Genomic DNA, 115343 nt, shown 5'->3' on the forward strand with positions numbered 1-115343 from the left:
CACTAGCCCGGCGCACCCTGGCCCGGTGCTTAAGGGGCTGGGCTTCCCTGGCGCAGGCCTTCGCCTACGCCGCCCGGGAAACCGGCGGGGTGGTGGGCGACGAGTTCCGCCGGGTGGTGGAGGAAAGCCGGGGCGGCAGTATCGTCGAGGCGGTTGGGCGCCTAGCGGCCAGGGTGGATATCCCGGAGGCCTGGATGCTGGCCGACGCCGTGCGGATGCTGGGCCGGACCGGCGGGCAGGACAGCCTCTCCCTGCTGGAGGCCTGCGCCGACGAGATCGCGACGCGGCGGGCCAGGGTGCGCCGGGCTAGTGCCCAGACCACCGGCATCCGGTTTGAGGGGTTTTTGGCCAGCGTTATCCCTGCGGTTATGTTCCTGTGGTTTTTCTTTAGTTTCGGCGATGATTACCGGGTTATGGTGGAGACGGCCCGGGGCCGGATGATGCTGGCCGTGGCTGTGGGCAGCCTAGTGGTATGCTGGGCATTGGTCCTGGCTATCTTACGGCGGGCCGGGGCGGCCGACTGAAAGGGTGTGGTAGAACTGCTTTATGCTGTGCTGGCCGGGGCCGGCGTTTTTTGTCTGGTCACGGCTTTCTTTTCCTGGCGGCAGCGCAACCCCCTGGCGGAATGGGTGGAGAGGAGGGCCGGGGCTACCCTGCCCCTTAAAGCGCGTATCAGCCTTTCTTTGCAGGAGGCCGGGCGGCAGGTGCAGGGTCGTATCCCCCGGGTGCTGGCGGACCTTTTCAGCAGCCGGCGGCTGGCCTTGATGTTAAGGCTCGCGGGGACGCCTTTCGGGCTTGCGGCGGAGGAGTTCCAGGGGCTGCTTTTCCTGGCGGCCCTGGCCGGGATAGCCACCATGATCCTGGGGTACACTCTGGGGACCGGGGTTTTACCCGGCCTGCTGGTGCTGGGCGTTGGCGCGGGCCTGCCCCTTTTGGGGGTGCAGGCCGCGGCCAGGAGGACCCAGGCCCGGATGCGGCGCAGCCTGGGGTATTTCATCCGCCAGCTGGCGGTAGGGGCCGCCGGGCGGGTGTCGATCCTGGAGATGTTTAAGGATATGGCCGCCAATGCTGATCATGACCCCCTGGCGCGGGAGATTGCAGCGGTGGTGGAAGAGGTGGAAAGGGGTGGCCGGAAGTTAACCGAGGCCTTGCACAACATGGCCAGGAACATTGATCTTCCCGAGGCTTACGAACTGGCCGCCGAACTGGCGGCGGCGGAGAGGTACGGCGGCGAGGGACTGGCCGCCGGGCTCAAAATTCTGGCCCGGTCCCTGGACGCCCGGCGGGAGACGGAGAGCATCGCCGCCATCCAAAAGGCGGAAACCCAGATCACCATGGTTATTACCATCACTGTGGTGATCTCCGGCTCTATCTTCATGGTGGGGGCCCTGGTCCTTAATTTCTTGCAGGTATGGCATTGAGGGGAAGGGGGTGAAACAATCCCGGCAAATCACCCGCGAAAAGGAGGTGACATAAATAATGGAAAAGTTCAAGCAGGATTTTAAAAGTTTAGCCGGAGGAGTAAAAAAAGCCGTCAAGATCCTGGCTGATGACAGCGGGATCCTCCAGTGGCTGGTTATCACGACGCTTATGATTGGGCTGGGCTACTGGGGCTACCAGAGATATGTCAAAGATAAGGCTTTTAATGCTTTTACCGAAACGGGCAATTATCTTGATGCCGGCGTTAGCGGCCAGTAAGATGCACCTGCAAAGGGCGGGGTAGCAGGATACACCCCGCCCGTTTTTTTTAGTAGCAGGAGGGGGGTGAGGAGAATAATAGTTCTCAAGTATATTATCCTGGCGGTTCTCCTGGCCGTTACCAGCATCACTGATATGAGGGATTTCAGGATCCGCAACGTGTATACCTTGCCGGCTATCGCCCTGGGGGTATTGCTGGCAGGTCCGGGGTGGAAGGCGGCCCTGGTGGATGCCGGGGCGGGGTTCTTACTCTTCCTTCCGGTAGCGTTAATTGGCCTGGCGGGCATGGGCGACGCCAAGCTGTGCGCGGCGGCTGCCGCCCTGATGGGGTTCCAGCAGGCGGGGCTGGCGGCCTGGCTGGGAACGGTATACGGCGCTTTATGGGTCGCCTGGCGGGAGACCAGGCAGGGGGGCGTGGGGGAGTGGGTAAACAGGCAGTGGTATGCCATGGTACAGGTGATGGCTGGCCGGGTGCCTGAAGGTGAGAAGTATCCCTTCGCGCCGTTTTTTGCCGCCGGCGTGGTAACGGCCTTGCTCTGGGGGTGGTTGTCATGAAGAAAGGTGAAGAAGGCTTTGTCCTGGAGTTTACCCTTTTTGTGGGGATTATTTTCTTCTTCATTTTCGGGATGCTGGTCTACAGCATGAGGGCCAACGCCACGAGCGTTTGCATCAGCGCCGCCCGGGAGGCGGCCCGCACTCTGGCCGTAACCCATTCCCCGGAGCAGGCGAAGGCCAGGGCGGCGGAGGTGGTCCAGACCACCCTTTATACCGGCGCCAGGGCAGGAGGGAGCAGGGCAGGGGAGCCCCATAAGGCCTTCGACCCTGATCAACCTAACCCTACCCGGCCGGACGTAGTGCTCCAGGATGACGGCACCTGGTGCCGGGCCTGGGTGTATTACCACCTGCCCAACGCGGTGCCGGGATTGCCGAAGCTCCTGGACCGCAGGGCTTCTTTCCTGGACCGGTACATCACGGTGGGCGGGTACGCGGTGTTCAAGCGGGAGGTGGAGTGATGTTTGGCAGGTTGCGCGGCGAGGAGGGGTTTTTACCCCTCTTTATGGCTTTGATGACGCCTTTGCTTATCTTCGCCTGGGGCCTGGCGGTCGATTACAGCCGGGCTCATTTCGTTAGAGCGGAGCTCCAGACGGCGGCCGACGCCGGTTCCCTGGCGGGGGCCATGACGGCCGTGCCGGTGGCGGATATTGAATACCGGCCAATAACGGATGCTAACGGCAATGTTACCGGAGTGGAAGAGGTTGTGACGGGATGGCGGGCGGTTATCCAGGATGAAGCCCTGGCCGGCAATGAAGCGTGGAGGACTTTCCAGGCCAATAGTGGTGGCTTAACCCCCAGGGCCGGGGTGGAGTTTAATAAGGGGAGTGATTATACCGGGGCAAAGCAGGATGAGGATAAGTATCTGGTTGAAGCCAGGGTTAGGGTCAAGACCCCCTGGGCGGGCGCTGCGGCGGCTATGATGACCGGTGACAGGTCTTTTTATGAGGTGCTGGTCGGGGCCAGGGGCGTGGGCCAGGCGATAGTGAAAACGGGTAATTAGAATGGGAAGCAAGGCTACAAAAGAAAGGATAGGTGGTTTTTAATGCGGAAGGGTATCTTGGCATTAATAATTGCTGGAGCTTTTATTTTTGGAGCGGCTGCCGGTTTGGGCGGGGGGTATTATAAATATGTTGCCGCTCCAAGGAAACAGGCCGTGGAGATGGCTAAGAAACAGCAGGAAGAGATGAATAAGATGGTGCGGCATGGTACTCTTACGGCGGTCGAGCCGGATAAATTGACCCTTAAGGTAGAAAAAGGCGGCGGGGATATCGGCCAGGTGATAAGCCTTACTACTAATGAATATACCTCCATCCAGGTAGGCATGGGCTTTGTGAATAAGCCGGGAGAAAAAGCAGATCTCACGAAATGGTTTAAAGCCGGCGACACCATTGACGCCCTGGTGAAAGACGGCCAGGCTTTAGCCCTGCACAGGGAGCCCCGGCCTGGGGAACAGGTGCAGCAGGGGCAGGTTAGTGACCAGCAGCACCCCGGTCCGGGCCAGGCTGCCCCGGCGCAGGGACAGAAAAAGTGATGCTTCAAAACTAGCAATGCAGGGCATTGAGAAGGGGGGGCGCCGCAACGTCTAAATGGCCTATCGGCCTGACGTAGCGACGGCCCGGTAATAAGGGCAGCAGCGGTAGGCAGCAGGAGCGGCTTGCGCGCACCTGCTGCCTTGATTTAAAGATTGGCCATCCGGCCGGCCTTAGATTATACCGCCGCCCTGGTCCGTCCGGCAAGGGTACGGCCTGCGGCATATGCTCCTTCGCTTCGCTCAGTCCGCTATTCCTCGGCCCGGCCCAGCACTCAAAGAAATTGAGTGCTGGGCCGGGCGGCAAATTTGGCAGCTAAGGCCGGAAGGCAAGGGGATGAAGGACCTGGATGGAAGGAGGGGTGGCAAAGGGTGAGGGAATATGAGATCAGGGCGGTGAGTGGCTGGCTATATTGATAAATTGGCAGGCCTGGGGTAAAATGGAGGTGAGGAAGGCAGTATTGAACGTGGCTAAGATCTTTCCTGAGAATGAACTATTATGCGATAATCATAGATAAAGAGGCCTGGAGATAAAGTATGGATACTATACAGACGAGAAGGAAACAGAACGAAAAGAAGTTTGGTAATTGGGATGAGCTGCCAAATGGGGGAAGAAGATATTGGTATGAAGTTCTCGGCCGTAAAGGTTGGAGTGCCAGGTATATTAAAGAAGTAGACAGTAACTAAAATACTATTTACTTCTACCAAGAGATTTATGATAACCAGAGGCAATTGGTTGAAGTGCATCGAAAATACCCTGTAGACCACGGCCATGAGAAGGTTAGCGAGGTGAAAAATGAATGATAACCCGTCAAGATGTGGTCAATAAGCTGATTAGCTACCTTGGTCACCGTATCAGCCTGGAAGAGTTGGTCGGCTGGGCCGAAAATGTAATGATGGAAGGGGAGTTTGAGGAACACGATCTTCCCTTGCTCAGGGATATAGTAGCTCGTTTAGGGCTTAGCGATACCCTTGCTTTCGGCTTGAGCTGGGAGGATTGCAGGAACTTTTTGCGGTCTCTCGGGTATGATGTAGAAGTTAGGGTTACACGGCTTGCCAGCAACCAATAAGGAAAGCGCCGGTACGCCGGTGCTTTTTGATTCCCCTATCAAAAAGGAGGCTGATACCATGACCCGTAAACTTGCCTTTGCTGCCCTGCTGCTTGCCGCCCTGATCCTTTCCTTCGCCGGTCTGGCCCAAGCGGCCCCGGCCCATGAGGTGGTTTTCAAGGTTGGGCGGGGGTATTACGTCACCGACGGCCAGCAGAACTGGATGGACGCCGCGGCCTTCATCCAGGATGGCCGTACTTATGTACCAGTCCGTTACCTGGCCTATGCCCTGGGGGTTAACGAGAACGATGTTAAGTACGACAATGGGACCGTAACCCTGGCCCTTAACGGCAAGACTCTTACCATGGCTGAAGGCAGCAAGGCCCTCAAGGTTGACAATACCAACACTCCTATGGACGTGGCCCCGGTTATCAAAGAAGGCCGGACCTACCTGCCGGCCCGGTGGGTGGCCGAGGCCTTCGGGTACAAGGTTGACTGGTTTGAGCCGATCCAGTGGGTGATGATCCGCGATGCGGCGACCTGGAAGGCGGCGCAGCCGAAATTTTTGAACGGGCCTGTGGTGAATGGTCATCAGTATGCAAATATTACGGCCGTAGCCTTTGGGCCACAAAGCAATAAGATTACTGCATTCAATGGAGATCCCATAGGAATGGAGCTTGCTGAAAAACAACATAGGACGGATATAAATCCGCCTTACGCCAAGTGGGACGTTACCCTCCCGGGGCCGGTCTGGGTTAATAGTCCTACCGGCGATTGGCGGGACATACAGGTTAGCATAAAAAACCTGCTACTCGCCTTCGGCGTGCCGGAAGGGGCCATCCACTGGGACGAGGAAACCCAGACCATGCTGGTGGAGTGCGACTATATCTACCGCGTTGACTCCCCCCTGCAGGACCGCTTTACCGTGCAATACATCTGGATGCGGCCAGGGGAAAACGTGTTTTACGAGCACTTTACCGATATCCCCGACCAAGTGAGGCATATAGAGTACAGCAGTGAGGATGATTATGGTAAATACGGACCCGAGGCACCCGGCGCGAGGTTCATCTATGACTCCAAACATGGCATGATAGGTACTGGGCTTGCCATGTACCTCCCGGCCTATGTTTACCATAATGAAATGAACGGGTTGGGCGTCAGAGCCTATGAGTGGCATGGGCTTTGGGTTGTTTCTATAGGCTGATTTCAAACCAGGATTGATTTACCAGTAATATTGGGTTAGAATGGGGGTAAAGGCAGGTGAGCGCCATGCCGGAGGAGAGCTTACGGGAGATAGCAGCCACCAACGAACAACATCATACCCTGGCTTCGCCCGAGTTTTTCTTTCTCTTACAGAGGATTGATAAGCTAGACGAAACGTTAACCAAGGAAATCAAAGACGGCGATCAAAAACTGGCCCAGGAAATAAAAGAGAGCAATCAAAGATTAGAAAGCCGTATTGATAAGTTAGACTTGCGTATTGATAAAATAGATGGGCGTATTGATAAAGTCGATGGTAGAATAGATAAAATAGAGAACCGCTTTGATAAATTTGACAATAAATTAACCACACTGAACTATTTTGCGGCAGGAGCTCTATTTACCTTGGTAACAGGTTTTATTGGGGTTATAGTTACTTTGTTTAGAAGGTGAAGGATACGTAAAACTAAAGCTGTGAGTGGTGCCTTACACAACCGAGGCGTTTTAACCGGCCCCTTACTTCTGCCAAAGTAAGGGGTCAATTATTTCCTCAGGTGGCGATAGGACGGGATTTTTCCCGCCCTATCGCTATTTTTATGGGCGAAAAAACTTTTAGCAAAGGAGTGGCAAGCAGGTGTGCAGGAAGTTGGTCGCTGTTTTACTGTTAGCGGCGATGCTTTTAATGCTGCCTCTGGACGCGTGGGCAAATTACCCGTTTAAAGACAAAAATTTTCATCAGCCGCCTCCAGGCTACGACAACCTCACCTATACCCGCACCCAGGGGGCCTACATCGACTTCAAGCTGGTTGATCCCTTTAGCGTTGCCTCCGGCAACCCGGAGGGAGGTTTCTGTGTGGACTTCGGCCCCACGGCCCCCTACCGCAGCACGGCTGAATACCTCTTCGCCCCGGACCACCGCGACGCCCGGGGCAACCTGATCCTGGGGGACGGCTGGGGGTTTATAAACCCATATGATCGGTTAACACCACCGCCTAACGACCTTGCTACCTGGCTGGACATGCTTGAATGGCCCAAAAGCGGCGGCTGGTACAACGTCACCGACGCCGGGGCAATGCAGGGTAGTAACGCCATCCGCAACATTTACTACCACATGCCCTACGGTACGAGGATAGTCACCTCCCCACACGCCACCGGCGCCAGCAAGACCGACCCCATATTGATTTCTCCCGGCCCCAACTACGATACCATCAACGACGGCCAGCGGGACATCCGGGCGGCGGACGTTTTCCCCAACGGCCAGGCAGTTTACCTTTTCAACCTCACCAAGGATGCCGCTATAGGCCTGGTGCACCGGCTGGACACCCTTTATCCTAACATGGGGGTGTATTACGTCCCCGAGGTAGGCTACGAGCACAAGAAGGTAGCCTTCACCGCCGACCTGGCGGTAACCCAGCTTACCGGCGGCATTCCCGGCAGCAACGACATGGCCCCCTACGCGGCGGTGATTGAGAACATGGCGCCCTTTGAGGCCTATAACGCCCTGTTCGAGCTCTACGTCTGGCCGGAGGGCGACCCTGCTCTCACCAGGGTGGCTTCCGAGCCGGTCAATTTGCCGCGGGGTAGCGTCTCTACCGGGACGCCGGGGGCGGTAACCCTGGCCGGCTATTTTGCCGTGCCTGCAGGCAGGAGCTACAAGCTGATAGCGGCCATCAACGCCAGGTATGATGCCGGGGGCAGCGTCCTGGGTGCCAATCCGGGAAGATGGGCGAAGCAGCCCTACAGCCCGGTATATAACGGTAGCGTGCCCCCGGGAACAGGCGCCTTCTTCGAGCCCTATTACGATAACAACGTCAAATCCGTCGGCTTCGTCAGAGCATTGCCGCCCCCGGATGACGGCGGCGGCAGCGGCGGTGAACCGCCGGTGCAGCCCGGCAACCTGGCGGTTACCAGGGTAGAGTACGACGGCTCACGTATAACCGGCTACTTCCGGTCAACTTTTACGGCCCCCGGCAAAGTGAATATCCGTTTCTACAAGCAGAGCCGGGCGGGTAGTATAGCATATATCGCGGGATTAACGAATTACCCAGTCAAGCCAAACAGTGATTTTGTAGAATCCGTCCCGGCCTTTAACCTGGGGAATGACATTATCATAGCCTCCATCGACTACTACTACTCCGGCGGTATCTGGCATGAAGAAGATTACCGCCAGGATGACGGCAAGACCCTGGAAGAAACCACTTACCTGGACAACAAAGCTTCAACGGGGCGGGTCGAGGATCCGCCCGGGCCGCCGAAAAAGGCTGTTACCTACGATATAGCCAAGGGCTGGTACTGGCCCGTCTACTGGGTCAAGACGCCCAGGTACCATACCGAAACAAGGCGGGTCTGGCGGGATAAATGGGTCCAGGTGCCGGTATACTTTGACACAAGCAAGCCGAAGATCAAGGTACGCCTGATTGAATAGGTACCCCGGCTTAGCCCGGTCTTTTTGAAAGGGGGAATTTCTGTTGCTCCGGCTTAAGCTTAAAAAAGTTTTTTTGTTGATGGCGGCGCTTTTATTCGCCATCCCTGCGCCTGCTGGTGCCGGTACACCGGGATGGCAAGAAATTAACGGCCGGCAGGTTTACGGTTACTGGCTTGACCTGGGGGGGACTCCGGCCTTTATCGTTTGCGACCCTTCGACGGGGCAGCCCCTCAGAGATGCCGGGGGGCGGGGCTCTGCCTGGATTAACCGGGGGGAGTGGGCGGAAGAAGAAGTGCAGGTCTTTGACGGCTATGACACGGAAGCCTGGGCCGATCTTAATAAGGGCAAACAAGAGATTAATTTAGAACCCGTGGCAGGGCCGTTCTGTCTAAACGGCTTATCTAGCGACAGTTCCGAGGGGGTACAAACCGGCGCCAATACGCCCTGGCCCTACCAGATTGCAGAGGACAGGACGGCAGTCATTAAATTAAGGAACAATACCGAGGCCGCCATTGACGTGAATGGCGGCGATAACAACAGAGATAATGGGGGCTTTACCATCCCGCCCCGGAGCGAGATCTGGGTTAAGATACCCTGGCCGGCGGTGACCAACACCGGGACCATGGCCGACGCCGCCCAGTTGAGCGAGACTTTGGATGTGGAATATCGTATGACGGCCATCCATGACCCCGACGCTTATACGGAAACAATCCCCGCTTACTCCATGCCGGTAAACATTTTATGCGCGGATGTCGGCGCCGCCTTGGGTTACGACATCCCGCCCCGGCAGGGGGCCATCCGGGACCGGGGCAACTCCTACGACGGCAACCGTGAAGGGCCTTTCTACGCCTATTATTGGGGCGGCAAGTACGTGGAACCTACGGTAAACATACCCTGGATTGACCTGTGGCGCACCTGGACCAGGGATGAAGACGTGGAGGCTGGTATCAGGTTGTGGAGGGAAGACTGGCGCAGGTGGATCCTCGATGACTTGCCCTGGAGCCCGTCCGGACCTAGTTTGCTTGTGGCCGAACCCGCCTTTGCCCAGAAGTACACCTTTATCCCTTCTCCGGATAACCCTAACAAAGGTGAGCTGCGTACAGACGTGGTGCCAGGGTACAGGATAAGCGCGCCAGGCGCCGAAAGCATTACCGGGGATGTTGGCATAACGTCTCCCTGTACCGTAAGCCTTACCTTAAAGAACGGCACGTCTTTTATTACATCAGGGAGCTTCGGGGCGGTAATAATAGACTATACCTATTGGGGTTATAACCCTGAGACCAACGATTATGAGGAATTCTCCGAGAGGGAAGTCAAGGAGGTGCCGTACGTAACCCTACCGCCCTTCGGCAGCACGAGTATGGAATTTAGTCTCCCGTACCCAAACTGGATGGATGTGAACATTACCGAGGCCTGGTTTACCAGGGCTTACTACCAAAGTAGGCCTTATAAATACGTCACGACTAACGGTACTTTCGATACCAGGGATTACGTCAACCGGGGAAATTATATCCTGGGTTACTCCCCTGCTTTCGGGGTGCGCACGGGCGTTTACCCGGCGGAATTTTTTCCGGCCTTTCCCCGTGTGCCGGATAAGATAGGCTTTAGTTTTTGGTATAACACTGGAAGTGGGACCCGGTGGCAAATCGGTCCGGCGAGTTAATTCCGAAGGGCAGGAAAATGCTGGAGCCAGGGTGGATTATCACCCTGGCTTTTTTTAAAGGAGCTGTACCTTTAACTTAACTTCAAAAAGGAGCGTGATTTTATGTTTGCAGTTCAAACAAACCCGCAGCCGGCGACCCTGGCCACGGTTAAGGCCGTAGGTGTAGACGTGGGCTACGGCTTTGTCAAGGCCGTTTCGCCGGGGGCCAGGGTTTCTTTTCCCTCGATAGTGGCGCCTTATGTTGAGGATCCCCTAAGCGGGATGTTCCGCGATGGGACAGGCCATAAGGTAAAGGTGCGTAAAATAAGCGGGGAGGTAGAGGAAAAGCTTGTCGGCGAGGCGGCCCTGCGATCCCTGGCGGCTACTACTTCTTTAAGCCGGGAGAAACCGGCGGTCCTCCATGATCTGTTGCTGCTTGCGGCCGCTTACCTGGCGGGAGCCGGGGATAAGGGGCCTTTCCCCAAACAGGTTGACCTTGCTGTGGGTTTGCCCCTGGCCTATTTCCGCGCCCAAAAGGACGCCTTGAAGAGGCGCCTGGAAGGGCTGGCGGCCTGGGTGAGTGTGGACGGCGGGGAAGAGAGGCATATCAGCTTCGGCAAGGTGCTGGTCTTCCCCCAGGGGGCGGGGGTGGTGCTGGCGGGGGATGTAGCCCTGCCCGGGAACGGGTATCTGGGAGTGGTTGATATTGGGACATACACCACCGACTACCTGCTTTTTGAAGACCGTGGTGATGGCGCGCCCTGCCCCCTGCCGGAGGCCTGCGGCAGCCTGGAGGCGGGCGTCCACCTGGTACACCGCGCCTTGGCGGCCGAATTCCAGCGCCAGACGGGAGCCCCCCTGGCCCCGGCCATGTACCAGGAGGTTGTTGAAGACGCATTTGTTGGCCGGCCCATTCACTATGCAGGCAAGGATATAAATCTTGAGAAAGCGTTATTGAAGGCCAGGCGCGACGTCGCCCAGGCTATCGCCCAGGGGGTGTTGGCGGCCTGGGGCGGCCGGGCCGGGTTTGTGGCCCTGGTAATTCTCGCCGGCGGCGGGGCCTGCTTGTTTGATGAGGAACTGTTGCGGGCCTTGCCTGGTGCCAGAATAGCCAAAGACCCCTTCTTTGCCAACGCGACAGGTTATCTAAAGATGCTTGGCGGGATGGCTTAAGCCTTGCAATTACTGGGTTTCATAGCATTTTTTCGGCCATTTGGCGGGAAAGCCGCCTGGGCTAGGCTTAACACTGCCGTTTTGACGGGAAAGGGAGGTAAAAAAGTTGCCTCAAGCATTGAAACGGCTGGAAATTCGTATCCCGCCAGACCATCCTGTTTTCCGCTATCCTCCCCGGTTAAGGGGCCAAGTGGCCCGGGAGTGGTTGGACCTGGGGATGCGCCTGGCGGGTATTGAGGAAAGGCTGGCCAGGTTGGAAGAGAGGGGGGCTGCGCCTCCTGATCCGAGGGACAGCAGCCAGAATGGGAATGGGATTGACCCGGAAAAGTTCAGGGAAACCCTGGCCGGGGTTTTTGATTTTTAAAAGAGAGGTGGTGGCCAGAGGTGGGGGAGAAAAACCCTTTTGTGCCGGTACACGTGCAGGTATCAGGGCTGGTCCTTATACCGGAGAGCGAGATTATGGTGATGAAGCTGCCCGGGCAGCCGCCTGTGACTGTTTACTATATCGGTCCCGCCCAGATTGAGAGGGTAGAAGAGTACTTCGCCAGCGAGCGGAAACCATACAGCCCCTGGCGGGAAGGCGGTGATCCCATTGCTCAAAAAAAGCGATGTCGAAGCGGTAATAAAAAATCCCGGCAGGATACGGGTCTATTACCAGCCGGTAGTGGACCTTACGTCCGGGCGGCTATGGGGATATGAAGCCCTGGTACGGGGTGATGGTGTATTGGCGAAACCCGGGCGGCTTTTTAAGAGCGCGGTGGCCTGGGGTCTATTGGGTGAGCTGGATACCGCCTGCTTTAAGGCGGTCCTGGCCGGCGGCTACCCGCCGGAGGGTTACTTAAGCGTTAACTTGACGGCGGCAGGGCTGGTTGATATTGACGCCGGCGCCTATGCGAACCCCCGCCTGGTCATCGAGTTAACCGAGTACGGCTGCAGGGATATACAGCAATTAACGGGCGCCTTGAGTGCCTGGCGTGGGAATGGTGCCGGGATAGCTATAGACGACGTTGGGCCGGATATAGGCCAGCTGCGGGCGGCCCTGCACCTGCGGCCTGATTTTGTAAAAATAGATCGTTTACTGGTGAGGGGTTGCGACTGCCATGTTTCCAGCCGCTTGCTGCTCGCCCAGGCCCTGGAGGTATGCCGTTACCTGGGGGCGGAGGTAATTGCCGAGGGTATCGAAAAGCCGGGCGAGTTGAAGGTTTTGCGAGAATTAGGAGTGGAGTACGGCCAGGGCTATCTATTGGGTAAACCGCAGCCTGGCTGGGGGAAGGTTTGTGTTATGGCCGCCTGGGTTTGACGGTGAACCCCGGGGGGCCGCCGCAACGCTTGACGCCCTCCGGGCTAACGTAGCAGCGGCCCTATTATAAAGGCAACAGCGGTGGGCAGCAGGAGCGCTAAAGCGCACCTGCTGCCTTGATTGAAAGCCTCCAGGCCTTCCGGGCGGCCTCGGATTATACCGCCGCCCGGCCTTAGCCGGCAAGGGTCCGGCCTGCGGCATAAACGGCTTCCGCCCCGCCCTCCGGGCGGGTCCCCTCCATTTATTCCTCGGGCCCGGCCCTGCGGGCCGCCCTTGCCTCCCGGCCGGGCGGCAAGTTTGTCTTTTAAGGCCGGAAGGCCAGGGGCCGAAGGCCGGATAAAAAACAGGGAGGCGATTAAAATGTTGCCAAGGAAATGGATGGAAGGGCCGGGCAGGATGAGGCTAGGGGTTGACATTTGCAACACCATAGCCAATGTCAACGCGGAAATTTTAAGGCGCTATGATGTATCCCTGGAGGTATATCCTTTTCCTGAGCTGCCACCAGACTTTTTCTCTACCACAGAGGGGCTAACGCTCCTGGCCCGGGCGAAACCTCTTCCCGGCGCGGTGGAAGTTCTAGGTATTCTTTCGAGGTTGGGCCATGAAATCGTGTATATGACAAGCAGGCCCATCCTGGCAATCGATTTAACCCGTGAGTGGCTTGCTGCCCATGGCTTCCCGCGCGGTTCTATTGTTTTCCTGCCCAGGGGATATAAAAAAGTGTTTGCGGCTCATTATGGGATAGGGTTGTTCTTTGAAGACGACCCTATAGAGGCGGCGGAGCTCCAGGAAGCAGTAGGGCAGGTCTATATGCCGGCCTGGCCCTATAACAAAAACGTTAAGGGCCGTTATATAAAGAGGTTTAACTCTTGGAAGGATATCCAAAACCTTAGCGATTGCCATCTACGGTACCGTATGGTACTATAACATATGATGGGTGGAAAAATATGTTATCAGTTCAATATGCATATGAGACATGAAAATAGACAGAACCTTAACCGGAGTAGTAACGAAAAGGAAGGAGGGATTTTGGGATATGGATGGAGGGTCTGCTTACAGCCAATATCTCAAAAAAGAACTGGACCGCATAAGCGGGATTATAATTGAAAACTGCCGGCCGGAAAAGATTATTCTTTTCGGTTCCCTGGCACGCGGGAAAGCGAATGAGTACAGCGATCTCGATCTAGTAGTCGTCATGGACACAGATATGAGGTTTATGGACAGGTTATTGTTCTTGGCGAAACTTACCAATCCCCGCGTAGGGGTAGATTTCCTTGTATATACACCGGAGGAATACAGGCGGATGCTGGAGAATGACAACCTGTTCTTGAGGGAAGAGGTAGAAAAAAGGGGAGTTGTGGTATATGACAGGGCGGGAACAAGAATACGAAGCATGGCTTAAGTATGCCGACGACGATCTCAGGGCTGCGGCTGAACTTATCAAGGCCGGGTTATACAATTTGGCTTGCTTTCACGCGCATCAAGCTGCCGAGAAATACTTGAAAGCCTTTCTCGTCAGGCATAAAGTTAACCCTCCCAGGATTCACAAATTGCCCACATTGATAAGCTTGTGCCGGCAAATAGCGGTGGAATTTGAAGAGCTCCAGCAAGATGCCCTGATGCTTGATATGTATTATATTCCTACCAGGTACCCAAATGCTCCGGTCGGTAGTTTGCCTGAGGGCTTGCCTAATGAAGCCGACGCCCAAAGTGCTTTTGATATTGCCAAGCAAATCCAAGACTTTATCAAATCAAGAGCCTGAATAGCGTTTTGGAGAGGTCACAATGACTGGCAAGCATGGCTGGAATGGCTATTTGCTATGTGGGGGAGCCTTGGAAGAGAGAGCCGTCCAGCTTTATTTTCGTTATAAGGGACGCCTAAGGATATCGATACCCTGCTGGAGTCGGATATTAAACCCGTTAAAAAATAACTGTACCGATACTGCCTTTCCGTCATATTGCCTAGGCCTAAAAGAGCAAAGTTATGTAATATGGCCCTCGTTTTAACCGGTGGTCCAGAAAACCACCGGCTATTATTTTTTAAAACCCTGGAACAGATAGCCAGGAAATAAGAACAACGGGTTTCATCAAATTCGTGAATACCGCCTCCTAATCAACCTGGCCGGTGGCGTTTCTTTGCTACCGGCTATTTTTTTAGACGTGTCCATACAGGAGGCGGTTCTTTTGCAAAAAACCCTAATAATCGATAGCACTACATTAAAGCTTGGGTTTACAGCAGCACCAAATGCCGTTTTATACGATGCCCGTCTTTCCGTGCAAGCACGCTGGTTATACTGCATTCTTCTTTCCTTTGCCTGGCAGGAAAATGAGTGCTGGCCGGGCCAGGACCGCATAGCCAAAGTTGCGGGCTGGCATGTTAACACCGTAGAAAAATATCTTAAAGAGCTACGTGATTTTGGGCTGATCTCCTGGAAGCGCCAGGGCCTTAACCGGCCCAATATATATTATATCCATGACCCCGCCAAAGCCTTGAGTTTCAAGGATTCACAAGCTAGTGTGAATCCGGATTCACAAGCCAGTGTGATTCTTGATTCACACGCCAGTGTGAAAGAAGAAGACTCAGATGAAAAAGATGTTGTTGTTGTAAAGACGGCCCTTGGTCAAAACCCGGCTGGCGAGGGAGGCCAACAAGAAATTGCTAAATGCGTTAGTACGGGAACTGTTGTAGCTGGAGGTCCCGGAACTGGGGAGCCGGAGGTTTCCCCCGTAAATGCCGAAGGAACCGAGAAGAAGCCAGAAATTCCCGTCGGCTGCCAAGCTCGGCCGGAAAACTCGGCGGTCACGGAAGCGGATGCCAAAGTCAAAATACAAGAGTTATTTATAAAAACCGCAGGGTACCCATTACCTGAAGCCGCACTTAACGAACTTGCAAGTTACCCGCCGGGATACGTGGAGCAGAAAATCAAGATGCTTGAGAGCGGCAAAGAAAAAGCCAATACGGTGGGATGGCTGCTGGAGGCCTGCCGGGAGGACTACCGGCACCTGCCGGGGCCGAAGTCGTCCAGGAAGGGAAAAGGGAAGTTGCCTAGACCGCCGGGATCCGGCAAAGAGCATGACAAGTACCGGGAATTATACAGATTAGTCTAATTTATGGCGGGAGGTGTAAGGAGGATGAATACCCATCACAAGTTCTACCTTGGTGATGCCCTGGAGGTCCTTAAATGGCTGCCGGCAGAAAGCGTCAACTGTTGCGTTACTTCCCCGCCCTACTGGGGCCTGCGCGATTATGGGATTGAGGGCCAGGTGGGAGGGGAAGATACCCCGGAAAAATATATTGTCAGGCTGGTAGGTATTTTTTCCGAGGTCAGGCGGGTGCTCCGGCCCGACGGGACTCTCTGGTTAAACCTGGGCGACTGTTACGCCAGCCCGCAGTAAAGAGGGAAAGTGGGATGAAAAGAGGCGCCAGAAGGGGACCGGGCGCCGTCTCTATCATATGCAGGCGAACAGGGGCAGGGTTCCGGGTCTGAAAAACAAAGACCTGGTGGGTATTCCCTGGGCGGTGGCCTTTGCCCTCCGCAATGCCGGGTGGTATCTCCGCAGCGATATTATCTGGTACAAGCCCAACGCAATGCCTGAAAGCGTGGTTGACAGGCCTACCAAGGCCCACGAATACCTCTTCCTCCTGAGCAAATCCGAAAGGTATTACTACGACTACGAGGCTATCCAGGAAGATGCCGTCAGCGGGGATTCCAACAGCCCGCGGGGTTCGGCAGCGGTGATAGGCATTCCCCACAACGGCCGCAGGAAACAAGTTGAAACTGGTAACCGGCGTTATACCGGCTTCAATGCCCGGTATCAACCCAGGGAAAAGCGCAATAAACGCTCAGTGTGGATTGTACCAACCAAACCTTTTCCGGAAGCCCACTTTGCTGTTTATCCTCTCGACCTGATCAAACCGTGTATCTTAGCAGGTTGCCCCCCTGGAGGCACGATCCTGGATCCCTTTGGCGGGTCCGGGACCACATCCCTGGCGGCAAAGCAGTTGGGGAGAAACAGCATTTATATTGACCTGAACCCTGCCTATCTGGAAATGGCGGTCAAGAGGATGCAGTTTGAGGTGCAGGAGTTGTTTTCCACCCACACTTACGAGGTGATATGGGGAAAAAGGCTAGAAACAGTTGCTACTTGATCAAAGCACATGGAGGTGGCGGGACATGGACACAAAAACTGGACCCGGGGGTACTGCAAAGGCTTTACAAGCACCGGCGGCCAAAGTATGCGCTGCCTGCCGGCATTACTGGGGCAAAAAACGCGGACATTGCGAGATTGCATCCAGAAAAGTTAACCCTTACGGGGCAGCCTGCCGGTATTTTAAAGCGTAAGGGGATAAGGGAAGATAGGGGGCCGCCGCAACGTTGGACGCCCTTACGGACTAACGTAGCGGCGGCCTTATCATAAAGGCAACAGCGGTGGGCAGCAGGAGCGCTAAAGCGCACCTGCTGCCTTGATTTTAAGCCTTCAGGCCTTCCGGCCGGCCCCGGATTATACCGCCGCCCTGGCCGGTCCGGCAAGGGTACGGCCTGCGGCATAAACGGCCTCCGCCCCGCCCTCCGGGCGGGTCCCCTCCATTTATTCCTCGGCCCGGCCCTGCGGGCCGCCCTTGCCTCCCGGCCGGGCGGCAAATTTTGCTGTTAAGGCCGGAAGGCCAAGGGCCGAAAGGCCCCAAAAAGGTAAGGAGGCGTTACGGATGGCTGTAAAGCTGGAGGAAAGCCGGGTTAAGCAGGCAGTGGACAGTTTGCTGGAGATGTTTGCCAGCGGCAATTTACCCCAGGCAGTAGCGCGGACCTTTATCAACGCCCGGGCAGGCTACGGTAAACCGAGCGATAAGTGGAGCCTGGGCAACCGGCTGCTGATGCTCATTGCCGGGACGGAAGACGCCAGGGGCTACCAGCAGTGGCGGGAAGCCGGCCGGCAGGTGAAGAAAGGAGCCAGGGCCTTTTACATCCTGGCGCCGCTGACCAGGAAGGTTACTCAGAAAGTGATTGATCCGGAAACCGGGGAAAAAAAACAGGAGGAAAAAATTATCGTAACCGGGTTCCGGGGAGTGCCGGTCTTCCGGTACGAGGATACGGAAGGGGAACCACTACCAGAAGTTGATTATTCCCCGCCGGAGCTCCCGCCGCTTTATGAAGTGGCCAGGCGGTTCGGGGTGGAAGTGAAATACCTGCCTTTTGCCGGCCAGGCCGCCGGTGCTTTCCGGCCGGGGCAGAAGCAGGTAATCCTTTACTCCCATGACGTGGACGTGTTTTTCCACGAACTGGCCCATGCGGTCCATAATACCATCCGGCCTCTAAAGGGCGGCCAGCATCGGGACCAGGAGATAGTGGCGGAAACGGTGGCCTGCGTTTTATGCGAGCTATACGGGGCGAAAGGATATCTCTGGCACGGGTGGGAGTACATCAAGCATTACGCCGGCCGGGACCCGAAGACGGCCCTGAAGGCAATCATGGCAGTCTTAAGCGAAGTGGAAGAAGTGCTGGAGCGCATATTCAACGCGGCGGGCATGGCGGCGGATAAGGTGGCATAAAAAATAGCAGGCCGGACCAAACCCTTGCCTCCCGGGCAAACAGCCTACCGCCCGGGAGGCAGGGACTAAAAAGGAGGTAGCAACAATGCCACAGTACGAAGTCAAGGCGCCGAGCGGGAGAAAACTGGTTGTGGAAGCCAGGGATTCCAGCCAGGCAAAGCGCCTGGCCTGCAAGAAGTGGGGCATCAAGCCGTCAGACTACTGGTGCGGTGTTACATCCCTTAAAGCCAGAAAGGTTGACAAAACAAAGGAGGAGAGGAGAAATGGGCGCGGCCAGGGTGCTGGAGTATGAGGGTTTTAGAAAAGCATCGCGGCGCGAGCCCTGCCCAATATGCGGGCATCCTGACTGGTGCGGGTTTAACAGCTACCTTTGTAGCTGCATGAGGGTAAGCGAGGGAGCCTTTAAACATATCATCCTCAGCAACGGCCAGGTGGCCCACCTGCACCGGCTGGAGACGGGAATGGTCGCTCCCGGCAAGCAATGGGAAGAATTTATAATCCCGGAAGTAGAGCCAGCGCCGGTAGAAGTGCGCGACAGGGTTTACCGCCATTTTTTAAGGCTCTTGGAACTGTATCCCCGGCACAAAGAGGAGTTATTACGACGCGGTTTAAGGGAGGAGGAAATCAAGAGGAATGGGTATAAATCCATACCTGATCATGTAAATCCCTGGATATTATGCAAGAAGTTAATCCGCAGCGGTCTGGACTTAGCCGGCATCCCCGGGTTTTACCGGGCCAAGAGCAACGGCGGGAGTTACTGGACGTTCAATTCCTCCCCAGGTTACTTTATCCCAATCCGGGATGCCCAAGGCCGGATCCAGGCCCTCCAGCGGCGGATGGACGACATTAGAAACGGGAAATATATGCTGTTTAGCGGCCATAGTGACCAGGGCGGCTGCTCCTGCGGCACTCCCGCCCATGTAGCCAGGCCGCTAGAAGTAAAGGACGGCCGGGTATGGATTACCGAGGGGCAGTTGAAGGCGGATATTGCCGCGGCCTACCTCGGCGCGGTGGTCATAGGCGCCCAGGGTGCCACCTCCTGGAAACCGGTTGTCCCGGAGGTACTGGAGTTAGGGGCGACAGAGGTAGTGATAGCCTACGACAGGGACCAAGAAACCAACAAAGAAGTTGCCAGGGGTAAAAGAATGCTGGTGGCAGAATTAAAGAAACTGGGCATAACGGTCCGGGAAGCGATATGGAGAGCCAGGTCGAAAGAAGAAAAAGGGATAGACGACGCCCTGGTGGCAGGGCTGGAGATAAGAATTGTTTGATTGATTTTGGCGATAACATATGGTACCATGTTTTTGGAGTGGAAAAAGCTGTATATAAACCTGGACAGGTGGTTTTATGAAAAAGCAAGCCGAAGCATGGTTAAAAATTGCCGCAGAGGATTTAGATACCGCAAAATATAACTTTGAGGGGAAACGATATTTATGGGGCAATATTCCTATGTCAACAAGCCCTTGAGAAAGCATTTAAAGCGGTATATTATGAGCGGTATGAGAAAGTGCCGCCGCGCAAACATGACCTGGTAGCTCTTGCGAAAGCTGCTGGCCTTCTTGAGGAATGCGATAACGACATGATCGATTATTTACGACGATTAACGGTATATTATATCGAAGCTCGTTACCCCGAAGAAAAGGCCGAATTAAGCGCCAAATGCACAGAAGAACATACCCGAGACATTATTAAACAGGCAGAGGAAGTGTTCCAATGGCTGGCAAGCAAGTTGAATTGACGGTAAAAGAGTATGTAAAATTACTCAGGAAAAGCAAGATTAACGTCGCTACTGCCATCCTTTTTGGCTCTTATGCCGAGGGCCGCGCCGGCGAAGATAGCGATATCGATGTGGCCATTATTAGCCCTGACTTGGGGAAAGACAGGATAGAGGAAACCATTATGCTAAAGAAGCTCGCGGAACAAATTGATTACGACCTATCTCCCCGCCCGTATTCCCTTGAACAATACCGTAATGCCAGGCGGGGGGAATTCCTGCATGATGAAATCATAAGCAAAGGAAAAGTAATATTGTAATGCACATGGTAGTGAAACCTGCTGTGTTTTTATCTGGGTGTCTGGATGGAACTCATTAAGGGGGAAGTATATCGGTTTTTGCAAACAGGAGTAGTAACCCCCTCTATACCAGGCTATGTCTTTAAACCAGAACGTAAGACGAATTGCGCTTAAGAAGCTATAGCTGAGGTGGAATTACTTTTTTAAAGGTCATATACGTACTCCGTTACACTAAATTAGTTGGGAGAGGAGAATGAGTATGGCCAATTTATTTTTAAAGATCAATTTAAAAACAGTTAATTTTGAAGGTCAAAGTCTTGAAAGCTCCATTAGACTTCTAAAGTATTATGCAAAATATTCGGATAAGTTAAATGCAACATGGATTGATGACCTTCACACTCGTATTTTACTAACAAAGGGAGGTTGGATGCGTTTTCAATCTCAGTATTTTAATCAAAACTATTATGTTACTGCAGACTTAATATATCATAATCACAACCTATCTTGTAAGGATTATCTATTAATAGATCGGGTTTTTGAAGAGTGCGAAAAGTTCTTTTCCGAGAGAAACATGACTTCTATTAAGACTGATTATAATAATTGGGATGAACTATGGAGGATTCTTGGTAAAAACGGCGCTATATTAAGTATTAAAGAACTAGGTGGTGGAGGAATCTTAAACAATAAGGAAATTGAGAGGATTTTAGTACAAAACAAAGTGGATTTTGAAATTATTTGTACAACAAAACAACAGTTTGATTGTGGTGCTAGCGGTGTTTCCGAAAGTCTAATATATTTTCTAGGAGGAGCTGTTCTATCAGGAGCAACATATGATTTTATAAAAAATCTCCTTTTTACAAAGTTACCAGTTCCACTCGATAGTATTAAGGTAACACTCATTGATAATTTAAGGTTTAGCAAGTTAAGATCAACTGTAGCTGATAGAATAAAAGAGGAAGAAAAGGATCTCGTATTGGAAGAGATATATAATGATGACGATAAGGTTTTTATAGCATTTCGAACACCCAATAAAAGGATTTTATTGGTTTGCGATCAAAATTATGTGATAAAATATTTAACAACCGAGGATATTGTTTAAGCTTTTTGACAACTATACTTAGTCGTTATTTCTTGATATAATTACCATAACGCAAGGAATGTTACGTATCATTATTCGAAAAACATAGGACAGTTGATTACGCCTAGACATAAATCAATAGACATAAATCAAGACAGGATGCTACTTTTTAGTTGACAAAAGCACCTTTATCCAATAGTACTGATGACCCATCCGGAGCGACAGGCTTCTTCCTATTCTGCTCGATAGATGTAAATATGAAATAATCTGCCCAGAGACTAATTAAGCCGGATACTGAACCGGCTTTTTTCTTTTGCACGTATTTTGGTAAGACAGTACCGTACCCCAGCAATAACCTGTATTTCTGTTACCCAAGCTTGAGCCGTTCAATTTGACTAGGAACTAAAGGTTGGCCTGTCAGCGCAGGCCTTTCTGATTCCAGGAGCCAGGCAAACTTTACGGAAGGAGTGCCACGCTACGGCTAATGCCGGCGCGCTCCTTTTTGAAGGCAGGTTAAGGTTAAAAGATAAAAAAGGAATAGATGATGCTCTGGTATAAGGATTAGAGATAATGGCAACCCATTGATTTCGATTGCTTCATGTAGTAATATGTCTTTAAAATATGGAAAAAGGTGTATGTGCCCATAAACGCAAGAACAGTTGAGATAGGCCGAATACGACCTGGGACTGCCATGGCTATGTAGGAATTGGTCCTATATTGTGTTTTACCTACCACCTGGCCGGGAAAAAAGGATTTGAAGCTACCTGAGCATACATCAACTATTAAAATTAAACCCGTAGCTTTCCATAACCAATAGCGTTGTTATTTTCCTTTCAACTTTTTTATCACATCCCTAATATCAAGTAAAATAAAAATACAAAAAGAAAAAATCCCAAGATTGAAGGAAGAAATAGGGTTTAACAATATAAGATACGTAATACGTGTTACGGTAACCTCTATAATAAAGGTGGTGATATTAAACCAATGACAGCGCAATCAAGACCCTTAATCAGGACGGTTAAAATTAAAAGACAATTTAGTGCACTTTTGGAGTCAAATGACTATTTTACCGAAAGAAGGCCAACGGTAGTTGATTTGTTCTGCGGTTGCGGGGGCGTTACGGAGGGCCTCAAGCAGGCCGGGTTTCGTGTCGTAGCTGCAGTGGATAACGATCCTGTCAGCTGCCGTACCTATAGGAAAAACCATCCGGAAGTTAATCTTTACGAAAGTAATATAGAAGATGTAAGCCCTGAAGCCATTAAGATGAATGACCTAAAAGGGGACACCTGCGATCTTCTAGTCGTTTGTGCTCCGTGCCAGCCTTTCAGTAGTCAAAACAGAAAAAAGCAAGGTGATCCGCGGTCGATTTTGATCCTCCAGGCAGTTCGTTTTGCCCAAGTACTTAAGCCTTCACTTATCTTCTTTGAAAATGTACCGGGAATTGCTGCGCCACGACATAGGGGTGTTTTGGATAGATTAAGAGATGAACTTAGTACCCTTGGTTATAAGCTCGGAAAACCAGTTGGTTTGAACGCTGCTGATTACGGAGTTCCCCAGAGACGTAAACGCTTTATCATGTTCGCCTCGCGTGAAGGGATTATGCCCGAATTACCACCTCCGACAACTCCAGAAGGTGCAAGGATATCTGTGAGGATGGCCATAGGTAATCTAACTCCCCTTTGTGCCGGAGAAGCAGATCCGTTCGATTACCTGCATGTGGCTCGTAAACATTCGGAATTGGCCTTAAAACGATTAGCATATATCCCAAAAAATGGGGGCAGTCGTTTCTCGCTACCTCCGGAACTTGAGCTACCCTGTCATAGGAATTATAACGGGCACCCTGATGTATATGGCCGTATGTTTTGGGATGATGTCGCGCCTACCCTTACAACGGGATGTACCGATATTACACGGGGTAGATTTGCTCACCCCAGAGATGACCGAGCAATCACCCTGCGGGAGGCAGCACGCCTCCAGACTTTTAGAGATGACTATATTTTTGAAGGTTGTTATAAAGAAATTGAACGTCAGATAGGCAATGCTGTTCCCGTGGCATTGGTACGCGAACTAGGACTATCTATGCTTAAGGTATTTAAGGAGGCTAAAATATGGCGTTAAAATATACTGATGCCCAAATTTTGGCCATCAATCACCGAAAAGGAAATTTACAGATTATTGCCTGTGCAGGTAGCGGGAAAACAGAGGTGATATCGAGACGCATAGCACAAATTGTAAAAGAAGGAACTCCTCGTTCATGTATTGTAGCATTTACTTTTACTGACCGGGCTGCAATGGAGATGAAGGCGCGTATAAGAAAGCATCTTGAGGAGTTATGCCCCGAAGACCCATCCCTCGGGGACATGTATGTGGGGACAATTCACAGTTTTTGTTTTCAGTTACTCAAGGAGATTGACCCCATTTATCGTAATTATGAAATCCTTGATGAGATCAGACAGGCAGCTCTTATCTCTTCCAAGTGGAATAAGCAAGGTTTATGGTTGGAACGTTGTAAACGATTAGTACGTTCCGGGAAATACTGGGATACAGTCAGAGGTCTGATTAATACCCTTAATGTCCTGCATATCAAGAATATTCCTGACGACCAGATAGCTGACGATGTTGCAAGAGATGTAATAGAGAGATACCGTCGGTTAACTTTGGAAAAGCCAAACTATTTTCTGGACTTTAACGGGATTATAGGGGAACTTATTAAGACCCTCCGTGCAAATCCAGAAAAGCTTATGGAAGTAAGACAACGGTTTAAATACGTGGTAGCGGATGAATACCAGGATTTTGACCCTCGTCAGGAAGAATTGCTATACTTAATCACTGACGGAGGAAAAAGCGCCTCGGTCTGTGTAGTGGGTGATGACGACCAGGCTATTTATGGGTGGCGCGGGGCAGATATCACAAATATGCTTGAATTTGAAAAACGTTATCCTGATGTAACCCGGATTAACATGATTTATAATTTCCGTTCAACACATGCAATAGTAGAAATAGCAAATGCCTCTGTAAGGCCTTTAAGAAGACGTTTACCCAAAGCAATGGAAGCACGTCATTGGGATTTTGAGGTTGATCCCGAGAACCCAGTGGAAACAATTGCTGAACGTGGTGACATTCAGCGCCGTTGCTTTGCCACGGAGCGCGAGGAAGCAGAGTATGTAGCAGACAGGATTAAGGTCCTGCGGGGTATGATTATTAAAGAAAAAGACGGGACTGAAAGGGCTATAGATTATGCTGACATGGCAATTTTACTACGGAGCGTAAAATCTGCCGGACGCGAATTTGTTGATGTTTTGCGGGAACAGGGCATTCCTGTCGTGGTACGTGGTACTCGTGGACTTTTCAGCCACGATGAAATACGATTGGTTCAGGCAGCTTTTTGTCAGCTTGCCCAAGAGGAATTCTGGTATGAAGACAACGATGGAAATGAGCACCATCTAACAATAGATTCAACCAGGGATTTTATCCGCCAAACAATCCGTAACCTCAGGTCTAAAGGCGCAATGCCTTCTGCTGATCCCAATGTGTTCCTGCAGTGGATAGCAGAGAAACGCGCCACTATTGCAAAGCAGAAACTGCCACGGGAGAAACGCGGAAGGGTTTCGAGACGTATTTATCCACAAGATTGGTTCCATGAAATGTTACGGGTTCTGGGAGCAAGCGACGGACCCGAACCATGGCCTGAGGATGTTCTTTATAATCTCGGTCGTTTCAGCTATTTAATTAGCCAGTTCGAGTCCGTTCATCAATGGATTACGCCCGACGATTTAGTTCCATTGTGCCGTTTTCTGAACGGGTGGGCTGCCAGTAACACCGATGATGGCGGGCAAGATGAAATTTCGGTTCCTAACGCAGTTCAGGTCATGACCATTCATGCCGCTAAAGGCCTGGAGTGGCCAGTTGTATTTATTCCAAGGGTAACAACACATCACTTTCCTAACACATATCTGAAAAGCAGGGGGCCGGAAACTTTCCTTTCACCCGAACAGTTTGATCCTAAGGAATTCGCTGGTGGCGATGACGGTGAGCGTCGTCTCTGGTATGTAGCCGTTACTAGGTCAAGAAAGTTTCTACATATTACTTCCCTTGACAGGAAGCATAAAAGGCCACAAATATTTATGACTGAAATAAGGCATGATTATGTACAAGACGACGGCACGGATCCCTCGGAACCACGTCCCCGAGGCGTACCAACTCCACCCGTCGATACCGAAATTTTACCAACGACTTACTCGGATTTGAACTACTACTGGGGGTGCCCGTTTGACTATCAACTACGCCGTTTGATGGGCTTCCGACCTGGTGTAAAGGAAGCGTATGGTTATGGCCTCCAAGTACATAACCTGTTAGCAGCTATTCATGAGCGAGCTCTTAAAGGAGAAGAGATTTCTGCTGAGTGGATACATAATATTGTACAAGAGAGATTTAATTTACGTTATACTAACCAGGATGTTTTGGAAACGCTAAGAGCTGCAGCCGAGAAGACGCTTCGGAGATATGTGTCAATCTTTCCGGAGCAGGCAAAATATGTCTTCAGGGCTGAACAACCATTCGAATTTATTGAAGGTGATGCATTAATAAGTGGCACTATTGACCTTTTGGAAAAAGTAGAGACGAATGCTGACGGTTCAGAGTTACGTGTTCCGGTTGGCGTTGTAGATTTTAAGACGGGTACCGGGGAAGACTATAAAGATTATTTACAACGCGTAAAGAATGTTGAACGCCAGCTTCGTTTATATGCAGTTGCTGTACGGAGGGCTCTGAACCTTGACCCGCATCACGCCACAGCCTATTTTCTGGGACCTAACCCGCCTGAAGATTTAAGGATTAAAGAGCAACACCAAGTAGACATAAGTGATGCATCTCGGGAAGTAGTTATGATGGATGTAGCTCGGGCTGTAGCCGGCATAAAAGCCCATGAATTTCCGCTCCGAGGGCGCGAAACAGGTAGATGTCGCGGCTGTGACTTTTACAGAATTTGCCCGGCTGGTCCACATAAAAAGCATAACTAGTTCCCCCTGAAAAAGTCCAGGGATAAAAGTCTTAGCGTCTCAGAAAACCGAGTAGTTTTTAGCAAAACAGAAGGAGTTACCATCCTCTGGATCGAATCTTGTAGTAAGAGCAAACAAGAAAACCCAGAGGGAGGAACTCCTATGATTAACATTCGCCACACCACCTCCTTTTCCTGCCGGGTGATCTCATGTTAAGGCTAAAAGATCCGCAGCTCACCCTGTGGGATGCCCTGTTGCCATCTGACCTGGTCCAGCTCAATCCCGAACTGGCCAGGGTGGATGAACTCCTGGAAGATGATAAGTTTATGACTCCATTCATCAGCCGGTTTGAGGCGCGCCTGGGCAGGCCAACTATCCCTATGGAAACCTACCTGCGCCTGATATGTATCTGAAGTACCGTTATGGCCTGGGTTATGAAGTTTTAGTCCAGGAAGTAAATGACAGTATTAAGTGGCGGCGCTTCTGCAGTATTCCCTTAACTCAAAAGGTGCCCCATGCTACTACTTTGATTAAACTCACTAAACGCTGTGGCCCCGGGGTTGTAGAAGAACTCAATAAAGCCCTGGTTCAGGAAGCCCGGGAGAAAAAGATTATCCGGGGACGCAAGCTGCAGGTGGACACCACGGTAGTGGAAGCCAATATTCACCATCCCACGGACGCCGGCCTTTTAGCCGACGGAGTACGGGTTATCACCCGTACCGTGAAAAAGATCCGGGAGGCAGGTCTAGCCTTAGCGGGGGCCTTTCATAACCGGGAACGTTCCATTAAAAAACGCATCTATGAGATCAATAAAGTGTTAAAACGCCGTAGTAACGAAGCCTATCAAGAAGTCCGGAAAATTACAGGAGCAATCCTTAAAACCATCCGGAAGGTTATTACCGAAGCTGCCAGTATTGTCAGGGAGGCCAAAGATACCCTCCAGCAACAAGGGGAGCAAGTTAAAGGGGAAATCCACGCCCTGGTTCAGACGTTAGAAGAAACTATCAGCCGTACGGAAAAGATTGTAACCCAAACGGCAGCCGTCCAGGAGGGGAATTTGCATCTTCCTGACCGGGTGGTAAGTATCTTTGATACCGAAGCCCGGCCCATTAAAAAGGGTAAGGCTAATGCCCCGGTAGAGTTCGGCTACAAGGTGCTACTACAGGAAGTGGAAAACAAGATAATCACCGGCTATAAGGTGTTGCGGGGGAACCCCGCGGACGATACCTTACTCCTTGGCGCAGTGGAGGATCATACTGAGACTTTCAAACATCCACCTCATGCCCTGGCTGCCGATAGAGGTTTTGGTGGTTCAGGGAACGAAAATGGTTGCCATCAACGCGGGGTAAAGCAGGTTAGCTTACCCCGGAAAGGTAAAATCAGTAAAGCTCGCAAAGCCTATCAAGCGCAAAGCTGGTTCAAACGTCTCCAACGCTGGCGTGCTGGAGGAGAGGCTACTATTAGTCTTCTGAAGCGCAAATATGGTTTACGCCGTAGCCTTTCCAGGGGATATGAGGGTACCACTACCTGGGTCGGTTATGGAATCTTGGCCTATAATTTACATCGGTTGGCAACAATGGTATAACAAGATGGGTGAAGCAGTTAGAGATTAATCCTGACTATAGTTGCGGAAATAACATTTCCTCTTAAGCGATGAAAAAAGTGGACTTTTTCAGGGGAAACTAACTAAAATCCCGTTGGATTATTTAAGAGTTTAATAATATCTTCAACAACTCTATCGAGGTTCTTTTTCTTTAGTTCATGCCCCCAAATTCGTTTCACACGCCATCCTGCAGTGGTAAGGGCAGCATCAACTCTCCGATCTCTGGCAATATTTTCTTCAATTTTTTTTCGCCAGAAATCTTGCCTTGTTGCCGGGAGTTGGTAATGAAGAGGACATCCGTGCCAGAAACAACCATCACAGAATATGGCGAGCCTGGCTTCCGGAAAAATGGCATCAGGAGAACCAACAAGACTCTCGCCGTATTTTGTAACATATTCGTCGTGAGAAAGTGGTTTTAGTCCTTGAAGCATCAGGGCATTCTTAAGACGCAGCTCTAGCTTGGTGTTTTTTGAACGAACTGATGCCATGTTGTAGCTCCGTGCTTCCGGGCTTTTGATATCTGTCATATTTAATCACCATGTAAAATATACTACTAGTTTGTATGTAGCTCAAGATTTTGGCAATAACTCCAGCACATTTTATAGTCATCAGTCAGGAAGACCTGCAAAAGCAGGTCTTCCTGATTCCTGGAGCCCGGCCAACTATACGGAAGGAGCGTCACTTTTCGGCGATGCCGTCGCGCTCCTTTCTGAAGGCAGGTTAAGCGCCCCGGGGGGCGCGCCACCACACACGCGGCAGAGCCACGTGGTCATTTAATTTTTTATACCGGGGGTTAAACCGGAGCTAAACCAGTGTTTTTGGGGCATGCCCCGTCTTTTTGCCTTTTGGTACTTGCAATTCCTATATTTTTTTAACCGGGGGTGTTGCCGTTGCCTAAACAAAGCCGTTTTAAATTCAGATTAGATATCGGGTTAGATGATGACCTGGCCGCCAGATTAAAAGCCGAAGCAACCCGGCGTGAACTTTCAATTGCGGTTTTAGTGCGGGAAATTTTAAACCGGGCCTTGAGCGAAGGAGCAGCCATCGAAGGCCGCGAAGCTCTGGACCAGGCGATACGCCGGGCAATCAAAAAAGACGTGGACCGGCTGGCAAAGCTGATGGTCAAATCTACCATGGCCGGGGCCACGGCCATGTTCCTTAATGTCCAGGTACTCAATGACCTGGGCAAACGCGACGCCGCCGATATTTACCATATTGCCAGGAAAAAAGCGGTTGAGTATTTGCGTTTACCGGAGGAAGGCGGTGGGATTAACGAATGAGTAAAAGCGTGGTCATCGTCAACGTGGCATACTACCAGCACGGCACCAAAAAGATGGCCTGTAACTACAACCATATCCGGTATATTGCCACCAAGCCCGAAGCCGACCGGGGCGATGCCGGAGCCTACCGCGTAGGAGATGAAGATTATCCCGTGGAAAGGGGCACCGCCGCCGGGCATGTTAAATACGCGGCGGAAAGGCCCGGGAGTTCCGGCCTTTTCGGGCCGGAAGGAGAACCGGTTCCTGACTGGCAGGAATTAGGTAGCAAGCTGGCCAAGCATAACCTGCCTGTCTGGCGGGTGATAGTCAGTCTGCGGCAGGACGACGCGGAACGCCTGGGACTGGCGGAGCGGGAAAAGTGGCAGGCTGCCATTGAGAACGGCGTTAACAACGCCAACAAGGCCATGCACCTGGACCCGGACCATACCCGCTGGGTGGCGGCCTTCCACCGCAAAGAGGGCCATCCCCATTGCCATGTGGTTATCTGGGAGGAAGAACACGGCGCCGCTAGGAGGCAGGGCTACCTGGAGCCGGGGGAAAGAAAAGGGGTTTTCCGTTCCTTTGCCCGGGAGGTTTTTCGCGAGGAAAGGGACCGCCTTACGGCCGAAAAGACGGCCATCAGGGACGCGATTAGGGAGCTGGCAGGCAACGATATCGGGAAAGTCATGGAGTTTATGCGCGAGGTGAAGAAGGCCCGGCTGGAAGCCAGGGCTTTTTGGGGCTCCAGCCCCAAGATGCTGCCCGTCCTTACCCCCGGTAGAGAAGAAGTGCTGGTGAGGAAGCTGCAGGACCTGGCCGGGATTATGCATGGTAAGGGCCGTATAGCTCTGGCCTACATGCCGGGAGAAGTTAAGGAGCGGGCCAGGGAAATAGCCGATTGGGTACTGAAACAGCCGGGGTTTAACCAATCAGCGGAACGTTACCGGGAACTGGCGCGGCAGCTGGCCGGCCATTATACCATGCAGCCGGGAGCCCTGGACGAGGCGGCCGGGAAGGCATACGAGGACTTGCGGGACCGGGTGGCCCAGGTAGTGCTGAAAGGCGCGGCCGCTATAAATCGCCTGGAACGAGAAGTAGAGTTCAATGAAAAGAGGGAAGCCAGGCAAATCCAGGTTGAAAAAAGCCGGATAGCCAACAGCGTCTGGAAGGCCGCCTGGCGGGCCCTGGAGCGGGAGCGCACCCGGGCCGAGGCCCAGGCCATGCTGGCGGCGGAAAGGGACCTGGAACGCCGCCGACGCCGGGCAAGGGGAGAAGAAAGGGAGATGAGGATGCCATGAAAGTAAAATTCCACCATGTCATTTTATTGCTCCTGGTTTTATCGGACCTGCTGCTGGCTCCATTGGTGTTAAAGCTGCCCTTATTCCTGAAAGTCCAGGGTTTTAGGCCCGGACTGGAAGTTTGGAAAAAAGAAACCCTGGCCAGCCCCATGGCCGGGCCGGCGATACTGATTAAGGATGAAAAGATGCGTAACACCTGGATATGGCTGCAGCCCGCAATGGGAGCTGCGGCCCTTTCTATTTTGTGGCCCGCCGCCAGGCGTAAAAGTAAGACCAGGGACGGCAGCATAGGAGGACCCGAAGCGGCGGGACAGGGCTAGCACGGCACGGCTAGGTGGCGAACCAAGAAAGAGCTTGCTTCCACCCTGGCGTCGTGGCGGTTGCCCGGCGGCCCGCCGGGCGGGGGCATCGTCATGGGGTTTGAAAAAGACCCCTTTTACACCGCCTGGCTGGATACAGGTGATACCCATGTCCTGCTGCTGGGAGCCACCCGGTCCGGCAAATCGCGGCGGATTATCCTTCCCACCATCTGGACCCTGGGCTTGGCAGGGGAGAGCATGGTCATTACCGACCCTAAGGGTGAACTGTATAATGTAACATCCGCCTACTTACAGCGCCGGGGTTACGACGTGATCTTAATTGACCTGCGCGACCCGTACCGCGGCAACCGCTGGAACCCGCTGGAACCGGTTATCATGGGGCTGGCAAGGGGGGACCCTACCGTGGCCAGCCAGGCGGCCTGGGATGTGGCCAACATCATTACCCATCAGCAGCCCCACTACGGGGACAGCATCTGGCCCCAGTCCCAGGAGAGCCTTACTGCCGCCCTGGCCCTGGCGGTGGCGGCGGAAGCGCCTCCTGAAGGAAAACACCTTGCCAGCGCCTATGCCCTGCTTACGACGTTGGGAGCCGGGGGAGGGGAAGAACTGGACGCATACTTCCGGCACTTTCCGCAGGGCCACCCGGCGCGGGCGGCATACGGGGTGGCGGCTTTGAGCGAGGACCGCCTGCGTTCCAGCATTTTTACCGGCACTGCCGCCCAGCTGCGGTTGTGGGCCGACCCGGCCGTGGCCTGGCTGACGGCAGTACAGGACCATGACTTGGCCGTGGTTGGGAGGGAGAGGACGGCTGTTTTCCTGGTTATCCCTGACGAGCGGGAAAGCCGGCATGTCCTGGCTTCCCTATATATCGCCCAGGCCTACCAGGCCCTGGCGGACGCGGCCCGGGACAAAGGCGGCCTGCCCCTGCGGGTGAACTTCCTCCTGGATGAGTTCGGCAACCTGCCGCCCATACCGGGTTTTGACAAGAAGCTCACGGTCGCCGCCGGCCGGGGGATGCGCTTCCTCCTGGCCCTTCAGGACCTGGCCCAGATAAAGGCCAGGTATAAAGAAGCGGCCGGGACCATCACCGGCAACTGCGCCACCTGGGTATACCTCTCCACAGCCGATATAGAAACAGCTAAAGTGATCAGCGCCAAGACGGGCCAGTACACGGTACGGACGGAAAGCTACTCCAGCCAGGTAAGGGCCGCCGATTATTCCCAGGGTACCACCGAGGGGTTGACCGGCAGGCCCCTGCTCCTGCCGGATGAAATTTTACGCTGGCCGGCAGGCCAGGCCCTGGTGCTCCAGGCCCGGGAAAACCCGGCCCGGCTGCCCCTCCCGGACCTCTCCGCCTGGCCCGTTGCAGGCGATTTAACGCCTGCTGCTATAGAAAAACCTGATCAGGGGGTGATAACGGCCCCGCCGGTATGGCTGCCCGGGCCGCCGGCGGGGAGGCAAGAGGCCGTTACAGTCGAGCCCGTGGCTAATGCCGCAGATGTTATATCCAATCTCTAAAAGGGGGACGAGAGAAAATGTTGGAGAAGCTTGCTGGTGCTTTAAAGAAAGCCGGCCCGTATGTGCCCGTCATCCTGCTGGCCTTTGCCAAAGCCGCCTTTGCCGCCGGGAGCGGCGGTCAGCCCCAGATTGTCACCGGGGCCATCAACCTCTTGAATGACGCCACCTCCTGGCTTTTAGGCATCATCCCGGCCGGTTCCGGGGCCGCCATCGGCTACCATGCCCTGATGAAGCAGATGAGCGACGGCGATCCGGCTACGGCCGCCGCCCACAACCGCGCCATGCGCAACGTGCTCATTGGCGGTGCTATTGGTGAATCGGCGGTAGGCATCACCAAGGTCTTTTTAAGCTACTTTCAGGGCTAGGTTTATAGCAGGCCCGGGGTAACCGGGCCTGCTCCCTTTATGGGGGAGGGAAAGAATTTGGATGTAATCGTCAACCTGATTATTAATGCCATCAATAAGTTCCTGGCCGGCATCATGGAGAACGCCCTTACCACCTTCGCCGCCTTTGCCGGCAACGAGATGGCCCTGGCGCTGCAGATTTTAGACTCGGTATACGTCCAGAGCGCCGTCCGCCTGGCTCAGGCGGTGGCCGGGAGCCTGCTGGCCGTAAAGGTGGGGGTCGAAGCCCTGCAGGCATACATCCTGCACATCAACGGTGAGCCGGGGGCGGACCCGGGCGGCCTCTTGAAGCGCACCGCCGTGGCCGCCGCCATCATCGGGGCCGGGCCCTGGCTGGTGAAGACAGTCTACAAGTGGGGCAACGATTTAGCTCAAAGCGTGGCCAGTCTTTCCTCGGTAAATCCCAACCCGGCCAACTTTATCGACACCATCTTTTCCGTGGGAACGACGCCCTTCCTGATCATGATTACCGCCATCGCTGCTATCGTTATCTGGGCCTTGATCCTCATCCAGACCGGCATCCGGGCGGTGGAAGTGGCCGCCCTGGCTGCCGTCGGCCCCATCATGGCCGTTGGGTTGACCCGGGCTGACGAGGGGGTGGCGGCCGTCTGGTGGCGGGAACTGGTGGTCTTATCTACCAGCCAGGCCTTACAAACCTTCATGATGAAGGGGTTTCTGGCGACCGTCATGGCCTTTACCTTTAACTCCGACGTGTTGAAGTTGTTCCTCCTGATCGGCTGGCTCTGGGTGGCCTTCAAGACCCCTGCCGTCCTGCGGCAGTTCGCCTACCACACCGGCATCGGCGGGGCTATGGGCCAGGCCGGCCAGACGGCAGGGACCATGTATATCATGAGGCGCATGTTCATGAAGGGGGTATGAGCTTTGTACCTGATACCGCGCAACGTCTCAGCCAGGTTCGAGTTTTTCCCCGGCTTCGGCTGGTTTGAACTGGCGTCTGTAGTTGCCGGGGCTTTGGTTGGACTGGGGTTGTTTTTCCTTTCCGGCATGTTTACCAAATCCGTAATCCGTTTTGTCCTCTTCGTTATGCCGCCGGGATTGGCCTTCTTTGTCACCAAACAGGGGCCTAACGGCCAGAGCCTCCTGGACCTGATCCAACAGTGGCGCTGCTGGTCCATGGCCCAGCGGCAGTATTTATACGTGACCAAAGGAGAGTGAGAATATGGCTTTCAAGCTATCGGGGAAAAAGAAACCCGTCAAACAGCAGCAGATTGACCAGGCGGCGGTCAGGAGGGCGGTCCAGGACTGGCTGCCCTGGAAGGACATCGCCGGCGGGGTAATAACCAGGAAAGACGACCAGGTGGTGGCAGTCCTCAAGGTGGAACCTTTTAACCTGGCCCTGAAAAGCGAAAATGAGAAGAAACGGATCATTACAGCTGTACATGAGGCGTTGAACGGCCAGCGGGAGGCTTTTCAAATCTTTTCCCTGGGGCGGCCGGTGGACCTGGACGCCTACCTGCGGGGCCTGCAGGACCTGGTCCGGGAGACTGGTAACCCGGCCCGGAAGAAGCTCCTGCAGGATTATACCCGTTATGTGGCCACCCTGGTGGCCAGCGGGGAGGCCCTGGAAAGAAGATATTACATTTTGCTACCCGGGAAGGAGCAGGTAGAAGTCTTGCAAAGGGCGCATGAACTGGCAAGCAACCTGGAACGGTCTGGGCTGAAGGTGGGAGTTTGCTGCGACCGGGAGATCATCGACCTAATTTTTGTTTTTACCCATCCTGCCCAGGCGGCCTTCGAGCGGCCGCCTCTATTCGCGGGGCCCTACCTGCCGCCGGTGCTTAGTGGGTGATGATAATCAGTTCCTCCATGGGGTAATGCCTGTCATTTGCCGTTACCAGAGCCAGGTTGTTGCGGAGGGCTACGGCCGCTATGAGGGTATCAGGCAGGCTAAGGGTGATGCCTTTTCTGGCATAAGTGTAACGCCAGCGGCCGGCCAGGCGGGAGGATTCGTAGTCTATGGGGTAAAACTTCAGGCTGGAGAGAAACCGTTCTACTACGAGGAGCTCCTTTTCTCGGGCCCCGGAAAAAACTTCGGCCACAGTTATGGGGCAGGCGGCCAAGGGAGCCTTATCTTTGAGGACTTCAAGAAGGGCGATGGTGTGTTTGTCGCCGCGCAAGAAATCAATTAGGGCCGTAGTGTCCAGCAAAAAGCCTTTGACCGGGGCTTTATTTTTCATCTCGCGACCACCTGGCCAGCCTTTCTTCTGCTTCCTGGCGCAAGTTTCTTACCCATGCTTTGATGCTTTCCCGGTCTCTAAATTCAGGGTATTCGTCAGGGGTAAATACACCCCGGCACTCCTTAAGGGCTTTCGCCTGCTTCAACCGCAGGAGAGCTTCTTCGGTGGCCCTGATAATGAAGTCGCTTTGTTTGCCCCGCCTAACGTGCTTGCTTAAGTCCCGGGCGAGGGATTCGGGAAACCTGATAGCTTTGAGGCGTGTTTTTTCGGTCATATTAAGACCTCCCGGGAATTTGCTATACATTCAGTATAACATACAGGGGTGATTCGGTAAATGAGCAAGTATAAAGCGCAAACCCAACAAGCGCCCACATTCTTTGGTCTTCTTGATGTCCTGGCTCCACAGGCGCTTGACTTTGGTCCCAGGCAAATAACTTTCGGTGAGCAGCTGGCCAGGGTGATGGTGATAACCGATTATCCCCCGCGGGTAGGTCCGGCCTGGCTGGCCCGGGTGGCCGGTATGCCGGGGGTGGTGGCCTCTATCCATGTAACCCCTACCGACCCGGCGAACCTGGTATTAAGCATTAATAGGGCCATCGGCGAATATACCGGCCGGCTGGAGATGGGCGGCAACGCCCTGGTGATGCAGCGCACCGAACAGGCCCTGAAGGACGCCCAGGAATTGCTTAGAAAGATTGACCAGGAACAGCAGCAGGTTTTTTACGTAACTGTTGTTCTCCTGGTCCTGGCCCCGGAGCAGGAAACCCTGGACCGGCGGACGCGCCAGGTTGAGGCGGCCCTGGCCGCCGCCGGGATGCGGGGGAGGGTGGCGGTATTCCGGCAGGAGGAAGGCCTCAAGGCGGCAGGGCCTTGGGCGGTACTGCCTTCAGGGATCAAGGACGCCGGGGCCAGGAACATGCCGGCGGAAACGGTGGCTGCTTCCTTTCCCTTCACAGCTTCGGGGATCAACGACGGCAGCGGCGTGGTCCTGGGCCGCGACCGGGACGGCGGACTGGTGCTGGTGGACATCTGGCAGCGGGGCGGGGATAGGACCAACAGCAACTGGACCGTCCTGGCCAAGCCCGGGGCGGGAAAGTCTTTCGCGGTAAAGATGCTGGTTTTGCGGGAATTGGCGCGGGGGTCCAGGGTGATCATCATCGACCCGGAACGGGAGTACCGGGAGATGTGCCGCCTTTTGGGTGGGGCCTGGATCAACTGCGCCGGGGGTAAAGGGCGCATCAACCCCCTGCAGGTGCGGCCGGTCCCTGTCGACGACGAAGGAGTGGAAGTAGAAAGGGTGACCGCCCGGGGGCCCCTGGCCCTGCATCTGCAGACCCTGCGGACCTTCTTTTCCCTCTACTTGCGGGATTTAAGTGACCTGGAGAAGGCCGCTTTGGAAGAGGCCCTGGTAGAAGTCTACCACCAGGCGGGCATTGACTGGCAGGCCGACCCGGCGGCAGTACCGCCAGAGAAGTGGCCCACCACCAGGGAGCTTTATACCTATGTCGCCGCCAGGGCGAAACAACAACCGGAAACTTACGGACGCCTGGCGGTCCTGCTGCGCCGGGCGGTAGAAGGGGCCGACGCCTCCTTATGGGTCGGGCCGACCACAGCCAGCGCCGGCAGCGACCTGATCATCCTTGATGTCCACGACCTGCAAAACGCCGATGACGCCGTAAGGAGGGCGCAATACTTCAACGTCCTCTCCTTTGCCTGGCATCAGATTGAAAAAGACCGCCAGGAGAGGACCCTGCTGGTGGTGGATGAAGCCTGGCTTTTGGTGGACCCCCAGACGCCCCAAGCCCTGGCCTTCCTTCGAGATACCTCGAAGCGCATTAGGAAGTACATGGGCGGCCTGGTGGTCATCTCCCAGAATGTGGTGGACTTCCTGGCCCCGGAGGTGGTCCGCCACGGCCAGGCCCTCCTGGATAACCCGACGTACAAGCTCTTGTTGGCCCAGGGGGAGAAGGACCTGGAAGCCATCACCACCCTGATGAACCTCTCGGAAGCGGAGCATGACCTTTTGGCCTCGGCCAAACGGGGCGAAGGCCTGCTGGTGGCCGGGACCCAGCGGGTGCATGTGCGGATTGAGGCCGCGCCTTACGAGATGCCCTACCTCACGGGGGGCGGTCAGTAATGCCGGCCTGGGTAGCCAGGGTTGCCCTGGCCTTCCTCCCCGGGAAACCGGAGAAAGCCGTCTTATGGGTGTTAATCATCTTGACCTTGCCTGTCACCCTGCTGGCCCTGCTTTTTGCGGGGCCGGTTGTTATCTGGGAAAGGGTGCCTATAGCCACTCCCGGCCAAGTGAAAATTTATGTTGACGCGGCCGGAGCAGTAAGCGCCAGTACCAGATCACCGTGTGATCAGGGGGTTACGGTTGACTGGCAGCCCCTGCTGGCTATAGATGCGGTGAGGCTAAACCAGGATTTCAGCAAGGCTAGCCCGGCTAAAGCAGGAGAACTAGCCCGGAGGTTCATCGAAAAGGTAGGGACCTGCACTTACTGCGTGGGTGACCCCCCGGAATGTACCACCTACCCGGTCTACAAGCTGCGTTCCCTGGAGGAAGTCCTGGATGACCTGGGCTTTAATCAATCCCAAAGAAAGAAAGTGAAAAATATCCTGGAGGTGGACCTCTCTTTCCTCCTGGACGTAGGGCCGGGAGTGCCGCCGGGCTGGATGCCGGTGGAAGGTAAATTGAAGTGGCCCACACCGGGTATTTTCACCATTACCTCCGGCTTCGGCCCCAGGGTCGACCCGGTGGAAGGGCTGGACGGCTTTCATACGGGGATGGATATAGGAGCGCCCATGTGGACGCCCGTCCATGCAGTTGCTGATGGCGTGGTGGCCGTGGCCGAATGGATGGGGAACTTCGGCTATGCCGTCTACATCGAGCACGACGACATGGTTACCATCTATGCCCACCTGTCCCAGATCGCCGTCCAGCGGGGCCAGCAGGTTAGGGCCGGTGACGTGATCGCCTACAGCGGCAGTACGGGCAAGAGCACCGGGCCGCACCTGCATTTTGAGATCAGGGTACACGGCCAGCCGGTCAACCCGATCAATTATTTCAAGTAAATATCATGGAGGGCAAGAAGATGGATGAGGTCAGCAGATATGATCATGCCGTCCAGGTTTATGCCGCCCACCTGGAGGCGGCCAACCTGGCTAAGGGGAACGCCGAAGCGGCCAGGCAGGCCCTGGCCCTTGTAGACCCCGGAAACCTGGCACTGAAGGTGCCTATGAAGGAATATGCCCTGCTGAAAGCCCAGCCCCTTTTGCTGCTGGCGGAAATCCTCTTTGGAGGGAACCGGGAGGTACCAAGGCAGACCATCACTCCGGAATTGGCCCTCCTGGCCGGGGCGGTGGTCGTGGGCCGGGGGGAAAGCCCCGGCCAGGTACTGAACGTGATACAAAGGGTGTTGGAGAGGCCTTTATTGAGGGATAGGTGAAACACAATGATATACCCCCTCCAACATTTGAGGGGGTATATCACGAAGGCTTTTTAATTAAAGGGATGCCCAGGTCTTTGCATATTTTGTTGGCCAGGAAGTCTTCGATTTCATTATGTCGCGGAACTGTGGATGTCTTGAAAGTAGAGGGATTAAAGAAAACGGTATGGTTCCCGCCCTCTCGCAGTTGCCGGCATCCATATTGGTGCAAATGGCGCAGTAATTCCTTACGCTTCAATTTACGGCCTCCACCGCAATGTCCAGGGGTTCAATAATAGTATCCGGTCCTTGAAACTTGCCTGCTAATTCTGCGTTTGCCTGCAATATTAACTGGGTGGCTTCCTTAAGGTTGTTGCGTAGTTCTTCAAGGGTTTTCCCCTGACTATTTATGCCGGGGATTTCTTTAATAAAGCCTATATACCAGTCACCACGTTTTTGCATAACAGCAGTTAAGCGCATTAATATCAACCCCTTTTAAGTCATTATACCATCTTTGCCACAAGCGCTCTATATTTACCTTTATTGTTTCCACCTCAAATCCGATCAATCGATTAACGAAAGGAGCAAAAATTTATGATGTATGCTTTAATCCTTGCCCCGGCCAGGGCGGAGCAGGTGAGAAAAGCCGTGAAAGAATACGGCGAAGTGGTATACGACCAGGCCGGGACTATGGATTCCTTTGGCATTCGTAATGCCATCCAATCTGCAGCCAGGGTGGCGGCTGACGTCCTGGTTTTGGATATAGATGCCGGCCCGGGCCCGGACCTGGTGGCCGCCGTTCGGGGTTACCGCATAGCCAGGCCATATACGAGGATATTCCTGCTGGCACCCGGCAGGCAGCCGGGAGATGCGACGGTGGCAAAGTTTGTGGGGTTGGGGGTGTATGATATAATAGACGGGCCGGTTGAAGCCGACTGGGGTGATTTAGTCGCCCGGGCCCTGGCCAGCGTCCCGGCCACCTACGCCCATGCCGCCAGGTGGCATATCATGACTGGTTTAACAGGCGAAGAAGAACAAGTAAAGGAAAAAGTGGTCATCGAGCAGCGGCCGGTAGGGGTGGTGACTATTGCCGTGGCCGGGGCCGCGTCAGGGTTAGGCTGCACCCATACTGCCCTGGCCATCAGCGCTTTTTTAGCCAGGCAGGGCCATAATGTGGCCCTGGTGGAAGACAGCCAGAACCCGGTAATGCAGGATTACCTAAAAATTATCAAGGCAGGACCCGGGCGGGTAAGCAAAGCCTGGCGTATAAAAGGCTTTGATGTGTTTCCTTTTGCTAAAACCGAGGTTGACAAATTTATAGAAGGTGATGGTAATAATTTTATATTTGACGAGCTTTTGCCGGAGTTGAGTACCGGTCGGTATGAATATATCGTCCGTGATTTAGGTACAGCGGATAAAAAAAGGACCAGGGAGGCTTTTAGATCCAACCTGGCCGTCCTGGTAGCTAGCGCCGCCAGGTGGCGCTGGGGCGACTTGCTGAAAATTGAGCCGTTATCTTCATTCCGCCTAGTGCTGGTTGCCCCGGCGGAACTGGATGTGAAGGAAATAAGGAAAATCCCGGAGTTAAAAGCATATGTGATGCCGTACCATCCCGATCCTTTCTGTATGCCAGATGAGGTACTTGCCGAACTTTTACGGCCGGTATTGCCCCAGTCCAGGGAAAAAAAGAAACAGTTTTGGGTAAGGTTTAGGGTGGCTGCTGCAACGCCAAAACGGCCTCCGGCCTAACGTAGCGGCGGCCTCAAAAGGCGACAACGGTTGGCAGCAGGAGCGCTAAAGTGCACATGCTGCCTTGATTTAAAACCTCCTGGCCTTCCGGCCGGCCTTAGATTATACCGCCGCCCGGCCTATTGCCGTCAAGGCTGGCCCTTCGGGCCACCGCTTCGCGGCGCTTACGCGGCCTTGACGGCGGCCGGGCGGCAAATGCTGCAACTAAGGCCGGAAGGCCGGGGGCTGAAGGCCCTGGAGGGAAGGGGGGTGGCAAAGGGCGGGGGGATAGGAAGATAAGGGTGTGCAGTAGGCAATATTGATAAATTGGCAGGCCTGGGGTAAAATGGTGGTAAGGAAGGTGATTGAAATGGCTAAAGAGGTTGTCGTGAAAATACCTGATGATGTCTATGAAAGTTTGGGATGGAATAAAGATCTGGCCGGGGAAATATTGAAGAGATTGGCTGCAGCGTTATATGCTGAAAGGAAAATCTCTTTGGGGAAAGCTGCTCAAGTCAGTGGGTTATCTTATGTAGCATTTTTGGATGTCCTTGCCGAAATGGGTATCACATTAAATTATGATGAAGAAGAATTAGAATACGACCTGGAAACCGTAAGGAGGCTATTGGCGCGTGAAGGTAATAGCTGATACTTCTATGCTAATAGCCTTGTCCCATTTGCGGCAGTTAGATTTGGTGAAAAAGCTATGGAGTAAGGTTTTTATACCGGAAACGGTTTATGAGGAAGTTTTGCAAGGAGGTTCTGGAGCCACTGGCGTTCAAGAAGTAGAAAACGCTGTGAAAGCTGGGTGGTTGATAGTTCATAAAGTGCAGTCAAATAGAGAAGTGGCCTTCTTGACGACGGTATTGGGACCAGGTGAAGCTGAGGTTTTGGTATTAGGGAATGAACTCAATGCTGACCTGCTTTTAATTGACGAAAAGAAGGCGCGGCGTATTGCAATTCAAGCTGGGTTTGAGGTGTTAGGAGTGTTGGGTGTAATCAACCTGGCGGTAAGCAAGAATTTAATTGATCGCAAAGAAGTTCCTGCAATTGTGGATACCTTAAAAAATAAAGGATTCCGTTTGGGGGAAGGCCTGGTTGAGAGGTTTCTTAAAAGCTTGGAGATCCAATAAGTACCGGTATGCCGGTGCTTTTTGATTCCTAACGGAACGAAAAGAGGGCATAGCGAAATATTACGTTTGTATGCACTATAAGAGGCCTGAACCGGTAAGGTATTAATGCACTTTACCATCACTCGCCGGCCAGCAGAAATGGCGTACATTTGGGTTAATGCCCGGTGGCACTTCCGTAACAGTAGAAGGGGCATCAAATAATTTCAATAGCGCTGCTATCATCAGGTCTTTAACCCTTCCATAGGGCGCGGAAACGCTCATGTGATAGTATAGAGAACCATCTTCCCTCATGGTTTTTGTGAAGCAAACCCGTGTCTTTCCCGGGAACTCGCCCCAGTGCCTGGGAACTGGCATTACTTCAGTGTTGGGGTCAAATATGTATTCCTCCGCCGCCTTTTTTATGAACTCCGCTGTTTTTTGGCAGCGGCGGTTTCAGGATTATAACTGCCCTTACTCACGTAAGTCCCCCTTAAATAATCTTCCCCGGTGGTAGAACCCCATTTAGGCTCTCTTTTAGCGCACTTTCTATCTCCCTGGCAATGTCCGGGTGCTGCCGTAAAAATTCGCAGGTATTTTCAAGGCCTTGACCCAGGTGATCGCCCTGCCAGGAATACCAGGCACCGCTCTTAGTCACGATTCCTTTCTCAACAGCCATTTCTAATAGCGCTCCTTCTTTGGATATCCCCCGACCATAGAGCAAATCTAAATCGCATCCCCGGAACGGGGGCGCAACCTTGTTTTTTACAACCCGCGTTTTCATTTTGTGTCCTACTACTTCCGTCCCGTTTTTAATCTGATCCCCCCGTTGGACCTCAATCCTTACTGATGAATAGAATTTAAGCGCCCTGCCTCCGGGCGTCACGTAATCCGGTTTGCCGAAAGAACCGCCGGAGTTTATCTTTTCCCTTAGTTGATTGATAAAAATGACTATCGTCTTGGACTTGGAGACTATCCCGGAAAGCTTCCGCATGGCCTGGGACATGAGCCTGGCCTGGAGCCCGACTATGGCATCCCCGAATTCCCCTTCTAATTCTTTTTTCGGCACCAGGGCGGCAACGGAATCTATCACGATTATATCTACGGCAGAAGATTGGATAAGGGCTGAGGCTATTTCTAAAGCCTGCTCGCCATATTCAGGCTGGCTGACCAGCAAATTCTCAATATCCACCCCGAGGGTTTTGGCGTAATTGGGGTCAAAGGCGTGCTCGGCATCGATCAGGACGGCATTGCCGCCGCTTTTTTGGACCTCAGTAACAGCGTGCAGGGCTATTGTCGTCTTGCCTGATCCTTCCTCGCCGAAAATTTCGATTATGCGGCCTCTGGGCAAGCCGCCCACGCCCAGGGCCAGGTCCAGGGGGAGTATTCCTGTGGGCATGGCCTCAACGTTCAGGCGTTCCTGCTGGCCCAGGCGCATGATGGCGCCCTTGCCATGCTTTTTTTCAATCTCTGCCAGGGCTTTAGAAAGGGCCTGTTCGCGGCCGGCTTCCATGCTTTTTGCACTCCTTCCCGGGGAATGTTTTGGTTTGATGGTATTCTTTAACATTTTTATACCACCAGGAACATTTGTTCGTCAACAGGTAATTGCATTATTTTTTCCGGGCAGATACTATTTGGCACCTAATCACTTTATAAACTTTATCTTTACCAGCTCCGGCGGCACCCCTAATTCAGCCGCAAATTCTTCTATGGTTTGTCCATATTCGGGCTGTTCTTCGGCCAGCAATAACTCTGCGGTAAAGGCATTAGCCCGGTATTCTTCCGACCCGGTGATTATGCATGTGTTTTCCACCATAAAAAAGTAACCGAGGCCGGACGGCGATAACTGGTCATGGCCGATTTCATGGCCGACTATAATCCTTTGCTCTTCTCTGGGAAGGGAAGAGTTTATCCCGATGAGTTTGCGGCCCATAAACTCTAAAACCATGCCTTTTATCTTGCGGAACGGAAATGGGATGATTTTGATGCCAAGGCAATCAGCCAGCTTTAAGGGGTCCCTGGTGTTATATTTTTTCACCAGGCCATTTACAGCTTTGATGATGTATTCTTGCATAAGCCGTCGCTCCCGGAAGCCTTGGATCGATATTTGTCGAAATATGGCTATATCAATAAAGCTACTCCCTTTCACAGGAAGTAGCTTTTAAATACTTATGTTGCTTAAATTTTGGGCAAGAGTCAGCCGTTACTTACCTTTCTCTTTCTCTTTTTCTTTCTTCAGGGTTTTCCAGGCAAACTTTAGGAATTCTATTATATCCTCTTTATCCTCTTCGTCCAGGGGCGCCCCGTTGAACTGGACGTTGCTTTGCCTAAGGAATTCTTCCAACTCTATATTGCTGGGCGGGTCGTCACGGTTATACCATTCTCTTGTGTCTATGGGTTTGGCCTGCTTTTCTTCTTCCGGTAGGTAGCCGGCGGCGGCCATGAGATCTTCGTAAGTAACATTATTGTAAGCATGATCCGCCAACTTTTTTATAGTCTGTGGGGTTGGAGGGGAATTCAATAATGCCCTTGATAGCCTTGAAATATGTGCAGAAGTTACTCCAGACTGAAGCGCATACTGATTAATAGACCTATCTCCTCTTGCTTTGTTCAGTAGCTGCGCGAACTTTTCTTTGTTAAACCCCGACATAATCTTACCTTCTTTCCTCTGCAAAATTATTATATAATAACCGTTGACTACAGACAACATTTATTTTTTTCACGGAGCCTTCCAAAAACTATTGACTGTGTGTAATAAAGAGGTATAATATTACATGTAAACAACATTGATTGTAGGTAATAAATTAGATAAGGTGATGAAACATGTTTTTAAATAAGATAAGAGTTAAAGAATTAATGCAGGAAAAAGCTAATGGTAATTATCATGAGTTTGCAAGGCAATTAGACGTTGATGTAGCTCAGGTCTATAGAATTTTAACTAAAAACTCAAAAGCTGGTCCAAAGTTTTTAGGACGTTTTATGCGTTTTTGCCAAGATAACGGGTTAGATTTTAGGCAGTATATTTTTTTAGAAGAACCATTACATATATGTAATAATACCAAAGACACAGGTACAGAAGGGTAGGATGTGCTCCTACTGTAGGTATATCTCCTTTGCCACCAATAATGGGCGGGAGCCAATTTCCTTCTAAACGCATGGAAGCCGAGGGATGGCTACCGCAGCCGGGCCAAGAATCCAGTATAATAACCGTTGCTAGTTAATCTGAAGGCATTTTGTATATTCGTCATTTATTGTTCCATATCCTACCAGAATTAAAGACAAAAAGCCTCGGGAGAGGATAAAAAGTGCCGGAGCAACCTTATATAGCCGTAGTATGCCCTCCAAAAAACGAAAGCCAGAGAAAAAACCGGACACCGGATGCAGAAAGAAAGTTGCGGAAGCGCCATGGGTTACCACCTGTTCGAGGGCAAGGAAAACGCGGTCCAGGCAAGGCTCCCAGGGCAGACCGGCAGGAGGTTGCCCGTGCGGTGGCCAGGGTATTAGTGGATAACCCAACAGCCCCGGCGACTATCCTGGCCCGGTTGGCAGGCCTGATCAGGGAAGATGCGGGAGAAAAAGACCGCAGGGCTGCGGCGGAAAGAGTCCGCCAGGCGTTGAAGGACTTGCAGCAAATGCCCGGCCTGGCTGGGGATGAAGCCCTGGCTGAAGCTGTCCGCCAGGTATTTGTGAAGCGCGAAGAAGAAAAGGAAAGGCGGCGCCAGAAACGGGAAAGAGCGCAAGTTGACAGTGAAGAAGAGGCTGCCATTATAGCCTGGCTGCAGTACCAGCAGGCCGTCAATGCCGCCGAGATGTCGGCCAGGAGGGTGCAGGTAGGTGGCGGGGACTGGCTGAAGTGGGCGGGGAGCGCTTATGAACTGGACGGTAGTCGCAATAAGTACATATGCAACCTGGAGCCGACTAGCCGGCCGGCGGACCTGCCGTTGAAAATATCAGCAATAGGAAATATACCTGCAGCCAGCGGTTATAAGAAAGGCAGGGGCGGCGGCAAAAGACCTCTCCTTCCATAAAATACCGGGTCTAACCCGGCATTTTTATTTTTAAGGACAGGCCGGTTTGGCAAGTTTGGCCACATATGTATGTGTTGAGGTGGTCCGCATGGAAATTAAAAACCGTTTCGGCACCATAACGGTTCACATGCCATCGAGGCCTCCTACGCCCGAGGAGGAAAGAAGGTTATATGCAGTACTTGTAGAATGTTTAATTGAAAGGAAGGCGGCACCAGAGAACGGCCCCAATAGCCGGGAAAATCAAGCAGAACAAGCAGTGGCGGTTTAGTGCTATGAGGTAACATCCGACGAGGTAATAATTGCCCACACCAACGAAGCGGAATACCGGGCCTTTATCAGCAACCCCAAGAATGAAGCCCTGCAGTCCCGGATTATGGTCATTCCTATTCCCTATAACCTGAAGGTGCGGGATGAGGTAAAGATTTATCAAAAACTGATCCGCCAGAGCGATATTACCGTCCACATTGCCCCCTTTGCCCTCCAGGCGGCAGCCATCTTTTCCATCCTGTCCCGCCTGAAGGAATCGAAAAAACAGGGTATGGACCTCTTAAAGAAGATGAAGCTTTATGATGGCGAGGATGTGGAGGGTTTCAAGCAAAAGGACGTCCTGGAACTCATGAATGAAGTCGAGGGGGAGGGCATGAGCGGCGTCGACCCCCGCTACGTCATCAACCGCATTTCCAGCGCCCTGATAACTGCCGATACCCGCTGCATCAATGCCCTGGATATCCTGCGGGCTTTGAAGGACGGCCTGGACCAGCACCCCTCTATTACCAAGGAAGAAAAGGAGCGCCTCATTAATTTCATTGCCCTGGCGCGGCAGGAATACGACGAATACGCCAAGAAGGAAGTCCAGCGGGCCTTTGTTTACTCCTATGAAGAATCGGCCCGGGCTCTGTTTAACAACTACCTGGATAATGTGGAGGCCTTTGTCAACAAGACCAAGGTCCGCGACCCCATTACCGATGAAGAGCTGGATCCCGATGAAAAACTCATGCGCTCCATCGAGGAGCAGATCGGTGTCACGGAAAACGCCAAGAAAGCCTTCCGGGAAGAGATCCTCATCCGCCTTTCTTCCTATGCCCGTAAGGGCAAGACCTTCGATTATAATTCCCACGAGCGCCTGCGGGAGGCCATTGAGAAAAAGCTTTTTGCCGACATGAAGGATATCATCAAGATTACCACTTCCACCCGGACGCCGGACCCGGAACAGTTGAAGCGCATCAATGCCGTTATCGACCGCCTCATTTCCCAGCATGGCTATTGCCCGGTGTGCGCCAACGAGCTGTTGAAATACACTGGCAGTCTCTTAAACCGCTAAGTGCGGAGTGATGGCCGTGGATACCCAGTATAGTCTGTCGCGGGAAGACTGGTCCCTGCACCGGAAAGGCTACCTGGACCAGCAGCGGCACCAGGAAAAGGTGCGGGAAGCCATCAAGAAAAATCTACCCCAGATTATCACCGAAGAAAGCATCATCATGGGCAAGGGCAAAAAGGTGGTCCGGGTGCCCATCAGGAGCCTGGAGGAGTACCACTTCCGCTTCAATTACAACCAGGGCCGGAACGTTGGCCAGGGCAGCGGCGGTACCCAGAAGGGAACGGTCATTGGTCGCGAGGCCCCTGATGGCGCCGGTAAAGGCCCTGGAGCGGGCGACCAGCCGGGAGTTGATTACTACGAAGCCGAGGTCACCCTGGAGGAAGTCCAGGAGATGCTTTTCCAGGATCTAGAACTCCCCAATCTCCAGGAGAAGAAAAAACCCATCCTGGCTTCACCCACCTATGAATTTCGCGACGTCCGCCGCAAAGGCCTCATGGGTAACCTGGATAAAAAACGCACCCTCCTGGAGAACCTCAAACGCAATGCCATGAAGGGGAAGCTCTTCATTGGCGGCATCATTCCGGAGGACCTGCGTTTTAAAACCTGGGAGGAAAAAATGCGCTATGAGACCAGTGCCGTGGTCCTGGCCATGATGGATACCTCCGGTAGCATGGGGACTTATGAGAAGTATATCGCCCGGACCTTCTTTTTCTGGATGGTGCGTTTCCTGCGCAGCAAGTACCAGCAGGTGGAAATTGTCTTCATTGCCCACCATACCCAGGCCAGGGAAGTAACCGAAGAAGAATTCTTTGCCAAGGGCGAAAGCGGCGGCACCCGCTGTTCTTCGGCCTACCAGCTGGCCCTGGAGATTATTGACAAGCGCTATTCCCCGGCCGATTATAATATCTATCCCTTTCATTTTACCGACGGGGATAATCTTCCCAGCGACAACGAGACCTGCCTGGAAGCCGTCCAGCTGCTCTTGCCTAAAGTAAATCTCCTGGGCTATGGGGAGATTGTTAACCCCTATTACCGCACCAGCACCCTGATGAACGTCCTGAAACGCATCAAAGATGAACGCCTGGTGACAGTGGCCATCAAAGATAAAAGCGAGGTTTACCAGGCATTACGGCAGTTTTTTGCCGGCTCAAAAGGGAGGGAATCAGGTGGAACAAGAATTTAAGGCCCTCGCTAAAGCCATCGAAGCCATCCACGACCAGGCCAGGAAATTCGGCCTGGACTTTTTTCCCATGCGCTTTGAGCTGGTACCGGCCGACGTCATTTATGCCTTTGGTGCCTACGGTATGCCAACCAGGTTCACCCATTGGACTTTCGGCAAACACTTCTATAAGATGAAGCTCCAGTATGACTTCAACCTCAGCCGCATCTATGAACTGGTCATCAACTCCAACCCCTGCTATGCCTTCTTGCTGGAGGGTAACGACCTGATCCAGAATAAACTGGTCATTGCCCATGTTTTTGCCCACAGCGACTTTTTTAAAAATAACGTTCATTTTGCTCCAACCTCCCGTCAAATGGTAGAAACCATGGCCGTCCATGCTGCCAAAATCAGGGAATACGAGTTTAAATACGGCCACCGGGAAGTAGAGATTTTCCTCGACGCCGCCCTGTCTATCCAGGAACATATCGAGCCCCCCGCCATCTTTCCGGTAACGAAAGAGGAGGGGGAAAAGGAAAAGGGGCCTTCCCGCCCTCCGGAGACACCCTATGATGACCTCTGGGCCCTGGACGGCAAACCGAAGGAACAGCCCAGGGAACGTAGCCGGAAGATACCACCGCGGCCAACGAAGGATATGCTGGCCTTCATCATGAACAATAGCCCCGAGCTGGAGGACTGGCAGCGGGATATCCTGGCTATAGTCCGGGAAGAAATGCGGTATTTCTGGCCCCAGATGGAAACTAAGATTATTAACGAAGGCTGGGCCACTTACTGGCACGCCCGCATTATGCGGGAACTGGATTTAACAGAAGAAGAAACCATCGAATTTGCCCACCTCCATGCCAGCGTCAGCCAGCCGGGCAAAATGCAAATCAATCCCTATTATGTGGGCAGCAAGATTTTTGAGGATATTGAAAAGCGCTGGGATAATCCCAGCCAGGAAGAGCGGGAAAAATACGGTCGCAAAGGTGGGGAGGGCCGGGCCAAAATCTTTGAGGTCCGTACCTGTGAAAACGATATCTCCTTCCTGCGCAACTACCTGACCAGGGAACTAGTCGAAGAGCTGGATCTCTTCCTCTATCAGAAGGTGGGGTCGGAATGGGTAGTGGTGGAGAAAGACTGGGAAAAGGTCCGGGATGGCCTGGTCGGCCGCCTGACCAACTGTGGTTTTCCCTATATCGTCGTCGAGGATGGTGACTACCAGCGGCGGGGTGAACTCTACCTCAAGCATTGCTATGAAGGCCTGGAACTGGATGTCCCGTACCTGGAAAAGACCCTGCCCTACGTTTACCTGTTGTGGGGCCGGCCGGTCCACCTGGAAACCGTCATTGACGGCAAGACGGCTGTATTTAGCTATGACGGCAAGAAAAATAGCCGCCGCTAAATTTATAGCAGGAATCCCTGTTTTAATGTGGAAATATCTTTAGTATGTCCGGATTGTGGAAACCCTGAAGATGGGTGGTTATCACGAGGACAGGTATTTAAATAGAAACTGGCGCAGCTAGTTTCTACCAAAGATCCCACTTCCTACTTCTCACTTCTTATATATGGGGGAGAACGGTTTGTACTGGAATGAAAGATACGAGTGTATGCCGGAGGAAGAATTAAGGGAACTCCAGCTGGAGCGCCTCCAGGCGACGGTCAAAAGAGCCTTTTTTAACGTTCCCTTTTACCGTAAGGCCTTCCAGGCCATTGGAATAGAACCGGGCGATATCAAGAGCCTGGACGATCTCCAGAAATTACCTTTTACCACCAAACAGGATTTACGGGACAATTATCCCTTCGGTATGTTTGCCGTACCCATGAGTGAAGTGGTGCGCATCCACTCCTCATCCGGTACGACAGGGAAACCGACGGTGGTCGGTTATACCCGCCATGATATTGACGTCTGGGCCGAGCTCATGGCCCGGGCCCTGGTCTGCGGCGGGACAACCCGTCACGATATTATCCAGAACGCCTATGGTTATGGCCTCTTTACCGGCGGCCTGGGGATTCATTATGGCGCAGAACGCCTGGGTGCATCTGTTATCCCCATCTCCGGCGGCAATACCAAGCGCCAGATAATGATCATGAAGGATTACGGTAGTACGGTTCTTACCTGTACTCCCTCCTATGCCTTGCATCTAGCCGAGGTAATGGCCGAGATGGGTGTCAGCCCCGGGGAGTTAAAGCTCCGGTGCGGTATTTTTGGTGCCGAACCCTGGTCGGAAAACATGCGCCAGGAGATCGAGAAACGGCTGGGGATCAGCGCTGTTGATATCTACGGCCTGAGCGAAGTTATCGGTCCCGGCGTAGGCATTGAGTGCCAGGAGAAGAACGGCCTGCATGTTTTTGGCGACCACTTCCTGGTAGAAGTCATTGACCCGGTGACGGAGAAGTCGGTGCCGCCGGGACAGCTGGGCGAGCTGGTCATCACATCGCTCACCAAAGAGGCCCTGCCAGTCATCCGCTACCGGACCAGGGACATTACCAGCCTGCTCCTCGGGACGTGTTCCTGCGGCCGCACCTACGTCCGGGTGGCCCGCTTTACGGGGCGGACGGATGACATGCTCATTATTCGCGGGGTCAATGTCTTTCCCTCCCAGGTGGAGAGCGTTCTCCTGGAAATGGGCGGTACCGAACCCCATTACCTCCTCATTGTCGACCGCCAGGGAGCCCTGGACACCCTGGAGGTCAAGGTGGAGGTTTCCGACTCCCTTTTCTCCGATAAAGTACGGGGACTGGAAGAACTGGAAAAACGGCTGGTCAACGAGCTGGAAAGCACCCTGGGTATTAGCGTGAAAGTCACCCTGGTGGAGCCCAAAACCATCGAGCGCAGCGAAGGGAAAGCAGTTAGGGTGATTGACAAGCGGAAGATATGAGGGGAGGCGAGTCTATGAAAATCAAACAGCTCTCGATATTCCTGGAGAACAAGTCGGGCCGGCTGGCGGCAGTAACGCGCCTGCTGGCCGGGCGGGGGATCAACATCCGCGCCCTGTCCATTGCCGACACTTCTGACTTTGGCATCTTACGCCTCATCGTCAACGATCCAGAACAGGCCTACGCCGCCCTGAAAGAAGCGGGTTTCACCGTCAGCCTCACGGAGGTCCTGGGGGTGGAAATGCCGGACAGGCCCGGGGGCTTGAGTAACATCCTGTCTATCCTGGAAGAAGCAGGCATCAACATCGAATACCTGTATGCCTTTATTGGTAAGGGCGATAACGGTGCCCTGGTGATCTTCCGCGTCGAAGAGCTGGATAAAGCTATTACGATTCTCCAGGATAAGGGAATTACTATTGTGGAGGGTGAAAGGATCTACCGCCTCTGAAGATCCTACCTCTCCCTCCCCAGTATTATGAAGGAGATGAAACCAAGTGGCCACTGCACCTCAATGCCGGGAAGCCATCCTGGCCATTAAGCCCTACGTACCCGGTAAACCCATTGAAGAAGTCCAGCGAGAACTGGGGGTTAAGGATGTAATTAAACTGGCATCTAATGAGAATCCCCTGGGCCCCTCGCCTGATGCCGTCCAGGCTTTACGGGAGGCCAGCGAGAGGGTTTACCTGTACCCGGACGGAAACTGTTATTACCTGAAAAATGCCCTGGCGGAGAAACTGAGTGTTTCCACGGAAAACATCATTGTGGGCAACGGAACTGATGAGATCTTAAAAATGCTGGCCGAGGCCTACGTTAACCCCGGAGATGATATAGTCGTCGCCGAGCCAACTTTCTCCGAGTATGAGTTTGCCGCCCAGGTCATGGCCGGTCGAGCCATCAAGGTGCCCTGCCGCAGTTTCCGCCACGACTTGAAGGCCATGGCCGCCAGTATAACCCCCCGGACCCGGCTGGTCTTCATCTGTAACCCCAACAACCCCACGGGGACCATTGTCGGCCAGGTGGTCCTGGATAGCTTTTTAAAGGAAGTACCTCCTTCCGTCCTGGTGGTTCTGGATGAAGCCTATGCCGATTACGTAACGGCCGAGCATTATCCTGACAGCCTGGCCTATATCCGCCACGGGCGCGCCAACGTCATTGTCCTGCGTACTTTTTCCAAAATTTACGGCCTGGCGGGCCTCCGGGTAGGCTACGGCGTGGCCGTACCGGAAATTATCAGAAACTTGAACCGGGTGCGGGAGCCCTTTAACGTTAATCTCCTGGCCCAGGCGGCGGCCATTGCTGCCCTCAAGGATGAGGCCCATGTCAAGAAGAGCCGGGAGGTAAATATAGAAGGTAAACAATACCTCTACGAACAGTTTACAACCCTGGGCCTGCAGTATGTTCCTACAGAGGCCAATTTCATCTTTGTCGACATCCAGCGGGACAGCCGCACCGTTTTCCAGGAGCTTTTAAAAAGAGGTGTGATTGTCCGTACCGGCGATATCTTTGGCTATGATACTTACCTGCGGGTGACAATAGGTACACCGCGGCAAAATGAACGCTTTATCCAGGCCCTGCGGGAAGTTTTGGGTAGGGCGTAAAAATCAGGAATATATCCCTCCTTTCCTTGATATTTATGTTATAGCAGGATTGAAAGGAGGGATTTTTTTGCGGGCAGGCAAGTACTTAGCAGTTGCAGTGAGCTTGTTGCTTGTAGTTGCTTTGGCGAGCGGGTGCGGTTTAATAGACAGGTTGACAGGCAAGTCACGGTCCCAGGTCCAGGTCCAGTTGCCGCCGCCGGAAACCAGCACGCCGGCAACCGAGGCCGAGGTAAAGAAAGAAGACACCAAAACCACCCAGGTTGTTCTCTATTTCAGCGACCCCACCGGGAATTACCTGGTGGCCGAGAAACGTACCATCCCGCTGGTAGAGGGTATTGCCCGGGCAACCATTGAGGAACTCATTAAAGGGCCGGGACCGGGTTCGCAGCTCCTGCCAACTATTCCCAGAGGGACGGTACTGAAAGATATCAACATCCGTCCCGACGGCCTGGCCAGGGTAGATTTCAGCAAGGAACTGGTGGCCAACCACAGCGGCGGCTCCCTGGGGGAAAGTTTAACCGTTTACTCTATCATCAATACCCTGACCCAGTTTCCAACGGTCAAACAGGTCCAGTTCCTGGTGGACGGCCAGTATGTTAAAACCATTGCCGGCCATGTCGATGTCTCGGCAGCCATGAGCCGTAATGAAAGTCTGATCAAAAAGGAAGCCCAGTAAGCATTTGTCTAAAAGTGTCAAATAAGGGGTGCCTCTCCGGGCACCATTTTTGTTTTTTCAACAAAAAATGGCCACTGCGGGAGGAAAGGAACTGCGGCGCAGCGAATACTATGTTAGCTGCAAAAAATGAAAGGAGAAAGGAAGGGTGATGGACAGGCGCATATCGACGGGCCGGTGGGGTCTTTTATTGTTACTGCTGGTGTTAATGTACATATTAACGCTGGGCTTAAAGGCCCTGCCGGCCGCAGCCAGCCCCGGTGTTACCCTCATCCTTAACGGTACCCGGGTTGACCCGGCGGTACCGCCTTATATTGACGGCAATGGCCGCACCATGGTTCCCCTGCGCTTCGTTATGGAGTATATGGGTGCCAGGGTGGACTGGGTAGAAGAAGAACAGGGTATTGTCGTTAACCGGGGAGCAACAACTTTAAAAATGTGGATTGGCAGCCGCCGGGCCTCTGTAAATGGACAGGCCATCCTGCTGGATACCACCCCGGTGTTAAAAGGTAATACGACCATGGTGCCGGTTCGTTTCATCTCCCAGGCCTTTGGCGGGCAGGTAGACTGGAATGCTACCTCCCAGACAGTCAGGATCACCCTGGGAACAGTGCAGAGTGCCAGCCAGGTGCGCCTGACGGGCAGCTATGTTAATATCCGGTCCGGCCCGGGGCTGGATTATAATATCATCGACGTTCTTCCCCGGGGGACGGTGCTAAGATTGATAGACGAAGCTCCCGGCTGGTATCAAGTACAGTTAAATGGCGGCCGGCAGGGCTGGGTTTCAGCTGCCTATGCCGAGCCGGTCTATGATAATAACTCGCCGGGGAATGGCGGGCCGCCTGGTGAAAACCCGCCCACGGGTGGAACTCAGCCCCCGGCCGGGAACCCCTTGCCCGGCGACGGCCAGCCGCCAGCCGGACAACCCCTGGGCCTGGCGGTTGTCGGCAGCCGGCCGGTAGCAATTTTGGCCGGTCCAAGCCCGGTGGAAAAGCAGGTGGGTACGGCTGCCGCCGGTAGCAAACTGCCCATTTGGCAGAAAAAAGGTGACTGGTGGCAGGTGGAAATGGCTAACGGCCAGCGTGGCTGGCTGGCCAGCGCCCTGGCCACCTTTGCGCCCTACGAACCGCAAGGAAACGATCCTGGTGGCCAGAAGCCCCGCGTGCAGATTACCGGGGTAACGGTTGTACCATCAGGCGGTGCCCTCCAGGTTACCGTTAAAGCCAGCGGGGTTTTTACTTATAAAACTTCCTTCTGGGATAATCGCCTGATAGTTGATGTATCAGATGCCGTCTTGGTCGTACCGAAGGGGCAGGAAACGGTGGAGGTTAACCGTTCTCCCCTGGCCAGGGTCCGTTTGGGGCAGTTTACGGCGGATACCGTTCGCATCGTCTTTGATCTTATCGGGGCCGCCAGGCTGAGATTCAAATCGGCTGACAAGAGCGGGACGATCTTTCTTATAGAGAAGCCATCACTTAATGGCAGTAAGATAGTCATTGATCCCGGTCACGGTACAGATACGAATGGCGCTGATCCTGGTGCCATTGGCCCTACCGGGGTTAAGGAAAAGGACGTCAACCTGGCTATAGCCCAGAAACTTGCCGCCCTGCTTCGTAGTGCGAGGGCCAGCGTTTATCTTACCCGCAATGGCGAGACCTGCCCCTATACCCTGGCGGGCCGGGCCTATTACGCCAATGATCTGGGTGCCGATCTTTTTATCAGCATCCACTCCAATGCTTCCTATAGCCCCGATGCTTCCGGCACGTCCACCTATTTCTATGCCCCGCCGGATACGGCTCTGGGGCAGCAAAGGGAAGAGCGCCGGCGCCTGGCTGCTGCCATCCAGTCTGCCCTGGTAGCCGCTACCGGGCGGAAAGACCTGGGTATCCTAGAGGCCAATTTCTCGGTCCTACGCAATACCGAGATGCCCTCAGTATTGGTCGAGACGGCCTTTATCTCCAACCCCACCGAGGAACAGCTTTTGAATAGCCCGGCTTTCCAGGCCAGGGTAGCGGAGGGTATTTTTAACGGGATCAGCGCTTACTTTACCGGTAATTAATTTTACCGCTAATTAGCCCCGTGAGGGAGTCTGCAGTGACTTGCAGGCTCCCTGCTTCTTTGTTACAATGGGGGAGCGGCAACCTGGTGGGAGGGGATACCGGTGCTGGCCCTGATGGGGGGATACTTTTTAATTTTTTTGGCCCGGGTTACCGATGTTAGCCTGGCTACTTTAAGAATGCTCCTTTTAGTGAGGGGTAAACGCTTTTATGCGGCCGGAATTGGTATTTTTGAAGTTACCATCTATGTGGTTGCCTTGAAATATGTAGTTGACCGCTTAAACGATCCGGCGAGCCTTGTTTTTTACGCCATGGGCTTTGCCACAGGCAATATAGTCGGTAGCCTGATTGAAGAAAAGGTGGCCCTGGGGCAGGTGACGGTCCAGGTAATTACCCTCCATAATCCCCTTGAACTGGCTGAAACTTTGCGGGCAGCCGGCTTCGGAGTTACTATAACCGAGGGCCAGGGCCGGGATGGTAGCCATCCCATTTTAAACCTTAGTTTTCCCCGCAGGCAGTTGAATACCATCCAGCAAATGGTAAACAATTGGGATCCGGAGGCCTTTGTGGTTGTCCATGAAGCAAGAACCACTCATGGTGGTTTTTGCCGTTACCGGAGCAAAGGAAAATAGACATTAACGGTTAAGCTGCAAGCATATAATATGAGGTACTGGTCTTTATATTAAGATAAGGACCTCGATAAGGAGTTGAGGGCGGTGCAGCCCGTCCAGCCAGTGGGAGTTTTTGATTCCGGAGTTGGGGGGTTGACGGTAGCCCGGGAAATTGCCCGGCAGCTACCGGCAGAGACCATTATTTACTTTGGTGATACGGCCCACGTACCTTATGGTTCACGAACTGTAGAGGAGCTGATAGGTTTTGCCGATGCCATTGTCGGCTTTTTAATTGCAAAAGGAGCCAAGGCTATTGTTGATGCCTGCAATACTACTTCAGCTGTAGCCCTGCCTTACCTGCAAAAAAAGTATCAGGTCCCGATTATCGGGGTAATTGAACCCGGAATAATAGAAGCCCTGCGGGCCACACAAAATGGCCGCATCGGTGTCATCGCCACCGAAGCTACCGTGGCCAGCAATGCCCACCGAGAAGCCCTCCTCGCCCGTTCCGGGGAAGTCCAGGTTTTTGCCCGGGCCTGTCCCAAACTGGTACCCCTGGTAGAGGCCGGACTGGTTTCCGGGCCCCAGGCAGAGGCGGCAGTGGCGGAGTACGTGGAACCCCTGGTAGAGGCGGGAATTGATACCCTGATCCTGGGGTGTACCCACTATCCCTTCCTGGCACCCGTTATCCAGGAAGTAGCCGGCCCGGGCGTAACTCTAATCGACCCGGCGGCAGCTACAGTACGGGAGTTAAAGGATGTGCTGGCCGCCGGCGGTGGTTTAAGGGGGGCCCACTTCTCTCAGGCCCACAGTTTTTTTGTCAGCGGGGATGCCCGGACGTTCAGTGAGGTGGGGTTCAAACTGGTCGGCTGGCCGGAACTCAAAGGCGCCAGGAAGCTGGAACTGGAATAGGGGGTGGCGACCATGGCCTTGACCAGGGTAAAGGGGCGTAACCCCAGGGAGTTGCGCCCGGTGACGATAGAACGGCATTATCTTAAGTACGCTGAAGGCTCGGTATTGATCAGCATGGGCGATACGCGGGTCATATGCAGTGCTACCGTCGAAGAAAAAGTACCACCCTTTTTACGCAACAGCGGCAGGGGCTGGATTACAGCCGAGTATGCCCTGCTGCCGCGATCAACCCAAGAGCGGACCGTCCGGGAAGCGACCCGGGGCCGCATCAGCGGCCGCACCCAGGAAATCCAGCGCCTCATCGGCCGGGCGTTACGCAGCGTCGTCGATACAGCGATTTTAGGCGAAAGGACCATCTGGCTTGATTGCGACGTCCTCCAGGCCGACGGCGGTACCCGGACGGCAGCCATTACCGGCAGTTTCGTAGCCCTGGCCGACGCCCTGGCCGGGCTGGTGGCGGCCGGGACCATACCCCGGCTGCCCCTCCAGGATTTCCTGGCGGCTGTCAGCGTGGGACTGGTCAACGGTGAACTGCTGCTGGACCTGGATTTTGAGGAAGATTCCCATGCCAGTGTTGATATGAATGTAGTTATGACTGGTTCCGGGCAACTGGTAGAGATCCAGGGTACGGCAGAAAAGCAACCCTTCAGCCGGGAAGAAATGGCCGCCATGCTCGACCTGGCCGGGGAAGGGATAGCCAGTTTAATTGCCATCCAGCGGCAGGTCCTGGGGCCCCTGGCGGACCAGGTGGGGACAGGCCATGAGTAGGATAGTCGTAGCTACCCGTAACGAAGGGAAGGCCAGGGAATTCCGGGAGCTTTTGCGGGGACTGGATGTGGTTGTGGCAACCTTAAGGGATTTCCCAGATTTGCGTATGCCTGAGGAAACGGGGCAGACCTTTGCGGAAAATGCCACTTTGAAGGCGCGGCTGGTGGCAGAAGGCACCGGCCTGCCATCCCTGGGGGATGATTCCGGTCTGGAAGTGGATTTCCTTAAAGGGGCGCCGGGGGTTTATTCCGCCCGCTTTGCCGGCGAACCAGCCGATGACCGGCGGAATAACACTAAACTGCTACAACTTTTAGCCGGTGTACCGTGGGAACAACGTACGGCCCGTTTCCGCTGTGCCCTGGCCCTGGTAACTCCCGGAGGAGATACTTATCTGGCTGAAGGTACCCTGGAAGGTTTCATCGCCCTGGAGCCCCGGGGTGACTACGGATTCGGTTATGACCCCCTGTTTTATCTGCCGGAATACGGTAAAACCCTGGCCGAACTGGGGGAGGAAATTAAAAACAATCTCAGCCACCGGGCCCGGGCCGTCCAGAACCTCTGGCCGGTTCTAAGCCGGCTGTGGCCGGGCGATAAAGCCTCTTGCTAACCACGGTTAGATGTAATAGACGGCTTCCTGGATGAGTCACCGCTCGCCGCATCAAGTATGTCTTGTTAAAGTAGGCGGTACAAAAGTTCCGGCCGGAATAGCTGGCCAAAGTGGGCCTTGCACGGCGATAAGGGTCGATTATAATAAATATTGCTCCAAAAGGGGAGAATATTAATGATTTTGCCCGGCAGTGGCAAAAACTGTTTTTGACTTGAAGCAGTTTTTGCGGTATAATATCCTTTGCGCGCGGGTGTAGCTCAATGGTAGAGCCCCAGCCTTCCAAGCTGGTTACGTGGGTTCGATTCCCATCACCCGCTCCAGGAATCAAGCGCCTGTAGCTCAGCTGGATAGAGCAGCGGCCTTCTAAGCCGCGGGCCGCAGGTTCGAACCCTGCCAGGCGCGCCAGCAAAGATAGGAAGATATGGTGGGTGTAGCTCAGTTGGTCAGAGCACCAGGTTGTGGCCCTGGGGGTCGTGGGTTCGAGTCCCATCTCCCACCCCATTTTTTTATCCTCTGCTGGGGCGTAGCCAAGCGGTAAGGCAACGGACTTTGGATCCGTCATTTCGTTGGTTCGAATCCAGCCGCCCCAGCCAGTATCTATGAGCCATTAGCTCAGCAGGTAGAGCACCTGACTTTTAATCAGGGTGTCCGGGGTTCGACTCCCCGATGGCTCACCATTTTTTGCGGGCGTGGCGGAACGGCAGACGCGCCAGACTTAGGATCTGGTGGGGGTTCACCCGTGGAGGTTCAAGTCCTCTCGCCCGCACCACATCTTTAAGCTCAATCATATTTTCCGGGTGAGGTAACCCGGATTTTTCTTTAAGTTCGCTATACTTCCAAGGAGCCTCCCATGGCGAGAGCCCGCCAACAGCTAAGGCTTGAAAATGCCTGGCTGGCATTTGTCGGAAGCGAGCGAGCTTCTACCGAGTGGCGAAGCGGCCCAGGCGAAGCCGAGGAGCGAGGGCGGGGCCGGGGACAGCGAGGCCTTTGGCCGGATTCTAAAGGCAAGGACGCCGAATAGGCCGGGAACTCCGCCCGAGCCCTGGCTGACCCAGCACTCAACCGGCAAAGGTTTTGTCGCAAAGAATCACCTGTTCCAAACGAGTTGAGTGCTGAGCGCTCCACAAGGGCTTTGGTGCGAGCAAGACAATGCCAGCCTACGATAGAGTTTTTTGGAGGACTGATTACCATGGAAATAGGTTTTACCATCAGGCGTTTCCGCGAAGAAAGGGGCTATACCCTGGACGACCTGGCGGGCAGGGCTGGGATTTCCCCCTCATATTTAAGTGAAATCGAAAGAGGGCATAAGCGCCCCTCCCTTAAAACCCTGGATAAAATTTGCACTGCCCTCAATATTCCCCGGGAAACCCTTATACCCGCCGAAAACAGCGTTGGTCTGGGAGATAAAATCCGGATGGTGCGCCAGGAAAAAGGTCTTTCCCTCAAGGACCTGAGCGCGAAAACAGGTATTTCTTTCACTTATTTAAGCGAAATTGAAAGGGGTGTCTTGCACCCCGCCGCCGATACTTTGAGTAAAATAGCTGCAGCTCTAGAAGTTCCTTTGTCCCTGCTGGTAAGCCATACAGAAAACTGGATCGGGAAAAAACTCAAAGAGGTCCGGGAATCCCTGGGGCTTACCCAGAGTGCCCTGGCCGCTGAGGCCGGCCTCTCGCCGGCAATGATCGGGCAGATTGAAGCTGGCAAAGTGCAACCCTCCCTTAATACTATAGAAAAAATAGCCAGAGCCCTGGGTATTTCCCCTTGCTACCTGCTTATAGCCCGGGACCAGCTGGAAGAAATGCTGGCTTCCATGGGCCCGGATTTAAGGGAACTGCTGCTGAACAGGGACGTGCAGGCTGTACTCAGGCAGATCTGTTATTTAAATGAAAAACAGCTGCGCTTTCTCTTAAAGTTTATCGAGGTCTTTAAGCAGGCCCAATTAGAATAATTTTTTTTGCTCCTCTCTTCGCCACTAATATTTTTCGCGAAGAAAATTTAAAGCATGGGAGGAAATAATTCTTTCCTGGCGAATATTATTTACTGGAGGTGGTTGTGATGGGATGGTAAAGGGTTAGTTTGCAAAAATAACAACTAGTTCAAGACTGGTGCAGGGATGTTTTTAGTGAGAGGTTATACACAAATATAGAAAGGAGAATTATCATGGAACAACCCAAATTGTCCGTTATCCTTCTTTCAGGAGAACTGGAAAAGTTACAAGCAGGGTGCCTGGTAAGCTCAGTTGCTTCTATGTCAGGAATGGAAGTTAACGTTTTCGTGACTATGGAGGCATTAAAAGCTTTTCGTAAAGATGTAATCAATGCCAGGGAGTTTAAAACTGCTGGTGAAGTAGGTCAAGAAATGCTCAATAAGAATGTCGACCTGTTCTACCAGCTACTGGAAAATGCGAAAGACATGGGTAACCTGAAGTTATACGGCTGCGCGATGGCGATGGATTTAATGGAGTGGAAGAAAGAAGATCTCATAGATATTTTTGATGACGTAATCGGTGTCACGGCATTCCTGGGTAAAGCAGCCGGCAGCCAGGTTATTGTAATGTAAGTAAGATTATTGGAGGGATAACATGTCTGAAGTGAATATCACTAAAACTATTGATGCCCGGGGCTCTTATTGTCCTGGACCGTTGATGGAACTTGTAAAAGCGATTAAGCGCGGTCAAATAGGGGACGTATATGAATTATTGTCCAGTGATAACGGCTCGGCCAAAGATGTGCCGGAATGGGTTAACAAAATGGGACATGAGCTTGTATACTGCCGGGAAGATGGGGATTTCTGGCGTATTGCTGTCAAAAAAACAAAATAATTGCTGGCCGGTAAGTTGTGACCAGGGGGCAGGCGGCGCGGGTGCAGCTGAAGTTTAAAAAACCTGCGCCCGCTCTGCCAGGTTTTTTACTAAAGCTTACTGTACTTTTGAGGGAGTGTCATACGGTGACCAGACGAATTGTCATTGTTGGCGGTGGCGTAGCCGGTACCATGGTGGCCAACCGGCTGGCAAAATCTATGGAAAATGAAGTTTATAACGGCGAGCTGGAAGTAGTACTGATAGGTAATACCGGCAAGCATATTTACCAGCCGGGTTTTCTGTTCATGGCCTTTAATGAAGGCTTCTTGGAGCAGTTTGCAAGGGAAGAGGAATACCTGCTGCATCCAAAAGTAAATTTCGTTATCGACGCAGCGCGCCATATTGACGTTGACAGGAAAAGGGTTATTACCGGCAAGCAATCCTTTGACTACGACTTCCTGGTTATAGCCACGGGGTCATACCCCGCTATGGATTCAGTACCCGGCCTGGCGGCAGGCGCCCACACTTTCTATACACCGGAAGGTGCGGAGAAATTACGTCATGAAATACTGAATTTCCAGGGCGGTACTTTGCTGGTAACCATCGATGTACCCCATAAGTGCCCGGTGGCACCCCTGGAGTTCATTTTTATGGCTGATGATTATTACCGGGAAGCCGGTATCCGCAACAAAGTGCAGCTAAAGTACACTTACCCTATCGGCCGCGTTCATTCCCTGGAGCCCGTTGCTAAATGGGCCGTGAAAGAATTCGAAAAGCGCGGTATTGAATATGAAATCTTTTTTAACCTGGAAAAGGTTGATCCAGAAAAGAAGATTGCTTACAACATGGATGGTTCTGAGCACCCGTATGATTTGCTAATTTCTATACCGGCCCACCGTGGGGCCAGAGTCATTCAAGAGTCTGGTCTGGGAGATGAAGACGGGTTTATCCCCACCGATCGTTACAGTTTAAAGATGGAAGGGCAGGATTGTGTCTATGTGATCGGCGATGCCACCGATCTGCCTGTTAGCAAAGCAGGCTCAACTGCCCATTATGAAGCTGACGTAGTTGTTAAAAATTTAATCAGTGAATTAAAGGGGCTGCCGGCCACCCATCGTTATAACGGTAAGGCGTTTTGCTTCATTGAGACCGGGTTAAACGAGGCGACATATATCACCTTTAATTATAAGCAACCGCCGCAGCCGGTGCCACCTTCAGAGATGCTGCACTGGTTTAAGCTCTCTTATAATGAAATGTACTGGTTATCTGCCCGTGGGATCTTATAAGGGGGTAAGGAAGGATGGCCCAACCTGCCAGAAAAATCGTGGGGTCTACCAGTATGGAGCCGGAACTATCTGAACGCTCCCGGGAAATTTTAGGCCTTATCAGTGCTGGTATTGACTCCCTGGAGCCTTCAGTCATTCAGAATATGGTTGCTAATTTAGTCCGGCTTGGTGAAGTGGTCGATGAATTCAACCGCCCGGAAATGTTAGATCTTTTCCGGGAAGTAGCTCAGACCAGCAGTAATCTCCGCAGCTTAATAGCAGAATTAAGAGAGCTGCAAGAGACGGGGACAATGACTGCTTTGCTGGAGTTTGGGAGAATGATCCAGGCTATAAAAGATTCATTAACAGCCGGCGTGGTCACGGGGATTTTACAGCAGGCTGTTAACGCTGTGTCCATGTTGGACCAGATGCAAACGCTGCAGGGAGACAGGCTCGTGACGGGTATGATCGCAGCTATGCAAGAGGCTGTACGAGAAAATAAGGATAAATCCCCGCAAGGAGTATTGAGCTTGCTGCGGCAATTGAACAATCCGGAGGCCAGGAAAGGCCTGGGTATCTTTGCTTCTTTCTTGCAAAAACTACCGGCGCAATTGGGTTTTACCAATTAGCTCTCGTTAACCAAGCTGCCGGCCGGGGCAGCTTTTTTATTTTCTACAGGTAATTAGCTGGTCAAGAGAAGGGGGTTAAATTATACTTAATTGTGAAAATAGGCACAAAAGCGGAGTAAAAGCGAAGGAAAAAGGGAGGAATAGCGGTGCCCTATGAGTTAAGTATAATTTAACTAAAAAACATGGCCAAATTGATGCAAGACCTGTTCTTGAATTTCCTAGTGATGCAAAAAGATGACTTTTTAGGAGGGAGTAAGTAGGCTGCCGTCTGGGCTTCGCCACTCTCCCGATCAGGCTTGGTAAAAAGATCCTTAAAGGCCAGCTTAATGCGATAGGCTCTCCCGGTTTTTAAGTGGCACCGGCTAAGGTCCTCGAGGCTTGTTTTTTGTTTGCTGGTCAGGTTGGCAGGGTTCTTAAGCCATTGATAACAGGTCTTCTTTAAAAGGTCTGTCTCCCGCCTCTCCTGGCGTCGTACTTCATCAAAGGCCTGATTGACTATTTGCATGCGGTGATTTTCAGTTACGGGTAGTATGCTGGTATTTATTTTATTGCTTAAATTTGATGGTCTTAGAAGTGTTTGGTTTGGTAGGATATGCTTGCCGCAAACTAAATTTTGAAGTTGCCCCAGCATTTTGGTAATTAAAAACTCTCACCGGCTGGTGCCTATTTTAGCAGCCAAAAATTAGCACAGGAGGACCTGTCCTTTAACGCCGGAAACCCGGGGCCTGATTAATAGCGAGCGGTTGCGTCGGATGAAAAAGACCGCCATCCTGGTCAATACGGCCCGGGGGCCGGTTATTGACGGGCCTGCCCTCTACCGGGCCTTAAAAGAGGTGGTTATCGCCGGTGCCGGCCTGGATGTCTTCCCGGTGGAACCGCCGCCGGCCGGTGAGCCTTTACTGGAGCTAGATAACATTGTAGTAAGCCCCCATATGGGAGCGGTGAGCGAAGACGCCATGATGCGCATGGCCACCGCTGCGGCCCGGGGTGTCATCGCCGTCCTGCAGGGGCAGCGGCCGGAACATATAGGTAACCCGGAAATCTACCAGGAGTAATACCAGCATCCCGCCCAGGCAGCACCGGCAGTGGTGGGGCAAGAGGCGGGCAAAGCCGGGCCCCGAGAACACAGCCGGTGTTGCTGGGTTAAAGGGTGACTCTACCAATGGACAAATGGAAAACCAACTTATATAGTGCTGTGGCCGTACAAGTAATGGTGACGGCCACTTTCCATATCGTTACCCTATTTTTAACCTATTTATATCGCTGAACGGGATGTTACCTTCTCTTCATTAACCTTATCTGGGTGCTCCTCGAAGTCAACGAGCTGGAGCTTCTACCAGGATGAGGTTCAGGCAGTAGGGGGCAGATGGAAAAATTATTTCTTGGCAAGAAGGAATTTTTACATCAACGTCGAATAGCTATAATTGACAGACACATCAAATCACAAAATAATAAAGTGATCTCATAGTAAGGAGCTGACCTTTGTGCGGGAGAACAAAGTAAAAAAAGCCCTGGCCAATGGCGAAGTAGTTATTGGCACCATGATCTCCGAAGTCCGGGGACCGGGTATTATCACCATGCTGGCCACAGCCGGTTATGATTTCGTCTATATTGACATGGAGCATTCTTCATACAGCATTGAAACTGTGGCCGACATGATAGCTGTCTCCAAAGCCTCTGACATTGTGACAATTATCAGGACACCGGGCCTGTCGCGCTTGGCCCTATCCCGGCCCCTCGATGCCGGGGCGGAGGGGCTCTTAATCCCCCAGGTAGAGAGCGAAGAAGAAGTAAAGAAGATTGTTGAGTACACTAAGTATTACCCCCTGGGCGAGCGCGGCATGGCCCTGCGGCGTGCCCATTCCAACTTTGCCACGGTAAAAACAGCCGACTATATTAAGCTGGCCAATGAACAAACTTTAATAGTCATCCAGATTGAAAGCGAAACGGCCATCCGCGACCTGGAAAAGCTCGTAAGTGTACAAGGAGTGGATGCGGCCTTTATCGGGCCTGCCGACCTTACCCAGTCCTACGGCATACCTGGCCAGACCAATGACCCGCGGATTACCACGGCCCTCGACCGTTTTATCCGGGTTTGCAATGATCACGGCGTGGCGCCGGGTATCCACGTCTATGACATGGAAAGTGCCAAAAGGTGGATCGACGCGGGTATGAGGCTGATAGCCTACTCCAACGATATCAGCATGATCGTTGACACGGGCAGCAGGTATACTGCCGAGTTAAAAGACTACGTCGCCTCGCGGCGCTAGATACGATAAATCATGGGGGTAAAAGCAATGGCAAAATTTGTACCCAGGGGCATTATCCCGGCTATGGCCACGCCCACGGACGAGTGGGGAAACATCAACGAAGGCGCGCTGCGCAAGCTGGTCAATCATTTAATTGACGGCGGGGTACACGGCCTTTTCCCGGTAGGCAGCCAGGGCGAGTTTTTCGCCCTGACATTTGAGCAAAAGAAAAAGGTAATTGAGATAGTCATCGACGAAACCCGCGGCCGCGTTCCTGTTTACGCAGGTACGGCGGCCCTGACAACGAAGGAAGCCATAGAAACCACTAAAATGGCCCGCGACCTGGGAGTTGACGCCGTATCCATCCTGACGCCCTTTTTCACCAACCTGAGCCAGAAGGAGGTTATCGGGTTTTACCTGGACATAGCCCGGGCCGTCCCAGACCTGCCGGTACTGCTCTACTCCAATCCGGCCAGGACCAAGGTGCCTATTGCGGTAGAAACCGTCAAAGAGCTGGCCGGAGTAGACAACATCGTCGGCATCAAGGACTCCAGCGGCGACATGACCCTCACGGCCGAATACATCAGGGTCACGCGGGATATGGACTTTTCTGTCCTGGCCGGCCGGGACACCCTGATCTATGCCACCCTCTGCTACGGCGGTACAGGATCCATTACGGCCACGGCCAACGTGGAACCCCGCCTGGTGGTAGAAATTTATGAAGCCTTTATGGCCGGCGATCACCGGCGCGCCCTGGAGGCCCAGTACCGCCTGGCACCGCTGCGCCTGGCCTTTGAACTGGGCACCTTTCCCGTGGTGATCAAGGAAGCCTTAAACATGATCGGCATCGACGCGGGTAAAGCCATCCGGCCCGTTGGTCCCCTGACGGAAGAAAACCGGGCTCGCCTGCGCCGGGTGCTGCAGGATATGGGCGTAGTAAAAGCATAGGGTGGTGCGAAAGGTCAAATGAAAAAGAAAGTTTTGATCGTCCAACCGATCCACGAAAGCGGCCTGAAGGTGTTTGACGACCGGTTCGAGGTGCGGGTCGCTCCCGACCCGTCGGTAGAAACAGTTAAACGCGAGATAAAGGGTGTGGAAGGCGTTGTGGTGCGCACGGCGCCTTTCACCAGGGAAATAATTGCGGCTGCCGACAGCCTGAAAGTCATTGCCCGCCACGGGGTGGGCGTGGATAACATTGATCTTCGGGCGGCTACGGAAAGGGGTATCCTGGTACTCAATACGCCGGATGCCAATGCCGTTTCCGTTGCGGAGCATACCCTTACCGCCATAGGTGCCCTGGCCAAGAGGGTGCTCCCTATGGATCGGGCCACCCGCCGGGGCGACTGGGAAGTGAGGAATGAATATAAAGCCGTGGACCTGGACGGCAAGGTGCTGGGCCTGATAGGTATCGGCAGGATTGGGACTCTGGTGGCCAGGAAGGCTGCCGCCGCCTTTAACATGCAGGTAATCGCCTATGACCCTTATGTGCGGCCCGAAGTGGCGGCGAAAAATGGTGTCATATTATATGAAGATTTGGACCGCATCTTCCGGGAAGCCGATGTTATATCCATTCACACTCCCCTCACGGCTGAGACCAGGGGCCTGGTAAATGGCGCCAGGCTGGCCATGATGAAGCCTTCGGCCTTCCTGGTGAACTTTTCCCGTGGTGGGGTAGTGGATGAGGAGGCCCTGTATCAAGCTTTAAAGAGGGGAGCCATAGCCGGTGCCGCCCTGGATGTCTTTGAGGAAGAACCTCCCTCACGAAATCATCCCTTATTTGAGCTCGATAATGTGCTGCTTTCTCCCCATAGCGCGGCCCTGACTCAGGAATGCGTAGTCAGGATGGCCACCGGTGCGGCCCGGGGGGTAGTTGAGGTACTTACTGGCCGAGAACCACAATTTGTGGTTAACACGGAAGTTTTAAAGCAATAGCAGTAAAAATTTACCTGCTAAGCAAAGGGCCTTAAGGGGGTTGCTTGCAGGACAAAATAGGACGTGGCGGGTCGACTTCAAGGGGGAATTTATTAGTGGCCAGGTATTCCGTCCCCAATGGTAAAAAAATGGTTGAATTTGAGATACCAGATGGAGTTGATGTGACCGTAGTTGAGGCCCGGAAGCTGCCGATCCTTCCCGACACGGAACGGGCGATCAGGGAGGCTATCGCCAACCCCATTGGCTGCCGGCGCCTGCAGGCAATGGTGCGACCGGGGCAGAAGGTGGCTATAATCGTTACCGATATTACCCGGAAACTACCGGAGGATATTATCCTGTCTGTTTTAATAGAAGAATTGCTGGCTGGCGGTATCCGCCTTGATGATATCACCGTAGTGGTGGCTACCGGGACCCACAGGCCCAATACCCGCGAAGAGCTTGTTGACATGTTTGGCGAGGAAAACGTCACCCGCCTGCGCTTCGTCAACCATAACGCCTGGGATAAAGGGGGGCTGGTGCACCTCGGAAAATCCAAAAGGGGCATACCGCTGGTAGTCAATAAATATGTGGCCGCAGCAGATTTTAAAATCTCCACGGGGGTTATCGAGACTCACCTCCTGGCCGGGTACAGCGGCGGCGTGAAAAGCGTGGCCGTCGGGGTAGCGGGGGCGGAGACTATAGCAGCGACCCACAATTACCAGGTGATGGCAGAAACACGGCTGGGGGTGATTGAGGGTAACACCTTCCGGGATTTCTTGACCGAGGCCGCTATGGCTATAGGCCTGGACTTTATCGTCAACGTAGTCCAGACCGGCAATAAAGAATTGGTCCGGGTGGTGGCTGGGCACCCGGTGGCCGCCTTCCTGGAAGGCGTCAAGACGGCGCGGGCCATGTATGAGGTGGAGATTGATCACCAGGCGGATATTGTCATTGCCGGCGTAGGTTACCCCAAAAACCGCGACCTCTACCAGGCCACCAGGGCGGCCAACACGTCTGTCTTCGGCCCCCGGCCGGTGGTGAAAAAAGGGGGGGTAATCATTATCCCGGCCAGCTGCGAAGATGGCTTCGGTCACCCCGGCTACGTGGACTGGATGGCCGCGTCCGGTAGGCTCGACGACATTATTGAACATGCCGCGAAGGAGGGTTTTGCCCCCGGGGATCAAAAAGCACTAATTTTGGCTTGGATTCTAAAACAGGCGCGGGTGGTTGTGACCGATTGTGAAATTCCTGCAGGAGAATTAAAAAAGGTATATTTAGAAGCCATGCCTACTTTGCAGGAGGCAGTGAACAGGGAAATTGCGGGTAGAACCGGTGTGAGGGTAATTATAATCCCGGATGCCCTTCTTACTTTGCCCATTTTGCGAAAACAGCAACACTTATAATTTATCCAGCCGGGGGTGGTGGCGGTGAAGAAACATATAAGGACGACGGGCGTCTTTTTAATCATCGTTGGCGTGGCTATAATGGTCGACTCTGTTATGGTGCTTAAACTTGGAAATTATCATAATCCGGATTCTGGCTTTTTGCCCTTTTGGTACAGTTTACTGATGGTAATATTCAGCCTGGTGCTGGTTATCAGTAATTTGGGTGCTGATGACCGGCCGCAACCTTTTTGGGAACCCCTGCAATGGGTAAATCCCTTAATAGCTGTCATAATTATAGGGTTATACGGCTTTATTATGGAAAAATTAGGATATTTACTTGCTACTTTTATATTTCTTCTGGTATGGGAAAAGCTTTTGGAGCATGAAAAATGGTTGAAAACATTGGTTATTTCCGTCTTCGGGACCATTTCATTATATTTAATTTTTGAGCATATGCTGGGAGTCCCGCTTCCGGCAGGCATTTTCGCTCTATAGGGGGGCAAGTAATGGGCATTTTTGAAGGTCTTTTTAACGGATTTTCCATTGCCATGCAGGGCTACAACCTTTTATTTGCCTTTTTAGGCTGCTTGCTCGGCACGGCCATCGGCGTCCTTCCCGGCCTCGGCCCGGCGGCTACAATATCACTACTCTTACCGGTAGTTTATAAAATGAGTTCACCGGCGACATCAATAATTTTTTTAGCCGGAATTTATTACGGTTCGATGTACGGCGGGTCGACGACTTCGATTCTCCTTAACTTGCCGGGTGAGGCGGCATCGGTAGTTACCGCGATAGATGGCTATAAAATGGCTTTGAAAGGTCGGGCAGGAGCGGCGTTGGGAATTGCCGCCATTGGCTCTTTTATCGCCGGCACTATCGGGGTGATTGGTTTGAGCATAGTCGCCCCTCCCCTGGCCGAATTTGCCCTGCGCTTTGGGCCCCCGGAGTACTTTGCCCTCACCCTTGTGGGGCTCTTGCTGGCGGTATTTCTTTCGGGATCGTCCATAGTAAAGGGGCTTATTGCCTTACTCATCGGCCTTTTGCTGGCGAGCGTCGGTCTTGATCCCATTACCGGTAAGGTCCGTTTTGCCGGTGGAATTATAGGCCTTCAAGGCGGTTTTGATTTTGTAACTCTTGCCATGGGGGTATTCGGCATCGGCGAGATTTTATATAGCCTGGAACAAAACATTAAAGGTGAGATTGTAACTACAAAAATCGGCAAAGTTTTTCCTACCATAAAAGATTTCATAGAAGTGAAATGGGCGATTATTCGCGGTTCGTTAATCGGCTTTTTCGTTGGCATCCTTCCCGGCGGCGGGGCCGTAATTGCTTCCTTGGCGTCCTACGCCGTGGAAAAGAGGTGCTCCAAGAAACCGGAAGAATTCGGACATGGGGCCATATGCGGCGTTGCTGGCCCGGAATCGGCGAACAATGCCGCCTCCAGTGCCTCTTTTATACCTCTCCTTACGTTGGGTATCCCCGGTAATGCCTCTATCGCCATGATTTTTGCAGCGCTGATGATCCAGGGGGTAACACCCGGACCTTTCCTTGTAAAAGAGCACGCCGATGTCTTTTGGGGAGTTATCGCTTCGATGTATATAGGCAATCTGATGTTGTTGGCCCTCAATCTACCCCTTGTGGGTCTCTGGGTTCAACTTTTGAAGGTTCCTTTTGGGATTCTGGCACCGGCGGTGGTATTGTTCACCTGTGTAGGCGTCTACAGCATTGCCAACGACACCTTCAATATATATACCTTACTGTTCTTCGGCCTCCTGGGCTATTTTATGCGCAAACTCGATTTTGAGCCGGGTCCGTTACCTTTAGCCTTTGTACTTGCCCCCATAATTGAGAATTCTTTAAGGCAGTCTCTTTTGATGTCGGGCGGCAGTATGGCCATCTTTTTTACCCGGCCAATAGCGGCGACTTTGTTCGCTATCTTTATAGCTCTGGTGATTGCACAAGGTCTGCAATCGTTACGTCAGCGAAAAAGGTCGAAGGTTTCGCCGGAAATGAGCACCGGCGAAGTTTAATACAGCCTTCGTAAAGCTATCTACGGGAAATAAACTTAATGGAAAGGGGTAGAGAATTAAGATGTATCGTAAGAAAGCCTGGAGAATATTGGGTCTGTTGATGGTCGCCCTGCTGGTGCTCCTTATTGCCAGCGGCTGCGGCGGTAAATCTGCTACTCAGAACAATACCCCTTCTCAAGAGAAGAACGAAGGGGCTGCGGCAACAAGCAGTAAATATCCAGAAAAACCCATCACCATTATCGTTCCTTATGCGGCAGGCGGTTCTACCGATGCCCTGGCCAGGGCCATTGAAAAGGTTTGGACCAAATACTGCCCGCAGCCCGTCATGATTGTTAACAAACCGGGCGCTGGCGCTGTTGTAGGTCGGGAATTTGTCAAAACTTCCAAGCCCGACGGTTACACCTTAATGATAGGCTACGGTTCAGGGGAAGACTTAATCGGTCCCCAGTTGCAAAAAGTACCCTACGATCCTCTGAAGGATTTCACGCCTATTGCAAGGATGTCGATCCACTCAACCATTATTTGTGTCCCTGGCAACTCCCAGTTTAAATCAATGAAGGAGCTTATTGATTGGGCTAAAACTAGTAATCAGCCCGTCACCGCCAGCGTATCGACGGCTACGGGCAACGTCAATATCACCATGCGCGGGATCGGCAAAGTTACTGGCATTAACATCGTTCCCATACCCCATCAGGGTGGCGCCCAGGCCATTACCGACCTGATCGGCGGGCATGCCATCGTGGGCGGCGGTTCCGGCAACGAAGTGGCGCCCCATATTCAGGCTGGCAGGCTGCGTCCTCTGGCTGTAGATCTACCGGAGCGCGATCCCGCCTTCCCGGATGTACCGACTTTAAAAGAGCAAGGCATTAATTTCTACAGCTGGGGATCGGTTAAAGGCATTGCCGCTCCGGCCGGAACTCCTAAAGAAGTGGTTGATTATCTAGCCGACGTACTGAAAAAGGTAAGCGAAGATCCCGAGTTTAAAGAGTCAATGAAGAATCTCCATCAGCCCATCCTTTATATGGGTCCCGAAGAATTTCAGAAATTCTTCAAAGAGGCCTATGACTATTTCGGCAAGCTGATTAAAGATCTGAATATAACATTACAATAAAAGGTTGTAACCCTTCCCTTCCCGTAGATAGCTTTATTTTTTGAAAGGAGATATTTCCATGAAGCCCATGTCCTCCCGAGAAAGATTCCTTACTGCATTGAAAAAACAGCAGCCCGACCGGGTGCCGTGGTTTGAGAGTTACGTCCACCGAGGTCTCGCCGACAGGATTGTCGGGCGCAAGACCGATTTGCCGCCGGGCTGGCGTACCCCACCGGACTTATATAAAATTCTCTGCCTTGATACCATAACGTATAACTTCAGGCCCCCCTTTTATGCCATCATGGAGAAGAACGGCGACGTAGAACAATTGAAGGAAGGCCTGCTCAAGACCAGGGACGACTTAAAGGCTTTAAAGGAGTTTCTACCCGATCCCGAGAATCCGGATTTTTACAGGGGCGCCGAAGAACTTTTATCCTTTGGCCGGCAAAACGGCCTGGCGGCCATTGCCGGTATCAGGGTGGGATTGAGCAACACGTACAACAGCATGGGGTATGAAAACTTCTCCTACGCCCTTTATGACGACCCCGGTTTTATTGAAGAAAGTATGGAATTGATCGGCGAGTGGTGCATTAAGGTTATTGAGCGGGTAAATGATTTAGGTTTCGATGCAGCCTATATTTCCGAGGACATAGCTTTTAAATGGGGACCGATGTTTTCTCCGGAACACTTCCGGAAATATATGCTGCCCCATATGAAAAAGGTAGTTGATCACATAGCTATTCCCAGGATATACCATACTGATGGCAATCCCCTGCCCATGCTTAACGATCTGGTGGAAGAGCTAAACATCTGCGCCATTGCCAATCTGGAGCATGGTGCCGTTGATATTTTCCAGGTGAAGGAAGAATGGGGAGATAAAATCTGCCTGATCGGCAACATGGACCTGCATTATACCTTAACAATGGGTACTCCCGAAGAAACGGTATTAGAGGCCAAAGAGAAGCTCGAGAAGGTGGGCAAGGGAGGAGGCTATATTATTTCCAGTTCTAATGGCTTGACGGAATACTGCAAGGCGGAAAATATATTAGCCTTAAATGGAGCAATACTGCGGTACGGTGTTTATTATTAAATTAAAAAGGTGATAGTTTGTGTTAACGGCCGAACAAAAATTAGAACTCCATCATGCTTATTGGAATAAGCAAGAGCTACCTCGTCCGCTTATCGGCTATCAAGTTGGTAGCCAGTTAATCAGCGAAAACTTTATCCCGGCAAGGAAATTGTTGGAGTCCCCACAGCAAGTTACCCCGGAAATGATTGTGGTGGAGGAGTATTATGACGACTACCAGCGCATGTATGAAGATAGCTTGAAAATCGAGCAAGAGGCATTCTGGGCTGCTGTACCCTTCCCGGGAATACCATGGATAGAGGCTATACTGGGTTGTCCGATTTATAGTACGGATGGCAGCTTTTGGGCTAAACCCTGCTATGATGACATTAACCAAATTGAGCTCTACCTAGATCAGCGGAATCCCTGGTTGGAAAAATTATTAGAGTTCACTGAGAAGCTGGTTGAGTTTTCTCAGCACCGCTTCCCTGTAGGGCAACCTATTTTGAGGGGTCCTGCGGATTTACTCGGGGCACTGCTGGGCCAGGAAAAAATGGTTTATGCTTTTTACGATCATCCTGAGACCGTAAAAAGGTTGGCTCAGGACGCAACCAGAGTGTTTATAGAGGTAGTGAAGCTAATAAGGGAAAGGATACCTCCATTTTACGATGGCTACAGTTTTGGTTGGTACCCTTTATGGGCACCGGATAAATGTTTAATTTTCCAGGAGGATCTTATGGCCCTGGGCTCCCCCGCGATTTATAGGCAATTCTTCTACGAATGTGATAGAATGATTTCCAAAGCATACACCTTTACTACGATACATGTTCATCCAAATTCGTTCTTTATAGTTGAGGATCTTATTGCAATTAAGGATTTGAAGGTAATTGAGATAAACTATGATCTGGGCGGGCCTCCTATTAAAGAGATAATACCCTTGCTGTTACGCATTTTAGAGAAAAAATGCCTCATTTTACGGGGAATACTTAAGGAGACGGATTTAGAAGTAATTAAAAAAGAACTTCCCTGCCGGGGATTATTCTTGCATATAGTGGTCCCGGACCTCCATCGAGGGGAGGAATTAAATAAATTTATTAATGAGCTTTATCAAATAGACGAAATAAATACTTAAGGGGGGGTATTACATATGCCTAAATTCGCCGCCAATCTAACCATGCTGTTTACCGAGGCGCCTTTCCTGGAGCGCTTTAAGGCCGCCAGGGAAGCAGGCTTTAAAGCAGTGGAGTTTCTTTTCCCGTATGAATACAGCATAGACGTGATAAAGGGTGCGGTGGAAGAAAACAATCTCCAGGTGGTGCTCTTCAACCTGCCCGCCGGCGACTGGTCCGCCGGTGAGCGGGGCATTGCCGCTGACCCGCAGCGTAAGGAAGAGTTCCGGGAAGGAGTAAAGCAGGCCGTGACCTGGGCCCGCGCCCTGGGTGTGCCGCGATTGAACTGCCTGGCAGGCAAAAGGCTTGCTTCCTCTACTTTTGACGAGCAGTGGCAGACGCTGGTGGACAACGTCCGCTATGCGGCTGGAGTTATGGGAGAATATGGTTTAAATCTAATGGTGGAACCATTAAACCATTACGACGTACCGGGTTTCTTGCTCAACACTACCGGGCAGGTCTTGAAATTGCTCGCTGAGGTTGACATGCCCAATGTCTATTTACAATACGACATTTATCATGCCCAAAAAGAAGAAGGAAATCTAACTGTTATCCTGCGCGATCAGTTGCCGAAGATCGGGCACATCCAGATCGCCGACAACCCCGGCCGGCACCAGCCGGGCACGGGCGAGATCAATTATCCTTTTTTGCTGCGGGAGCTGGACAACCTGGGTTATAATGGTTATGTGTCCCTGGAATATATTCCAGTGCCGGACACGCGCAAGTCTTTAGACTGGGTGGCGGAGTACGGGCACAGCCTGGGTTAATTTGAGGAATGTGTTAGCCCCCATAAGGAGGGTGCCGCCTGGGCGGTATTAAGAGCAGGCAAAAATTCTAGTGAAAGGGGTAAAAAAGATGAGTAAAATTGGCTTCATCGGACTGGGCATCATGGGCAAACCCATGAGCAAAAACCTGTTAAAGGCTGGCTATGAGCTGGTGGTCTATGATATCAATAAGGCAGCGGTAGAAGAAGTGGTTGCCGCCGGTGCGGAACCGGCCGTCTCTTGCCGGGAGGTGGCCGAACGCTGCGATAAATTTATTACCATGCTGCCCAATTCCCCCCACGTGAGGGAGGCTGTCCTGGGGCAAAAGGGGGTAATTGAGGGTGCCCGGCCCGGTTCAATCCTTATCGATATGAGCTCCATTGACCCTATGGTCAGCAGGGAAATAGCCGGGAAGCTGGCTGAAAAGGGCGTGCGTATGTTAGACGCGCCGGTGAGCGGTGGTGAACCCAAGGCCATCGACGGTACCCTGTCGATAATGGTCGGAGGTAAGCAAGAAGACTTTGATGAATGTTATAATATATTAAAGGCCATGGGATCTTCCGTGGTCCGCGTCGGTGACATTGGCGCCGGCAATGTGACCAAGCTGGCCAACCAGATCATTGTAGCCCTGAACATTGCCGCCATGTCCGAGGCCCTGGTCCTGGCCACCAAAGCTGGCGTCGACCCGGAACTGGTCTACCAGGCCATCCGCGGCGGCCTGGCCGGGAGTACGGTCCTGGACGCCAAGGCGCCCTTGGTGCTGGCCGGGCAATTCAAGCCCGGTTTCCGGATCAATTTGCATATCAAAGACCTGGCCAATGCCTTGGCTGCCGGGCATGAGGTAGGAGTGCCTCTGCCCATGACTTCTGTGGCCATGGAAATTCTCCAGGCCTTAAAGGTTGACGGCCTGGGTGACGCCGACCATGGGGCTATTATTCGCTTCTATGAGAAACTGGCGCAGGTCGAGGCAAGGAAGCATTAGAAGTAGTATATTATTTAGGAGGTCCAGGCCGACTGTAAGCCGCCTGGACCTTGGTTCAAAGGTTTAAACTCCCATGACACCGCGAGCGGCTAACTCGATGGGTAATAGGACAGCGAGGTCTTAATGAGAACATTATAAATATGGGTGCGTGAATAACCATGGAAGGCAGACTTGTCATCCGTAAGAAGAAAATGTATGAAGAAGTGGTAGAGCGCATTACCCGGTTGATCAAAACCGGGGAGTACAAAGTAGGGGACCGGCTGCCACCCGTTCAAGAATTGAGCGAAATGTTCGGGGTGGGTACCCCTACTTTACGGGAAGGCCTCTCTGTCCTGGCCTCCAGCGGCATCCTGGAGATAAGACACGGTAACGGTATTTTTGTCAAGCGCTTCCCCCTGGAACCGGAGGACCTGATGGCGCAATTAAACGAGGTGGAATACGAGCAGCTCCTCTCCTGGGTGGAGTTTCGCCGGGCGCTGGAAGCCGAGGCTGCTGCCTTGGCCGCCGAAAGGAGCGACGAGGCGGACCTTGAGGCCATGGAAGCGGCAGAAAAAAGGTTGGAAGAAGAGATAACCAGGGGAGAAATTACCATCGAACCTGATTACCAGTTTCATAACAGCATAGCATTAGCTACCAAGAATCCTATTTTTATCCAGACTGCTACCACTATCGAGCATATCATACGGCAGTATTTTCAATTGAGTTTACGCTACGGCAGGACCTTTCCCTGGCACCGGGAACTGGTGGTGACTGAACACCGGAAAATATTGGAGAACATCCGCAAGAGACGGCCGCGGGAAGCGCGCAATGCCATGCTGGAGCACCTCAACAACGTCTCCGGCCGGGTAAAACTGCTGGAAAGCCTGGCCAGGGGTGAAAACTCCGGCACTTAATCCCGCCTTAGTTTAAATTTAATTCATTTTTAAAGAGGGCTTAATATAATTATAACGGCGGGGTGCTATTATAAAGGCGAGCAAAGCCCTCTGACCTCCTTATTAAATATATACCTTACCACACCCGGATTTTACCGGGTTATTTTTTTAGCCACAAAAAATTGGTATATTTTGCAGGAAAAAAGATATAAATGTAGAATAGCGTAAAATGTTACCGCTAAAGGCAAACCCCACCGAAAGGGGGGGGCGCAAAGCCATGGGTCTAAGGCTGGAAGAGCTAAGATCGCCAGGCTGCCGGTATTTTTTGCTGCCATATGTTCCAGCGTCAAGACGGGGGCGGCCTTTGGCGTTAAAGGCTGTCCTTTATTTTTTTGGTAGTTTTCCATGAAGGCGCTACGCGTACATGAATGCCAGGAAGGGGTATAGGTTTAATGAATAAAACCATAGGTTTATTGTCTGATGACCTGCCGGGATAAACTTGTTAACCAGGAAGTACTGGAAGCCCTCCTGGACGATTACCTGCGCCGCAAGAATTTGCCAGCAACCTATAAAAACTATCTCTTGAGGTTAATCGAAGGTCAGGTTAACATCCTGGTTCACAATCTTTTACAAGAGATTGAAGACGAGCGTAGAGGCCTGATTACCGTGGCTGATGGGGAGATTATTCAACCTGACCGGTGAGTTAAATTGTCACAGCCCCGGCGGGCAGAAAACAGAAAACTTGACAGAACCGTGGCTATCTGCTAATATATCGCTACGGAAAGCGCGGTAGTGCCTGAATAACGGGCGGAAGTAGCTCAGCGGTAGAGCATCGCCTTGCCAAGGCGAGGGTCGCGGGTTCAAATCCCGTCTTCCGCTCCATATTTTTGGCCTGGGCAACCTCGGATCGGGTATTTACCTGTCCGAGGTGTTATTCTACTGGCTTATTTATTTTTTGATAAGGGTGGCAGGAAAAGGCAGGCAAAGCGGCGAAATAAAAGCCTGATAGTATTTTAAGCTAAATGGATGGTCATAATGAATGGCGTCCAGTAGTCGGGAGCAGGGAGGAGCAAGTAAGTAATGAAGGCTACCGTCGAGAAGTTAGATAAGCACCAGGTACTTCTGGAAATTGAAGTGGAAGCCCCCAGGGTGCAGAAAGCCCTGGATCAAGCTTACCGCCGCCTGGTAAAGCAGGTAAACATCCCGGGGTTCAGGAAAGGTAAGGCTCCACGTTTTATCCTGGAACGGTATATCGGCAAAGAGCCTATCTATAATGAGGCAGCGGAAATCGTTATTCCACCGGCCTATGAAGAAGCAGTGGCCGAACACAAGCTGGAACCCATCGATCGCCCGGAAGTGGAAATAGTCAAGGTGGAGGAAGGCGAGCCTTTAATCTTCAAGGCCAGGGTAGAAGTCAAGCCGGAAGTCCACCTGGGCACCTACAAGGGCCTCGAAGTGGAACGGCCGGAAGTAAGAGTTACCGAAGAAGATATCGACGCCTACCTGAAAAACTTGCAGGAACGCAATGCAACCCTCAAGATCATCGAAGATGAACCGACAGTAGCGGGGGATATTGTCAGCATTGATTTTAAGGGAACGGTAGATGGAGAGCCTTATCCAGGTTTAGAAGGCAATAATTACCCCCTGGAATTGGGCGCGGGTACCTTTGTCCCCGGCTTTGAAGAACAGCTGGTGGGTGCCCGGGTAAACGAGGAACGTACCGTTACCGTTACCTTCCCTGCCGACTACCATCAAAAAGACCTGGCAGGCAAGGAAGCCATCTTCCAGGTTACCATCCGGGGCATTAAACGGAAAGAGCTGGCCCCCCTGGATGATGAATTCGCTAAAGATGTCAGCGAGTGCGAGACCCTGGCCGAACTGCGCCAGGATATCCGCCGCCGGCTGGAAGAGAGGCGGCGGCAGGAGATTGATGCTGCCGTAAGGCGGGCCGTAGTGGAAAAGGCCGTGGCGGCAGCCACGGTGGATTTACCGGAAGTCATGGTTAAACGGCGGATCGAAACCCGCATCAGGGAACTGGAACGCAACCTGCAACTAAGGAAGATAACCCTGGAAGAATTCTTGAATGCTACGGGAAAGAATATAGATGAGCTGGAGCAGGATTTCCGGCCGGAGGCGGAAAAGGACGTTAAGACCGAGCTGGTGCTGGAAGCTATCGCCAGGGCGGAAAATATCGAGGCTACCGAAGAAGAACTCCGGGATGAAATTGAAAAGATGGCCAGGATTACCCGCCAGGATCCAGCTGAATTGCGACAGAATCTTGACTACCTGTCTTTCTTGAAATACGATATAATGATTAAAAAGACCATTGATTTTCTAGTAGAGCAGAGTGTGGCAGTACCACCCCGGGAAGGCGGGGACGGGGAGACAGGAGAAAGCAGGGAGACAGGAGAAACTGCTGCAACTGAAGGCTAGGGGAAGTAGACTATTAAGGTGAAGAGGTTGTGGAAGGAATTTTTTACCACGGAGGTGGGTAAGGAGTGTCAATCCTGGTACCAGTAGTAGTTGAGCAGACCAACAGGGGCGAGCGGGCCTACGACATTTATTCCCGCTTGTTGAAAGACCGGATTATCTTCCTGGGAAGCGCCATCGACGATCATGTAGCCAATCTGGTGATTGCCCAGATGCTATTCCTGGAGGCAGAAGATCCCGATAAAGATATCCACCTGTATATCAACAGCCCGGGTGGTTCCATCCCGGCCGGGATGGCTATCTTTGATACCATGCAGTATATCCGGCCCGATGTTTCCACCATTTGCGTCGGCCTGGCAGCCAGCATGGGCGCTTTTCTCCTGGCTGCCGGCGCTAAAGGCAAGCGCTTTGCCCTGCCCCACAGTGAAATCATGATTCACCAGCCCATGGGTGGTACCCAGGGGCAGGCCGTGGATATCGAGATCCATGCTAGGCGTATCCTGGCCATCCGGGATACATTAAACCGTATTTTAAGCGATATTACCGGTAAATCGGTGGAACAGATTGCTAAGGACACCGACCGCGATCATTTCATGACCGCCCAGGAAGCGAAAGAGTACGGTTTAATCGATGAGGTGATCACCAAGCGCGAGTTGCCCGGTAAATAGGGACAGCGAGGTGAACTAACATCATGTATAAATACACCGACGATAAGGGTCAGCTGAAGTGCTCCTTCTGTGGTAAACTTCAGGACCAGGTCAAAAAGCTGGTCGCCGGCCCTGGTGTCTATATTTGCGACGAGTGCATTGAGCTATGCAATGAGATAATCGAGGAAGAGTTGAGCGAGGACCTGAACCTGGAAATGGGCGAGTTGCCCAAACCCAAAGAGATCCGGGAAATCCTCGATCAGTACGTCATCGGCCAGGATAAGGCAAAAAAGGCCCTGTCCGTAGCCGTTTATAACCACTACAAGCGCATCAACCTGGGCATGAAGATGGATGACGTCGAACTCCAGAAGAGCAACATCATCATGCTCGGGCCCACCGGTAGTGGTAAAACACTCCTGGCCCAGACCCTGGCCAGGATCCTGAATGTACCCTTTGCTATTGCCGACGCCACTTCCCTCACGGAAGCCGGCTATGTGGGCGAGGATGTGGAGAACATCCTGTTAAAGCTCATCCAGGCGGCTGACTACGATGTGGAGAAGGCGGAAAAGGGTATCGTCTATATCGATGAAATAGATAAAATCGCCCGCAAGTCGGAAAACCCGTCCATTACCCGGGACGTGTCGGGCGAAGGTGTCCAGCAGGCCCTTCTCAAGATCCTGGAAGGGACCATTGCCAGTGTACCTCCCCAGGGGGGACGCAAGCACCCCCACCAGGAGTTCATCCAGCTGGATACCACCAATATCCTCTTCATTTGCGGCGGTGCCTTCGACGGCCTGGATAAAATTATCAAAAACCGCATCTCCCAGAAGACCATGGGCTTTGGTGCGGAAATCCGCGGCAAAAAGGATATCCAGGTGGGCGATATCTTAAAGCAGGTCCAGCCGGTCGATCTGTTGAAGTACGGGTTAATCCCCGAGTTTGTCGGCCGCCTGCCGGTTATCGTCACCCTGGATGCCCTGGACGAAGATGCCCTGGTCCGGGTGCTGACAGAACCACGCAACGCCCTGGTGAAGCAGTACCAGAAGTTGTTTGAAATTGACGGGGTCACCCTGGAATTCAAAGAAGACGCCCTGCGGACCATTGCTAAAGAGGCCCTGAAACGGGAAACCGGTGCCCGGGGCTTAAGGGCGATCCTGGAAGAGATAATGCTGGACGTAATGTATGAAATACCTTCCCGGAGCAACATCAGCAAGTGTATCGTCACTAAAGATGTAGTCCTGCGTAAGGAAGAACCCCTGCTGTTGACGGTAGAAAGGAAGAAGAAAAAAGAAGAAACTGCCTGATGGCAAGGCGGTGGCGGGCAAGCCACCGCCTTTTTGGATAAAATCTTCCTTTCCGGATAAACTTTAGGTGATAGAGATATCCGGAAAGGAGTAAAGACCAATGTATGAATGGGGTCAGGGCCTGGGAGGATTCTTAAGCTTTATCCAGATATTTTTTGCCGTGATAATCGGCCTCTATTTCTGGAACCTTTTGCGCAACCAGCAGGGCAACCGGGTGGCTGTCGAGAAGGAATCCCGTAAAGAACTGGAGAAACTCCAGCGGATGCGGGAAATATCCCTGTCGGAACCCCTGGCGGAAAAGACCCGGCCCACTACTTTTGAGGAGATAATCGGCCAGGAGGAGGGCCTTAAAGCGCTCCGGGCCGCCCTTTGTGGTCCCAACCCCCAGCACGTTATTATCTACGGGCCGCCGGGGGTAGGCAAGACGGCAGCGGCCCGCCTGGTCCTGGAAGAAGCTAAGAAAAACCCCCACTCCCCCTTTAAAGAGACGGCTCAGTTTGTGGAAGTAGACGGGGCGACCTCGCGTTTTGATGAACGGGGCATTGCCGATCCCCTGATTGGTTCCGTGCATGACCCCATCTACCAGGGGGCCGGCCCCCTGGGAATGGCTGGTATTCCCCAGCCCAAACCCGGGGCCGTCACCCGCGCCCACGGAGGTATCCTGTTTATTGATGAAATTGGCGAACTGCACCCCATCCAGATTAACAAGCTGCTAAAGGTCCTGGAAGACCGGAAAGTGATCCTGGAAAGCGCTTATTACAGTTCGGAAGACAGCAATATCCCCAGCCATATCCATGATATCTTCCGGAACGGCTTGCCGGCCGATTTTCGCCTGGTAGGAGCCACCACCCGTTTGCCCCAGGAGATCCCGGCCGCCATCCGCTCACGCTGCCTGGAAGTCTTTTTCCGCCCCCTGCTCGCCGAAGAAATCGGCATCATTGTCCGCAATGCGGCCAGGAAGATAAACTTAACCATTGCCCCGGCCGCCGTGGAAGTAATCAAGCAGTATGCCACCAACGGCCGCGAAGCCGTTAACATGGTGCAGCTGGCAGCAGGCCTGGCCATTACGGAAAAGCGCCAGGAGATTACCCGCGAGGATGTGGAATGGGTGGTAACCAGCTGCCAATATACCCCGCGCCAGGACGGCCGGGTTCCAGTTGAGCCCCAGGTGGGCGTGGTTAACGCCCTGGCTGTCTACGGTCCCAATATGGGCCTTCTCGTCGAGCTGGAAGCCAGCGTTAATTTTGCCGGCCACCGCCGCGGCCAGGTTACCGTTACGGGCGTCATCGAGGAAGAAGAAAGCGGAAGTAGCGACGGCCGCCGGGTGCGGCGCCGGAGCATGGCCCGCAATGCGGTGGATAATGTCCTGACTGTCTTACGCAAGCTCTTACAGGTAGATGTACGGGATTATGATATTCACCTTAATTTTCCCGGGGGAGTACCGGTAGATGGGCCTTCCGCCGGTATCAGCATGTTAACGGCAGCTTATTCCGCCTTTACAGACATACCGGTTAACAACCTGGTTGCCATGACCGGGGAAGTTTCTATCCGGGGTGCCGTCCGGCCGGTGGGCGGTGTGGTGGCCAAGGTAGAAGCTGCCCGCCTTGCCGGGGCGAAAAAAGTGCTCATTCCTAAAGATAACTGGCAGGAAATATACCGCTCTTTGCCGGATATCCAGGTAGTGCCTGTGCAGACGGTCAACGAGGTCCTGGAACAGGCCTTAATGCCGCGGGCAAAGGTTAGCGGCCATGAAAGCTTCAAAGCCCGGCCCCAGGTTTTAAGCGCTTCACCTTTGCCCTCCCGCCCGTTAAGCTGCTAAAGCTATTGCAATAAGACGAATAATGCCGTAGAATATACTCGAATAATTACCTGGAGAGATAAAAGTATATACGAGGGAGCACCCTGGAGGTGTAAAGTTTGAGTCGAATCCTTCCCCTGTTGCCCCTGCGAGGGGTTATTGTTTTTCCTTACACGGTAATTCACCTGGATGTCGGGCGGGAGCGTTCGGTCAGTGCCATTGAGGAGGCAATGCTAAGGGACCGGGTTATTTTCCTGGCCATGCAAAAGGAGGCCCAGGATGACGATCCCGGGGAAGATGATATTTATACTACCGGGACCATAGCTGAGATAAAGCAATTATTAAAATTACCCGGTGGCACCATTCGCATCCTCGTTGAGGGTATCCGGCGGGGAAAGATCAGGGAATATTTGAGCTATGATCCCTTCCTTAAAGTTGAAGTTGAGGAAGCCCCGGAGCCTGCCGAAACTTCCAGCGAAATCGAAGCCCTCATGCGCTGCCTGATCGATGAATTTGAGACCTATGTCAAGATGTCCAAAAGAATCCCCCCGGAGACGGTGGTGGCCGTCGTTAGCCTGGAGGAACCGGGGCGGCTGGCCGATGTGGTGGCTTCCCACCTTAACCTTAAACTGACTGATAAACAGGCCGTGCTGGAAGCGGTAGACATTAAAGAACGCCTGAACCTCTTGTGCGAAATCCTGGCCAAGGAAAAGGAAATCCTGGAACTGGAACGGAAGATCAACTTACGCGTCCGCAAGCAGATGGAAAAGACCCAGAAGGAATACTACCTGCGTGAGCAGATTAAAGCCATCCAGAAAGAGCTGGGGGAAAAAGATGAAAGGGTAGCCGAGGCCGAGGAACTGCGGCAGAAAATTGAAGCAGCCAGGCTGCCCAAAGACGTGCGGGAGCGGGCTTTAAAGGAAGTCGAACGCCTGGAAAAAATGCCGCCCATGGTTGCTGAGACAACGGTTGTTCGCAACTACCTGGACTGGCTTTTGAGCCTGCCGTGGAACAAGCAAACCCGGGACCGCCTGGATGTAAAGGTGGCCGAGCGCATCCTTGATGAGGATCACTATGGCTTAAAGGAAGTCAAGGACCGCATCCTGGAATACCTGGCTATCCGCCAGCTGGCTAAGAAAATGAAAGGTCCCATCATCTGCTTTGTCGGGCCGCCGGGGGTAGGCAAGACCTCCCTGGCCAAATCCATTGCCCGGGCCCTGCAGCGCAAGTTTGTACGCATCTCCCTGGGCGGTGTGCGGGATGAGGCCGAAATCCGGGGCCACCGGCGCACCTATGTGGGCGCCCTGCCGGGGCGGATAATCCAGGGCATGAAGCAGGCAGGTACCAGGAACCCGGTCTTTTTACTGGATGAAATTGATAAACTGAGCAGCGACTTTCGCGGCGACCCGGCTTCGGCCCTGCTGGAGGTCCTGGACCCGGAACAGAACCATATGTTCAGCGATCACTATATTGAAGCTCCCTTTGATCTCTCCAGGGTTATGTTTATTACCACGGCCAACGTCGAATACTCCATCCCGCGCCCGTTGCTCGACCGGATGGAGGTTATCCGCATCCCGGGTTATACCGAAGAGGAAAAGGTTAAAATTGCTGCTTTGCATTTATTGCCCAAACAAATCAAGGAACACGGCCTGAAAAAGGACCAGCTGGAAATATCGGAAAATGCCCTGCGCCGGATTGTACGGGAATACACCCGGGAAGCCGGGGTGCGCAACCTGGAGCGGCAGATTGCCACCATTTGCCGCAAAACGGCCCGGGATATTGTCAGCGGTAAAACTAAGGCAGTTAGAATAACCGCCAGCAACGTGGAAGAGTACCTGGGTATTCCCCGTTACCGGCACACGGAAGCCTTCCAGAATGAGGTGGTAGGGGTGGCCAACGGGCTGGCCTGGACGGAAGTCGGCGGCGAGGTGCTCAATGTAGAAGTTTCCGTCATGAAGGGTAAGGGTAACCTTACCCTGACGGGGAAACTCGGCGATGTCATGAAAGAATCCGCTTACGCCGGCTTCAGCTATATCCGTTCCCGGGCGGACGCCCTGGGGCTGGAAGCAGACTTCCATGAGAAGCATGACCTGCACATCCACGTGCCCGAGGGGGCCATCCCCAAAGACGGGCCTTCGGCGGGGATTACCATGGCCACGGCCATGGCCTCGGCCCTCACCGGTGTACCTGTGAAGGCCAACCTGGCCATGACGGGCGAGATAACCCTGCGCGGCCGGGTGTTGCCGGTAGGCGGTATTAAAGAAAAGGTCCTGGCGGCCCACCGGGCCGGTCTCAAAAACATTATCCTCCCCCGGGAGAATGAAAAAAACCTGGAGGACATCCCGGCCAATATCCGGCGCAAGCTCAACTTCATCCTGGTGGAGCATATGGATGAAGTCCTGAAGGAATCCCTGGTGAGGAAGGAAGAATAACAGACAATACTTGACAGTAAGAGCCAGAAATCGGTAAGATAGTACCGTAGAGAGCGCCGCTATGGCTTATCTCCCCTCGTCCGTCCGGGCGGATGGGGGTTTTTTGTAGGTAAGGAGGCAAGCGTTTTGGCTGCGCTAGATAAGGTCTACGATCCTAAAGCCGTGGAAGAAAAATGGTACCGCTACTGGACGCAAGAAGGCTATTTTCGCGGTCCCCTGCCGGCAGCAGGCCAGCAACCATTCAGCATAGTTATGCCCCCGCCCAACGTTACCGGGAGCCTGCACCTGGGCCATGCCCTGGACAATACCCTCCAGGACATCCTCACCCGCTGGCACCGCATGCGGGGGGATGCTACCCTCTGGGTGCCGGGTACCGACCATGCCGGCATAGCCACCCAGGCCCGGGTGGAAGAAGAACTGGCCAAGGAAGGCTTGAGCAAGTATGACCTGGGCCGGGAGAAGTTCCTGGAGCGAGTCTGGGCCTGGAAAAACGAGTATGGCAACCGCATTACCAGGCAACTGCGCCTCCTGGGCACCTCCTGCGACTGGAGCCGGGAGCGCTTTACCATGGATGAGGGCTGTTCCCGGGCTGTGCGCGAGGTCTTTGTCCGCCTTTATGAAAAGGGCCTTATTTACCGGGGCAGTTATATTATCAACTGGTGCCCCCGCTGCCACACCACCATTTCCGATATCGAAGTGGAGCATGAAGAGGAAGCCGGCCGTCTCTGGTATATCCGCTATCCCTTTAAAGACGGCAGCGGCGGTATTACCGTGGCCACCACCCGGCCGGAAACCATGCTGGGCGATACGGCCGTAGCCGTGAACCCCGGGGACGAGCGTTACCAGGGGTTGATCGGGAAAACCCTGATCCTCCCCCTGGTTAACCGGGAAATCCCCCTCATCGCCGACAGCTACGTCGATCCTTCCTTTGGCACCGGCGCCGTTAAAATTACCCCGGCTCATGATCCCAATGACTTTGAAGTGGCGGCCCGGCATAACCTTCCCGCCATTACCGTCATCGGCAAGGATGCGGTGATGACGGAAGAAGCAGGTCCCTACGCGGGCATGGAACGCTACGCCTGCCGCCAGAGAATAGTTGAAGACCTGAAAAATAAGGGCTTCCTGGTCAAGGTGGAAGAGTACACCCATGCCGTGGGGCACTGTTATCGCTGCGGCACCGTGGTGGAGCCCCTGGTTTCACCACAGTGGTTCGTGCGCATGGCTCCCCTGGCCGCGCCGGCCATCCAGGCGGCGAAAGAAGGTAAGGTCCGCTTTATCCCGGAACGCTTCACGAAAATATACCTGAACTGGCTGGAGAATATCCGTGACTGGTGCATTTCCCGCCAGCTCTGGTGGGGCCACCGCATTCCCGTCTGGTACTGCCAGCAGTGCGGTGAAGAAATTTGCGCCGTAGCAGATCCTGAGGAGTGTCCTGCCTGCGGCAGTACGGCCCTGGAACAGGATCCCGATGTCCTGGATACGTGGTTCAGTTCCGCCCTCTGGCCCTTTTCCACCCTGGGCTGGCCGGAAGATACCCCGGAACTGAAAACTTTCTATCCCACTTCCGTCCTGGTAACAGGCCGGGACATCATCTTTTTCTGGGTCGCCCGGATGCTTTTCATGGGCCTGGAGTTCATGGGCCAGGTGCCCTTCCGGGAGGTTCTCATCCATGGCCTCGTCCTGGATGCGCAAGGGCGGAAAATGAGTAAATCCCTGGGTAACGGCGTCGATCCCATGGAGGTAATCGAAAAATACGGGGCCGACTGCCTGCGCTTTATGCTGGTTACCGGCAATACGCCGGGGAACGACCTGCGTTTTCATCCCGAACGCCTAGAGGGCACCCGCAATTTCACCAATAAAATCTGGAATGCGGCCCGCTTTGCCCTCCTGAACTTGGAGGACTTTAAACCCGTTCTCCTTGAGCCAAAAGATCTGGCCCTGCCCGACCGCTGGATTTTAAGCCGTTTAAACCGGCTGATTGGCGAGGTCACGGAGGGCCTCGAGGCCTATGAAATCGGCGAGGTGGCCCGGCTCCTTTACGACTTTTTCTGGGGGGAATTTTGCGACTGGTATATTGAACTAATCAAACCCCGCCTGTACGGCAAGGATCAAAAAGCCCGGCAGGTGGCCCAGGGGGTTTTGGTGGAAGTCCTGGGTAAAAGCCTCCAGCTCCTCCATCCCTTTATGCCCTTTATTACCGAAGAGATATGGCAGCACTTACCGGGGAAAAGGGAGAGCATCATGGTCAGCTCCTGGCCCCGGGCTTTGCCGGAGCGGGATGACAGGGAAGCGGAGAGGGCCATGGAATTAATTATGGCCGTCATCAGGGCCATCCGCAACCTGCGCAGCGAAATGAATGTACCCCCGGGCCGGACGGCAGAGGTCATCCTCGTAGCAGAAGCAGATAAAGACCGGCAAATATTGCAACGGGCCTCCCTTTACCTGGAAGTCTTGGCGGCAGCCAGCCCGGTGGAGGTGAAGGCTGCTTTACCCCAGCCACCCGCCCGGGCGGCAACGGCGGTCACCGGCGGCATCCAGGTGTTCCTGCCCCTGGCCGGCCTGATTGACCTGGAAAAGGAACAAGCCCGCCTGGAGAAGGAACTGCAAAATACCCGGGCCGAGCTAGAAAAGGTGGAAAAGAAACTGGCCAGGGTCGACTTCCGCACCAAGGCCCCGGCGGCCATTGTGGCCAAGGAAGAAGCCAGGGCGGCGGAATTAAAGAGCAAGGTAGCGGCTTTGAGCCAGCGCCTGAGCTTCCTCCAGGGTTAGGAGGCGAAGGGGTGAACTATAGGGAAGCACTGGAATTTCTAAGGCAGCTGACAAAGTTTGGCTGTAATCTTGGCCTGGAGCGGATTAAAGAGCTCACCCGCCGGTGCGGTTCGCCCCAGGAACGGTTGCGGTTTATCCATATTGGCGGGACCAACGGCAAGGGTTCGGTAGCCGCCATGGTTGCCAGTATCCTGGAGCAGGCCGGTTACCGGGTAGGTCTTTTTACTTCTCCTCACCTTCATTCCTATACCGAACGGATGCGGATTAATGGCGCGAGTATTCCCGAAGAACGCCTGGCAGCCCTCCTGACATGGTTTAAGCCGGTATTAGAGGCCATGGTGGCCGCAGGTTATGAACACCCGACGGAATTTGAAGTAAGTACGGCAGTGGCCCTGAAATATTTTGCCGAGGAGGGTGTTGACCTGGCGGTCCTGGAGGTCGGCCTCGGGGGGGCCATTGATTCTACCAATGTTATTGATTCTGCCCTGGTAAGTGTCATCACCAATGTGGGTATGGATCACATGCAGTACCTGGGGAACAATATAGCTGCAATAGCCAGGGTCAAGGCCGGGATTATCAAGGAAGGCGGCATCGTGGTGACTGCGGCCCATCGCCCCGAGGCCCTGGAAGTAATCAGCCGTACCTGCCGGGAAAAGGGGGCCACCCTTTACCGCGTGGGCCGGGATGTCACCTGGCAGGAACGCCGGGTGTCCCTGGCCGGGGGCGAGTTTGACCTGCAGGGCCAGCTGGGAACTTATGAAGGCCTTAGAACCCCCCTGCTGGGCAGGCACCAGCTGGAAAATGCCGCTATAGCCGTCACTGTGGTCGAAGCGGCCGTGCGCCACCACGGCCTTGGGGTCACGGCGACTCATATCCGCCATGGCCTGGCGCAGGCTTCCTGGCCGGGCCGGCTGGAAATTATGCATCGGGAACCCATGGTAGTCATCGATGGCGCCCATAACGTTGACGGGGCCAGGACTCTCCGCCGGGCCCTGGAAGAAATATTCTCCTACCGGCAGCTAATCCTGGTCCTGGGGATGCTGGCCGACAAAGAGCGCGAAAAGGTAGTGGCCGAGCTGGCCCCAAAGGCTGCAGCGGTAATTGTCACCCGGCCCAATAATCCCCGCGCCGGGGAGTGGCAGTCCCTGGCGGGCCTTGTGCGCCGGTATGTTGAACAGGTAGAAGTTATTGAAAGTATCCCTGCAGCCCTGAACCGCGCTTTGCATATTGCCGGGCCGTCTGACCTCATCTGTGTAACAGGATCATTGTACATGGTGGCAGACGCCAGAGAATGGCTTAAGAAGCTCAAAAAAGAGGATTTTACCTGCCGGTAGCGAATATCTTTAAAATATAACTTGTGCAAGGCGATATTTAGCCATCAAGGGGGCAGGTTAAGGTGAAGACCCTCAAAATTCCAGAGGCAACTATTATACGGCTTTCAGTTTATTCCCGCTACCTGGCCCAGGTCGACCGGCGGGGAGTGACAACCATCTCTTCGGGGGAAATAGCCGACGGCGTTGGCGTTAGCCCGGCCCAGGTACGCAAGGACCTGGCCTATTTTGGCGAATTCGGTACCCGTGGGGTGGGGTATAATGTAAAAGATCTTTACTGGCATATCATCAAGATCCTGGGTCTCAACACCACCTGGTCGGTGGTCATCATCGGTGCCGGCAACCTGGGTACGGCCCTGTCCATGTACGGTGGCTTTCGCGAGCGCGGTTTTAAGGTGGTAGGCATTTTTGACAATGCTCCCCATAAAATCGGCTACCGCTTGAACGGCGTTGAAGTCTACCCCATGGAGCGCCTGAAGGAAATTATCGAACGGGAAAAGGCCCAGATCGCCATCATTGCCGTACCGGCGGAGTATGCCCAGGACGTCGCCGACCAGCTGGCTGAGACAAGCATCCAGGGAATATTAAACTTTGCCCCCCGGGTGCTCAATGTACCGGAGCACATTGAACTCCGCAATGTTGACCTTTCCGTCAACCTGGAACTACTCACCTTTAACCTGGCCTTCCGCCGGAGCATAAAGGCCGGGAGGTAAGGGGTGGCATGTTTGCAGGGGCTAACCCCATCATTGGCAATCCGCGGGCGGCGTAGGGCGGCCGAACCGGGCCGTTGTTATGGCAGCGCGTAGTTCCTGAGCGGCTAAGGGACATACCCTCGCTAAGATGTTTTCGGAGGAAAACCTGGTGGAGAGGTTAATTCTCGCTTCGGCCTCACCGCGACGGCGTGAACTCTTGCAACGCATAGGTTTAAGCTTCGACGTCCACCCCAGCCAGGTGGATGAAAGCAACTTCAGGGACCTGCCACCGGCGGCCAGGGTAGAGGCCCTGGCCCTGGCCAAGGCCCGGGCCGTGGCTGGTACATGTAAAGAGGGCCTGGTCATCGGTGCCGATACCATTGTCGTCTGCCAGGGGCAGGTTCTTGGCAAACCGGCCTCACCGGCAGAAGCCGCGACGATGCTGGCCTTTTTAAGCGGCCGTACCCATACCGTTTATACCGGGGTGGCGGTAGTCAGGGCCCCGGGCGGCGAAGAAAAGTTTACCCACGCCAGCACGGAAGTAACTTTTCGCCAGGTGGCACCGGCTGTGATTTCCGCCTACGTAGCCACAGGGGAACCCCTGGATAAAGCCGGGGCTTACGGCATCCAGGAACGCGGCGCCCTGCTGGTGGAAAGGATCAACGGCGACTATTTTAACGTCGTCGGCCTGCCCCTGGTCAAAGTGGTGGAGCTCCTGGAGGAGTTCGGCGTGGATGTGTGGGGAGGAGAGAGAGAATGACCGGGGAAGCGGCGAAAGGGACGACCATTAAAGAGATGCCGGCCGATTTGCGGCCCCGGGAAAGGCTTTTGAGCGCCGGGCCCCAGGCCCTGTCCAATGCCGAGCTGCTAGCCATCCTTATCCGGACGGGCACCAGGACCGAGACGGCCATCGACGTGGCCTGCCGCCTGCTCTCCCGGCCCGAGGGACTCCAGTACCTGGCCGGTGCTTCCCTGGAAGAGTTGCAAAAAGAAAAAGGCATTGGCCTGGCCAAGGCAGCTGAGCTGAAAGCAGCCCTGGAACTTGGCCGGCGCCTGGCCGCTTTTAACCTATTCCGGACAGTGATTAAGAACCCGTGGGATGTAGCTGGCCTCCTCATGGACGAAATGCGCTATCTGGACCGGGAAAATTTCCGTACCGTTTCCCTAAATACCAAAAACCAGGTGATTGGGATAGACAATGTCTCCGTAGGGAGCCTTAATTCTTCCCCGGCCCACCCCCGCGAGGTCTTTAAAGACCCCATCCGGCGCAGTGCTGCGGCCATTATCCTGGCCCATAATCACCCCAGCGGCGATCCTACCCCCAGCCAGGAAGACATCCAGGTTACCCGACGCCTGGTGGAAGCCGGCCAGATCCTGGGGATCGAGGTGCTGGATCATCTGATTATCGGCGACGGTCGCTTTACCAGCTTCAAGGAACGAAATTTATTATAATGTATATCCGACTTCTATTAATATCCTGTTGCCCTTAAATTTGATCATGTACTATAATGGGTGCGAGTTAAGCAGGAAGGAGCTAAAGTATGATCTTCGCCCGGGATCTCGGGATTGACCTGGGAACGGCCAATACCCTGGTGCATGTCCGTAACAAGGGCATTGTCCTGCGGGAACCATCGGTGGTAGCCATCCAGCGGGGAACAGGCAATGTCCTGGCCGTTGGTGAAGAAGCCAAGCGGATGATTGGCCGGACCCCTGGTAATATTGTCGCCATCCGTCCTTTAAAGGACGGGGTCATTGCTGATTTTGATGTTACCCAGAGTATGTTGCGGTACTTTATTGAGAAGTCCATTTCGAAGGGATTTCTGGTACGGCCGCGGGTGGTAGTAGGTGTTCCTTCCGGCGTTACGGCCGTGGAAGCGCGGGCCGTGAGGGAAGCTGCCTTCCAGGCCGGGGCCAAGGAAGCTTACCTGATTGAGGAACCCATGGCGGCAGCCATCGGTGCCGGGTTGCCGGTTTACGAGCCGACGGGCAACATGATTGTTGATATTGGCGGCGGTACTACAGAGGTAGCCGTTATCTCCCTGGGAGGTATTGTCACCAGCCGCTCCATTCGGATTGGCGGCGATGAAATGGATGAGGCCATTACCCAGTATATCAAACGTACCTATAACCTGATGATTGGTGAGCGGACGGCGGAGGAGATCAAGATCGAGCTGGGGGCGGCCTTTTTTGGTGATACGGAAGAGGACCGTGCCCGCAAAGAACGCACCTATGCCGTCCGCGGCCGGGACCTGGTCACCGGGTTACCCAAGACCATTGAGATTACGGCAGCTGAAGTCCAGGAAGCCCTGGCGGAACCGGTGGCTGCCATCCTGGAGGCTATTAAGGTCTGCCTGGAAAGGACGCCTCCCGAGCTGGCTGCTGACCTCATGGACCGGGGCATCGTTCTGGCCGGCGGCGGCTCCCTGCTCTGGGGCCTGGACCGCCTGGTGAGCCAGGAAACGGGCATGCCCGTGAATATGGCCGAAGACCCCTTAACGGCCGTGGCTGTAGGTACGGGTAAGGTCCTGGAAAATATTGAAGTCCTGAAACGGGTGCTCTTACCGGCGCAGCGATTAGGTTAAAGGGAGGGAGGAGCTTTGGGCCCCCACCGGCGGAAGCTCGTGACCCCTCTCATCTTGTTGTTGGCTGCCTTAAGTTTCTATGTCATCATGCGCTGGACGGCCCTGGAACGGGGGCACTTAAGCATTTTAGAAGGTGGCCTCCGGGATGCCCTGGCTCCGGCCGAAAGGGGTATTACCCTGGTAGTAAACAAAACCGGGGCGTGGCTGGCGGCAATCAGGGATTACAGTCGCCTCCAGGCCGAGAACCAGGCCTTGAAGCAAGAAATAGCTGCTTTAAAGGCGGCCAACATCCAGCTGGAAGAATACCGCCAGGAAAACAACCGCCTGCGCAACCTCCTTAAATTTACGGAAGTAAACCGCAATGCCTTTGACTTTACCGTGGCCCCGGTCATCGGCCGCAATCCTTCCAACTGGTACCATACCCTTACCCTGGGCCTTGGCTCCAGGGCGGGACTGCAAAAAGACCAGGTGGTGGTTACCTCCCAGGGAGTGGTCGGCCGGATCATTGCCGTCACACCCCGGACGGCGGAAGTCTTGCTGATCCTGGACCGCGAAGGCGCCCTGGGCGGCATGGTCCAGGTTAACCGGACGCCGGGCATCGTCGAGGGGAGCCCGGATTACCGCGGCTACCTGCAAATGATTCATATCGCCCGCGATGCCCCGGTGATGGAAAATCAGGTAGTCGTCACTTCCGGCCTGGGCGGTATTTTCCCCAAGGGTTTACTCCTGGGAACGGTGGTCAAAGTTTTACCCGAGCCCGACGGGCTTATGAAACGGGCCATTATCCAACCAGCGGTAGACTTTGACCGGCTGGAAGAAGTCCTGGTCATTACCCGGATCAAGGGGGGCATTGAAGATGCAGTTCCTGGGGCTGGTGCTCCTGGGGCTGGCAGGACTCATCCTGGAGGCAACCCTGCTGCCGGCCCTTAAGATGGCAGGAGTAAAGGCCGACCTGCTAACTGTTTTCCTGGCAATTTTTGCCTTTCTCAAAGGGGCACCCCGGGGAGCTGCCCTGGGTTTTATCTACGGGCTGCTGGAGGACTTATACCTGGCTAAGTTTCTGGGCCTTAATGCCTTGACCAGGATGGTTAGCGGGTACCTGATGGGTTTAAGTAAGGATTGGTTGAATCAGGATAACCTCCTGGGACCCGCTATCCTCGCTTTCCTGGCTACCATTGGTCAGGGCTTCTTATTTTTGTTAGTGGGGCATCTTGCCGGTTTTAAATATCCCTGGCTGGCCGGGCTACTGAACGTTGTGTTACCCATGGCCGTTTATAACGGCAGCCTGGCCCTGCTGGGGTATAGCTTTTATCAAGGGGGAGCAGCATGGGGGACCAGGAAAAGGAAAATTGGAAGCTGAAACTCTCCAGGCGCCTTAATGGCTACCTGGCAATCGTTATCTTTATCTTTATCCTCTTAACCTCCCGCCTGTTTTTTCTCCAGATTGTCAATGCCCAGGAATTCAGCAAGCAATCGGCCGAGAACCGCATCCGCATTAACCCCATTGAAGCCCGGCGGGGTGATATCCTGGATAGGAACGGCCAGGTCCTGGCCACCAGCCAGCCGGTGTATGTCATTACCATCCGTAGTATACCCAACCAGGACATGGATGCCGTCATTAATAACCTCTCCACCTATCTGGAGGACCCGGAGCTGACGCCGGCGGCTATTAAAGAATTGATCAAGAATAACCCTTTCCGTTACCAGCCAACGGAGATCAAAAGGCTCCCGGCCAGTGATCCCCGGGCGATAGCCACGGTCACCAGGCTGGAGGAGCACCGCCAGGACCTGCCGGGGGTAAATATTATTGAAGAACCCCAGCGTTATTACCCCTACGGTCCCCTGGCCGGTCACCTCCTGGGTTACGTCGGCCAGATTACCCAGCAGGAACTTGAAGCCAGGAAAGAAGAAAATTACGGCCTCAACGATAAAATTGGCAAGAGCGGTATTGAAGCCTTCCTGGAATACAGTAACGAGGGCGGCCGGGAAGTGGGACTGCGCGGCAAGAAGGGCGCCGAGCAGGTGGAGGTAGACGCCTATAACCGTAAAGTCCGGGACCTGGTAACCTTGCCGCCCACCCCGGGCGATACCGTGCAGCTCACCATTGACTTGAAACTCCAGCAGACCCTGGAAAAGGCCATGGACCAGGTGATTGCGGCTACCAAGGAAAAGAATCCCAAAGCCGGCGGCGGGGCGGCGGTGGTCCTGGATGTCAAGAGCGGGGCGATACTTGCCCTGGCCAGCAAGCCGGATATGAATCCCAATGATTTTGTCAACGGCAATTACGCTAAGAAGCAGGGCTATTATAACGACCCGCGCCTGAAACCCCTTTTCAACCGGGCCATCCAGGGGGTTTACCCGCCAGGGTCCGTTTTTAAACCCATCACTGCCCTGGCGGCCCTGGAATCCCAAGTCGTTAAACCCTTGGATACCATTTATGATGCCGGCCGTTACTGGAAACCGGGCGGCATTAACTGCTGGGCCGTCCACGGCAATGTAAATTTATACCGGGCCATGGCCGTCTCCTGCAATACCTACTTCCAGTGGGCGGGGGATATGACCGGCATTGAGAAAATCGACGAGGTGGCGCGCCAGTTTGGCCTGGGAGAACCTACCGGGGCCATCGGTCTCCAGGGCGAAGCTGCGGGTATTCTACCATCGCCGGCGTGGAAAAAGGAAGTCTTTGCCCCTGTTTGGAACCGGTGGTTGAAAAACCAGGAGGCTGCGATTGAAAAGAAATATGCTGGACTCCTGGCCGGGGCCAGCCCGGAGGAAAAGAATAACCTCCTTAAACAAAAGGAAAGGGAGCTAAACCAGGTTAAAGCCCAGTACCAGATTAATTATAACTTTGACACTACCTGGCAGCCCTTTGATACCTTCCTGACCTCCATGGGCCAGGGAGCCAATAACTATACCATTATCCAGCTGGCCAATTATGTGGCCACCCTGGCCAACGGCGGCACCCGCTGGCGGCCTTATCTGGTGGAAAAGGTCATTGGTGCCGACGGTTCGTTAAAAAAACAGTACCAGCCTGAGATAGCCGGCAAGGTGACCATTTCTCCTGAGGTAATGGCCGAGGTGCGGCGAGCCATGCTGGAAGTGACCAGATCCACCGAAGGTACGGCAGGCTTTCTTTTCCGGGATTTCCCGCCCAATATCCAGGTGGCAGCCAAAACCGGTACAGCCCAGACGGGCCTGGCCGGTGATGACAAAAACAGTGATTTCTATGGTACCTTTGTCGCCTTCGCCCCTTATGATGACCCCCAGATTGCCTTGGCAGTGGTAATCGAATATGCCCGGCACGGCGGCGATTCCGCCGGGGTGGTGGCCCGGGCAGTCCTGGCCCAGTATTTTGGTCTTACCGAGATCTTAAATAAACCCTTTAACGGCGTTTCCGTGGAATAATGTCCACGAGTGTCTTTTTTTGCTGAGAAGATGGGGAAAAAAGACCCCATCTTTTTTCCTGCTGCGGCAGGATTTACCTCACCAGTGTAGAAAATTAATAAAGCCGAAGCGGATTCTGCCGCCCGGTACCAAGGAGGAGAAGAGGCGTGTTTTCTTCAACTGGTGGTGACACCGGGGCAGGCACCCGAGAGGGGATAGTGATACCGGCTGCCAGGGGGAGACCGGGGGCGGACAACCACACCTTTCTGGTCTGCCGGACGGTGCGTTCCGGCCAGAGGTTCAAGTACCCCGGTAATGTGGTAGTCATGGGCGACGTCCATCCCGGCGGGGAAATAGTGGCCAGCGGCCATGTCATTGTCATGGGCACCTTAAGGGGAGTAGTCCATGCCGGGGCTGAGGGCGATGAAAAGGCCGTGGTCATGGCCTTCCGGCTCCAGCCTACCCAGCTGCGGATTGCCGGCTACATTACCAGGGCTCCTGATGATGAAGGCCAGAATGGAACGGGAGAACCAGAAATCGCCCGCGTCCAGGATGAAGCAGTCGTCATTGAAAAATACCAGCCCGGCGGTGAAAAGCGATGGCTAAGCAGGAGCATGATCCAGGAAGAGGAGGAACAAAATGGGTGAAGTGATTGTCATCACTTCCGGTAAAGGCGGGGTTGGCAAAACGACTACTACGGCCAATCTCGGTACCGGCCTGGCCAGTCTGGGGAAGAAGGTTGTTCTGGTTGATACGGATATTGGTTTAAGAAACCTGGATGTGGTCATGGGCCTGGAAAACCGGATTGTGTATGATCTTCTCGACGTCGTCGAGGGCCGTTGCCGTTTAAAGCAGGCTTTAATAAAAGATAAAAGGCTGGAGAACCTGTACCTTTTACCGGCCAACCAGACCAGGGACAAGACGGCCGTCAGCCGCCAGCAAATGATCGACCTGATGGCCCAGTTACGCGAGGAATATGAATTTGTGTTGATTGACTGCCCGGCCGGTATCGAGATGGGCTTTAAAAATGCCATCGCCGGGGCGGAAAAGGCCCTGGTGGTTACAACGCCAGAAGTTGCCGCCGTCCGGGATGCCGACCGCATTATCGGGCTCTTAGAAGCAGCCGAAATGGAAGCCCCGCGCTTGATTATCAATCGCCTGCGGCCGGATATGGTGCGCAAAGGCGATATGATGGATATCGAGGATATGCTGGAGATCCTGGCCATTGACCTCATCGGCGTGGTGCCGGAAGACGAGTATATTGTTATTTCCACCAACCGCGGCGAACCGGCTGTTCTGGACAGGCATTCCCGGGCCGGCCAGGCCTACCGAAATATCTCCCGCCGCCTTTTAGGAGAAGAAGTTCCCTTCTTGAACTGGGAAGCCGGGAGTGGCTTTATGGCCAGGCTCCGGAAACTGATAGGCCTGGACTAGGAAGGGGGCGCAAGCGGGGTGTTAGAATTTTTACTGCGTTTTTTCGGGCGGGATACTACGGCCAGCAAAAAAATTGCCAAGGAACGCCTGCGCCTGGTGCTGGTCCATGACCGGGCCGGTGTTTCCCCCCACCTGCTGGAAGCCCTGAAAAACGATTTAATCAACGTCATTTCTGAATACCTGGATATTGATACTACGGGGCTGGAGGTCAGCCTGAATCAGGAAAATGATTCCGTGGCCCTGGTGGCCAACATCCCCATCCTGAGGGTCAAGCGAACCTTTAAGACCAGCCCGGAGACGGCCGTGAAAGCGTGAAAGTATCCCCCGGATTTGCCGGGGGATTTCCTTTTGACGTTAAAGTTGCCCTATTTTGTTATAGCCTGACCTGTTTTGCTGTTATATAATAATTGAGGCTCCCTTCATGGAGACGCGCCGCCAAAAGCGGCGGCGATAGGCGATTATCCGCAACCTGATACCGACTTCCTGCATTCCGATTTCCGTTAAGGGCAGGGGAAAATAATGTTTGAGCGCCGGCTCTGGCGTAACCTCGATTATTATTTTGTGGGCAGCATTATTGCCCTGTTGTTGATCAGCCTGGCTGTTCTCAGCAGTGCTGCGGCCAACGTGGCAACAGATCCCTATTACTATGTTAAAAAGCAGCTGACGTGGATTTTTATTGGCCTCACAGGGTTAACCCTGGTACTGCTTACCGATTACGCGCAACTGAAACGCTATCACTTGCCCCTGTATGTCCTGAATTTAATTTTACTGGCCGCAGTCATGCTCATTGGCCATGAAGCCAAGGGAGCCCAGCGCTGGATCAACCTCGGGCCTTTTCTCCTGCAGCCTTCCGAATTTGCCAAGACCATAACGGTCATTACCCTGGCCTGCTTCCTGGATAAACGCCAGGGCAAACTCAACCGCTGGCAGGATTTAATCTTACCCTTTACCTATGTTGCTGTACCCATGCTGCTAATTTTAAAACAGCCCGACCTGGGTACGGCCCTGGTTTTACTGGCCATCCTTTTTGGCATGTTGTATGTAGGAGGGGCCAACCCCAGGCTGTTATTATTAATTTCCGGCGGTGGTCTCCTCCTGGTGGGACTGGCCCTTTACGCCCACTTCCATTTTGGCCTGCCGCTGCCCCTGCAGGATTACCAGCTGCGCCGGCTGGTGGTAGTCCTCAATCCCTATAACGACGGCCAGGGCGGTACCGGTGCCGGTTACCATGTCATCCAGTCCCAGATCGCCATCGGCTCCGGCGGGTGGTGGGGGGTCGGCTTTCGCCAGGGTTCCCAGGTGCAGCTCAATTTCCTGCCGGAGCACCATACCGACTTTATCTTCTCGGTAGTCGGGGAAGAGCTGGGCTTCGTCCGCACCGTGGGTATTCTCGCCCTTTATTTCCTGCTCCTCTATCGCATGATCCGGATTGCTGCCCAGGCTAAGGATATGTTTGGCGCTTTGCTGGTGAGCGGCGTGGCCTCCATGTTTACCTTTCATATCCTGGTTAATGTGGGCATGACCACAGGTATTATGCCCGTGACGGGGATACCCCTGCCCCTCTTTAGTTACGGGGGGAGCGCCATGCTGGCCAATATGCTGGCCCTCGGGCTGGTTCTCAATGTTAACCTGCGCCGGCAAAAAATTCTTTTTTAGGGTTATTCCTATTGACAAGGGAGAACCCCTTGTGTATATTAATAATTGGCTGTTAGCACTTGCCTGAGGTGAGTGCTAACAACTCCTAAATGCTGTGAAAGGAGGAGTTTTCATGCTCAAACCGCTTGCCGACCGGGTCGTTCTCAAGGTCCTGACCGGCGAAGAAAAAACCCAGGGGGGTATTGTTTTACCGGATACTGCCAAGGAAAAGCCCCAGGAAGGGGAAGTAGTGGCCGTCGGGCCGGGCAAGATCCTGGAAAACGGTACTCGGGTAGCGCCGGAAGTAAAGGTCGGTGACATAGTAGTCTTTGCCAAGTACAGTGGCACTGAAGTCAAGTACGAAGGCCAGGAATACCTGATCATCCGTGACAGCGATATCCTGGCTATTAAGGAAAAATAAAGGAATTTAAAGGAGGTAGAAATCATGGCTGCCAAACAGCTGGCCTTTGATACGGAAGCCAGGCGCGCCCTGGAAAGGGGTGTCAGCGCTGTTGCCCAGGCGGTGAAAGTCACCCTGGGACCGAAGGGCCGCAACGTGGTCATAGAACGCAAGTTTGGTTCCCCGGTCATTACCAAGGACGGGGTTACCGTAGCTAAAGAAATTGAGCTGAAAGATCCCTATGAGAACATGGGTGCCCAGCTCTGCCGGGAAGTCGCTTCCAAGACCAATGATGTTGCCGGTGATGGGACAACCACTGCTACCGTCCTGGCGCAGGCTATTGTCCTGGAAGGCTTGAAAAATGTGGCCGCCGGTGCCAATCCCGTTTTCATCAAGAAGGGCATTGACCGGGCTGTGGAAGCTGTGGTGGATGAAATTAAGAAGATGAGCATCCCGGTAGAATCCAAGGAAAGCATTGCCCATGTAGCCTCCATTGCCGCCAATGAGCGGGGTATCGGCGAACTCATTGCCGACGCCATGGAGAAGGTTGGTAAAGACGGCGTCATCACGGTGGAAGAATCCAAAGGGACGGCCACTACCGTAGAAGTAGTGGAAGGTATGGAATTCGACCGCGGTTATGTATCGCCGTATTTTGTTACCAACGCCGAGGCCATGGAAGCCGAATTTGAAGAACCCTATCTACTTATCCATGAAAAGAAGAACTCGGCTATCAATGACCTGTTACCCCTGCTGGAAAAGGTAGTCCGTACGGGTAAACCCCTGGTCATCATTGCCGAGGATGTCGAGGGCGAAGCCTTGGCCACCCTGGTGGTTAACAAGTTGCGCGGTACCCTGAACTGCGCTGCTGTCAAGGCCCCCGGCTTTGGCGACCGCCGCAAGGCGATGATGGAGGATATTGCCATCCTGACTGGCGGCACCTTTATTTCCGAGGACCTGGGTGTCAAGCTGGAGAATGTCGACCTCCACATGCTGGGCCGGGCCAAGAAGGTCAAGATTGCCAAGGAAAAGACCACCATTGTCGAAGGTTACGGCAAGAAAGAGGCCATTGACGGCCGCATTGCCCAGATTAAGAAGCAGATTGAAGAAACCGATTCCGATTACGACCGCGAGAAATTACAGGAACGTCTGGCCAAGATGGCCGGCGGCGTAGCCGTCATCCGTGTCGGTGCGGCTACCGAGACCGAGCTCAAGGAGAAAAAACACCGCGTGGAAGACGCCCTGGCCGCTACCCGGGCTGCTGTTGAGGAAGGTATTGTCCCCGGCGGCGGCGCCACCCTGGTCCACTGCATCCCGGCAGTGGAAAAACTCCAGGCCGAAGGCGATGAGGCCGTGGGTGTGCGCATCATCAAACGGGCCCTGGAAGAACCCCTGCGCCAGATCGCGGCCAACGCCGGCCTGGAAGGCTCGGTTATCGTGGAGCGGGTGCGCAACGAAAAGCCCGGCATCGGCTTCGATGCTGTCACCGAGCAGTATGTTGACATGGTGAAAGCCGGTATCGTTGACCCGGCCAAGGTTACCCGCAGCGCCCTGCAGAATGCGGCCAGCATTGCTGCCATGCTGCTGACCACCGAGGCCCTGGTAGCCGAGATACCCAAGGAAGAAAAGACGCCTCCCATGCCGCCCGGCGGGATGGATTACTAAGGTAGAAAAGCGCCTGGAGGTGATGTCCTCCAGGCGCTTTTTCATCCTCCGGTTTGGAAGTATAAAAGCGGGTGAAAATCACCGCCTGTAAAGACGTGATTGCGTAAAGTGGGAATATACGGCGGAAATAACCTTAAATAACCCTTGCGTTAAGAATCTGTCAATAGTAGAATTATAAAAAACTTAACAGGGGAGCTCCTGTTAGGGGCTGAGAAAGGGCTAGTGAGCACCTGACCCGTTGACCTGATCAGGGTAATGCCTGCGGAGGGAGAGTGAACGTTTACAACCGGTGTACCTCCTAAAGGAGGCACACCGGTTTTTTATTGGAAGCAAAACATCTGAATTTACGGAGGTGTTGCCCCTGGCCTGGCTATATGTCATTACCAACCGCCGCCTGGCGGGTGCCAGGTCCCTGGTAGACCTGGCTGCCAAGCTGGCCGGTGTCGATTACTTGCAGCTGCGGGAAAAGGATTTACCCGGCAAGGAGCTTTACCACCTGGCCCGGGATATAAAGCAGGCCCTGCCGCCGGGAACGCGGCTGCTGGTCAATGACCGCCTGGATGTGGCCCTGGCCACCGGCGCCGACGGGGTGCACCTGGGCGAGAACTCCCTGCCGCCGGCCGTGGCCCGCAGGCTTTTAGGGCCCGGCAAAATCGTGGGGGTTTCCGTGCACAGCGTGGCGGCCGCCCGGGAAGCGGAGCTGGCCGGCGCTGATTACCTGCTGTTCGGTCATGTATTTCCCACGGCTTCCAAGGAGGGAGTTCCCCCCAGGGGTCTGGGACACTTGCGGGAAGTTGTAGCCAGTGTTGGTATACCAATTATCGCCCTGGGCGGCATCAATGCCGCCAACGCTCCGCAATGCCTTGCTGCCGGGGCCAGGGGCGTGGCCGTCATGTCTGCCGTTATGGCTGCTCCCGACCCGGCCCGGGCTGTAGCTGAATTAAAGCAGGCCCTAAGTAAGAGGTGCGTAGTGCAGTACCAGCCGGTACCAGCGAGTACATGAAAATACCGGGCTGGCATTTGTCGGAAGCGAGCGAGCTTCTACCGAGCGGCGAAGCGGCCCAGGCGAAGCCGAGGGATGATAAGCGGGGCCGAGGACAGCAAGGCCTTCGGCCGCTTCTAAAGGCAAGGATGCCGAATAGGTCGCCCAGCACTCACAGTAACCAAGTTACAGCAACCAGTTCTTCGGTTTATGCAATCGCACTACCTTTGGAGGTACCTGAGTTTAGTGAGTGCTGGGCGCCCGAGCCCGAGGCTGAGCCAGCACTAAACTCACAAAGATACTGTCTGAGTTGAGTGCTGGCCGCTCCGAGAGGGCACAGGTAGCGAGCGAGACAATGCCAGCCTGCGACAGAGTTATTTCCGGGGAGGCAATATTATTATGCGCCTGAAGGTGAATGGTGAAGAGCGGGAGGTAGCAGCCGGGCTGACGGTTGCCGAACTTCTCCAGGAGCTAGGCATCGAGAGCCGTTACCTGGCCCTGGAACGCAACCGGCAGGTTGTCCCCAGGCAGGATTACGCGACAACTGTTCTTGAGGAAGGTGATGAGCTGGAAATCATCCGCTTTGTAGGGGGAGGCTGATGTCCACCGGAGGAGTCCAGTAAGTGCAGCTTTAGAAAAAGGAAACTTGTGAAGGAGGATAAATATGGACGATAAACTTGTCATTGCCGGACGGGAGTTCAATTCGCGCTTAATGGTAGGGACCGGCAAGTATGCCACCATGGAACTCATGCAGCAGGCCATTGCTGCCTCAGGGGCGGAAATAGTAACGGTAGCCGTGCGCAGGATCAATCTCCAGTCCCCGGGACCATCCCTCCTGGATTACCTGGACCTGCAGAAGATCACTCTCTTACCCAATACCGCCGGGGCCGCTACCGTCGATGAAGCGGTGCGCCTGGCCCGCCTGGCCCGGGAAGCCGGCCTTTCCGATATGATTAAACTGGAGGTTATCGGCGACCAGGAAACCCTTTTACCTGACCCTGTGGCTACCATTGAGGCTACCCGCATCCTGGTCCAGGAAGGCTTTATTGTTTTACCCTATACCACCCAGGACGTAGTCGTGGCCCGGCGCCTGGTGGAAGCCGGGGCGGCTACGGTTATGCCCCTGGGTTCCCCCATAGGTTCGGGACAGGGCCTGCCCAATTTTGATGCCATCAAGCTCATCATCGACCGCGTCAATGTCCCGGTGGTAGTCGATGCCGGCATCGGCGCTCCTTCCGACGCCGCCCTGGCTATGGAAATCGGCGCCTCGGCCTGCCTGATCAATACGGCCATTGCTGAGGCTCGCGACCCTGTCCTCATGGCCGCGGCTATGCGCCAGGCAGTAATTGCCGGGCGGATGGGGTATCTCGCCGGCAGGATACCCAAGAAAACCTATGCCAGCCCCAGCAGTCCTACCGAGGGCATGATTGGCCGCAGTTAGCACGACTTCCTGTTTTTGACTTCTGTTTTACGGAGGTGGTTGTTGTGAGTGTACCGGCCTATGAATATGAGGGTGAGCTGAAGGAGATAGTTGATGGGGAAGCCATCGAGGCCCTACTGGCAACGCCGCCCCCCGGAGGAGCGGCCCTGGAAGCCATTTTACGTAAGGCCCGCTCTTTAAAGGGTTTAAGCCTGGAAGAAGCAGCCGCTATCCTTAATTTAGAAGATGCCGCCATGCTGCAAAAGGTTTACCGGGCGGCAGCCGAGGTTAAAGAGCGGGTTTACGGGCGGAGACTAGTTCTTTTTGCTCCCCTGTATATCAGCAACCTTTGCAGTAATAACTGTCTCTACTGCGGCTTCCGCCGGGATAACAGTGACCTGAAACGCAAGCTTTTAAGCCCGGAGGAAATTGGTAAAGAAGCCCGGGCCCTGGCTGAGCAGGGCTTCCAGCGCGTCCTCCTGGTCGCCGGGGAAGGCCGGCCGGGTACCGATGTTGATTATCTCTGCCAGGCTGTCGAGGCGGTTTACCGCTATTCACCCCTGCGTATTGTCCACCTTAACGTTGCTCCCCAGACGGTAGCCGGCTTTCGCCGCTTGAAGCTGGCCGGGGCCGGCGTTTACCAGTGTTTCCAGGAAACCTACCACCCCGCTACCTACCGGGTCATGCATCCCACAGGTACCAAGGCCGACTACGGCTGGCGCCTGACGGTCATGCACCGGGCCATGGCCGCCGGGTTTGGCGATGTGGGCATGGGGCCGCTCCTGGGCCTCTATGATTACCGTTTTGAAGTCCTGGCGGCCATCAGCCATGCCCGCAGCCTGGAACAGGCCTTTGGCGCCGGTCCCCATACCATGTCGGTACCGCGGCTGCGGCCGGCCCTGGGGGCAGCCTTAACTGAGGTTCCCCATCCTTTAAGCGATACCGATTTCCGCAAGGTAATTGCCGTTTACCGCCTGGCCTTACCTTATGTGGGCCTGGTGCTGACTACCAGAGAGCGGCCGGAACTCCGCGATGAACTGGTGGATATGGGCGTATCCCAGATTTCCGCCGGTTCCTGTGTCAGCCCGGGCGGCTACGCTGAAGCTGAAGACCCGGCAGCCCAGTTTGAAGTGGGCGACCACCGCTCCCTGCCCACCATGGTAACCATGCTGCTGGAACATGGTCACCTGCCCAGTTTTTGCACCGCCTGTTACCGCTCCGGCCGTACCGGTAAACGTTTTATCGGCCTGGCGCGGGAAGGTGACATCCAGCGATTCTGCCTGCCCAATGCCATCTTAAGTTTCCAGGAGTACCTGGTAACAAAAGCGCCGCCGGAGTTAAAGGCTGCCGGTGAAAGGGCTATTGCCACGGCCCTGGCCACCATTGACGATAGCAACTTGCGGGAGGAGACCATGGAGCGCCTGGAGCGAACCCGCCGGGGGGAGGTTGATTTACATTTCTAGCACTTGCATTTAGTCATACCTCCGCCGGCCAGGCATATATATAGTAAAAGAAAAATGCTTGTCCGGGGGGACGCAAGGTGCGGGATAGCTGGGACTGGGAAGAAATTAAAGGGGCACCCCTGGGTAGCTGGCCAGGACCGGGGCGGGCCTTACCGCCGCCGCGTTTTCCCCGCCGCTGGCTGCGGCAGGGGATCTTTGCCGGCCTGTTATGGCTGGCCCTAACCATACTTTTTCGCCTGGACAGCCCCGTGGTCCAGCCCCTGCAGCTGGGATTGCGCCATTACCTGGCCGACCCGGCGGCGGACTATACCCAGGCCGTAGCCCAACTGGTACGTTCAGGGATGTGGCTGGATGCCTACGACCGCTGGGTTTTCCATTCCTTCACGCCGGGAGCAGGTGCTGTCCCGGTGACCGCCAGCCCGGCCCTGCCGGCCATGGCTGTACCCCTTTCGGGGAATATCAGCCGCCCCTACGGTTGGATGGTTGCCGCCGGCCAGCAGTATTTCCATAATGGCATCGATATCCAGGCCCCGGGTGGATCAACTGTCCGGGCCGCCCTGGCGGGGAAGGTCATCAGGGCCGGGGAGGACCCTGCCCTGGGACTGGTGGTGGAAATAGATCATGGCCGGGGACTGGTCACGGTGTACGGCACCCTGGGCCAGGTTAAAGTAAGCCAGGGACAGGCAGTGGAAAAGGGCAGCGTAATTGCCACCCTGGCCCAAGGACCGGTGGCCCAGCTCCATTTTGAAGTACGGCAGGATGGCCGCCCGGTGGACCCCACTACCTTATTAACAGCACCTGGTAAGATGTAAACCATGCGGGCCGGACGACTGGGGACGGCAGAGATAATTTGCAACGATTATTTCCTGCTCCTCCTGGGCCTTTATTTTCTCGTGGGGGTTTTACCCCAGGCCTTACTCTTGTTTACGGCTGTGGCCTGGCATGAAGGCTGCCATGCCCTTGTGGCCCACCGCCTCGGCTGGCAGGTCAAGAGCGTGGAACTCTTTCCCTTTGGTGGGGTGGCCCGCTTGACGCGGCCTCCGGGACGGGGTTTTATGGACGAAGCCCTGATCGCCCTGGCCGGCCCCCTGGCCAGTTTCTTCCTGGCCCTGGGGATAACCCTTTTTGGCCTGTTGCTTAACTTTGAGCCGGCCGGGCTCCTTTTTTTTCGCCAGGTCAACCTTATCCTGGGCTTTTTTAACCTCTGGCCGGGCCTCCCCCTGGACGGGGGGCGTATCTACCGGGCCTTAAGGGCGAAGTACACCGGGCTGTACCGGGCGACTGTGGAAGGAGTTTACGGAGGCCAGGTCCTGGCCCTCCTCCTGGGCCTGGGGAGTATCGCCGGCTTTTTTTTCCGGCTGGTGGATCTCCAGGGCCTGGCCCTGGCCCTCTTTATCTATTACGCTGCCCGGCGGGAAGGGGAGGTGGCGCCCTATATGTTCTGGCAGGATTTCTGGCGGCAGCGGGGTAAAGAAAATAAACTTAAAGCCGGCAAGGTCTTCTGGCTGGTGGCCGACCCGGGTCTTACCCTGGCCAGGGTGGCGCGCTCCTTCTCCCACCGTTCCTTCAACCTGGTAGCAGTCATCGGTAAAGGGGGACGGCTGGAAGGTATCTTAACGGAAACGGAAATCCTGCAGGAACTCCTGGAAGGGGGGAATAATACCCTGGATGCCCTGCTGCGGAAGTAGAGCAGGCCTTGCCCCGCCTTTTTCTATTTGTTACAATACCCATTGCCTGGTGCGCGGGATAGAAAACCTTTAGGGTATATTTTTTTCTCATTTCCTGCTATACTAATGACCAGGAAATTGAGCAGCGCGAGGCGAAGGAATTGCAGGACATTGATTGGGAAAAGTTGTTAACCAGGGTTACCAAACCGGCCCGTTACCTGGGGACGGAGTGGAATGCTATTCACAAGGACTGGGAAGAAAATCCCGCCCGCATGGTTTTTGTTTACCCCGACCTTTATGAAGTAGGCATGTCCCACCTGGGCCTGGCCATCCTTTACGGCGCCGTCAATGAGCGGCCTGGGATGCTTATGGAGCGGGCCTTTGCCCCCGGGCCGGACCTGGAGGCCCTGCTGCGGGAAGAACATCTACCCCTCTTCAGCCTGGAATCCCACCGGCCCTTAACTGATTTTGACGTCCTGGGCTTTACCCTCCAGTATGAAATGAGTTATACTACAATTCTTAATATCCTTGACCTGGCCGGTATACCCCTTAAGGCTTCGGAGCGGACCCCGGAGCATCCTTTAATTATCGGCGGGGGGCCGGGGGCGGCCAACCCGGAGCCGGTGGCTCCCTTTTTTGATGCTTTTCTCCTGGGTGATGGCGAGGAGGCCTTACCCGAGCTGCTGGCGCTGGTGGACAGGTTAAAAAAAGAAGGGGCAATTAACGACCGCCGCCGGGTTTTAAAGGTCATAGCCAATCTGCCCGGCTTTTATGTACCTTCCCTGTATAAAGTAGAATATAATAGCGACGGCACCGTGGCCGCGGTAGTACCCCGGGAGGAGGGGGTACCCCAGCGAATTAGCAAGCGGGTGATCCCGGACCTGGATGAGGCCTACTTTCCCACCCGACCCATTGTCCCCTTCCTGGAGGTCATCCATGACCGCATGATGCTGGAAGTCATGCGGGGCTGCACCCACGGCTGCCGTTTTTGCCAGGCGGGGGCCATTTACCGCCCGGTACGGGAACGGGACCTCTCCATCCTCCTGCGCCAGGCGGAAGAGCTGGTGCGCCACACCGGCCACGAAGAGATATCCCTTACCTCTTTAAGCACGGCCGACTACTCCCGGGTGGAGGAGCTAGCGCGGGCCCTGGCAGCTACCTATGCTGATCAGGGCGTCAGCGTTTCCCTGCCCTCTTTGCGGGTGGATGCCTTCAGCGTCCGCCTGGCGGAAGCCGTCCAACGGGTACGTAAAAGCACCCTCACTTTTGCCCCCGAGGCGGGCAGCCAGCGCCTGCGGGATGTCATTAATAAAGGCGTGAATGAGGAAGATATCCTGACGGCCACCGGCGAGGCTTTCCGGGCCGGCTGGCAGGCCATCAAACTATACTTTATGCTGGGTTTACCCACGGAAAGGGAAGAGGATCTCCTGGGCATTGTAGACCTGGCGCGACGCATCCTGGACCAGGGGAGGAAGCTGGCGCCGGGGGGAAAACCGACGGTCACCGTCAGCGTTTCCTCCTTTGTCCCCAAGCCCTGGACGGCCTTCCAGTGGGAACCCCAGGACCGGGTGGAAGTAATTAAGGAAAAGCAAAAACTGCTGCGCTCCCACCTTAGAGGGCCGGGACTGCGCTTTAACTGGCATGAGGCAGAGGTCAGCTTTATCGAAGCCGTTCTCTCCCGGGGCGACCGGCGCTTGAGCAAGGCGATTGTGGCGGCCTGGCGCCGGGGGGCGAGATTAGAGGGCTGGTCGGAATACTTTAATTACGGCTGCTGGGAGGCGGCCTTCAGGGAAACAGGCCTGGACCCGGCCTTTTATGCCTGCCGGCTACGCCGGGAAGATGAGGTATTTCCCTGGGACCACCTGGACTTTGGGATAGCCAAGGACTTCTTACAAAGGGAACGCCGGCGGGCCTATGAGGGCCGGGTAACGGTTGATTGCCGTTCGGGGCGATGCACCGGCTGTGGCGTTTGTCCCGGTCTGGGGGTTGACCTTATCCTGAAAGGAGGGCCCCGGGATAGTGCGGTTACGGGTAAAATATAGCAAGGGGGGCCGGGCGGTTTTCCTGGGCCACCTGGAGATGCTCCGCCTGTGGCAACGGGCCATGCGCCGGGCCGGGCTTCCCCTGGCCTATAGCCACGGCTTTAACCCCCACCCGCGCCTGGCCTTCGGCCCGGCCCTGGCGGTAGGGATAGAGAGCCTGGCGGAATACCTGGACATGGAATTGACTGTGGTCCTTGACCCGGCCGAAGTCAAAGAAAAGCTACAGGCCGAGTTGCCGGCAGGTTTGGAAATCTTGCTGGTCTTTGCCATTCCCGACCAGGCACCGGCCCTGACGGCCATTATAAATGCTGCTACCTACCGGGTTGCCTGGGAGAAGCCGCCCGACCCAAAAATTTTGCAGCAGAAGGCTGAGGCGCTCCTCTCCCGCCCGGAGGTCCAGGTGAGCCGGCCGGGCAAAAATGGCGCCAGGGTCAAGGACATCCGGCCGGGTGTTTTCCAGCTGGCCGTAAAGCCGGAAGCCGCCCTGGAGATGCTCCTCGAGTGTAGCTCCCGGGGGGTTGTCCGCCCGGAAGAGGTCGTAAGTGCCATGGCCCTGGAGAGCCCCTACCGGGTAACCCGTACCGGCCTTTTTATCCGCCGGGGCGATGCCCTCCTGGCCCCCGAATCTATCGCCGCAACGGAAATAAAAACACCTGGGAAAGGGCTACTTGCAGGGGACTAGCGAGCCCTTGCACGAAAATGGAGATAGGGGAATATGGAGGATTTAATCTGGAACTGGCGTAGCCAGTTCCTATGGGAATTATAACTTCTGATTTCCTGTCTCCGACTCCCGATTTAGAGAAGGTAGAGATGGGTGAACAAAGAAATCTTAATCCAGGTTGATGCCGAGGAGACGGCAGTGGCCGTCCTGGAGGACGGCCGCTTAATGGAGATATACCTGGAAAGGGCCGCCAAAGCGCGCCTGGTGGGCAATATTTATAAAGGCCGGGTGGCCAACGTTTTACCCGGCATGCAGGCTGCCTTTGTGGATATTGGTCTAGAGAAGAACGCCTTCCTTTTTGTTGATGATACTACCGGCCTGGAAGTCCTGGAGGGCGAAATCCCCCCCCGCAGCCGGCGGCGTATAAGCGACGTCGTCCGGGAAGGCCAGGAGATCCTGGTCCAGGTGGTCAAAGAACCCCAGGGAAGCAAGGGTGCCCGGGTCACTACCCAGATTACCCTGCCGGGGCGTTACCTGGTCCTCATGCCCACGGTTAATTATATCGGCATCTCCCGCCGCATCGGCAGTGAAGAGGAAAGGGAGCGGCTGAAAACCCTGGCCCGGGCGGTTAAACCGCGCCGCGTGGGGTTAATCGTCCGCACGGCAGCCGCCGGCGCCGGCCTGGAAGAACTCCGGGAAGACAGCAGGGCCTTAAACCGGACCTGGAAACGTATTCGCGAGATGGCCCGGCGGAGCAAAGCCCCGCGGCTGCTCCACCATGATGTGGAACTCTCTTTACGTATTTTAAGGGATTTATACACGGAAGATGTCAGCAGGCTCCTGGTCAATTCCCGGGATACCTACAACAGGGTTATTGAGATCCTGGCCGAACGGGCACCAGACCTGCGGCGCCGGGTAGTGTTAAGGGATGGCGCCGATCTTTTTGCCCTCTATGGTGTACAAAATCAGGTGGAACAGGCTTTGAAGCGCAAAGTCTGGCTTAAATGCGGCGGTTACCTCGTTATTGACCAGATGGAGGCCCTGACGGCCATTGATGTTAATACGGGTAAATATGTCGGCCGCCACAACCTGGCCGACACGGTCTTGACGACAAATCTGGAAGCAGCGGTGGAAGTAGCCCGCCAGCTACGCCTGCGCAACATCGGCGGCATCATTATCGTCGACTTCATCGATATGGAAAATCCCGCCCACCAGGAGCAGGTAATAAAAGTCCTGCAAAGAGAACTGGCCCGGGATAAAACCAAAACCCAGATCCTGGGTTTTACCCGCCTGGGGCTCCTGGAAATGACCCGGAAAAAAGACCAGCTGGAACTGGGAAATGTGCTGCAGCAGGACTGCCCCTATTGTCACGGTACGGGCAAGGTCCTGTCGGAAGAAACGGTAGCCCTCCAGGCCAGGAAAAAAGTCCTGCAACTGGCCGGAGGGAGCCGGGCCAGGGCCCTGCTGGTGGAGGCCAATCCGGCTGTAGCTTCTTTGCTTATTGGCTCAGGGGGAGCCCACTTGCGCCTCCTGGAGCGGCGGGCCGGAAAAAAGCTGATCATCAAGGGCAAGGAAAATTTCCACCTGGAAGAAGTAAACGTGCGGGAACTCTTTGACCTGGACGAAATCAACAACCTGGCCACCCCCGTCAAAGCCGGCCAGGTCCTTAAAGTTACCATTGAAGGGGTGCACACGGTCAACGGCGGTGATGGCATCGCCAGGGTGGACGGCTTTGTCCTGGATATACCCGGCGGCGCATCTTACCTCGGCCAGGAAGTGCCGGTGGAGGTTACCCGGGTTTACCGCACCTTTGCCCGGGCGCGGCTCTTAGCCGATGCTTGACAGGGACTGGGAAGATGTGTTACACTGCAGAAAGCTGCACCAGAGTTTTAAACCGCTCGCCGCAGGTTTTAAAACCCTTCTAACAGGTACCTGGCGGCGGCGAGTCTTAGCTTGGAGGGATTCAGGTGTATGCCATTATTATGACCGGTGGCAAACAGTACCGGGTTAGCGAGGGCGACGTCCTCCGGGTAGAAAAGCTACCGGTAGCCGCAGGCGAAAAGGTAGTCCTGGATAAGGTGCTGGCCGTCGGCGAAGGCGCTGATTTGCAGGTAGGCACCCCTTATGTGAACGGGGCCAAAGTTACCGCTACCGTAGAGGCCCAGGGTAAGGGCAAGAAAATAATTGTTTTCAAGTACAAGCCCAAGAAAAATTACCGGCGCAAGCAGGGTCATCGCCAGCCCTATACGCGGTTACGGATTGAAAAAATTGAGATGCAATGATCCGGGTTGTCTTCTGGCAGGGAACGGGCGGGACTTTCACGGGTTTTACCGTTACCGGCCATGCCGGTTACCGGCCTAAAGGAGAGGATATCGTCTGTGCCGCCGTATCGGCCCTGGCCCAGACGGCAGTTTTGAGCCTGAAGGAACATCTGGAAGAGGAACCCGGGGTAAGCATCCAGGATGGTGTCCTGGACTGCCGATTACCGGCAGGCTTAAGCCCTGCCGGGCAGGAGAAGGCCCGGGTGATTCTCAAAACCATCGAACTGGGGCTGAAGGCTATAGCCAGCGATTACAGACAGTATGTAGCAGTAGAATATAAAAACATCTGACTTCCGAAATCTAAGGGGGTGGGCCAGATGATCATGGATTTACAGCTTTTTGCCCATAAAAAAGGTGTAGGTAGTTCCCGGAACGGCCGCGATAGTGAGGCCAAACGCCTGGGAGTAAAAAGACAGGACGGCCAGTTTGTTAAGGCCGGCAATATCCTGGTACGCCAGCGTGGTACCAGGATCCACCCGGGCCGCAACGTCGGCATTGGCAAAGATGATACCCTTTTTGCCCTGATTGACGGCGTTGTCCATTTTGAACGCAAAGGCCGCGAGAAGAAACAGGTCAGCGTTTATGCCAGCTAACAAGAACCCCTGGAAACCTCCAGGGGTTTCTGCTATGGACCGGCCCTTCAAAGCTGGTGCCCCCGCCATTGGCATGCGAAAATAATAAGGGGCGAGGTGTCTGCAATGACCTGGCAGGCCGCGGAAGTGATATCTTTACTACGCTGGCAAAGACACGACATCCTGAATCACCTCCAGGTGATCTCCGGTTATCTCCAGCTGCAAAAAAGTGACCGGGCTTTATCATATTTGCAAGAGGTAATCGTTCAGATCGAGCAGGTGGGCCGGCTCATGCGCCTGAAACAACCTGAACTGGCCCTGGCAAGCCTTCTCAAAATGGAACAGGCTGCTGCCCGGGGCATAACCTTAACAATAGCCGTACATACCGCGATGGAGAACCTGGCTGTGGATGATAAAGAGGCCCTCACCCTCTGGGAGGCCGCCTGGGACCTGGCCCTGGCCCTGGCCGGTGAGGGAAATACCCTCCAGGTTAGCCTGAGTGAGGTGGAGGAAGGCTATTACCTGTCCTTTAAAGCCGCAGTACCGGCAGCCGTCCCTGCCGGTGCAGTAAACTACCTGGCAGGCTTGGCCGGGCGCCGGCAGATACCCTTCACCTGGGAACCGGAAACCGGAGAAATGGGATTGCTCTTGAGAAGCAGGTAGTGAGGGGCCAGAACAGCCCGTGATGTTTGTCACCGCATCCTGCGACTATGTAAAAGCAAGCGGGCTGGCTTATGTTTGGAGCGAGCACAAACAAAGCCAGTAAACACGGTATTTTATGGAGGAGCCTCTCATGGCGATGAGCCGCCACCAGCGAGGGCATGAAAATGCCTGGCTGGCATTTGTCGGAAGCGAGTGAGCTTCTACCGAGTGGCGAAGCGGCCCAGGCGAAGCTGAGGGATGATAAGCGGGGCCGAGGACAGAGGGACTAAAGGCCGGATTCTAAAGGCAAGGACGCCGAATAGGCCGCCCAGAACTCACAGTAACCAAGTTACAGCAATCAGTTCTTCGGTTTATGCAGTCGCACTACCTTTGGAGTTACCTGAGTTTAGTGAGTGCTGGGCGCTCCATAAGGGCTTTGGTGCGAGCGAGACAATGCCAGCCTGCGATAGAGTTATTTTCGGAGGAGCGCTATCCCCTTGTTTTATGACGAAGCTAAAATTTACGTACGCGGGGGCGACGGCGGTAATGGCGTCGTCGCCTTCCGGCGGGAGAAATATGTCCCCCGTGGTGGCCCCAGCGGCGGCGACGGCGGCCGCGGCGGCAGCGTAATCCTGGAAGCCGATGCGTCCTTAAGAACCCTGGTCGATTTCCGCTATCGCTCCCATTACCGGGCCGAGCGGGGCCAGCACGGCCAGGGGAAAAATAAACACGGCCGCAGTGCCCCGGATCTCATCCTCAGGGTACCGGTAGGGGTGGTAGTCCGAGATGCCGCTACCGGACAGGTCCTTGCCGACCTGGTAGAGGACGGCCAGCGGGTAGTGGTGGCTGCCGGCGGCCGGGGCGGCCGGGGGAATGCTCGTTTTGTCTCGCCGACGGACCGGGCGCCTGCTTTTGCCGAAAAGGGCGAACCCGGGGAGGAACGCTGGCTGATCCTGGAGTTAAAGCTCCTTGCTGATGTCGGCCTTATCGGCATGCCCAATGCCGGCAAGTCAACCCTGCTTTCCCGTATATCCGCCGCCCGGCCCAAGATTGCCGACTACCCCTTTACCACCCTGAACCCCAATCTGGGTGTTGTCCGGGTAGGTGAAGAAAACTCCTTTGTAGTGGCCGACATACCCGGCCTGATCGAAGGTGCCCACCAGGGCGCCGGCCTGGGATTAAAGTTTTTACGCCACATCGAGCGCACCAGGGTCCTGGTCCACGTCCTCGACGTATCTTTACCGGCAGAAGAAGTCCTGCATAACTGGCAGGCTGTCAATAAAGAGCTGGAACACTACAACCCGGAACTGGCCCGGCGGCCCCAGGTAATTGCCGCCAACAAAATGGACATCCCCGGCGGGGAAGCAAAAGTGGCTTATCTTAAAGAACGCTTAAGCGAGGCTTACTACATTTTTCCCATAGCAGCTGCCACCGGTGCTGGCCTTGAGGCCCTCCTTTACCACCTGGCAGGCATGCTCAAAAACCTGCCACCGCCGGCACCTTTACTGGAACCAGGGGAAGAAAAGGTGACAACTTTTGCCCCGGAAGAGATAACAGTAACCAGGGAAGGTAATGTTTTCCTGGTCAAAAATAGAGAAATCGAGCGCCGGGTAGCCATGACCTACCTGGATAACGCCGAAGCCGTCCGCCGCCTCCAGGTTTACCTGCGGCAGAAGGGTCTTGAGGACGCCCTGCGCCGGGCCGGCGTCTTCCCCGGCGCTACGGTAAGAATAGGTAAATATGAGTTTGAGTACAGGGAAGAAAAATAAAATACCGGGCTGGCATTTGTCGGAAGCGAGCGAACCCAATGCCAGCCTGCAATAGAGTTATTCTTGAAAGGGTGACGGCCTTGACGGAGAGGGAGTGCCGCGAGGCTCTACAACAGGTCCGCAGGCTGGTAGTTAAAGTAGGCACCAGCACCCTGACCCACAGAACAGGCAAGTTAAACCTGGAACGCATGGAGCGCCTGGTCCGGGAACTGGTGGACCAGGTCAATGCCGGCCGCCAGGTAGTACTGGTTACTTCCGGGGCCGTGGGGGCCGGCATGGGTCGCCTGGGACTGAAGGAAAAACCCCGGACACTGCCGGAAAAGCAGGCCGCTGCCGCCGTGGGGCAAGGCCTGCTGATGCACATGTATGAAAAATTCTTTAGCGATTATGGCCTGCTGGTGGCCCAGGTCCTCTTAACCCGGGACGACCTGGCTGACCGCCGCCGTTACCTCAATTCCCGTCACACCCTGGCCACCCTGTTACACCTGGGCGTGGTACCCGTAGTCAATGAAAATGATACCGTAGCTGTAGACGAAATCCGGGTTGGTGATAATGATACCCTGTCGGCCCTGGTGGCCGGCCTGGTTGACGCTGATATTTTAATCCTGCTGACGGATACCGGCGGCCTTTTTACCGCCAACCCCCGCAACCACAAAGATGCCTCTTTGCTCCATTGTGTTACAGAAATTACCCCGGAAATTGAAGCCCTGGCCGGGGGGGCCGGTTCTACCTGGTCCACCGGCGGTATGGCTACCAAGCTCCAGGCCGCGCGGCTGGCCACCAGCTTCGGCATCCCGGTAGTGATCACCAGCGGGCTGGAGGGTGGAAGAATCGGCGCCGTCCTCCGGGGAGAAGCGGTAGGTACCCTCTTTCTCCCCCGGGAGCACCGCACTCATACCCGCAAGCGCTGGCTGGCCTACGGGCCGGGGACCCAGGGCCAGGTCCAGGTGGATGCCGGGGCCGTCAGGGCCATCTGCCAGGGCGGAAAAAGCCTTTTACCGGGGGGGGTGGTGGCCGTTTACGGCGACTTTGACCAGGGAGCTATTATCAGTATTATCGATCCCGACGGCAAGGAAATTGCCCGGGGTATGTCCAACTACCCGGCCGCAGCCATTCGCCGTATCCAGGGCAGGAAAACGAAGGAGATTGTCGAAATCTTAGGCTATAAAGATTACGATGAAATCGTACACCGGGATAACATGATAGTCCTGGTTTGAACTCACATCTCATATACAAAGGAGTGGCTGCCATGAATGTAGCCGCAGAAGTGCAGGCTAAGGGTAAGCTGGCGAGGGAAGCAGCGCGTACCCTGGCTAATTTAAACACGGCCAGGAAAAATGAAGCCCTACTGGCCATGGCCCGGGCCCTGGAGGAGGAAAAGGATTTCATCCTGGAGGCCAATGCCCGGGA

116 protein-coding genes, 7 tRNA genes, 5 pseudogenes, 2 riboswitches and 1 other annotated feature (1 of these 131 running past the window's edge) are annotated in these 115343 nt (G+C 54.1%); of the genes and pseudogenes, 119 read left to right on the top strand and 9 right to left on the bottom strand.

Annotation, left to right across the window (positions count from 1 at the left end):
* From MOST_RS02190 to MOST_RS02345, 30 genes and pseudogenes are all read left to right on the top strand, one after another.
* On the top strand, positions 1-524 hold a 524-nt coding region (locus MOST_RS02190), incomplete at its 5' end, for a type II secretion system F family protein (RefSeq protein ID WP_129588643.1).
* A 6-nt stretch (positions 525-530) separates the two neighbouring features.
* Positions 531-1421 carry a type II secretion system F family protein gene (locus tag MOST_RS02195; RefSeq protein ID WP_054936357.1) on the top strand — a complete coding sequence of 297 codons (891 nt, stop codon included), beginning with the start codon at positions 531-533 and terminating at the stop codon, positions 1419-1421.
* Positions 1422-1479: 58 nt separating this feature from the next.
* Positions 1480-1698, top strand: a complete 219-nt coding sequence (locus MOST_RS02200; RefSeq protein ID WP_054936356.1) for a hypothetical protein — start codon at positions 1480-1482, stop codon at positions 1696-1698.
* A gap of 66 nt (positions 1699-1764) precedes the next feature.
* On the top strand, positions 1765-2253 hold the full coding sequence (locus tag MOST_RS02205; protein WP_054936355.1) for a prepilin peptidase: 489 nt from the start codon (positions 1765-1767) through the stop codon (positions 2251-2253).
* A complete protein-coding gene (locus tag MOST_RS02210) occupies positions 2250-2711 on the top strand; it encodes a TadE/TadG family type IV pilus assembly protein (RefSeq protein ID WP_054936354.1) in 462 nt (153 codons plus the stop codon). Before MOST_RS02205 ends, MOST_RS02210 begins: the two co-directional genes overlap by 4 nt.
* Complete coding sequence (locus MOST_RS02215; protein ID WP_054936353.1) at positions 2711-3253, top strand: Tad domain-containing protein; 543 nt, start codon at positions 2711-2713, stop codon at positions 3251-3253. The genes MOST_RS02210 and MOST_RS02215 overlap by 1 nt, the downstream gene beginning before the upstream one ends.
* Before the next feature lie 42 nt (positions 3254-3295).
* Positions 3296-3784: a hypothetical protein gene (locus MOST_RS02220; RefSeq protein WP_054936352.1), complete on the top strand. Its 489-nt coding sequence runs from the start codon at positions 3296-3298 to the stop codon at positions 3782-3784.
* Between the two features lie 797 nt (positions 3785-4581).
* Entirely contained in the window at positions 4582-4851 is a 270-nt protein-coding gene (locus MOST_RS02230) for a hypothetical protein (protein ID WP_054936351.1), read from the top strand.
* A 58-nt stretch (positions 4852-4909) separates the two neighbouring features.
* Entirely contained in the window at positions 4910-6034 is a 1125-nt protein-coding gene (locus MOST_RS02235) for a copper amine oxidase N-terminal domain-containing protein (protein WP_054936350.1), read from the top strand.
* Positions 6035-6090: 56 nt separating this feature from the next.
* Complete coding sequence (locus MOST_RS02240) at positions 6091-6483, top strand: coiled-coil domain-containing protein (protein ID WP_054936349.1); 393 nt, start codon at positions 6091-6093, stop codon at positions 6481-6483.
* A 181-nt stretch (positions 6484-6664) separates the two neighbouring features.
* On the top strand, positions 6665-8455 hold the full coding sequence (locus tag MOST_RS02245; RefSeq protein WP_129588644.1) for a hypothetical protein: 1791 nt from the start codon (positions 6665-6667) through the stop codon (positions 8453-8455).
* A gap of 43 nt (positions 8456-8498) precedes the next feature.
* Positions 8499-10118, top strand: a complete 1620-nt coding sequence (locus MOST_RS02250) for a hypothetical protein (RefSeq protein ID WP_054936347.1) — start codon at positions 8499-8501, stop codon at positions 10116-10118.
* Positions 10119-10220: 102 nt separating this feature from the next.
* Positions 10221-11270: a ParM/StbA family protein gene (locus MOST_RS18125; RefSeq protein WP_054936346.1), complete on the top strand. Its 1050-nt coding sequence runs from the start codon at positions 10221-10223 to the stop codon at positions 11268-11270.
* 106 nt (positions 11271-11376) lie between these two features.
* Complete coding sequence (locus MOST_RS02260; RefSeq protein ID WP_106007011.1) at positions 11377-11634, top strand: hypothetical protein; 258 nt, start codon at positions 11377-11379, stop codon at positions 11632-11634.
* Between the two features lie 20 nt (positions 11635-11654).
* Positions 11655-11969 (top strand): hypothetical protein, encoded by a 315-nt coding sequence (locus MOST_RS16915; RefSeq protein ID WP_129588645.1) that lies wholly within the window; start codon positions 11655-11657, stop codon positions 11967-11969.
* Positions 11863-12570 (top strand): EAL domain-containing protein, encoded by a 708-nt coding sequence (locus tag MOST_RS02265; protein ID WP_054936344.1) that lies wholly within the window; start codon positions 11863-11865, stop codon positions 12568-12570. Before MOST_RS16915 ends, MOST_RS02265 begins: the two co-directional genes overlap by 107 nt.
* Before the next feature lie 360 nt (positions 12571-12930).
* Positions 12931-13497, top strand: coding sequence for a 5' nucleotidase, NT5C type (locus tag MOST_RS02275; protein WP_083476549.1), 567 nt, complete (start codon positions 12931-12933; stop codon positions 13495-13497).
* Positions 13498-13606: 109 nt separating this feature from the next.
* Positions 13607-13972, top strand: a complete 366-nt coding sequence (locus tag MOST_RS02280) for a nucleotidyltransferase domain-containing protein (protein ID WP_054936341.1) — start codon at positions 13607-13609, stop codon at positions 13970-13972.
* Complete coding sequence (locus MOST_RS02285; protein ID WP_054936340.1) at positions 13935-14333, top strand: HEPN domain-containing protein; 399 nt, start codon at positions 13935-13937, stop codon at positions 14331-14333. The genes MOST_RS02280 and MOST_RS02285 overlap by 38 nt, the downstream gene beginning before the upstream one ends.
* A gap of 421 nt (positions 14334-14754) precedes the next feature.
* Positions 14755-15678 (top strand): helix-turn-helix domain-containing protein, encoded by a 924-nt coding sequence (locus MOST_RS02295; protein WP_054936339.1) that lies wholly within the window; start codon positions 14755-14757, stop codon positions 15676-15678.
* A gap of 24 nt (positions 15679-15702) precedes the next feature.
* Positions 15703-16720, top strand: a pseudogene (locus MOST_RS02300) (DNA-methyltransferase).
* A gap of 558 nt (positions 16721-17278) precedes the next feature.
* On the top strand, positions 17279-18118 hold the full coding sequence (locus MOST_RS02305; protein ID WP_054936338.1) for an ArdC-like ssDNA-binding domain-containing protein: 840 nt from the start codon (positions 17279-17281) through the stop codon (positions 18116-18118).
* Positions 18119-18203: 85 nt separating this feature from the next.
* The gene (locus tag MOST_RS02310) at positions 18204-18410 is read left to right on the top strand and encodes a hypothetical protein (RefSeq protein WP_054936337.1); all 207 of its coding nucleotides are present in this window, start codon (positions 18204-18206) and stop codon (positions 18408-18410) included.
* Complete coding sequence (locus MOST_RS17130; RefSeq protein WP_054936336.1) at positions 18382-19389, top strand: DUF3854 domain-containing protein; 1008 nt, start codon at positions 18382-18384, stop codon at positions 19387-19389. The genes MOST_RS02310 and MOST_RS17130 overlap by 29 nt, the downstream gene beginning before the upstream one ends.
* A gap of 143 nt (positions 19390-19532) precedes the next feature.
* Positions 19533-19856 carry a HEPN domain-containing protein gene (locus tag MOST_RS02320; RefSeq protein WP_054936335.1) on the top strand — a complete coding sequence of 108 codons (324 nt, stop codon included), beginning with the start codon at positions 19533-19535 and terminating at the stop codon, positions 19854-19856.
* Positions 19832-20152, top strand: a complete 321-nt coding sequence (locus MOST_RS02325; protein WP_054936334.1) for a nucleotidyltransferase domain-containing protein — start codon at positions 19832-19834, stop codon at positions 20150-20152. Before MOST_RS02320 ends, MOST_RS02325 begins: the two co-directional genes overlap by 25 nt.
* A gap of 238 nt (positions 20153-20390) precedes the next feature.
* Entirely contained in the window at positions 20391-21230 is an 840-nt protein-coding gene (locus MOST_RS02330) for a hypothetical protein (RefSeq protein WP_054936333.1), read from the top strand.
* A 963-nt stretch (positions 21231-22193) separates the two neighbouring features.
* Positions 22194-23327, top strand: a complete 1134-nt coding sequence (locus MOST_RS02335) for a DNA cytosine methyltransferase (RefSeq protein ID WP_083476546.1) — start codon at positions 22194-22196, stop codon at positions 23325-23327.
* Complete coding sequence (locus MOST_RS02340) at positions 23318-26227, top strand: ATP-dependent helicase (protein ID WP_054936332.1); 2910 nt, start codon at positions 23318-23320, stop codon at positions 26225-26227. Before MOST_RS02335 ends, MOST_RS02340 begins: the two co-directional genes overlap by 10 nt.
* A gap of 188 nt (positions 26228-26415) precedes the next feature.
* Positions 26416-27791, top strand: a pseudogene (locus MOST_RS02345) (ISNCY family transposase).
* A 101-nt stretch (positions 27792-27892) separates the two neighbouring features.
* Here MOST_RS02345 and MOST_RS02350 read toward each other — a convergent pair.
* Positions 27893-28336, bottom strand: coding sequence for a very short patch repair endonuclease (locus MOST_RS02350; protein ID WP_054936331.1), 444 nt, complete (start codon positions 28334-28336; stop codon positions 27893-27895).
* Between the two features lie 363 nt (positions 28337-28699).
* Between MOST_RS02350 and MOST_RS02355 the strand changes: the two genes are divergently transcribed.
* The 7 genes and pseudogenes from MOST_RS02355 to MOST_RS02385 all read left to right on the top strand — a co-directional run bounded on the left by MOST_RS02355 (position 28700) and on the right by MOST_RS02385 (position 34418).
* On the top strand, positions 28700-29089 hold the full coding sequence (locus MOST_RS02355; RefSeq protein ID WP_054936330.1) for a ribbon-helix-helix domain-containing protein: 390 nt from the start codon (positions 28700-28702) through the stop codon (positions 29087-29089).
* Complete coding sequence (gene mobP3, locus MOST_RS02360; protein ID WP_054936329.1) at positions 29086-30366, top strand: MobP3 family relaxase; 1281 nt, start codon at positions 29086-29088, stop codon at positions 30364-30366. Before MOST_RS02355 ends, mobP3 begins: the two co-directional genes overlap by 4 nt.
* Positions 30363-32204: pseudogene (locus tag MOST_RS02365) on the top strand (VirD4-like conjugal transfer protein, CD1115 family). Before mobP3 ends, MOST_RS02365 begins: the two are co-directional and overlap by 4 nt.
* A gap of 17 nt (positions 32205-32221) precedes the next feature.
* Entirely contained in the window at positions 32222-32569 is a 348-nt protein-coding gene (locus tag MOST_RS02370; protein WP_244266995.1) for a hypothetical protein, read from the top strand.
* 57 nt (positions 32570-32626) lie between these two features.
* Positions 32627-33487 (top strand): conjugal transfer protein TrbL family protein, encoded by an 861-nt coding sequence (locus tag MOST_RS02375; protein WP_277995686.1) that lies wholly within the window; start codon positions 32627-32629, stop codon positions 33485-33487.
* Between the two features lie 3 nt (positions 33488-33490).
* Complete coding sequence (locus MOST_RS02380) at positions 33491-33784, top strand: PrgI family mobile element protein (protein WP_054936327.1); 294 nt, start codon at positions 33491-33493, stop codon at positions 33782-33784.
* Between the two features lie 4 nt (positions 33785-33788).
* Positions 33789-34418, top strand: coding sequence for a TraC-like domain-containing protein (locus MOST_RS02385; RefSeq protein ID WP_054936326.1), 630 nt, complete (start codon positions 33789-33791; stop codon positions 34416-34418).
* On the opposite strand, the gene MOST_RS02390 is transcribed toward MOST_RS02385, so the two are convergent.
* On the bottom strand, positions 34408-34806 hold the full coding sequence (locus MOST_RS02390) for a type II toxin-antitoxin system VapC family toxin (RefSeq protein ID WP_054936325.1): 399 nt from the start codon (positions 34804-34806) through the stop codon (positions 34408-34410). The two genes, MOST_RS02385 and MOST_RS02390, sit on opposite strands and share 11 nt — an antisense overlap.
* On the bottom strand, positions 34796-35080 hold the full coding sequence (locus MOST_RS02395; protein WP_054936324.1) for a hypothetical protein: 285 nt from the start codon (positions 35078-35080) through the stop codon (positions 34796-34798). The genes MOST_RS02390 and MOST_RS02395 overlap by 11 nt, the downstream gene beginning before the upstream one ends.
* Before the next feature lie 60 nt (positions 35081-35140).
* Between MOST_RS02395 and MOST_RS02400 the strand changes: the two genes are divergently transcribed.
* The 3 genes from MOST_RS02400 to MOST_RS02410 are packed head-to-tail and all read left to right on the top strand — an operon-like array spanning position 35141 to position 38255.
* Positions 35141-36943, top strand: coding sequence for a VirB4 family type IV secretion system protein (locus MOST_RS02400; RefSeq protein ID WP_054936323.1), 1803 nt, complete (start codon positions 35141-35143; stop codon positions 36941-36943).
* A complete protein-coding gene (locus MOST_RS02405) occupies positions 36943-37881 on the top strand; it encodes a M23 family metallopeptidase (protein WP_054936322.1) in 939 nt (312 codons plus the stop codon). The genes MOST_RS02400 and MOST_RS02405 overlap by 1 nt, the downstream gene beginning before the upstream one ends.
* Positions 37882-37901: 20 nt before the next feature.
* On the top strand, positions 37902-38255 hold the full coding sequence (locus MOST_RS02410; protein WP_054936321.1) for a hypothetical protein: 354 nt from the start codon (positions 37902-37904) through the stop codon (positions 38253-38255).
* A gap of 40 nt (positions 38256-38295) precedes the next feature.
* Here the strand turns inward: MOST_RS02410 and MOST_RS18400 are convergent, their stop codons facing one another.
* Together MOST_RS18400 and MOST_RS02420 are read right to left on the bottom strand one after the other, a co-directional pair.
* Entirely contained in the window at positions 38296-38493 is a 198-nt protein-coding gene (locus MOST_RS18400) for a type II toxin-antitoxin system HicA family toxin (protein ID WP_054936320.1), read from the bottom strand.
* Positions 38490-38714: a type II toxin-antitoxin system HicB family antitoxin gene (locus tag MOST_RS02420; RefSeq protein ID WP_054936319.1), complete on the bottom strand. Its 225-nt coding sequence runs from the start codon at positions 38712-38714 to the stop codon at positions 38490-38492. The genes MOST_RS18400 and MOST_RS02420 overlap by 4 nt, the downstream gene beginning before the upstream one ends.
* Positions 38715-38828: 114 nt before the next feature.
* On the opposite strand from MOST_RS02420, the gene MOST_RS17135 reads away from it, so the two are divergent.
* From MOST_RS17135 to MOST_RS02435, 3 genes are all read left to right on the top strand, one after another.
* Positions 38829-39983 carry a P-loop NTPase family protein gene (locus MOST_RS17135; RefSeq protein ID WP_054936318.1) on the top strand — a complete coding sequence of 385 codons (1155 nt, stop codon included), beginning with the start codon at positions 38829-38831 and terminating at the stop codon, positions 39981-39983.
* A gap of 349 nt (positions 39984-40332) precedes the next feature.
* A complete protein-coding gene (locus MOST_RS02430; RefSeq protein WP_244266999.1) occupies positions 40333-40611 on the top strand; it encodes a UPF0175 family protein in 279 nt (92 codons plus the stop codon).
* Positions 40595-41095 (top strand): PIN domain-containing protein, encoded by a 501-nt coding sequence (locus MOST_RS02435; protein ID WP_054936316.1) that lies wholly within the window; start codon positions 40595-40597, stop codon positions 41093-41095. The genes MOST_RS02430 and MOST_RS02435 overlap by 17 nt, the downstream gene beginning before the upstream one ends.
* Before the next feature lie 469 nt (positions 41096-41564).
* Here MOST_RS02435 and recA read toward each other — a convergent pair whose 3' ends face one another.
* From recA to MOST_RS17580, 3 genes are all read right to left on the bottom strand, one after another.
* Complete coding sequence (recA, locus tag MOST_RS02440; RefSeq protein ID WP_054936387.1) at positions 41565-42584, bottom strand: recombinase RecA; 1020 nt, start codon at positions 42582-42584, stop codon at positions 41565-41567.
* Positions 42585-42716: 132 nt separating this feature from the next.
* The gene (locus MOST_RS02445; protein ID WP_054936315.1) at positions 42717-43145 is read right to left on the bottom strand and encodes an ImmA/IrrE family metallo-endopeptidase; all 429 of its coding nucleotides are present in this window, start codon (positions 43143-43145) and stop codon (positions 42717-42719) included.
* Between the two features lie 129 nt (positions 43146-43274).
* Positions 43275-43721 (bottom strand): hypothetical protein, encoded by a 447-nt coding sequence (locus MOST_RS17580; RefSeq protein ID WP_083476556.1) that lies wholly within the window; start codon positions 43719-43721, stop codon positions 43275-43277.
* A gap of 173 nt (positions 43722-43894) precedes the next feature.
* Between MOST_RS17580 and MOST_RS02455 the strand changes: the two genes are divergently transcribed.
* From MOST_RS02455 to MOST_RS02580, 25 genes and pseudogenes are all read left to right on the top strand, one after another.
* The gene (locus MOST_RS02455; RefSeq protein ID WP_054936313.1) at positions 43895-44155 is read left to right on the top strand and encodes a hypothetical protein; all 261 of its coding nucleotides are present in this window, start codon (positions 43895-43897) and stop codon (positions 44153-44155) included.
* 404 nt (positions 44156-44559) lie between these two features.
* A complete protein-coding gene (locus MOST_RS02460) occupies positions 44560-45099 on the top strand; it encodes a hypothetical protein (RefSeq protein WP_054936312.1) in 540 nt (179 codons plus the stop codon).
* 277 nt (positions 45100-45376) lie between these two features.
* Positions 45377-46420, top strand: a pseudogene (locus MOST_RS02465) (protein prkA); the annotation flags it as partial.
* A 10-nt stretch (positions 46421-46430) separates the two neighbouring features.
* Positions 46431-47600, top strand: a complete 1170-nt coding sequence (gene yhbH, locus MOST_RS02470) for a sporulation protein YhbH (protein ID WP_054936311.1) — start codon at positions 46431-46433, stop codon at positions 47598-47600.
* The gene (locus tag MOST_RS02475) at positions 47584-48981 is read left to right on the top strand and encodes a SpoVR family protein (RefSeq protein WP_054936310.1); all 1398 of its coding nucleotides are present in this window, start codon (positions 47584-47586) and stop codon (positions 48979-48981) included. The genes yhbH and MOST_RS02475 overlap by 17 nt, the downstream gene beginning before the upstream one ends.
* A gap of 163 nt (positions 48982-49144) precedes the next feature.
* A complete protein-coding gene (locus tag MOST_RS02480) occupies positions 49145-50458 on the top strand; it encodes a phenylacetate--CoA ligase (protein WP_054936309.1) in 1314 nt (437 codons plus the stop codon).
* 14 nt (positions 50459-50472) lie between these two features.
* A complete protein-coding gene (locus MOST_RS02485; protein ID WP_054936308.1) occupies positions 50473-50904 on the top strand; it encodes an ACT domain-containing protein in 432 nt (143 codons plus the stop codon).
* Positions 50905-50950: 46 nt separating this feature from the next.
* Complete coding sequence (gene hisC, locus MOST_RS02490; RefSeq protein ID WP_054936307.1) at positions 50951-52054, top strand: histidinol-phosphate transaminase; 1104 nt, start codon at positions 50951-50953, stop codon at positions 52052-52054.
* Between the two features lie 67 nt (positions 52055-52121).
* Positions 52122-52730 (top strand): GerMN domain-containing protein, encoded by a 609-nt coding sequence (locus MOST_RS02495; protein ID WP_054936306.1) that lies wholly within the window; start codon positions 52122-52124, stop codon positions 52728-52730.
* A 148-nt stretch (positions 52731-52878) separates the two neighbouring features.
* Positions 52879-54786 carry an N-acetylmuramoyl-L-alanine amidase gene (locus MOST_RS02500; protein WP_106007019.1) on the top strand — a complete coding sequence of 636 codons (1908 nt, stop codon included), beginning with the start codon at positions 52879-52881 and terminating at the stop codon, positions 54784-54786.
* Positions 54787-54888: 102 nt separating this feature from the next.
* Entirely contained in the window at positions 54889-55416 is a 528-nt protein-coding gene (locus tag MOST_RS02505) for a DUF2179 domain-containing protein (RefSeq protein ID WP_083476544.1), read from the top strand.
* Positions 55417-55500: 84 nt separating this feature from the next.
* Positions 55501-56307 (top strand): glutamate racemase, encoded by an 807-nt coding sequence (gene murI / locus MOST_RS02510; RefSeq protein ID WP_054936304.1) that lies wholly within the window; start codon positions 55501-55503, stop codon positions 56305-56307.
* A gap of 18 nt (positions 56308-56325) precedes the next feature.
* On the top strand, positions 56326-57075 hold the full coding sequence (rph, locus tag MOST_RS02515) for a ribonuclease PH (RefSeq protein ID WP_054936385.1): 750 nt from the start codon (positions 56326-56328) through the stop codon (positions 57073-57075).
* A complete protein-coding gene (locus tag MOST_RS02520) occupies positions 57068-57682 on the top strand; it encodes an XTP/dITP diphosphatase (RefSeq protein ID WP_054936303.1) in 615 nt (204 codons plus the stop codon). Before rph ends, MOST_RS02520 begins: the two co-directional genes overlap by 8 nt.
* 246 nt (positions 57683-57928) lie before the next feature.
* Positions 57929-58002, top strand: a tRNA-Gly gene (locus MOST_RS02525).
* Between the two features lie 8 nt (positions 58003-58010).
* A tRNA-Arg gene (locus MOST_RS02530) sits at positions 58011-58087 on the top strand.
* Between the two features lie 19 nt (positions 58088-58106).
* Positions 58107-58183, top strand: a tRNA-His gene (locus MOST_RS02535).
* Positions 58184-58199: 16 nt separating this feature from the next.
* A tRNA-Gln gene (locus MOST_RS02540) sits at positions 58200-58275 on the top strand.
* An 8-nt stretch (positions 58276-58283) separates the two neighbouring features.
* Positions 58284-58359 (top strand) — tRNA-Lys (locus MOST_RS02545).
* 6 nt (positions 58360-58365) lie between these two features.
* Positions 58366-58451: transfer RNA gene (locus MOST_RS02550), tRNA-Leu, on the top strand.
* Positions 58452-58871: 420 nt separating this feature from the next.
* Positions 58872-59630: a helix-turn-helix domain-containing protein gene (locus MOST_RS02560; protein WP_054936301.1), complete on the top strand. Its 759-nt coding sequence runs from the start codon at positions 58872-58874 to the stop codon at positions 59628-59630.
* A 212-nt stretch (positions 59631-59842) separates the two neighbouring features.
* Positions 59843-60241: a DsrE/DsrF/DrsH-like family protein gene (locus MOST_RS02565; protein ID WP_054936300.1), complete on the top strand. Its 399-nt coding sequence runs from the start codon at positions 59843-59845 to the stop codon at positions 60239-60241.
* A 22-nt stretch (positions 60242-60263) separates the two neighbouring features.
* Positions 60264-60503: a sulfurtransferase TusA family protein gene (locus MOST_RS02570; RefSeq protein ID WP_054936299.1), complete on the top strand. Its 240-nt coding sequence runs from the start codon at positions 60264-60266 to the stop codon at positions 60501-60503.
* A 125-nt stretch (positions 60504-60628) separates the two neighbouring features.
* The gene (locus MOST_RS02575) at positions 60629-61768 is read left to right on the top strand and encodes an NAD(P)/FAD-dependent oxidoreductase (RefSeq protein WP_054936384.1); all 1140 of its coding nucleotides are present in this window, start codon (positions 60629-60631) and stop codon (positions 61766-61768) included.
* Positions 61769-61782: 14 nt separating this feature from the next.
* The gene (locus MOST_RS02580; protein ID WP_054936298.1) at positions 61783-62376 is read left to right on the top strand and encodes a helical membrane plugin domain-containing protein; all 594 of its coding nucleotides are present in this window, start codon (positions 61783-61785) and stop codon (positions 62374-62376) included.
* Positions 62377-62545: 169 nt separating this feature from the next.
* Here MOST_RS02580 and MOST_RS18405 read toward each other — a convergent pair whose 3' ends face one another.
* Positions 62546-63007 carry a transposase gene (locus MOST_RS18405; protein ID WP_083476543.1) on the bottom strand — a complete coding sequence of 154 codons (462 nt, stop codon included), beginning with the start codon at positions 63005-63007 and terminating at the stop codon, positions 62546-62548.
* Between the two features lie 76 nt (positions 63008-63083).
* On the opposite strand from MOST_RS18405, the pseudogene MOST_RS02590 reads away from it, so the two are divergent.
* The 51 genes and pseudogenes from MOST_RS02590 to MOST_RS02840 form a co-directional block, all read left to right on the top strand.
* A pseudogene (locus MOST_RS02590) lies at positions 63084-63431 on the top strand (NAD(P)-dependent oxidoreductase); the annotation flags it as partial.
* Between the two features lie 429 nt (positions 63432-63860).
* On the top strand, positions 63861-64646 hold the full coding sequence (locus tag MOST_RS02595; protein WP_054936295.1) for an HpcH/HpaI aldolase family protein: 786 nt from the start codon (positions 63861-63863) through the stop codon (positions 64644-64646).
* Between the two features lie 27 nt (positions 64647-64673).
* Positions 64674-65573, top strand: coding sequence for a 4-hydroxy-tetrahydrodipicolinate synthase (dapA, locus tag MOST_RS02600; protein ID WP_208974826.1), 900 nt, complete (start codon positions 64674-64676; stop codon positions 65571-65573).
* 18 nt (positions 65574-65591) lie between these two features.
* A complete protein-coding gene (locus MOST_RS02605; protein WP_054936293.1) occupies positions 65592-66557 on the top strand; it encodes a hydroxyacid dehydrogenase in 966 nt (321 codons plus the stop codon).
* A 95-nt stretch (positions 66558-66652) separates the two neighbouring features.
* Positions 66653-67939, top strand: a complete 1287-nt coding sequence (locus tag MOST_RS02610; RefSeq protein WP_054936292.1) for a nickel-dependent lactate racemase family protein — start codon at positions 66653-66655, stop codon at positions 67937-67939.
* A 24-nt stretch (positions 67940-67963) separates the two neighbouring features.
* Positions 67964-68416, top strand: coding sequence for a tripartite tricarboxylate transporter TctB family protein (locus tag MOST_RS02615; protein WP_054936291.1), 453 nt, complete (start codon positions 67964-67966; stop codon positions 68414-68416).
* Positions 68417-68427: 11 nt separating this feature from the next.
* Entirely contained in the window at positions 68428-69951 is a 1524-nt protein-coding gene (locus MOST_RS02620) for a tripartite tricarboxylate transporter permease (RefSeq protein ID WP_054936290.1), read from the top strand.
* A gap of 61 nt (positions 69952-70012) precedes the next feature.
* A complete protein-coding gene (locus tag MOST_RS02625; RefSeq protein ID WP_083476541.1) occupies positions 70013-71062 on the top strand; it encodes a tripartite tricarboxylate transporter substrate binding protein in 1050 nt (349 codons plus the stop codon).
* Positions 71063-71120: 58 nt separating this feature from the next.
* Positions 71121-72131, top strand: coding sequence for a uroporphyrinogen decarboxylase family protein (locus MOST_RS02630; protein WP_054936288.1), 1011 nt, complete (start codon positions 71121-71123; stop codon positions 72129-72131).
* 19 nt (positions 72132-72150) lie between these two features.
* Positions 72151-73239, top strand: coding sequence for a uroporphyrinogen decarboxylase/cobalamine-independent methonine synthase family protein (locus MOST_RS02635; RefSeq protein ID WP_054936287.1), 1089 nt, complete (start codon positions 72151-72153; stop codon positions 73237-73239).
* 15 nt (positions 73240-73254) lie between these two features.
* Entirely contained in the window at positions 73255-74043 is a 789-nt protein-coding gene (gene hyi, locus MOST_RS02640; RefSeq protein WP_054936286.1) for a hydroxypyruvate isomerase, read from the top strand.
* Positions 74044-74131: 88 nt separating this feature from the next.
* Entirely contained in the window at positions 74132-75022 is an 891-nt protein-coding gene (gene garR / locus MOST_RS02645; protein ID WP_054936383.1) for a 2-hydroxy-3-oxopropionate reductase, read from the top strand.
* A gap of 158 nt (positions 75023-75180) precedes the next feature.
* A complete protein-coding gene (locus MOST_RS02650; protein WP_054936285.1) occupies positions 75181-75915 on the top strand; it encodes a FadR/GntR family transcriptional regulator in 735 nt (244 codons plus the stop codon).
* Between the two features lie 212 nt (positions 75916-76127).
* Positions 76128-76214: riboswitch (cyclic di-GMP riboswitch) on the top strand.
* Between the two features lie 160 nt (positions 76215-76374).
* A complete protein-coding gene (locus tag MOST_RS02655; RefSeq protein ID WP_054936283.1) occupies positions 76375-76596 on the top strand; it encodes a hypothetical protein in 222 nt (73 codons plus the stop codon).
* Positions 76597-76701: 105 nt separating this feature from the next.
* Positions 76702-76776 (top strand) — tRNA-Gly (locus MOST_RS02660).
* Positions 76777-76974: 198 nt separating this feature from the next.
* Positions 76975-78327, top strand: a complete 1353-nt coding sequence (tig, locus tag MOST_RS02665; RefSeq protein WP_054936282.1) for a trigger factor — start codon at positions 76975-76977, stop codon at positions 78325-78327.
* 65 nt (positions 78328-78392) lie between these two features.
* On the top strand, positions 78393-78992 hold the full coding sequence (gene clpP / locus MOST_RS02670) for an ATP-dependent Clp endopeptidase proteolytic subunit ClpP (protein ID WP_054936281.1): 600 nt from the start codon (positions 78393-78395) through the stop codon (positions 78990-78992).
* A gap of 23 nt (positions 78993-79015) precedes the next feature.
* Positions 79016-80275: an ATP-dependent Clp protease ATP-binding subunit ClpX gene (gene clpX, locus MOST_RS02675; RefSeq protein ID WP_054936280.1), complete on the top strand. Its 1260-nt coding sequence runs from the start codon at positions 79016-79018 to the stop codon at positions 80273-80275.
* Positions 80276-80375: 100 nt separating this feature from the next.
* Positions 80376-82094 (top strand): ATP-dependent protease LonB, encoded by a 1719-nt coding sequence (gene lonB, locus MOST_RS02680; RefSeq protein ID WP_054936279.1) that lies wholly within the window; start codon positions 80376-80378, stop codon positions 82092-82094.
* A gap of 98 nt (positions 82095-82192) precedes the next feature.
* Positions 82193-84505 carry an endopeptidase La gene (gene lon, locus MOST_RS02685; RefSeq protein WP_054936278.1) on the top strand — a complete coding sequence of 771 codons (2313 nt, stop codon included), beginning with the start codon at positions 82193-82195 and terminating at the stop codon, positions 84503-84505.
* Between the two features lie 126 nt (positions 84506-84631).
* Complete coding sequence (locus tag MOST_RS02690; RefSeq protein ID WP_054936277.1) at positions 84632-87274, top strand: valine--tRNA ligase; 2643 nt, start codon at positions 84632-84634, stop codon at positions 87272-87274.
* An 11-nt stretch (positions 87275-87285) separates the two neighbouring features.
* The gene (locus tag MOST_RS02695) at positions 87286-88608 is read left to right on the top strand and encodes a bifunctional folylpolyglutamate synthase/dihydrofolate synthase (protein ID WP_054936276.1); all 1323 of its coding nucleotides are present in this window, start codon (positions 87286-87288) and stop codon (positions 88606-88608) included.
* A gap of 62 nt (positions 88609-88670) precedes the next feature.
* On the top strand, positions 88671-89318 hold the full coding sequence (locus MOST_RS02700) for a redox-sensing transcriptional repressor Rex (RefSeq protein ID WP_054936275.1): 648 nt from the start codon (positions 88671-88673) through the stop codon (positions 89316-89318).
* A 148-nt stretch (positions 89319-89466) separates the two neighbouring features.
* On the top strand, positions 89467-90057 hold the full coding sequence (locus MOST_RS02705) for a Maf family protein (RefSeq protein ID WP_106007020.1): 591 nt from the start codon (positions 89467-89469) through the stop codon (positions 90055-90057).
* Entirely contained in the window at positions 90054-90749 is a 696-nt protein-coding gene (radC, locus tag MOST_RS02710) for a RadC family protein (RefSeq protein WP_054936273.1), read from the top strand. The genes MOST_RS02705 and radC overlap by 4 nt, the downstream gene beginning before the upstream one ends.
* An 89-nt stretch (positions 90750-90838) precedes the next feature.
* Complete coding sequence (locus tag MOST_RS02715; RefSeq protein ID WP_054936272.1) at positions 90839-91879, top strand: rod shape-determining protein; 1041 nt, start codon at positions 90839-90841, stop codon at positions 91877-91879.
* Between the two features lie 15 nt (positions 91880-91894).
* Positions 91895-92809, top strand: coding sequence for a rod shape-determining protein MreC (gene mreC / locus MOST_RS02720; protein ID WP_054936271.1), 915 nt, complete (start codon positions 91895-91897; stop codon positions 92807-92809).
* The gene (gene mreD / locus MOST_RS02725; protein ID WP_054936270.1) at positions 92736-93239 is read left to right on the top strand and encodes a rod shape-determining protein MreD; all 504 of its coding nucleotides are present in this window, start codon (positions 92736-92738) and stop codon (positions 93237-93239) included. The genes mreC and mreD overlap by 74 nt, the downstream gene beginning before the upstream one ends.
* Complete coding sequence (gene mrdA, locus MOST_RS02730; RefSeq protein ID WP_054936269.1) at positions 93206-95284, top strand: penicillin-binding protein 2; 2079 nt, start codon at positions 93206-93208, stop codon at positions 95282-95284. The genes mreD and mrdA overlap by 34 nt, the downstream gene beginning before the upstream one ends.
* A gap of 146 nt (positions 95285-95430) precedes the next feature.
* Positions 95431-95910, top strand: coding sequence for a septum site-determining protein MinC (gene minC, locus MOST_RS02735; RefSeq protein WP_083476540.1), 480 nt, complete (start codon positions 95431-95433; stop codon positions 95908-95910).
* The gene (minD, locus tag MOST_RS02740; RefSeq protein WP_054936268.1) at positions 95903-96697 is read left to right on the top strand and encodes a septum site-determining protein MinD; all 795 of its coding nucleotides are present in this window, start codon (positions 95903-95905) and stop codon (positions 96695-96697) included. The genes minC and minD overlap by 8 nt, the downstream gene beginning before the upstream one ends.
* Positions 96698-96715: 18 nt before the next feature.
* On the top strand, positions 96716-97012 hold the full coding sequence (gene minE, locus MOST_RS02745; protein ID WP_054936267.1) for a cell division topological specificity factor MinE: 297 nt from the start codon (positions 96716-96718) through the stop codon (positions 97010-97012).
* Positions 97013-97216: 204 nt separating this feature from the next.
* On the top strand, positions 97217-98353 hold the full coding sequence (rodA, locus tag MOST_RS02750) for a rod shape-determining protein RodA (RefSeq protein WP_054936266.1): 1137 nt from the start codon (positions 97217-97219) through the stop codon (positions 98351-98353).
* 112 nt (positions 98354-98465) lie between these two features.
* Complete coding sequence (gene groES / locus MOST_RS02755) at positions 98466-98753, top strand: co-chaperone GroES (protein WP_054936265.1); 288 nt, start codon at positions 98466-98468, stop codon at positions 98751-98753.
* Between the two features lie 24 nt (positions 98754-98777).
* On the top strand, positions 98778-100394 hold the full coding sequence (gene groL, locus MOST_RS02760) for a chaperonin GroEL (protein WP_054936264.1): 1617 nt from the start codon (positions 98778-98780) through the stop codon (positions 100392-100394).
* Between the two features lie 178 nt (positions 100395-100572).
* A riboswitch (TPP riboswitch) is annotated at positions 100573-100683 on the top strand.
* A gap of 66 nt (positions 100684-100749) precedes the next feature.
* Positions 100750-101397: a thiamine phosphate synthase gene (gene thiE, locus MOST_RS02765; RefSeq protein WP_244266994.1), complete on the top strand. Its 648-nt coding sequence runs from the start codon at positions 100750-100752 to the stop codon at positions 101395-101397.
* Between the two features lie 378 nt (positions 101398-101775).
* Positions 101776-101976, top strand: a complete 201-nt coding sequence (gene thiS / locus MOST_RS02770) for a sulfur carrier protein ThiS (protein WP_054936263.1) — start codon at positions 101776-101778, stop codon at positions 101974-101976.
* 64 nt (positions 101977-102040) lie between these two features.
* Entirely contained in the window at positions 102041-102817 is a 777-nt protein-coding gene (locus MOST_RS02775; RefSeq protein ID WP_054936262.1) for a thiazole synthase, read from the top strand.
* A 44-nt stretch (positions 102818-102861) separates the two neighbouring features.
* Positions 102862-104259 (top strand): [FeFe] hydrogenase H-cluster radical SAM maturase HydG, encoded by a 1398-nt coding sequence (hydG, locus tag MOST_RS02780; RefSeq protein ID WP_208974825.1) that lies wholly within the window; start codon positions 102862-102864, stop codon positions 104257-104259.
* Between the two features lie 77 nt (positions 104260-104336).
* Positions 104337-105071: a M23 family metallopeptidase gene (locus MOST_RS02785; protein WP_054936261.1), complete on the top strand. Its 735-nt coding sequence runs from the start codon at positions 104337-104339 to the stop codon at positions 105069-105071.
* Between the two features lie 3 nt (positions 105072-105074).
* Entirely contained in the window at positions 105075-105947 is an 873-nt protein-coding gene (locus MOST_RS02790) for a M50 family metallopeptidase (protein ID WP_054936260.1), read from the top strand.
* 140 nt (positions 105948-106087) lie between these two features.
* Positions 106088-107968 carry a TIGR03960 family B12-binding radical SAM protein gene (locus MOST_RS02795; RefSeq protein WP_054936259.1) on the top strand — a complete coding sequence of 627 codons (1881 nt, stop codon included), beginning with the start codon at positions 106088-106090 and terminating at the stop codon, positions 107966-107968.
* Entirely contained in the window at positions 107946-108650 is a 705-nt protein-coding gene (locus MOST_RS02800; RefSeq protein ID WP_054936258.1) for a TIGR03936 family radical SAM-associated protein, read from the top strand. The genes MOST_RS02795 and MOST_RS02800 overlap by 23 nt, the downstream gene beginning before the upstream one ends.
* Before the next feature lie 132 nt (positions 108651-108782).
* Entirely contained in the window at positions 108783-110471 is a 1689-nt protein-coding gene (locus MOST_RS02805) for an Rne/Rng family ribonuclease (protein WP_054936257.1), read from the top strand.
* A 40-nt stretch (positions 110472-110511) separates the two neighbouring features.
* Positions 110512-110588 (top strand) — a sequence feature (ribosomal protein L21 leader region).
* Between the two features lie 8 nt (positions 110589-110596).
* On the top strand, positions 110597-110911 hold the full coding sequence (gene rplU, locus MOST_RS02810; RefSeq protein WP_054936256.1) for a 50S ribosomal protein L21: 315 nt from the start codon (positions 110597-110599) through the stop codon (positions 110909-110911).
* Positions 110908-111240, top strand: a complete 333-nt coding sequence (locus tag MOST_RS02815) for a ribosomal-processing cysteine protease Prp (RefSeq protein ID WP_054936255.1) — start codon at positions 110908-110910, stop codon at positions 111238-111240. The genes rplU and MOST_RS02815 overlap by 4 nt, the downstream gene beginning before the upstream one ends.
* Before the next feature lie 33 nt (positions 111241-111273).
* Positions 111274-111543 (top strand): 50S ribosomal protein L27, encoded by a 270-nt coding sequence (gene rpmA, locus MOST_RS02820; protein ID WP_054936379.1) that lies wholly within the window; start codon positions 111274-111276, stop codon positions 111541-111543.
* A 105-nt stretch (positions 111544-111648) separates the two neighbouring features.
* Entirely contained in the window at positions 111649-112185 is a 537-nt protein-coding gene (locus tag MOST_RS02825) for a Spo0B domain-containing protein (protein WP_054936254.1), read from the top strand.
* 476 nt (positions 112186-112661) lie between these two features.
* Entirely contained in the window at positions 112662-113933 is a 1272-nt protein-coding gene (gene obgE / locus MOST_RS02830; RefSeq protein ID WP_054936253.1) for a GTPase ObgE, read from the top strand.
* Positions 113934-113971: 38 nt separating this feature from the next.
* Positions 113972-115150, top strand: a complete 1179-nt coding sequence (gene proB, locus MOST_RS02835; protein WP_054936252.1) for a glutamate 5-kinase — start codon at positions 113972-113974, stop codon at positions 115148-115150.
* 32 nt (positions 115151-115182) lie between these two features.
* Positions 115183-115343: the 5' portion of a glutamate-5-semialdehyde dehydrogenase gene (locus MOST_RS02840; protein ID WP_054936251.1), read on the top strand. The gene runs 1096 nt beyond the window's last position; only the first 161 of its 1257 coding nucleotides appear in the window; the start codon lies at positions 115183-115185; its stop codon lies beyond the right edge, outside the window.

Origin of the sequence: Neomoorella stamsii (assembly GCF_002995805.1) — a bacterium.
Taxonomy (GTDB): domain Bacteria; phylum Bacillota; class DSM-521; order Neomoorellales; family Neomoorellaceae; genus Neomoorella; species Neomoorella stamsii.

Excerpts from the sequence above, each read along its gene's own strand:
- MOST_RS02200 (WP_054936356.1), top strand. The coding sequence starts at position 1,480 with ATGGAAAAGTTCAAGCAGGATTTTAAAAGTTTAGCCGGAGGAGTAAAA.
- MOST_RS02210 (WP_054936354.1), top strand. The coding sequence starts at position 2,250 with ATGAAGAAAGGTGAAGAAGGCTTTGTCCTGGAGTTTACCCTTTTTGTG.
- MOST_RS02215 (WP_054936353.1), top strand. The coding sequence starts at position 2,711 with ATGTTTGGCAGGTTGCGCGGCGAGGAGGGGTTTTTACCCCTCTTTATG.
- MOST_RS02220 (WP_054936352.1), top strand. The coding sequence starts at position 3,296 with ATGCGGAAGGGTATCTTGGCATTAATAATTGCTGGAGCTTTTATTTTT.
- MOST_RS02230 (WP_054936351.1), top strand. The coding sequence starts at position 4,582 with ATGATAACCCGTCAAGATGTGGTCAATAAGCTGATTAGCTACCTTGGT.
- MOST_RS02235 (WP_054936350.1), top strand. The coding sequence starts at position 4,910 with ATGACCCGTAAACTTGCCTTTGCTGCCCTGCTGCTTGCCGCCCTGATC.
- MOST_RS18125 (WP_054936346.1), top strand. The coding sequence starts at position 10,221 with ATGTTTGCAGTTCAAACAAACCCGCAGCCGGCGACCCTGGCCACGGTT.
- MOST_RS02275 (WP_083476549.1), top strand. The coding sequence starts at position 12,931 with ATGTTGCCAAGGAAATGGATGGAAGGGCCGGGCAGGATGAGGCTAGGG.
- MOST_RS02280 (WP_054936341.1), top strand. The coding sequence starts at position 13,607 with ATGGATGGAGGGTCTGCTTACAGCCAATATCTCAAAAAAGAACTGGAC.
- MOST_RS02285 (WP_054936340.1), top strand. The coding sequence starts at position 13,935 with ATGACAGGGCGGGAACAAGAATACGAAGCATGGCTTAAGTATGCCGAC.
- MOST_RS02305 (WP_054936338.1), top strand. The coding sequence starts at position 17,279 with ATGGCTGTAAAGCTGGAGGAAAGCCGGGTTAAGCAGGCAGTGGACAGT.
- MOST_RS02310 (WP_054936337.1), top strand. The coding sequence starts at position 18,204 with ATGCCACAGTACGAAGTCAAGGCGCCGAGCGGGAGAAAACTGGTTGTG.
- MOST_RS17130 (WP_054936336.1), top strand. The coding sequence starts at position 18,382 with ATGGGCGCGGCCAGGGTGCTGGAGTATGAGGGTTTTAGAAAAGCATCG.
- MOST_RS02325 (WP_054936334.1), top strand. The coding sequence starts at position 19,832 with ATGGCTGGCAAGCAAGTTGAATTGACGGTAAAAGAGTATGTAAAATTA.
- MOST_RS02330 (WP_054936333.1), top strand. The coding sequence starts at position 20,391 with ATGGCCAATTTATTTTTAAAGATCAATTTAAAAACAGTTAATTTTGAA.
- MOST_RS02335 (WP_083476546.1), top strand. The coding sequence starts at position 22,194 with ATGACAGCGCAATCAAGACCCTTAATCAGGACGGTTAAAATTAAAAGA.
- MOST_RS02340 (WP_054936332.1), top strand. The coding sequence starts at position 23,318 with ATGGCGTTAAAATATACTGATGCCCAAATTTTGGCCATCAATCACCGA.
- MOST_RS02350 (WP_054936331.1), bottom strand. The coding sequence starts at position 28,336 with ATGACAGATATCAAAAGCCCGGAAGCACGGAGCTACAACATGGCATCA.
- mobP3 (WP_054936329.1), top strand. The coding sequence starts at position 29,086 with ATGAGTAAAAGCGTGGTCATCGTCAACGTGGCATACTACCAGCACGGC.
- MOST_RS02370 (WP_244266995.1), top strand. The coding sequence starts at position 32,222 with ATGTTGGAGAAGCTTGCTGGTGCTTTAAAGAAAGCCGGCCCGTATGTG.
- MOST_RS02385 (WP_054936326.1), top strand. The coding sequence starts at position 33,789 with ATGGCTTTCAAGCTATCGGGGAAAAAGAAACCCGTCAAACAGCAGCAG.
- MOST_RS02390 (WP_054936325.1), bottom strand. The coding sequence starts at position 34,806 with ATGAAAAATAAAGCCCCGGTCAAAGGCTTTTTGCTGGACACTACGGCC.
- MOST_RS02395 (WP_054936324.1), bottom strand. The coding sequence starts at position 35,080 with ATGACCGAAAAAACACGCCTCAAAGCTATCAGGTTTCCCGAATCCCTC.
- MOST_RS02400 (WP_054936323.1), top strand. The coding sequence starts at position 35,141 with ATGAGCAAGTATAAAGCGCAAACCCAACAAGCGCCCACATTCTTTGGT.
- MOST_RS02405 (WP_054936322.1), top strand. The coding sequence starts at position 36,943 with ATGCCGGCCTGGGTAGCCAGGGTTGCCCTGGCCTTCCTCCCCGGGAAA.
- MOST_RS02410 (WP_054936321.1), top strand. The coding sequence starts at position 37,902 with ATGGATGAGGTCAGCAGATATGATCATGCCGTCCAGGTTTATGCCGCC.
- MOST_RS02420 (WP_054936319.1), bottom strand. The coding sequence starts at position 38,714 with ATGCGCTTAACTGCTGTTATGCAAAAACGTGGTGACTGGTATATAGGC.
- MOST_RS17135 (WP_054936318.1), top strand. The coding sequence starts at position 38,829 with ATGATGTATGCTTTAATCCTTGCCCCGGCCAGGGCGGAGCAGGTGAGA.
- MOST_RS02430 (WP_244266999.1), top strand. The coding sequence starts at position 40,333 with ATGGCTAAAGAGGTTGTCGTGAAAATACCTGATGATGTCTATGAAAGT.
- recA (WP_054936387.1), bottom strand. The coding sequence starts at position 42,584 with ATGGAAGCCGGCCGCGAACAGGCCCTTTCTAAAGCCCTGGCAGAGATT.
- MOST_RS02445 (WP_054936315.1), bottom strand. The coding sequence starts at position 43,145 with ATGCAAGAATACATCATCAAAGCTGTAAATGGCCTGGTGAAAAAATAT.
- MOST_RS17580 (WP_083476556.1), bottom strand. The coding sequence starts at position 43,721 with ATGTCGGGGTTTAACAAAGAAAAGTTCGCGCAGCTACTGAACAAAGCA.
- MOST_RS02455 (WP_054936313.1), top strand. The coding sequence starts at position 43,895 with ATGTTTTTAAATAAGATAAGAGTTAAAGAATTAATGCAGGAAAAAGCT.
- yhbH (WP_054936311.1), top strand. The coding sequence starts at position 46,431 with ATGGCCGTGGATACCCAGTATAGTCTGTCGCGGGAAGACTGGTCCCTG.
- MOST_RS02480 (WP_054936309.1), top strand. The coding sequence starts at position 49,145 with ATGGGGGAGAACGGTTTGTACTGGAATGAAAGATACGAGTGTATGCCG.
- MOST_RS02485 (WP_054936308.1), top strand. The coding sequence starts at position 50,473 with ATGAAAATCAAACAGCTCTCGATATTCCTGGAGAACAAGTCGGGCCGG.
- MOST_RS02500 (WP_106007019.1), top strand. The coding sequence starts at position 52,879 with ATGGACAGGCGCATATCGACGGGCCGGTGGGGTCTTTTATTGTTACTG.
- MOST_RS02520 (WP_054936303.1), top strand. The coding sequence starts at position 57,068 with ATGAGTAGGATAGTCGTAGCTACCCGTAACGAAGGGAAGGCCAGGGAA.
- MOST_RS02560 (WP_054936301.1), top strand. The coding sequence starts at position 58,872 with ATGGAAATAGGTTTTACCATCAGGCGTTTCCGCGAAGAAAGGGGCTAT.
- MOST_RS02565 (WP_054936300.1), top strand. The coding sequence starts at position 59,843 with ATGGAACAACCCAAATTGTCCGTTATCCTTCTTTCAGGAGAACTGGAA.
- MOST_RS02570 (WP_054936299.1), top strand. The coding sequence starts at position 60,264 with ATGTCTGAAGTGAATATCACTAAAACTATTGATGCCCGGGGCTCTTAT.
- MOST_RS02580 (WP_054936298.1), top strand. The coding sequence starts at position 61,783 with ATGGCCCAACCTGCCAGAAAAATCGTGGGGTCTACCAGTATGGAGCCG.
- MOST_RS18405 (WP_083476543.1), bottom strand. The coding sequence starts at position 63,007 with ATGCTGGGGCAACTTCAAAATTTAGTTTGCGGCAAGCATATCCTACCA.
- dapA (WP_208974826.1), top strand. The coding sequence starts at position 64,674 with ATGGCAAAATTTGTACCCAGGGGCATTATCCCGGCTATGGCCACGCCC.
- MOST_RS02605 (WP_054936293.1), top strand. The coding sequence starts at position 65,592 with ATGAAAAAGAAAGTTTTGATCGTCCAACCGATCCACGAAAGCGGCCTG.
- MOST_RS02620 (WP_054936290.1), top strand. The coding sequence starts at position 68,428 with ATGGGCATTTTTGAAGGTCTTTTTAACGGATTTTCCATTGCCATGCAG.
- MOST_RS02625 (WP_083476541.1), top strand. The coding sequence starts at position 70,013 with ATGTATCGTAAGAAAGCCTGGAGAATATTGGGTCTGTTGATGGTCGCC.
- MOST_RS02630 (WP_054936288.1), top strand. The coding sequence starts at position 71,121 with ATGAAGCCCATGTCCTCCCGAGAAAGATTCCTTACTGCATTGAAAAAA.
- hyi (WP_054936286.1), top strand. The coding sequence starts at position 73,255 with ATGCCTAAATTCGCCGCCAATCTAACCATGCTGTTTACCGAGGCGCCT.
- garR (WP_054936383.1), top strand. The coding sequence starts at position 74,132 with ATGAGTAAAATTGGCTTCATCGGACTGGGCATCATGGGCAAACCCATG.
- MOST_RS02650 (WP_054936285.1), top strand. The coding sequence starts at position 75,181 with ATGGAAGGCAGACTTGTCATCCGTAAGAAGAAAATGTATGAAGAAGTG.
- MOST_RS02655 (WP_054936283.1), top strand. The coding sequence starts at position 76,375 with ATGACCTGCCGGGATAAACTTGTTAACCAGGAAGTACTGGAAGCCCTC.
- tig (WP_054936282.1), top strand. The coding sequence starts at position 76,975 with ATGAAGGCTACCGTCGAGAAGTTAGATAAGCACCAGGTACTTCTGGAA.
- clpX (WP_054936280.1), top strand. The coding sequence starts at position 79,016 with ATGTATAAATACACCGACGATAAGGGTCAGCTGAAGTGCTCCTTCTGT.
- lonB (WP_054936279.1), top strand. The coding sequence starts at position 80,376 with ATGTATGAATGGGGTCAGGGCCTGGGAGGATTCTTAAGCTTTATCCAG.
- radC (WP_054936273.1), top strand. The coding sequence starts at position 90,054 with ATGACCGGGGAAGCGGCGAAAGGGACGACCATTAAAGAGATGCCGGCC.
- MOST_RS02715 (WP_054936272.1), top strand. The coding sequence starts at position 90,839 with ATGATCTTCGCCCGGGATCTCGGGATTGACCTGGGAACGGCCAATACC.
- mreD (WP_054936270.1), top strand. The coding sequence starts at position 92,736 with ATGCAGTTCCTGGGGCTGGTGCTCCTGGGGCTGGCAGGACTCATCCTG.
- mrdA (WP_054936269.1), top strand. The coding sequence starts at position 93,206 with ATGGGGGACCAGGAAAAGGAAAATTGGAAGCTGAAACTCTCCAGGCGC.
- minD (WP_054936268.1), top strand. The coding sequence starts at position 95,903 with ATGGGTGAAGTGATTGTCATCACTTCCGGTAAAGGCGGGGTTGGCAAA.
- rodA (WP_054936266.1), top strand. The coding sequence starts at position 97,217 with ATGTTTGAGCGCCGGCTCTGGCGTAACCTCGATTATTATTTTGTGGGC.
- groES (WP_054936265.1), top strand. The coding sequence starts at position 98,466 with ATGCTCAAACCGCTTGCCGACCGGGTCGTTCTCAAGGTCCTGACCGGC.
- groL (WP_054936264.1), top strand. The coding sequence starts at position 98,778 with ATGGCTGCCAAACAGCTGGCCTTTGATACGGAAGCCAGGCGCGCCCTG.
- thiS (WP_054936263.1), top strand. The coding sequence starts at position 101,776 with ATGCGCCTGAAGGTGAATGGTGAAGAGCGGGAGGTAGCAGCCGGGCTG.
- MOST_RS02775 (WP_054936262.1), top strand. The coding sequence starts at position 102,041 with ATGGACGATAAACTTGTCATTGCCGGACGGGAGTTCAATTCGCGCTTA.
- MOST_RS02790 (WP_054936260.1), top strand. The coding sequence starts at position 105,075 with ATGCGGGCCGGACGACTGGGGACGGCAGAGATAATTTGCAACGATTAT.
- MOST_RS02815 (WP_054936255.1), top strand. The coding sequence starts at position 110,908 with ATGATCCGGGTTGTCTTCTGGCAGGGAACGGGCGGGACTTTCACGGGT.
- rpmA (WP_054936379.1), top strand. The coding sequence starts at position 111,274 with ATGGATTTACAGCTTTTTGCCCATAAAAAAGGTGTAGGTAGTTCCCGG.
- MOST_RS02825 (WP_054936254.1), top strand. The coding sequence starts at position 111,649 with ATGACCTGGCAGGCCGCGGAAGTGATATCTTTACTACGCTGGCAAAGA.
- proB (WP_054936252.1), top strand. The coding sequence starts at position 113,972 with ATGCCAGCCTGCAATAGAGTTATTCTTGAAAGGGTGACGGCCTTGACG.